Annotated in this window: 114 protein-coding genes, 2 pseudogenes and 1 riboswitch (2 of these 117 cut by a window edge); of the genes and pseudogenes, 28 read left to right on the top strand and 88 right to left on the bottom strand. The window is 37.1% G+C overall.

What is annotated here, in order from left to right:
- The 3 genes from cas1 to J3U54_RS08005 all read right to left on the bottom strand — a co-directional run.
- A protein-coding gene (gene cas1, locus J3U54_RS08015) for a type II CRISPR-associated endonuclease Cas1 (RefSeq protein WP_267385670.1) crosses the window boundary here: on the bottom strand, nt 1-499 show its 5' portion. 413 nt of this gene lie to the left of the window's left edge; 499 of the gene's 912 nt are visible here — the first part of the coding sequence; it begins with the start codon at nt 497-499; the stop codon falls past the left edge of the window.
- A 228-nt stretch (nt 500-727) separates the two neighbouring features.
- The gene (gene cas9, locus J3U54_RS08010; RefSeq protein WP_267385669.1) at nt 728-4,900 is read right to left on the bottom strand and encodes a type II CRISPR RNA-guided endonuclease Cas9; all 4,173 of its coding nucleotides are present in this window, start codon (nt 4,898-4,900) and stop codon (nt 728-730) included.
- A gap of 124 nt (nt 4,901-5,024) precedes the next feature.
- Nucleotides 5,025-5,933, bottom strand: a complete 909-nt coding sequence (locus J3U54_RS08005; RefSeq protein WP_267385668.1) for an L-lactate dehydrogenase — start codon at nt 5,931-5,933, stop codon at nt 5,025-5,027.
- Nucleotides 5,934-6,136: 203 nt separating this feature from the next.
- Here J3U54_RS08005 and J3U54_RS08000 point away from each other — a divergent pair, with 203 nt between their 5' ends.
- Entirely contained in the window at nt 6,137-7,078 is a 942-nt protein-coding gene (locus J3U54_RS08000) for an aldo/keto reductase (RefSeq protein WP_267385667.1), read from the top strand.
- Between the two features lie 59 nt (nt 7,079-7,137).
- Here J3U54_RS08000 and rpoN read toward each other — a convergent pair whose 3' ends face one another.
- From rpoN to J3U54_RS07965, 7 genes are all read right to left on the bottom strand, one after another.
- Nucleotides 7,138-8,400 carry an RNA polymerase factor sigma-54 gene (rpoN, locus tag J3U54_RS07995; protein ID WP_267385666.1) on the bottom strand — a complete coding sequence of 421 codons (1,263 nt, stop codon included), beginning with the start codon at nt 8,398-8,400 and terminating at the stop codon, nt 7,138-7,140.
- Nucleotides 8,401-8,422: 22 nt separating this feature from the next.
- Nucleotides 8,423-9,127 carry an MgtC/SapB family protein gene (locus J3U54_RS07990; RefSeq protein WP_220235111.1) on the bottom strand — a complete coding sequence of 235 codons (705 nt, stop codon included), beginning with the start codon at nt 9,125-9,127 and terminating at the stop codon, nt 8,423-8,425.
- Nucleotide 9,128: 1 nt separating this feature from the next.
- Entirely contained in the window at nt 9,129-9,956 is an 828-nt protein-coding gene (locus J3U54_RS07985) for a PTS system mannose/fructose/sorbose family transporter subunit IID (protein ID WP_267385665.1), read from the bottom strand.
- Complete coding sequence (locus J3U54_RS07980; protein WP_103752902.1) at nt 9,953-10,795, bottom strand: PTS mannose/fructose/sorbose/N-acetylgalactosamine transporter subunit IIC; 843 nt, start codon at nt 10,793-10,795, stop codon at nt 9,953-9,955. Before J3U54_RS07980 ends, J3U54_RS07985 begins: the two co-directional genes overlap by 4 nt.
- A 23-nt stretch (nt 10,796-10,818) precedes the next feature.
- Nucleotides 10,819-11,310 carry a PTS system mannose/fructose/N-acetylgalactosamine-transporter subunit IIB gene (locus tag J3U54_RS07975; protein ID WP_103752901.1) on the bottom strand — a complete coding sequence of 164 codons (492 nt, stop codon included), beginning with the start codon at nt 11,308-11,310 and terminating at the stop codon, nt 10,819-10,821.
- A gap of 12 nt (nt 11,311-11,322) precedes the next feature.
- On the bottom strand, nt 11,323-11,736 hold the full coding sequence (locus tag J3U54_RS07970; RefSeq protein ID WP_267385664.1) for a PTS sugar transporter subunit IIA: 414 nt from the start codon (nt 11,734-11,736) through the stop codon (nt 11,323-11,325).
- 125 nt (nt 11,737-11,861) lie between these two features.
- Nucleotides 11,862-14,420: a sigma 54-interacting transcriptional regulator gene (locus tag J3U54_RS07965; protein ID WP_267385663.1), complete on the bottom strand. Its 2,559-nt coding sequence runs from the start codon at nt 14,418-14,420 to the stop codon at nt 11,862-11,864.
- A gap of 575 nt (nt 14,421-14,995) precedes the next feature.
- On the opposite strand from J3U54_RS07965, the gene J3U54_RS07960 reads away from it, so the two are divergent.
- The 4 genes from J3U54_RS07960 to J3U54_RS07945 all read left to right on the top strand — a co-directional run bounded on the left by J3U54_RS07960 (nt 14,996) and on the right by J3U54_RS07945 (nt 19,064).
- Complete coding sequence (locus tag J3U54_RS07960; RefSeq protein WP_267385662.1) at nt 14,996-15,967, top strand: ABC transporter substrate-binding protein; 972 nt, start codon at nt 14,996-14,998, stop codon at nt 15,965-15,967.
- 397 nt (nt 15,968-16,364) lie between these two features.
- Nucleotides 16,365-17,336 (top strand): ABC transporter substrate-binding protein, encoded by a 972-nt coding sequence (locus tag J3U54_RS07955; RefSeq protein WP_267385660.1) that lies wholly within the window; start codon nt 16,365-16,367, stop codon nt 17,334-17,336.
- 29 nt (nt 17,337-17,365) lie between these two features.
- The gene (locus J3U54_RS07950) at nt 17,366-18,283 is read left to right on the top strand and encodes an ABC transporter permease (protein ID WP_220220687.1); all 918 of its coding nucleotides are present in this window, start codon (nt 17,366-17,368) and stop codon (nt 18,281-18,283) included.
- Nucleotides 18,261-19,064 carry an ABC transporter ATP-binding protein gene (locus J3U54_RS07945; RefSeq protein ID WP_103752896.1) on the top strand — a complete coding sequence of 268 codons (804 nt, stop codon included), beginning with the start codon at nt 18,261-18,263 and terminating at the stop codon, nt 19,062-19,064. The genes J3U54_RS07950 and J3U54_RS07945 overlap by 23 nt, the downstream gene beginning before the upstream one ends.
- Before the next feature lie 73 nt (nt 19,065-19,137).
- Here J3U54_RS07945 and J3U54_RS07940 read toward each other — a convergent pair whose 3' ends face one another.
- From J3U54_RS07940 to J3U54_RS07900, 9 genes are all read right to left on the bottom strand, one after another.
- The gene (locus J3U54_RS07940) at nt 19,138-19,845 is read right to left on the bottom strand and encodes a coenzyme F420-0:L-glutamate ligase (RefSeq protein ID WP_267385659.1); all 708 of its coding nucleotides are present in this window, start codon (nt 19,843-19,845) and stop codon (nt 19,138-19,140) included.
- Nucleotides 19,846-20,127: 282 nt separating this feature from the next.
- Nucleotides 20,128-20,613: a TetR-like C-terminal domain-containing protein gene (locus J3U54_RS07935; RefSeq protein ID WP_267385658.1), complete on the bottom strand. Its 486-nt coding sequence runs from the start codon at nt 20,611-20,613 to the stop codon at nt 20,128-20,130.
- A gap of 33 nt (nt 20,614-20,646) precedes the next feature.
- Complete coding sequence (locus J3U54_RS07930; protein WP_103752893.1) at nt 20,647-22,005, bottom strand: DHA2 family efflux MFS transporter permease subunit; 1,359 nt, start codon at nt 22,003-22,005, stop codon at nt 20,647-20,649.
- A gap of 727 nt (nt 22,006-22,732) precedes the next feature.
- The gene (locus tag J3U54_RS07925) at nt 22,733-23,491 is read right to left on the bottom strand and encodes a sugar phosphate isomerase/epimerase family protein (protein ID WP_103752892.1); all 759 of its coding nucleotides are present in this window, start codon (nt 23,489-23,491) and stop codon (nt 22,733-22,735) included.
- Nucleotides 23,475-24,152, bottom strand: a complete 678-nt coding sequence (locus J3U54_RS07920; RefSeq protein WP_103752891.1) for a bifunctional 2-keto-4-hydroxyglutarate aldolase/2-keto-3-deoxy-6-phosphogluconate aldolase — start codon at nt 24,150-24,152, stop codon at nt 23,475-23,477. Before J3U54_RS07920 ends, J3U54_RS07925 begins: the two co-directional genes overlap by 17 nt.
- A 14-nt stretch (nt 24,153-24,166) precedes the next feature.
- Nucleotides 24,167-24,724, bottom strand: a complete 558-nt coding sequence (gene hxlB / locus J3U54_RS07915) for a 6-phospho-3-hexuloisomerase (RefSeq protein ID WP_267385656.1) — start codon at nt 24,722-24,724, stop codon at nt 24,167-24,169.
- Entirely contained in the window at nt 24,714-25,346 is a 633-nt protein-coding gene (locus J3U54_RS07910) for an orotidine 5'-phosphate decarboxylase / HUMPS family protein (protein ID WP_103752889.1), read from the bottom strand. Before J3U54_RS07910 ends, hxlB begins: the two co-directional genes overlap by 11 nt.
- Nucleotides 25,324-26,304 (bottom strand): sugar kinase, encoded by a 981-nt coding sequence (locus J3U54_RS07905; protein ID WP_220235104.1) that lies wholly within the window; start codon nt 26,302-26,304, stop codon nt 25,324-25,326. Before J3U54_RS07905 ends, J3U54_RS07910 begins: the two co-directional genes overlap by 23 nt.
- A gap of 18 nt (nt 26,305-26,322) precedes the next feature.
- Complete coding sequence (locus tag J3U54_RS07900; RefSeq protein ID WP_103752887.1) at nt 26,323-27,612, bottom strand: gluconate:proton symporter; 1,290 nt, start codon at nt 27,610-27,612, stop codon at nt 26,323-26,325.
- Nucleotides 27,613-27,835: 223 nt separating this feature from the next.
- Here J3U54_RS07900 and J3U54_RS07895 point away from each other — a divergent pair, with 223 nt between their 5' ends.
- Entirely contained in the window at nt 27,836-28,831 is a 996-nt protein-coding gene (locus J3U54_RS07895; protein ID WP_103752886.1) for a LacI family DNA-binding transcriptional regulator, read from the top strand.
- A gap of 645 nt (nt 28,832-29,476) precedes the next feature.
- Here J3U54_RS07895 and J3U54_RS07890 read toward each other — a convergent pair.
- Both J3U54_RS07890 and J3U54_RS07885 read right to left on the bottom strand, forming a co-directional pair.
- A complete protein-coding gene (locus J3U54_RS07890) occupies nt 29,477-29,938 on the bottom strand; it encodes a DeoR/GlpR family DNA-binding transcription regulator (protein WP_228706358.1) in 462 nt (153 codons plus the stop codon).
- Nucleotides 29,939-30,044: 106 nt separating this feature from the next.
- On the bottom strand, nt 30,045-30,218 hold the full coding sequence (locus J3U54_RS07885) for a DeoR family transcriptional regulator (RefSeq protein WP_103752884.1): 174 nt from the start codon (nt 30,216-30,218) through the stop codon (nt 30,045-30,047).
- A gap of 102 nt (nt 30,219-30,320) precedes the next feature.
- Between J3U54_RS07885 and J3U54_RS07880 the strand changes: the two are divergent.
- From J3U54_RS07880 to J3U54_RS07870, 4 genes and pseudogenes are all read left to right on the top strand, one after another.
- A pseudogene (locus tag J3U54_RS07880) lies at nt 30,321-31,126 on the top strand (class II fructose-bisphosphate aldolase).
- Nucleotides 31,127-31,433: 307 nt separating this feature from the next.
- On the top strand, nt 31,434-31,655 hold the full coding sequence (locus J3U54_RS07875) for a PTS sugar transporter subunit IIC (RefSeq protein ID WP_217349843.1): 222 nt from the start codon (nt 31,434-31,436) through the stop codon (nt 31,653-31,655).
- A 203-nt stretch (nt 31,656-31,858) separates the two neighbouring features.
- A complete protein-coding gene (locus tag J3U54_RS09155) occupies nt 31,859-32,038 on the top strand; it encodes a PTS sugar transporter subunit IIC (RefSeq protein WP_103752920.1) in 180 nt (59 codons plus the stop codon).
- Nucleotides 31,968-33,047 (top strand): PTS system mannose/fructose/sorbose family transporter subunit IID, encoded by a 1,080-nt coding sequence (locus tag J3U54_RS07870; RefSeq protein ID WP_267385655.1) that lies wholly within the window; start codon nt 31,968-31,970, stop codon nt 33,045-33,047. The genes J3U54_RS09155 and J3U54_RS07870 overlap by 71 nt, the downstream gene beginning before the upstream one ends.
- A 928-nt stretch (nt 33,048-33,975) precedes the next feature.
- Here the strand turns inward: J3U54_RS07870 and ribH are convergent.
- The 21 genes from ribH to rsmG form a co-directional block, all read right to left on the bottom strand.
- A complete protein-coding gene (gene ribH, locus J3U54_RS07865; protein ID WP_267385654.1) occupies nt 33,976-34,449 on the bottom strand; it encodes a 6,7-dimethyl-8-ribityllumazine synthase in 474 nt (157 codons plus the stop codon).
- A 1-nt stretch (nt 34,450) separates the two neighbouring features.
- On the bottom strand, nt 34,451-35,677 hold the full coding sequence (gene ribA / locus J3U54_RS07860) for a GTP cyclohydrolase II (RefSeq protein WP_267385653.1): 1,227 nt from the start codon (nt 35,675-35,677) through the stop codon (nt 34,451-34,453).
- Nucleotides 35,678-35,688: 11 nt separating this feature from the next.
- On the bottom strand, nt 35,689-36,294 hold the full coding sequence (locus J3U54_RS07855; protein ID WP_103752879.1) for a riboflavin synthase: 606 nt from the start codon (nt 36,292-36,294) through the stop codon (nt 35,689-35,691).
- Nucleotides 36,295-37,350 (bottom strand): bifunctional diaminohydroxyphosphoribosylaminopyrimidine deaminase/5-amino-6-(5-phosphoribosylamino)uracil reductase RibD, encoded by a 1,056-nt coding sequence (gene ribD, locus J3U54_RS07850; protein ID WP_267385652.1) that lies wholly within the window; start codon nt 37,348-37,350, stop codon nt 36,295-36,297.
- Nucleotides 37,351-37,463: 113 nt separating this feature from the next.
- A riboswitch (FMN riboswitch) is annotated at nt 37,464-37,600 on the bottom strand.
- Nucleotides 37,601-37,680: 80 nt separating this feature from the next.
- On the bottom strand, nt 37,681-37,884 hold the full coding sequence (locus J3U54_RS07845) for a hypothetical protein (protein WP_103752878.1): 204 nt from the start codon (nt 37,882-37,884) through the stop codon (nt 37,681-37,683).
- A 195-nt stretch (nt 37,885-38,079) separates the two neighbouring features.
- Nucleotides 38,080-38,211 carry a hypothetical protein gene (locus J3U54_RS07840; protein WP_258562415.1) on the bottom strand — a complete coding sequence of 44 codons (132 nt, stop codon included), beginning with the start codon at nt 38,209-38,211 and terminating at the stop codon, nt 38,080-38,082.
- A gap of 196 nt (nt 38,212-38,407) precedes the next feature.
- Nucleotides 38,408-39,154, bottom strand: coding sequence for an aspartate/glutamate racemase family protein (locus tag J3U54_RS07835; RefSeq protein WP_103752918.1), 747 nt, complete (start codon nt 39,152-39,154; stop codon nt 38,408-38,410).
- A gap of 17 nt (nt 39,155-39,171) precedes the next feature.
- Nucleotides 39,172-40,740 carry a UDP-N-acetylmuramoyl-L-alanyl-D-glutamate--2,6-diaminopimelate ligase gene (locus J3U54_RS07830; protein ID WP_103752877.1) on the bottom strand — a complete coding sequence of 523 codons (1,569 nt, stop codon included), beginning with the start codon at nt 40,738-40,740 and terminating at the stop codon, nt 39,172-39,174.
- Nucleotides 40,741-40,784: 44 nt separating this feature from the next.
- A complete protein-coding gene (locus J3U54_RS07825) occupies nt 40,785-41,939 on the bottom strand; it encodes a sensor histidine kinase (protein WP_103752876.1) in 1,155 nt (384 codons plus the stop codon).
- 4 nt (nt 41,940-41,943) lie between these two features.
- Entirely contained in the window at nt 41,944-42,630 is a 687-nt protein-coding gene (locus tag J3U54_RS07820) for a response regulator transcription factor (protein WP_103752875.1), read from the bottom strand.
- A gap of 188 nt (nt 42,631-42,818) precedes the next feature.
- Complete coding sequence (locus J3U54_RS07815; RefSeq protein WP_220235099.1) at nt 42,819-43,799, bottom strand: ABC transporter ATP-binding protein; 981 nt, start codon at nt 43,797-43,799, stop codon at nt 42,819-42,821.
- A 2-nt stretch (nt 43,800-43,801) separates the two neighbouring features.
- Nucleotides 43,802-45,328 carry an ABC transporter permease/substrate-binding protein gene (locus tag J3U54_RS07810; protein ID WP_220235098.1) on the bottom strand — a complete coding sequence of 509 codons (1,527 nt, stop codon included), beginning with the start codon at nt 45,326-45,328 and terminating at the stop codon, nt 43,802-43,804.
- A gap of 334 nt (nt 45,329-45,662) precedes the next feature.
- Nucleotides 45,663-47,492 carry an ABC transporter ATP-binding protein gene (locus J3U54_RS07805; protein ID WP_103752917.1) on the bottom strand — a complete coding sequence of 610 codons (1,830 nt, stop codon included), beginning with the start codon at nt 47,490-47,492 and terminating at the stop codon, nt 45,663-45,665.
- Nucleotides 47,493-47,534: 42 nt separating this feature from the next.
- Nucleotides 47,535-49,259 carry an ABC transporter ATP-binding protein gene (locus J3U54_RS07800; protein WP_103752872.1) on the bottom strand — a complete coding sequence of 575 codons (1,725 nt, stop codon included), beginning with the start codon at nt 49,257-49,259 and terminating at the stop codon, nt 47,535-47,537.
- 137 nt (nt 49,260-49,396) lie between these two features.
- Entirely contained in the window at nt 49,397-50,179 is a 783-nt protein-coding gene (locus tag J3U54_RS07795) for a DUF1129 family protein (protein WP_103752871.1), read from the bottom strand.
- A 9-nt stretch (nt 50,180-50,188) separates the two neighbouring features.
- Entirely contained in the window at nt 50,189-51,289 is a 1,101-nt protein-coding gene (gene ychF / locus J3U54_RS07790) for a redox-regulated ATPase YchF (protein ID WP_103752870.1), read from the bottom strand.
- A gap of 23 nt (nt 51,290-51,312) precedes the next feature.
- Nucleotides 51,313-51,588, bottom strand: a complete 276-nt coding sequence (locus J3U54_RS07785) for a DUF951 domain-containing protein (protein WP_103752869.1) — start codon at nt 51,586-51,588, stop codon at nt 51,313-51,315.
- Nucleotides 51,581-52,468: a ParB/RepB/Spo0J family partition protein gene (locus tag J3U54_RS07780; protein WP_103752868.1), complete on the bottom strand. Its 888-nt coding sequence runs from the start codon at nt 52,466-52,468 to the stop codon at nt 51,581-51,583. The genes J3U54_RS07785 and J3U54_RS07780 overlap by 8 nt, the downstream gene beginning before the upstream one ends.
- Nucleotides 52,446-53,225 (bottom strand): ParA family protein, encoded by a 780-nt coding sequence (locus J3U54_RS07775; RefSeq protein ID WP_220235430.1) that lies wholly within the window; start codon nt 53,223-53,225, stop codon nt 52,446-52,448. The genes J3U54_RS07780 and J3U54_RS07775 overlap by 23 nt, the downstream gene beginning before the upstream one ends.
- 16 nt (nt 53,226-53,241) lie before the next feature.
- Nucleotides 53,242-54,084: a nucleoid occlusion protein gene (gene noc, locus J3U54_RS07770; protein WP_103752867.1), complete on the bottom strand. Its 843-nt coding sequence runs from the start codon at nt 54,082-54,084 to the stop codon at nt 53,242-53,244.
- A gap of 16 nt (nt 54,085-54,100) precedes the next feature.
- Nucleotides 54,101-54,823, bottom strand: coding sequence for a 16S rRNA (guanine(527)-N(7))-methyltransferase RsmG (gene rsmG / locus J3U54_RS07765; RefSeq protein ID WP_103752866.1), 723 nt, complete (start codon nt 54,821-54,823; stop codon nt 54,101-54,103).
- Between the two features lie 157 nt (nt 54,824-54,980).
- Here rsmG and J3U54_RS07760 point away from each other — a divergent pair, with 157 nt between their 5' ends.
- Entirely contained in the window at nt 54,981-55,517 is a 537-nt protein-coding gene (locus tag J3U54_RS07760) for a CvpA family protein (protein ID WP_220220643.1), read from the top strand.
- Between the two features lie 190 nt (nt 55,518-55,707).
- Entirely contained in the window at nt 55,708-56,712 is a 1,005-nt protein-coding gene (locus J3U54_RS07755; RefSeq protein ID WP_267385644.1) for a C39 family peptidase, read from the top strand.
- Between the two features lie 88 nt (nt 56,713-56,800).
- Here J3U54_RS07755 and J3U54_RS07750 read toward each other — a convergent pair whose 3' ends face one another.
- From J3U54_RS07750 to yaaA, 11 genes are all read right to left on the bottom strand, one after another.
- Nucleotides 56,801-57,730: an FAD:protein FMN transferase gene (locus tag J3U54_RS07750; protein ID WP_103752864.1), complete on the bottom strand. Its 930-nt coding sequence runs from the start codon at nt 57,728-57,730 to the stop codon at nt 56,801-56,803.
- Between the two features lie 11 nt (nt 57,731-57,741).
- On the bottom strand, nt 57,742-58,533 hold the full coding sequence (locus tag J3U54_RS07745; RefSeq protein ID WP_103752863.1) for a tyrosine-protein phosphatase: 792 nt from the start codon (nt 58,531-58,533) through the stop codon (nt 57,742-57,744).
- 84 nt (nt 58,534-58,617) lie between these two features.
- On the bottom strand, nt 58,618-59,166 hold the full coding sequence (locus J3U54_RS07740) for an NADPH-dependent FMN reductase (protein WP_267385643.1): 549 nt from the start codon (nt 59,164-59,166) through the stop codon (nt 58,618-58,620).
- 11 nt (nt 59,167-59,177) lie between these two features.
- Nucleotides 59,178-59,717 carry an NADPH-dependent FMN reductase gene (locus J3U54_RS07735; RefSeq protein ID WP_220235097.1) on the bottom strand — a complete coding sequence of 180 codons (540 nt, stop codon included), beginning with the start codon at nt 59,715-59,717 and terminating at the stop codon, nt 59,178-59,180.
- Nucleotides 59,718-59,855: 138 nt separating this feature from the next.
- Complete coding sequence (locus J3U54_RS07730; protein ID WP_103752860.1) at nt 59,856-60,479, bottom strand: TetR/AcrR family transcriptional regulator; 624 nt, start codon at nt 60,477-60,479, stop codon at nt 59,856-59,858.
- Between the two features lie 84 nt (nt 60,480-60,563).
- On the bottom strand, nt 60,564-60,779 hold the full coding sequence (locus tag J3U54_RS07725) for a hypothetical protein (protein ID WP_103752859.1): 216 nt from the start codon (nt 60,777-60,779) through the stop codon (nt 60,564-60,566).
- Nucleotides 60,780-61,246: 467 nt separating this feature from the next.
- The gene (locus J3U54_RS07720; protein WP_267385642.1) at nt 61,247-61,921 is read right to left on the bottom strand and encodes an ABC transporter ATP-binding protein; all 675 of its coding nucleotides are present in this window, start codon (nt 61,919-61,921) and stop codon (nt 61,247-61,249) included.
- A gap of 1 nt (nt 61,922) precedes the next feature.
- Nucleotides 61,923-62,984, bottom strand: a complete 1,062-nt coding sequence (locus J3U54_RS07715) for an FtsX-like permease family protein (RefSeq protein ID WP_103752857.1) — start codon at nt 62,982-62,984, stop codon at nt 61,923-61,925.
- Entirely contained in the window at nt 62,984-63,505 is a 522-nt protein-coding gene (locus J3U54_RS07710; protein WP_267385640.1) for a TetR/AcrR family transcriptional regulator, read from the bottom strand. The genes J3U54_RS07715 and J3U54_RS07710 overlap by 1 nt, the downstream gene beginning before the upstream one ends.
- Before the next feature lie 160 nt (nt 63,506-63,665).
- A complete protein-coding gene (locus J3U54_RS07705) occupies nt 63,666-64,268 on the bottom strand; it encodes a histidine phosphatase family protein (RefSeq protein WP_103752855.1) in 603 nt (200 codons plus the stop codon).
- 49 nt (nt 64,269-64,317) lie between these two features.
- Nucleotides 64,318-65,085: a peroxide stress protein YaaA gene (gene yaaA / locus J3U54_RS07700; RefSeq protein ID WP_220232680.1), complete on the bottom strand. Its 768-nt coding sequence runs from the start codon at nt 65,083-65,085 to the stop codon at nt 64,318-64,320.
- A 64-nt stretch (nt 65,086-65,149) separates the two neighbouring features.
- Between yaaA and J3U54_RS07695 the strand changes: the two genes are divergently transcribed.
- Nucleotides 65,150-65,806 (top strand): hypothetical protein, encoded by a 657-nt coding sequence (locus J3U54_RS07695; RefSeq protein WP_220235095.1) that lies wholly within the window; start codon nt 65,150-65,152, stop codon nt 65,804-65,806.
- A 38-nt stretch (nt 65,807-65,844) separates the two neighbouring features.
- Here J3U54_RS07695 and J3U54_RS07690 read toward each other — a convergent pair whose 3' ends face one another.
- The 7 genes from J3U54_RS07690 to ulaG all read right to left on the bottom strand — a co-directional run bounded on the left by J3U54_RS07690 (nt 65,845) and on the right by ulaG (nt 71,605).
- Nucleotides 65,845-66,573 carry an L-ribulose-5-phosphate 4-epimerase gene (locus tag J3U54_RS07690; RefSeq protein ID WP_220235094.1) on the bottom strand — a complete coding sequence of 243 codons (729 nt, stop codon included), beginning with the start codon at nt 66,571-66,573 and terminating at the stop codon, nt 65,845-65,847.
- Between the two features lie 18 nt (nt 66,574-66,591).
- The gene (locus tag J3U54_RS07685) at nt 66,592-67,470 is read right to left on the bottom strand and encodes an L-ribulose-5-phosphate 3-epimerase (protein WP_220235093.1); all 879 of its coding nucleotides are present in this window, start codon (nt 67,468-67,470) and stop codon (nt 66,592-66,594) included.
- Between the two features lie 76 nt (nt 67,471-67,546).
- Entirely contained in the window at nt 67,547-68,185 is a 639-nt protein-coding gene (locus J3U54_RS07680) for a 3-keto-L-gulonate-6-phosphate decarboxylase UlaD (protein ID WP_103752850.1), read from the bottom strand.
- A 9-nt stretch (nt 68,186-68,194) separates the two neighbouring features.
- Nucleotides 68,195-68,500, bottom strand: a complete 306-nt coding sequence (locus J3U54_RS07675) for a PTS sugar transporter subunit IIB (RefSeq protein WP_103752849.1) — start codon at nt 68,498-68,500, stop codon at nt 68,195-68,197.
- 17 nt (nt 68,501-68,517) lie between these two features.
- On the bottom strand, nt 68,518-70,014 hold the full coding sequence (locus tag J3U54_RS07670) for a PTS ascorbate transporter subunit IIC (RefSeq protein ID WP_220220630.1): 1,497 nt from the start codon (nt 70,012-70,014) through the stop codon (nt 68,518-68,520).
- Nucleotides 70,015-70,019: 5 nt separating this feature from the next.
- On the bottom strand, nt 70,020-70,496 hold the full coding sequence (locus tag J3U54_RS07665) for a PTS sugar transporter subunit IIA (protein WP_220220629.1): 477 nt from the start codon (nt 70,494-70,496) through the stop codon (nt 70,020-70,022).
- A gap of 35 nt (nt 70,497-70,531) precedes the next feature.
- Nucleotides 70,532-71,605, bottom strand: a complete 1,074-nt coding sequence (gene ulaG, locus J3U54_RS07660; protein ID WP_267385637.1) for an L-ascorbate 6-phosphate lactonase — start codon at nt 71,603-71,605, stop codon at nt 70,532-70,534.
- Nucleotides 71,606-71,809: 204 nt separating this feature from the next.
- Here ulaG and J3U54_RS07655 point away from each other — a divergent pair, with 204 nt between their 5' ends.
- Nucleotides 71,810-72,571, top strand: coding sequence for a DeoR/GlpR family DNA-binding transcription regulator (locus J3U54_RS07655; RefSeq protein ID WP_220220627.1), 762 nt, complete (start codon nt 71,810-71,812; stop codon nt 72,569-72,571).
- Nucleotides 72,572-72,721: 150 nt separating this feature from the next.
- On the opposite strand, the gene J3U54_RS07650 is transcribed toward J3U54_RS07655, so the two are convergent.
- Nucleotides 72,722-73,078, bottom strand: coding sequence for a hypothetical protein (locus J3U54_RS07650; RefSeq protein WP_267385636.1), 357 nt, complete (start codon nt 73,076-73,078; stop codon nt 72,722-72,724).
- Between the two features lie 434 nt (nt 73,079-73,512).
- On the opposite strand from J3U54_RS07650, the pseudogene J3U54_RS07645 reads away from it, so the two are divergent.
- A pseudogene (locus tag J3U54_RS07645) lies at nt 73,513-73,725 on the top strand (IS3 family transposase); the annotation flags it as partial.
- Between the two features lie 45 nt (nt 73,726-73,770).
- Here the strand turns inward: J3U54_RS07645 and J3U54_RS07640 are convergent.
- The 5 genes from J3U54_RS07640 to J3U54_RS07620 form a co-directional block, all read right to left on the bottom strand.
- The gene (locus J3U54_RS07640; protein WP_103752843.1) at nt 73,771-74,067 is read right to left on the bottom strand and encodes a PTS fructose transporter subunit IA; all 297 of its coding nucleotides are present in this window, start codon (nt 74,065-74,067) and stop codon (nt 73,771-73,773) included.
- A gap of 16 nt (nt 74,068-74,083) precedes the next feature.
- Nucleotides 74,084-74,926 carry a PTS system mannose/fructose/sorbose family transporter subunit IID gene (locus tag J3U54_RS07635; RefSeq protein ID WP_220235091.1) on the bottom strand — a complete coding sequence of 281 codons (843 nt, stop codon included), beginning with the start codon at nt 74,924-74,926 and terminating at the stop codon, nt 74,084-74,086.
- 2 nt (nt 74,927-74,928) lie between these two features.
- Nucleotides 74,929-75,795 carry a PTS mannose/fructose/sorbose/N-acetylgalactosamine transporter subunit IIC gene (locus J3U54_RS07630; RefSeq protein WP_103752841.1) on the bottom strand — a complete coding sequence of 289 codons (867 nt, stop codon included), beginning with the start codon at nt 75,793-75,795 and terminating at the stop codon, nt 74,929-74,931.
- A 72-nt stretch (nt 75,796-75,867) separates the two neighbouring features.
- Complete coding sequence (locus J3U54_RS07625; protein WP_103752840.1) at nt 75,868-76,371, bottom strand: PTS sugar transporter subunit IIB; 504 nt, start codon at nt 76,369-76,371, stop codon at nt 75,868-75,870.
- A gap of 16 nt (nt 76,372-76,387) precedes the next feature.
- Nucleotides 76,388-76,825, bottom strand: a complete 438-nt coding sequence (locus tag J3U54_RS07620) for a PTS sugar transporter subunit IIA (protein ID WP_220235090.1) — start codon at nt 76,823-76,825, stop codon at nt 76,388-76,390.
- 212 nt (nt 76,826-77,037) lie between these two features.
- On the opposite strand from J3U54_RS07620, the gene J3U54_RS07615 reads away from it, so the two are divergent.
- From J3U54_RS07615 to J3U54_RS07600, 4 genes are read left to right on the top strand one after another with little or no spacing between them, the layout of a single operon-like run.
- On the top strand, nt 77,038-78,051 hold the full coding sequence (locus J3U54_RS07615; RefSeq protein WP_220235089.1) for a substrate-binding domain-containing protein: 1,014 nt from the start codon (nt 77,038-77,040) through the stop codon (nt 78,049-78,051).
- Entirely contained in the window at nt 78,051-79,379 is a 1,329-nt protein-coding gene (locus J3U54_RS07610) for a sensor histidine kinase (protein ID WP_267385635.1), read from the top strand. Before J3U54_RS07615 ends, J3U54_RS07610 begins: the two co-directional genes overlap by 1 nt.
- On the top strand, nt 79,372-80,055 hold the full coding sequence (locus tag J3U54_RS07605; protein WP_103752836.1) for a response regulator transcription factor: 684 nt from the start codon (nt 79,372-79,374) through the stop codon (nt 80,053-80,055). The genes J3U54_RS07610 and J3U54_RS07605 overlap by 8 nt, the downstream gene beginning before the upstream one ends.
- Nucleotides 80,045-81,343: an ABC transporter substrate-binding protein gene (locus tag J3U54_RS07600; protein ID WP_164715407.1), complete on the top strand. Its 1,299-nt coding sequence runs from the start codon at nt 80,045-80,047 to the stop codon at nt 81,341-81,343. Before J3U54_RS07605 ends, J3U54_RS07600 begins: the two co-directional genes overlap by 11 nt.
- A 67-nt stretch (nt 81,344-81,410) precedes the next feature.
- On the opposite strand, the gene J3U54_RS07595 is transcribed toward J3U54_RS07600, so the two are convergent.
- Together J3U54_RS07595 and J3U54_RS07590 are read right to left on the bottom strand one after the other, a co-directional pair.
- Nucleotides 81,411-83,771, bottom strand: a complete 2,361-nt coding sequence (locus tag J3U54_RS07595; protein WP_267385632.1) for an SLAP domain-containing protein — start codon at nt 83,769-83,771, stop codon at nt 81,411-81,413.
- Between the two features lie 222 nt (nt 83,772-83,993).
- Nucleotides 83,994-84,335 carry a hypothetical protein gene (locus J3U54_RS07590; protein WP_267385630.1) on the bottom strand — a complete coding sequence of 114 codons (342 nt, stop codon included), beginning with the start codon at nt 84,333-84,335 and terminating at the stop codon, nt 83,994-83,996.
- Between the two features lie 199 nt (nt 84,336-84,534).
- Here J3U54_RS07590 and J3U54_RS07585 point away from each other — a divergent pair, with 199 nt between their 5' ends.
- The 4 genes from J3U54_RS07585 to J3U54_RS07570 all read left to right on the top strand — a co-directional run bounded on the left by J3U54_RS07585 (nt 84,535) and on the right by J3U54_RS07570 (nt 87,737).
- Nucleotides 84,535-85,083, top strand: coding sequence for a hypothetical protein (locus tag J3U54_RS07585; RefSeq protein ID WP_267385629.1), 549 nt, complete (start codon nt 84,535-84,537; stop codon nt 85,081-85,083).
- A gap of 18 nt (nt 85,084-85,101) precedes the next feature.
- Nucleotides 85,102-85,686: a hypothetical protein gene (locus tag J3U54_RS07580; RefSeq protein ID WP_267385628.1), complete on the top strand. Its 585-nt coding sequence runs from the start codon at nt 85,102-85,104 to the stop codon at nt 85,684-85,686.
- Between the two features lie 332 nt (nt 85,687-86,018).
- Nucleotides 86,019-86,876 carry a TIM barrel protein gene (locus tag J3U54_RS07575; RefSeq protein ID WP_103752830.1) on the top strand — a complete coding sequence of 286 codons (858 nt, stop codon included), beginning with the start codon at nt 86,019-86,021 and terminating at the stop codon, nt 86,874-86,876.
- 12 nt (nt 86,877-86,888) lie between these two features.
- Nucleotides 86,889-87,737: a TIM barrel protein gene (locus J3U54_RS07570; RefSeq protein ID WP_103752829.1), complete on the top strand. Its 849-nt coding sequence runs from the start codon at nt 86,889-86,891 to the stop codon at nt 87,735-87,737.
- A gap of 265 nt (nt 87,738-88,002) precedes the next feature.
- On the opposite strand, the gene J3U54_RS07565 is transcribed toward J3U54_RS07570, so the two are convergent.
- The 9 genes from J3U54_RS07565 to J3U54_RS07525 all read right to left on the bottom strand — a co-directional run bounded on the left by J3U54_RS07565 (nt 88,003) and on the right by J3U54_RS07525 (nt 98,288).
- On the bottom strand, nt 88,003-88,854 hold the full coding sequence (locus J3U54_RS07565; protein WP_267385627.1) for a TIM barrel protein: 852 nt from the start codon (nt 88,852-88,854) through the stop codon (nt 88,003-88,005).
- Nucleotides 88,855-88,867: 13 nt separating this feature from the next.
- Nucleotides 88,868-89,734, bottom strand: a complete 867-nt coding sequence (locus J3U54_RS07560; protein ID WP_103752827.1) for a sugar phosphate isomerase/epimerase family protein — start codon at nt 89,732-89,734, stop codon at nt 88,868-88,870.
- A gap of 29 nt (nt 89,735-89,763) precedes the next feature.
- Entirely contained in the window at nt 89,764-90,789 is a 1,026-nt protein-coding gene (locus J3U54_RS07555) for a Gfo/Idh/MocA family protein (protein ID WP_164715406.1), read from the bottom strand.
- Between the two features lie 121 nt (nt 90,790-90,910).
- Nucleotides 90,911-92,077, bottom strand: coding sequence for an MFS transporter (locus tag J3U54_RS07550; RefSeq protein WP_267385626.1), 1,167 nt, complete (start codon nt 92,075-92,077; stop codon nt 90,911-90,913).
- 13 nt (nt 92,078-92,090) lie between these two features.
- Nucleotides 92,091-92,966 carry an isocitrate lyase/PEP mutase family protein gene (locus tag J3U54_RS07545; protein ID WP_103752824.1) on the bottom strand — a complete coding sequence of 292 codons (876 nt, stop codon included), beginning with the start codon at nt 92,964-92,966 and terminating at the stop codon, nt 92,091-92,093.
- Between the two features lie 17 nt (nt 92,967-92,983).
- Nucleotides 92,984-93,670: an isocitrate lyase/phosphoenolpyruvate mutase family protein gene (locus J3U54_RS07540; RefSeq protein ID WP_103752823.1), complete on the bottom strand. Its 687-nt coding sequence runs from the start codon at nt 93,668-93,670 to the stop codon at nt 92,984-92,986.
- 161 nt (nt 93,671-93,831) lie between these two features.
- Entirely contained in the window at nt 93,832-95,697 is a 1,866-nt protein-coding gene (locus J3U54_RS07535) for an FAD-dependent oxidoreductase (RefSeq protein WP_267385625.1), read from the bottom strand.
- 237 nt (nt 95,698-95,934) lie between these two features.
- Nucleotides 95,935-96,846, bottom strand: coding sequence for a myo-inosose-2 dehydratase (iolE, locus tag J3U54_RS07530; RefSeq protein ID WP_103752821.1), 912 nt, complete (start codon nt 96,844-96,846; stop codon nt 95,935-95,937).
- 35 nt (nt 96,847-96,881) lie between these two features.
- On the bottom strand, nt 96,882-98,288 hold the full coding sequence (locus tag J3U54_RS07525; RefSeq protein WP_103752820.1) for a sugar porter family MFS transporter: 1,407 nt from the start codon (nt 98,286-98,288) through the stop codon (nt 96,882-96,884).
- Nucleotides 98,289-98,908: 620 nt separating this feature from the next.
- Between J3U54_RS07525 and J3U54_RS07520 the strand changes: the two genes are divergently transcribed.
- Together J3U54_RS07520 and J3U54_RS07515 are read left to right on the top strand one after the other, a co-directional pair.
- Nucleotides 98,909-100,360 (top strand): sugar porter family MFS transporter, encoded by a 1,452-nt coding sequence (locus J3U54_RS07520; RefSeq protein WP_267385624.1) that lies wholly within the window; start codon nt 98,909-98,911, stop codon nt 100,358-100,360.
- A gap of 1 nt (nt 100,361) precedes the next feature.
- Nucleotides 100,362-101,240 carry a helix-turn-helix domain-containing protein gene (locus tag J3U54_RS07515; RefSeq protein ID WP_103752818.1) on the top strand — a complete coding sequence of 293 codons (879 nt, stop codon included), beginning with the start codon at nt 100,362-100,364 and terminating at the stop codon, nt 101,238-101,240.
- A gap of 746 nt (nt 101,241-101,986) precedes the next feature.
- On the opposite strand, the gene efp is transcribed toward J3U54_RS07515, so the two are convergent.
- The 5 genes from efp to helD all read right to left on the bottom strand — a co-directional run bounded on the left by efp (nt 101,987) and on the right by helD (nt 107,552).
- The gene (gene efp, locus J3U54_RS07510) at nt 101,987-102,559 is read right to left on the bottom strand and encodes an elongation factor P (RefSeq protein ID WP_103752817.1); all 573 of its coding nucleotides are present in this window, start codon (nt 102,557-102,559) and stop codon (nt 101,987-101,989) included.
- Nucleotides 102,560-102,740: 181 nt separating this feature from the next.
- The gene (locus J3U54_RS07505) at nt 102,741-103,712 is read right to left on the bottom strand and encodes an ornithine cyclodeaminase family protein (protein ID WP_220235084.1); all 972 of its coding nucleotides are present in this window, start codon (nt 103,710-103,712) and stop codon (nt 102,741-102,743) included.
- 48 nt (nt 103,713-103,760) lie between these two features.
- Nucleotides 103,761-104,675, bottom strand: a complete 915-nt coding sequence (gene coaA, locus J3U54_RS07500) for a type I pantothenate kinase (RefSeq protein WP_103752815.1) — start codon at nt 104,673-104,675, stop codon at nt 103,761-103,763.
- A gap of 123 nt (nt 104,676-104,798) precedes the next feature.
- Nucleotides 104,799-105,245 carry a GNAT family N-acetyltransferase gene (locus J3U54_RS07495; protein ID WP_103752814.1) on the bottom strand — a complete coding sequence of 149 codons (447 nt, stop codon included), beginning with the start codon at nt 105,243-105,245 and terminating at the stop codon, nt 104,799-104,801.
- Nucleotides 105,246-105,257: 12 nt separating this feature from the next.
- The gene (helD, locus tag J3U54_RS07490) at nt 105,258-107,552 is read right to left on the bottom strand and encodes an RNA polymerase recycling motor HelD (protein ID WP_267385622.1); all 2,295 of its coding nucleotides are present in this window, start codon (nt 107,550-107,552) and stop codon (nt 105,258-105,260) included.
- Nucleotides 107,553-107,804: 252 nt separating this feature from the next.
- Between helD and J3U54_RS07485 the strand changes: the two genes are divergently transcribed.
- From J3U54_RS07485 to J3U54_RS07475, 3 genes are all read left to right on the top strand, one after another.
- Entirely contained in the window at nt 107,805-108,452 is a 648-nt protein-coding gene (locus J3U54_RS07485) for a matrixin family metalloprotease (protein WP_103752812.1), read from the top strand.
- A 23-nt stretch (nt 108,453-108,475) separates the two neighbouring features.
- Complete coding sequence (locus J3U54_RS07480; RefSeq protein WP_103752811.1) at nt 108,476-109,120, top strand: histidine phosphatase family protein; 645 nt, start codon at nt 108,476-108,478, stop codon at nt 109,118-109,120.
- A 352-nt stretch (nt 109,121-109,472) separates the two neighbouring features.
- Nucleotides 109,473-110,051 (top strand): matrixin family metalloprotease, encoded by a 579-nt coding sequence (locus J3U54_RS07475; RefSeq protein WP_220235081.1) that lies wholly within the window; start codon nt 109,473-109,475, stop codon nt 110,049-110,051.
- Nucleotides 110,052-110,169: 118 nt separating this feature from the next.
- On the opposite strand, the gene J3U54_RS07470 is transcribed toward J3U54_RS07475, so the two are convergent.
- From J3U54_RS07470 to J3U54_RS07445, 6 genes are all read right to left on the bottom strand, one after another.
- Entirely contained in the window at nt 110,170-111,345 is a 1,176-nt protein-coding gene (locus tag J3U54_RS07470) for an ABC transporter substrate-binding protein (RefSeq protein ID WP_374106534.1), read from the bottom strand.
- A 385-nt stretch (nt 111,346-111,730) separates the two neighbouring features.
- A complete protein-coding gene (locus J3U54_RS07465; RefSeq protein ID WP_164715403.1) occupies nt 111,731-112,441 on the bottom strand; it encodes an ABC transporter ATP-binding protein in 711 nt (236 codons plus the stop codon).
- Nucleotides 112,442-113,224 carry an ABC transporter ATP-binding protein gene (locus J3U54_RS07460; protein ID WP_103752808.1) on the bottom strand — a complete coding sequence of 261 codons (783 nt, stop codon included), beginning with the start codon at nt 113,222-113,224 and terminating at the stop codon, nt 112,442-112,444.
- 3 nt (nt 113,225-113,227) lie between these two features.
- Complete coding sequence (locus J3U54_RS07455; RefSeq protein WP_220235079.1) at nt 113,228-114,184, bottom strand: branched-chain amino acid ABC transporter permease; 957 nt, start codon at nt 114,182-114,184, stop codon at nt 113,228-113,230.
- An 8-nt stretch (nt 114,185-114,192) separates the two neighbouring features.
- On the bottom strand, nt 114,193-115,071 hold the full coding sequence (locus J3U54_RS07450) for a branched-chain amino acid ABC transporter permease (RefSeq protein WP_220235078.1): 879 nt from the start codon (nt 115,069-115,071) through the stop codon (nt 114,193-114,195).
- Nucleotides 115,072-115,118: 47 nt separating this feature from the next.
- A protein-coding gene (locus J3U54_RS07445; RefSeq protein WP_164715402.1) for an ABC transporter substrate-binding protein crosses the window boundary here: on the bottom strand, nt 115,119-115,343 show its end. The gene runs 978 nt beyond the window's last position; only the last 225 of its 1,203 coding nucleotides appear in the window; the start codon falls outside the window, past its right edge; its stop codon occupies nt 115,119-115,121.

Raw genomic sequence — 115,343 nt, 5'->3', positions numbered from 1 at the left:
TATCACGACGGATAAAAGTCTTATCAAATAAAGTCACGAAGTATTTCCGTGCAGCAATTGCTTCCCGATTAGTGGCATCATTTAGTTCCAACTGATCAAGCTCATCTTGGACATTTTGCCATTCCAACTGGTAATTTTTTAAAACCGCAATCTGATTAGTAATTTTGCGGTCAACTATTTTAGTCCACAACTTTTCTTTTAACTGTAAATCCCAGTTAAACTGATTGTTCAACTTAGATAAGTTTCTAGCACCAGGATAATAACCAACGGTTTCTACAACCGGCTCATCTTTTTCATCGACAAAAATCACTTTTGTCTGGTTTTCTGCCAATTTACTAATTAGCGCACTGGTGATCACGGCCTGAGTAGTCGAAACTAACAGCAAGTTAATATCTGCAATTGGTATTTGACTAATTCCATCACGCGTTTGAACAACCATCATATTCATCGAATACGTCATCTTTGCATGTTGCGTAATGATAACTGATCTCCATCCCATAATTCCTCCTTGTATATTCCTCAAAAAATGATAAAATAATGCTATCGGGTAGCTCCCGATTGATGATACTAATCATCACTGATCTAACAACCAGACTTAAAATCAAGCAATGCATTTTTATGCAAAGTTTCAACGCGATATTTTTATCGTCCTGCCTCAGCTCTATAGCAGAGGTTTTTTTATGCGCTGAAAAAGGGAACTGACAACCATCAGCTCCCTTTTTGGCTTTTATAATTTAGAAATTTTGATTCTTTTTTCAAATAAACCCGTTGGTGATTGGAAAACCAGCACTGCATCTGGCGTAAGGGTTATGCCAGAAGTTGATGTTAGTAAACCAAACAAAGTTTTAATTCCCAACTCTTTAAGATCACTAAACACCATATTGTCATGCAAACCATTAAGAATTCGGTTGATTATTTCCTTTTTCTTTGCTGGCTTAAAGCTAATAAACTTCTCTCTGCCATCATGTAAACCTTGTCTAAACTTGTTTGTGTCAAACAAAGGAAGGAAGCGATCAACATTAGCAAGTATCTCATCATAAGCCTTAATCAGTAGCTGGTCTTGATCTTCACCTTTGGCGAAGTTGTCGGTCACAATCCTCATTGTTTCCCAAGATAAAGTTAACTGCTTGGCATTAGACATGTAATAGGGTGAACTTAACATGAATTTTTTACTACCATCAAGGACTACCTGCTTATACAAAATGTGGCCAGCAGCGATGTCAAAGTCTTTTATCCCCTGCTTCGTCTTTCCCTTCTTGTCAAACATAACTAGTGGGGTTAAAACTTGCTTCAAGGTTTTGTCATATTTGCCTTGCTTTTGCGCCTTTTTTAATTTAGCCAAAGCACGCATCGGCACGCCGACAACTTTATACGTTGAATCTTTAGCCTTACGGATTCTTACTATTGCCATATATGCATTAGCGTTTCCTGTATAGCCCCCATAGATTTCAGGATCCAGGTCTTTTCCTTTAGGAATTAGGCTACGCGACTTAGCAGTATCACGTTCGGTACGTGGAAACACAGACATTTTAAACATCTCCTGATCCTGCGAAGTCGTTTCACGCGAGACCAAAAGATACTTGAAGTTATATGCCCGGCGTAATTTATCAAAGATATCAGGGTGCTTGAGGAAAACTACGCGGTCGCCCTTATCTTCTTTGATTTCTTCGGGTGCTTTTCTTTGATTATTATCTTTTTGCAGTAGCGGCCACAAGAACGTAAATTCTTTAGTATTATTGACAGTATCTTCCTGCAACTTTTTATCTTTGCTAAATTTTTTAAATTGACCGTAAACAAAGTATGGTCGAAGTTTCGGATAGACCTGATAAAGAAAATTTCCGCAAATAATGGAGAGATACGCATCAAGTGCATGATGATAGTCATTTACTTCACGACTCTTATAAAGATTAAGTCTCTTACGCAGAGCCGAGTTATCACCCGCGCGAACCGTAATAATTTCAGATTTAGGATAAATATTTTGCAAGATGACCGACACTAGTTTGACAATTTGACTGGTTTCAACCAATTGCCGATTAATAAAACCTGATTTTTGGTACTTATTCAAATTAGCTGGATCAAGCAACAAGCTGTTCTTTTTTCGATTATTGATGAGTCCCGTTTTTTGCCACATAGACCACATATCTTTAATAGTCATTTTTAACTCTGGTACCCAGTTATTGCCGAACCGCTTAAGTGGTACATCGTCTGATTTTTGTGCGTTGAATTTTTTAGAAGTCAAAACACGATTGTCAAAAGAATCATCTTTAATAAAGCTCTGTGGCAAAATATGGTCAATATCATACCTGGACTCAATGTCATCAATATTGATCCTTTCACCAGTATAAGCATCCCGACCACCCTGAATGAAATAAAGGAAATATTTATCTTGTGCAAGTTTTCTACTAGTAATCGCATTCTTAAGACTATTGGTTAAATCCTTATCGACCAACTCTTTGGCAGTATCTTGGTATGCTTTTAGCAATTTACTTCCTCTTACCTGAGACAATTTTGGATTACTTTCAGGGCTACGAGTAAATTCAATAGCAAACTGCGCGGGCGCTTTGCCACCGGCAGCCTTAACAACATCGTTGACAACCTTAACTACCTGCCTAATGGCTTTCTTATTAGCTGGCGAAGTATACGCATCAGCCAAAATATCTTCAACACCTGTTTTCTTAACGATAACCTGATTTTCTTGCTCAATCGCATCCTTAAAGTCCGGCTCCGTAACAATCTGCATAAAGTTTTTTTGACTATCCCATAATTGAGCCATGATATTCTGGCCGTTTTGATCATGCAAGTCTACTAGCAATTTGCGAGATAATCTGCCCCAGCCTTGCAAACGCCAGTTAGCAAGCGCCTTAAATTGGTCATTTGTTAACCAATTAATTTCACGCAATTTTTCTTGATAAATTTTCTTATCTTCAAAAATAGTGGACCACTCGATTATTTTTTCAAAGTCCTTTTCATAATTAGCATCATCAAGTTCTTTATCAAAGACCTTTAAGTTTTTGAGATGGTAATAACTAGACAAGCTAGAATTAAACTTAGTCGGATCGGCTAATCCTTTAATATCATTCGAGCCATAGTTAGTTTGCACCCAGGTAGCGAATTTCTTAGCTGTAACTGTTTTATTCTTTTCAAAAAGTTCCTCGTAAGCTTTCTGCTTCTTGGTTGGACTGAGACGCTTACCATTAATTTTGATATTATTCAGCTCATTCAAAACAGTAAACTTCTGATAGAGTAAACTATTCGCCGGTATAACATCTTCACCAAGAAGGTAAGTATCTTTAAGTGTCATGCGTTTAATAAATTTATTGGCAGATTTTTCTCGATCAACCTTTTCTTCAAAATTCCAAGGCGTAATCTTACCTGCTTCTTTACGCACCATCCAGGCAAAGCTCTTACCTGAAGTTTGCTCCTGCTTATCAGCCGTAATCATTGGACCGACATAATACGGTACTCTAAATCTAACTAACTCATCAAGCTTATATGGGGCCTGTTTTAGGTGCTGCTTCACCGGATTTTTTTCTGCCAAGAATGGATAATATTTGCTTTGTTTAGCAATAATTCGGTCAATTTCAATTTGGTGCAATTGAAATGGAATGACACCGTTACTATTTGTGCGCTGCTTTGGCATGAAATTATCAAGCTCAATTTCATGTAGAATTTGTTTAGCTGCATCTGAGTCATCGACATTTTTTTGAATTATTTTATAAAAATCATCTTTAGCTAAAACGCCCTTAACCTTTAATTCTTTTTTAGCTTCAAGCAATTTACCATGCCGGTTATTAACGTATAAATCGTAAGCTAAGCCCAATGTCTTGGCTTTTTTCTTATCCGCTTGACTATCAATTGCTTTCTTGAGCAATTGATAATCTTGCGCATGTTTATTATATTTATTTACCATTGACTCAGACAAAGTCTTGCCTTCATCAACAATATTGCTAAGGGTAATTGCACTGAATAATTTTCTAATCTCAGCAATAATTGTTTGTTCTGGCTCTTCTAGTTCTGGGAGTAAAGCCTCAAGTTTATCATCCGCATCTGCATCGGTTAGTTTAAGTTCCCAAGCAGCTTTATCGCTTTTATCAATTTCTTTATCTAAAATCGTTTCAAATTGCGTCTTATAACCCATGATGGCATTAGCAATCTGCTTGGCCACATTTTTAGTAACTTTGTCGGTAGCGTTAGTTAACAAAGCGGCAATTTTCTTAACTTTATCAGCTTTATAGATAGTTCTAGCAGCATCTTCCCCCTTAATAACTGCTTCAACCTCTGCAGCATTGGCTACTTGTAGTTCTATTTGATCATCTTTTTCAGTTACCAAATCACTAAAACAATTATTGAGTTCCTTAATTACAGGCTCTACTTCAATTTTAGAAGCATTAAAATCGTTAACTGACGTATCTTGTAAAAAGTTGCCCCGATACTTAACAATATGATGCATCGCCAAAAAGATTTCACGCAAATCGAACTTTTTGTCCTCTGTCATTAAGGCCTGCCGCAGATGATAAATCGTCGGGTAATCCTTGTAAAAGGCAGCATCTTCTTTGGCAGTTGGAAAAACAATGGCCTCGTACTTTTGATGTTTTTTATCTAATGGCGATACCCAAGATTGATGCAAACGGACAAAAAAGCCCGGATCAACTTCAGCCATTGGCTCCGCAAAAATTTCTTCTAACAGACCTAGTCGCCATTTGCGTCTTTTAAGGCGACGACGTGTGGTCCGAAAGCCGCGCCGGTCAGCTGCAGAGTGCCCTTCTTCAAATAAATGTGAGCCCATTGCCGTCTTGCCGCGCAACTTTAAAAGGGTATTTTTCTTATCCGTGACTGCCCAGCCACAGGAATTGGTCCCGATATCGAGTCCTAAAATATAATCACTTTTGATTTCAGTCATAATATTCTCCTGTTAAAACTTTCCATTATTAATAAGAATACCGCAACTAGCATAACTATTCATTAAAATTTATCACAAAACAAAAAATGGCAACTATATAGTCACCATTTCCCCAGAATACTACTTAATCTTGTGATTTTTCCTTAATTGTTGCGGCAGAAGCCTCTAGCAGCTTTTCTTCTTTTTCGGTTAATGATAATTCAATTTGCTGAATTATTCCATCGCGACCAACGATTGCTGGGTATGATAAATAAGTGCCGTACTTTTCCTGGTAATTAGAAACTGGCATCTCAGTGTGGGCGTTACTTTCAATTGTTTCAACCAAACGAGTTACAGCCGCTGAAATACCATAGTTAGTATATTGCTTGCCCTTGTAGACAGTTTGACCACCAAATTTAATTTCATCATTTAAGTCTTCCAATTTCCACGATTGCTCTTTAGCCAGCTCCGTAATTGGTTTTTCCAAGACCTTAACTGTCGACCAAGCCGTAAATTGTGAATTACCGTGTTCCCCTAGGTTAAAGCCTTCAACTGAGCGGGGATCAACGTGCAAGCGAGAGCCCACTGCTCGTTTCATCCGTGCAGTGTCGAGCAAGGTACCAGTACCAATGACGTGCTTTTTCGGTAAGCCCGTCAATTCTTGGTACATGCTAGTAATCGCATCAACTGGATTAGTAATTGCAACTAGAATACCGTTAAAGCCGCTTTTCTTAATTGCAGAAGCAATCGCACCAATTCTTTCTTTATTAAATTTCAATTCCGCAAACCGTTCGCCGCCAGCTTCTAACGCAATATTACCAAAAGCACTAATTATAATATCCGCATCTTTTAAGGCGGAGTAATCATTGATGACAATATTAACGTGGTGCTTTAAGTTAGCCATGGCATCTTGAAAATCTAGTTCATCAGCGATTACTTTTGCCTTATTTTCATCGATTAAAACCAAATCATCAACTAATCCCGAAATAATTAACTGTTGTGCCACAGTACTCCCAACATGGCCGTCACCGATGATCCCAATCTTATTACTCATAACTTTTCCCTCCTAATTAGACTTTAAGTCCTTCTCATAAATAAAAATTGTATCTTTTATTATATTACGTTTTTGTCCTAAAATAAATTTAACTTTAAAAAAATATTAGTATTTTTAAGAGATGTTTTCAGTAAAAATTAAATTTCACTGTAACGCGCACTTTCCCGCCAGTTTGTCTTATACTAAAAAGCAGGAGGTATAATATGAGACAAATTAAAATTGGCAATACCAACTTCACAGCTTCTGCAATTGCTTTTGGCATTATGCGGATGAATCAATTAAAAGTAGCTAATGCAGTAACAGCCCTTGAAACGGCACATGACTGCGGTATCAACTATATCGACTCTTCTGATATTTACGGACACGGCAAGTCTGAGGAAATTTTTGGTGAAGCTTTGGCACAGTCTTCACTCAAGCGCGACGACTTTTATATTCAATCTAAGACGGGTATTTATGAAAACGAAGCCCTTGATTATAAAACTACGCGGTACGATTTTTCTAAAAAGCACATCATTGCTGCCGTTGACGGTATTCTTTCGAGAATGAAAATTGATTACTTGGATAGCTTACTGCTCCACAGACCTGATGCTTTAATGGATCCAGCAGAAATCGCTGCTGCCTTCGACCAACTGCAGCAGGAAGGCAAAGTACGGCACTTTGGTGTCTCCAACTTTAACCCAATGCAAGTTGAGTTATTGCAAGCTGGTTTAAGTCAAAAACTATTAATTAATCAACTGCAAGTAAGTGTCATGCATACTGGTCCAATTGATTTTAATATTCACACCAATATGACAGATGCACGCAGCATTGATCATGATCGCGGCATCCTTGATTACTCACGTTTGCGCCACATGACAGTGCAGGCCTGGTCACCATTCCAATATGGTCAAATTGAGGGCAACTTCATTGGTAATCCTAAATTCCCTGAAGTTAATGATGCTTTACAAAAAATTGCGGATCAAAAAGGTGTTTCCAAGAATGCCATCGCGGCGGCATGGATTTTGCGTCATCCTGCAATCGACCAAGTAATTATTGGGACAATGACGCCAGCACATATCGTTGACAGTGCCAAAGGTGCAGATATTCGACTAACCGCACAAGAATGGTACGATATCTACTTAGCAGCTGGTAATGACTTACCTTAAAAATTATTAACAAAAAAGCTTAGTGCTACAGCACTAAGCTTTTTATTTGGGTAAAATTATTAGCTCCTTTTACGGTGATAACTATTAGGTATGCCCAATTTTTTCCGGTATTTTGCAATTACCCGCCGACTCAGCTCTACCCCATGTTTTGCAAAAATGGCAACGAGCTGCTGGTCACTTAAGGGTTCAAGACTGTTTTCTGCTTTTACCAATTCTTGTAAATCATATTCAATTCGTTCTTGGGATAAATCCTGTGCCACTTGGCGCGGAAATAACATTTTCAAACTAAAAATCTTATTTTGACACTGGATATATTTGTCTTTAATTGCCCTACTAATCGTACTTGGAGCAAGATCCAACGCCTTTGCGGTTTCCTTAAGACCCAATGGTTTCAACTTTTCTCTTTGCAACGTGATTAAAAAATCATGTTGATACTCCCCCACGTATTTGCCAAGCCGCAAAATGGTCTGTTGTCGTTGCTCAATTGCGTTTTTTAACTCAAGATACCTCTGTTTTTGTTCCGTAAAATATTGCCGCTCTTTTGCTTGGCCTTTTAATTTCTGAAAGGTCTGCTCATCAAACAATAGCTCTGGAATTTGCGCTTGAAAAGTTTCAATAGTCAGTCGCTGATCTTCTACCTTAAAAATTAAATCCGGTAGTAAGTATTGTGTGCTAGTACCAGTTGTATACTCACTTGCTGGAGCAGGATCCAATGTTTGAATACAAGCTAAGGCATTTTCTAATTGCTTTTCAGAGAATTGCGTAAGTCCCCACTTTTGCGGATCTGCCAGCATTTCTAAGTCATCAGCTAATAAGATCTGTAACGCAACTTGGTCAAAGTCCCTTTTTTGTTTTGCCTGGATTAACAAACATTCATTTAAGTCTTTAGCTCCAATTCCGCACGGGTCAAGTGTCTGCAAAAATTCCTTAGCCTTTTGCAATTCATCAATTGAAAATTCAGCTCCCTGTGCAATTTCAGCCAAGTCGGTCCGTAAATAGCCGTCATCAGCCAGATGATAGATTAATAGCTTAACTGCCTTTTTAACTTTATTATTCCAGTCGCTTAAACGTACCTGTGCTAGCAAATGATCGAGTAAGCTCTCACTTTCACTATCCTTAAGCCATTCTAAATTATGACTTTCTTCTTGTGATTTACCTAAGGAAACAAAGGGATCACTTTCGCTTAAGTCTTTCATTGCAGCGACTAAGTCATAAGTGCTATAGGATAAAACAGTTAGGTTTTGCTTGAGCTTGGGCGACAAAAAAAGCCGCGTAACTAACTGCTCTTTCGGTTTTAAGACCATTTTTTGCAATCGTGTCATCGGCTTTTTCTCCTTTTTTAAGTCAAATACTTACTAACTGAATTTCCATTACATTTTTATTCATTGAAAGGTCTTCAATTACATTGGCATAATCGAGAGAACGTGGTGTTTCTATATCATATATATTAACATATGTGGTATTATTCAAAGTTTGTGTTACTTTAAAGTTCACATTGATTACAGTAATATCATGTTTTCTAAAATAGTCATTGATAAATTCTTTGGTTTCAACCTTATGCTTGTATTTAATTTCTAGTTTTTTCATTGGATGGATATTAATTAACCGTTTTGAGAAAACTAATACCAAAATGACTGTTACAGCACCTGCAACACCTATCGCATAATCTCCCATACCTAAAGCTAATCCTAAACCTGCAACTGCCCATAAACTAGCAGCCGTTGTTAAACCCATAATTGTTCGATGTTGAACTAAAATTGTTCCTGCACCTAAAAAGCCAATCCCAGAAACTACTTGTGCAATTAACCTAGCTTCATCAGCACGTACAACCCCTGCAAACTTGGGCTCTGTTAAAGCGATTTGTAATGCATCATAGCCGATTTTCTTTTGAATCAAAGCAATAATACAAGCACCAACACAAACTAAAACATGTGTTTTAATTCCTGCCGGTCTGTTTTTATGCTCTCGATCAAAGCCAATAACACTAGCAACTATGACTGACAGGACCAATCTGACAATAATTTCTGGTAGTGTTACGGCTATATTCAAGTTAAACCACTCCTACTAAACCTAAAACAATTGCTAAAATTAAAACACCAAGTAATATCCAGTTAACATTAACTTTTTTAGATAGTAACCAATAGCATCCTAAAGTAACTAATAAAGGAACTAATCCTTTCCATAATTGATCAAGATAAGTTTGAATTAAGATTGGCTTACCACCAGTGATTGGAATACTTAATTTTGATTTAAATTGGACCATCGTAGCTGTCATGCACCCGATCATCATTAAGCCTAAAGTAGAAGCGGCTTTATTGAGAAGCTTCATACTTCCACTTTCGTACATATCTTGAATAAAAGTATCACCCAAGGTAAATCCCATATAAGTTAAATAGTACCTAGCTAAAATCGATGGTACATTATAAATAATTAGAAATAATAGTGGCCCTAAGATTGATCCTTGACTAGCTAAACTAATACCAACTCCGGCAGCAATTACTCTTAAAACACCCCAAAAGATTGAATCTCCAATTCCAGACAAAGGTCCCATCAATGAAGTCTTAATAGCAACCGTTGTTTCGGGATCAAAATTAGGATCTTGGGCAGTTTTCTTTTCCATTGAAGCTACAAGTCCCATAACAAATGTACCGACATTTTGTGTAATGTTGTACCAAGTGGTATGACGCATCATAGCCTTACGATGGCCCTCTTTATCATTTTTATAATATTCATCAAGAGCTGGCATAATAGAATACATAAAACCAGGTGCATGAGCTTTAGTTGCTCCTACGCGACTCGCAAACACCGTAAAAGACCGCCAAAAAACACGGTTAATTATTTTTTTATCTGTAGGTGAAACATTTTTAGTTAATTTCATGAGAAAAAGTCCTCCTCTTCTTGCTCTTCTGTCGAGGCTGAAACGTTACTTTCTACTTGAGTGTTTTGATTATTAGCAGCCATCGTCTTTTGCTTATTCTCAAGCTCCATAACTTGCTTATCTCTCATCCATTGTAAAGCTACGATAATAATTCCAATTGCAGCTACAGCTACAGAAGGCAAGTTCATATAAGCAGCCAAAATAAATCCCAAGAAATAATATGGAGACAATTGCTTACTCCAAAGCATTCTCATCAAAATTGCAAATCCTACTGCTGGTAAAAGTCCACCAGTTGCAGCCAGACCAGCCATTAAATTCGCAGGAATTTGGGCTACTAAGTGTTGTACTGGACGTGCTCCAGCCAAAACGGCAAAGAATGTTACCAATGAAAATACAAAATAATTTAAAAACCACATACCAAAATGAAGATGGGTTAATCCTTTAGCATTATCATCACTAGCAACTTTATCAACCATTGGCGCAAAAATGTTCATAACTACATTTTTCATAAACATTAAAATAAATGCAGCAAAGACACCGATTGGGACAGCTAATGCTAGAGCTGCTTTAGTATTTACGCCTAAGGTAATCGCAAATGTAGTAGCTAATACTGTAGCTGTAACAGGCTCTGCAGACAAGGCACCGCCAATATCAACTGCTCCCATGAAAATAGCTTCTAATGATGCCCCGATTAAAATGCCTGTCCTCATATCACCCATTATTATTCCGGCAATTGTACCAACGACCAAAGGTCGCTCAATCATAGTTTGGCCCCAGAGCCAATTACCGCCAAGGCAGACAAACACGCAAAGTGAAGCCAAAAAGGCAGTTTGTAACATAATTATCCTCCTTCAAAGTATTATTATTTATCTTTCAATAAAGTTTTAATTGGTGTTTTTGCATTGCTTGGAACAACTTGATTAAATACAGGAATGTCTATCTTTGCTAACTCTTTTAGCGCTTCTAATTCATCCTTAGAAAGCATCAAAGTTGAAGATATTTGAACTGAATCCTTTGCATCATCAGCAAATCGACCAACATTAGCCACATTAATACCCTCAATGTTATTAACGTTTTGAGCAATTTTCAGTGCGTCTTTAACATTATTTGTTAGAGCAAAGATTCTCATATTTGCACCCTTGGGATTATTAAAAACTTTAATCGCATCATCAACCGATCTGATTAATAGTTTTTTACCGGTTGGAGTTGCCATTTTTAAAGTCATTTGTACCATTTGATTATTAGCAGCATTGTCATTAGCAACAACAATACCTGGTGTATTTAATTCTTTTGTCCAAACTAGTGCAACTTGACCGTGAATTAATCGATCATCCACTCTTAGCTGTGCAATCATTACTTTTCCTCCTTATTCAAAAAAATCTGTTTCTTGTTCTTGATTATTTTCATTGTCCTCAAATTCAAAAAGTTCTACTTGACTTTGGTTAATTAGTTCTTGTAAGTGCTTTTTAGATAATTTCTCACTATCAAGTAAGACCGCCATCACAATCGCCAAATTGGTTTGGGTAATAACATAAATGTCTTTTTCGCTGGCGGCTTTTAAAACTACCTTCTGGTTTACACTTCCACCTTTTAAATCGGTAAAAATTACCGCAGGCCGTTTAGCAGTTCTTATAAAAGCTGTAATTTGATCGGTATAATCAGTATCATCAACATATGCATCAATTGTTTTAATTTTGTCACCCATACCAGTCAAAATATCAATTGAACTTTTAAGTCCGCTTGCAAAATGCCCGTGACTAGCAACTAGTATATCGGTCATTTTGTCACCTCCTTTACTTTTTTATTAGCAACAACCGTGCCAAGACTTAGAAAAGCTGCTATTTCGGGCAATAAAAAAGAAGTGTTTTAGTTTTAAACACTTCTTTTAGGCAATATTAAACACTTCTAGATGAACTGTTTAAACAATTCATACAATAGCGATATTTCATAGGTAGAAATTTTAATATTATATTTTAATTCGATTGGTTGAAAAATACTTTTAGTTATTTCAAAAAAGGCCTTCTCTTTTGCAGATTCCGGTTCAACTTCGATCTTACCAGTATTGTGAACCATCAACCGCTCAATCATCAATGCAATATGCATATAAAGATTTAATTTGACCTTGCCATCTAACTTAAGATTATAAAAATCCTCGTACTTTTTATTAATCGTCTCAACTTCACCCAAAACCACGTCTGGATTTAAAAAGCTCAGCCGCTCAGAAATTCCTTCTTTAGAAAAGAAACGCAACAACTCATTATTGAATTGGTCAAGTTCCTGTTGATTTAAATATGGCGATAGCCAATGCTTCAACTTGTTTTCACCACTTGAATCCAAAATATCATAAAGGTTCATATGGTTAAATTCCACTTTTTCAGTAATGTCAATCGTTGTTAAAACAAATAGGGTCTGCTTAAAGTACGCCCACTTTTGATTTTCAATTTTTTCTTTTAAATCATTGTAGCCCAGCGGAATTACTTTGAGATTGACCGGTAAATATTTTCGCAAAAGGTCACTGATTTTTTCAGCTATTCCTAACCCCGAAATACAGGAAACCAAAATATTAACCGACTGCGAGAACCCTTCATAGTATTTAACCCCTATCTCATAGTCTTGCTCGGCCTTTTCGGCTATTTGTTTAAACGGCAAATTCTGTTTCATTTTTAAGCCTAAATCTAGTGCCGTTAAAGTCGTCAGATTATTGACTACCAATAAATCACCATCTAGTTGAGAACTAATCTGAGAATAGAGCTGGCTCAATGACCCCATATCGACCATTAAAATGAAGCCGTTAGTAGTGTTAAAGCTAGCAATTAACTTATTAGCCTCACCGGCAATCGTTGCAATATTAGCATCAATCGGCATATCAATTGCATCAAACACATAATTACCGCAAAGCGAATTAATTACTGCCTGAATACTAGTTGCCGTATTTTCTCCGTGAGCAACCATCAGTCCACGCAACTGGATTTTTTCATCAACATGATCACTAAGTAAAATTGCAAACAAATAAGTTAGGCTGATTTTACTTTTGGGATTTAAAACTGGCAGCTCTTCATAAAATTTTTCAGCTACATGGAGCGAGCGAGGTAAATGCTCTGCAATCACTTCACCTAAACGGGGTAGATCATAACTTAAGCGGAAATGATGCTCATATAGCGCATAAATAATCGGCTCTAAGTACGCTGTTTTTGCTAAACCGTATTGCTTTTCAATTATTTTTTGAAATAAATATTCATGTTGAACATGTAAGCCTGAATTTAGCGACTGCTTATTGATAAATTGGTTAATTGCTTGAATCTGCAGTCGACACTTATTTAAATTAGCTGTCGAATAGTCCGTCAACAATTCCTTTAACGAAGAAATGATGTTGGTTAATTTGCGCGTCATACTGTAGTTGGAAGGTAAAAAGTGCTGGCCACGCGGCTCGACACTAATTGCGCCGTAATCCTTAAAACGGGGCAACTGGTCAATCTGCAAATCCTTTAAGTGCAGGACGATTTCCTCTTCGCTGCTACTGTCTTGGTAAGCAGCGGCACAAGAAACTTCAATAACATTTTTCAAATAGCCAATATTACCCGGATGCTTGAGCTGTACCAGAGCAGAGGTAACTTGCTTATCAACAATTATTTTTTTAGCAATTTTTTGAGCTTCGGCATGAAATAATGAGTTAATCAATTCCAACCGCTCATCCACTGGCCGCTCAATATAATCTGGCAGATTGACCCTAACCGGAATTCGCCGTAAAAAAGTGGGCAATAAGACTTGCTCAGGATTTTCCGTAGTCGCCATTATGATGCGCACTTTTGCTTTTATCGGGTGAACGTTGTCACCCATTTTATAAAATTGGTGCGAATCAATAAAACTAAACAATTTTTCCTGATTTTCATTGCTTAATCGATGGACTTCATCCAAAAATAGGTAACCACCATCGGCCTGCTTTAGCAGACCATCTTTTTCGGTATCCGCACCGGTAAAAGCGCCGCGAACATAGCCAAATAGCATACTAGAAATTAGTTCTGGATTATTGGCATAGTTGGCACAATTTAAGACAATATAAGGAGCTTTTTGTGCAATTACGCCACTTTTTTGGGCGTAAGTATACAATTTGCTGGCTAAATAGCTTTTACCAACACCAGAATTCCCAGTGATTAAAACGTTCAACCCATCAGGAGGATAGGCGGCAGCGGCTGATAATTGCTGGATTGTTTTCTCAAGTGAGCCGTGACCACCAATAATTCCACCAAAAAAATCAGAATTAGTTTCCCTAGCAGCAATTTTTTGCCACTTAACAGGCCTATCGGCTATTTTCTTTACTTTCTTCTCTTTCACAAGCTGATTAAGATAATGGCTAACAACTGATCTTGACAACTGCAAATGCTGCGCTAAATCGCTAGTATTAATTGTTTCGTTACCGGATAATTTTTCAATTTGATTTAAAACTCGTTGTTTAGCGCTACTCATCACAATTCTCCCTAGACTAATTTTTTCTTAATTATACCGAATTATAACAACGCTTTCTATATAAAAATAGTTTAAGTTCTAAGTTTTGCAAAAATTAAATTTTTAGCAATCATTGTAAATCGGCTAGTCGTCCTATTACGTAAGGAAAGTTACCCCTTTTTATTTTTTTGGTACGTATTAATTTAAAAAATAACTACTGTTAACAATTAGGTAGTTTTTACCCCCAATTAATACCGAGTAGAAACTAAAAATTTAGTCTTGACTTGTATTTTTTAATATTTTATAATTTTTTCATCAAAGGTTGGAGGTAATTTCAATGATTAAGACTAGAAATCATCAATTACAGCAGAATAACCGTTATTACTATAGCTATTACAGGTAAAGGTTTGGATTCATCACGGTGAGTTCAAACATCAAGGTTTGAATTTATCAGTGATGGCTATAGCTTTTTAAGTATGATTAGCCACACGACTTTCTAAGTGGCTAATCTTGCATTAACAATGAATGATTAATCCCAAGGCAATCTTGTGTTACCCACTTAGAAATGAGTGGGTATTTTTTATTGGAGGAAAAAAATGCATTTAGGTAAATTAATGACAGGAATCAGTCTGGCAGGATTACTTTTATTAGGAGGATGCAGCAGTAAAAAAGCTGACGATAACAAAGCTGTTAAACATGTTGGCGTATTACAAGTAGTTCAGCACCCTTCGCTTGATAAAGCCTACAAAGGTTTTAAAAAGGGGCTGAAAGAGGAAGGTTATGTTGAGGGTAAGAACCTCAAAATTGATTACCAAAATGCTCAAAACAGTCAGGATAATTTAAAGAGCATGAGCGATAAGTTAGTTAAGGAAAAATCTGATTTGATTTTAGGAATTGCTACTCCCGCCGCACAAAGTGTGGCTAACGCTACGCAAGATATTCCGGTAGTTGTCACTGCCGTAACCGACCTAAAGGCAGCCAAATTGGTAAATTCCAATGCTAAGCCTGGTAGAAACGTTACCGGTACTACCGACATGGTTTCAATCAAACGCCAAATTGACCTACTGTTATCAATTGTGCCTAAAGCAAAAACAATCGGGATTATGTACAATGCCGGTGAAGCCAATTCTAAAATTCAGGCGGACATGGCAACTGCAGTTCTGAAAAAGGCCGGAGTAAAGGTGCTGATTAAAACAGCTAATACAACTAATGATGTTCAACAGGTAACTGAAACCTTAGCCTCTAAAGTGCAAGGAATTTTCGTTCCTACCGATAACACTTTTGACTCGGCAGCCTCAGTTGTCGGCAAGGTGGTCAAAGAGAAAAAAGTACCACTAGTTGCGGGTTCAACTGATCAGGTTAAGACGGGTGGCCTAGCATCAATTGGCATTGATTATGAAGCCCTTGGCGAACAAACCGGTAAAATGGCTGCTAAGATTTTGGCTGGCAAAGCAAAACCCGCTGATATGCCGGTTGAAAAAGCCCACTATATGCGTTTAGTGGTTAATAAAAAAATGGCCAAGGCCCTGGGAATTGATCCAAAATCAATCAAGGCTCCCAAAAATTAAGATTAAATAATTAGCCAAGCTCAAATGCCCCTTCTAACAGGATTATTATTGAGCTTACTCACACATAGCTTTTTTATCAGCCAGGTTTTTCTTGACTTTAAAATCTTAATAATTTATAATTTTTTCATCAAGATTGGAGGTACTTTTGATCATGAATATAAATCAAAAATCACAACTGAATAACCGTTATTACTTTAGCTACTTTAGATAGCATTTGAATTCATCAAGATGAGTTCAAATGAAACGCAAGTTTGAATTTATCTATGATGGCTAGAGCGATTTGATTACGGTTAGCCACATAACTCTAAGTGGCTAATCGCAACGATTAATTTACAAAACAATGTTTGTATACCCACTTAGAAGTAAGTGGGTATTTTTTATGGAGGATTTTTAATAGATGCATATTAGAAAATTAATTACGGGACTTGGCTTAGCAGGATTATTATTACTTGGCGGCTGTAGTAATAACAAAAAGAGTGATAGTGGCCAATCTGTCAAACATGTTGGTGTGCTGCAAGTTGTGCAGCATCCCTCCCTTGATAAAGCCTACGAAGGTTTTAAAAAAGGTTTAAAAGAAGAAGGTTATGTTGAGGGTAAAAACCTTAAAATTGATTACCAAAACGCGCAAAACAGTCAAGATAATTTAAAGAGTATGAGCGAAAAACTGGTTAACGAAAAATCAGATTTGATTCTAGGAATTGCTACACCGGCTGCCCAAAGCGTTGCTAATGCCACACAGGATATTCCAACCGTCGTAACTGCAGTAACCGACTTAAAAGCAGCTAAGCTCGTTAATTCAGACGCAAAACCCGGCAGAAATGTTACTGGAACCACTGATATGGTATCAATTGATAAACAAACTAAGCTGTTATTATCAATTGTGCCCAAGGCTAAAACAATCGGCGTCATGTATAATGCCGGCGAGGCCAATTCTAAAATCCAGGTAGATTTAGCAATTAAAGCACTCAAAAAAGCCGGCGTGAAAGTGTTAGTTAAAACGGCCAACACTACAAATGATGTTCAGCAGGTAACAGAAACTTTGGCGGGTAAGGTTCAGGGAATTTACGTTCCAACTGATAATACATTTGCCTCAGCTTCCTCGATTATTGGTAAAGTCGTTAAGGAAAAGAAGATTCCGCTAGTAGCAGGTTCAACTGATCAAGTAAAAACCGGTGGTTTAGCCTCAATCGGAATTGACTACGAAAAACTTGGTGAGCAAACTGGTAAAATGGCCGCTAAAATTTTAGCAGGTAAAGCTAAGCCAGCAAGCATACCAGTTGAAAAAGCAAATGAATTAAAACTAGTTGTTAACCACAAGATGGCCAAGGCTTTAGGAATTGATCCTAAAACCATTAAGGCACCAAAATAAGTTTAGAAAGGCAGCGTGAACGCAAAACAATGTTAAATACTTTTTGGGAATTATTTCTTTCTGCAACTTCACAAGGATTACTCTGGTCACTAATGGCCATTGGGGTTTACTTAACTTTTCGTATTTTAGATTTAGCTGATATGACTGCTGAAGGAAGCTTCCCCTTAGGTGGTGCAATTGCCACAATGTGCCTTGTTAAAGGAGTTAATCCGATTTTAGCAACACTGGCAGCTTTTGGAGGCGGCATGATTGCTGGCCTGGTAACAGGATTTTTAAATACTAAATTACGCATTCCATCATTACTGGCTGGAATTATCACAATGACTGGCCTATACTCCATTACTTCTCGGGTAATGCAAAATGCAGCTAATGTTTCACTATTAGGTAAAGAGACCATTTTTACTATTGCCCAAAACTGGGGCTTAACGAGGAATAATGCTGTTATCGTGATGGGGCTAATTATTGCTTTAGTCGTTATCGGCTTACTGGTAGTATTCTTCCGCACAGAAATCGGCTTAGCGATGCGTGCGACTGGCGATAATCCGGAAATGAGTGCTGCTAATGGAATTAAAACTCAAGGAATGAAAATTCTAGGCTACATGATTTCTAATGCTTGTATTGCCCTTTCAGGAGCACTGCTCGCCCAGAATAACGGCTTCGCAGATTTAAACTCCGGGGTCGGAACCCTAGTTATCGGTTTAGCCTCAATTATTATTGCTGAAGTCATTGTACGTAATTTACCAATCTGGGGTCGTTTGCTGACTTTAGTTCTCGGTGCAATTATTTACCGGTTGATTTTAGCACTAGTTTTCCAGATGAATGTCGAACCATCAGATGCTAAATTAGCTTCGGCTTTGGTCTTAGTTGTTTGCCTAACCCTGCCTAACTTTCACCTACCACGTAATCTAAAAGGAGGAAACAAGAATGCCAGAAGTACTAAAGATTAAAAACTTACACCAAACTTTTGAACGTGGGACTGTTAACGAAAACCGCGTACTACAAGGGATCGATCTCAGCTTAGATGCTGGTGATTTTGTAACGATTATTGGAAGTAACGGTGCCGGAAAATCCACATTATTAAATAGTATTGCTGGCACGATTCCGATCCAAGAAGGACAAATTATCCTGAACGGTAATGACATTACCAAATTACCTGTAACCAAGCGGGCCAAAAATATTAGCCGGGTCTTTCAGGATCCTAAGATGGGAACGGCGGTCAGACTGACGGTTGAAGAAAACTTGGCCTTAGCAATGAAACGGGGCCAACATCGCGGTTTCTTACCAGGAGTTAAAAAACAGGACCGCAAGTTTTTTAAAGAACAATTAGCCCAGCTGAATTTAAACTTGGAAAACCGGTTGGAAACTGAAATTGGTCTTCTTTCCGGTGGTCAAAGGCAAGCAATTACCCTGCTTATGGCAACCTTGCAGCGGCCTGACTTAATTTTATTAGATGAGCATACCGCGGCTCTTGACCCTAAAACTTCAATTACGGTGATGGAACTCACGCAAAAATTAATTAGTGAGCAGCACTTAACGGCATTCATGGTAACCCACAACATGGAAGATGCGATTCACTATGGTAATCGTCTCATCATGCTTCACCAAGGACGAGTCGCTATCAACTTGGCTGGTGAAGAAAAGCAAAACTTAACCGTACCAAAATTAATGGAACTGTTCCAAAAACAAGTTGGTAGTGAAGTTGGCGATGATGCGATGCTATTAGCCTAAATACTAACTAAAAAACAATCTGAACTATATTCAGATTGTTTTTTGTTTAATTTAGCTTTTTTATTTTTATCTTCTAATTTACTATATCTTTAGTCTTACAGCTATCAGACTTTTCGTATTCAAGTCCATGAATACAAGCAAGTGGTATATTCATGCCACGCTGACCCATTACTAACCCGGCTGCAGAAGCTAGCATGTCACAAAGCGTTTCGGCAGTACCATTTTCCTTATTTAATCTTAGTCCATTCAAGCCATACAAACCAACCGCAACTTGGTTCGCACCTTTTTTATCAACCCTGCCATCACTATCAGTAATGATTACGCTTGTTCTAACTCCTAGAATAGCAAAAAATGTATCGCTGATTGTTTTAGCTGTCTTGTCACAATCCTTAGGCAGAGTGATTGCAAAATTATCTTTGCCCTTGTCAACACCAGCGCTGGTCAAAAAGAGACCGTTTGGCAACCAAGCGCCAATATGGGAACCAGATACTTCTAAATGTTTACCTGTTGGATCACCTGTCTGATTAATAATTACCTGAATTAACCTTGCATCCTTGCGTGGAATTTGTTTATGAATTTTTTCGGCTAAAGAAGAAGGCCTTATGGTTTTCAAATCAATAATATTATCTTCTGCAAGTGAACAGATTTTAGAGGCAACGCAAATAATGTCGCCATTAACAATTTTAAAACTCTCTTTTTTTATTATCTCGGCTAAAGTTTTGGGTAAGTCACATGGCGCCGAAATTTGTGGTACATTGTGTAGTCCTTTGATAGTTAACATATTTTATCCTCTTGTTCCTTTGTCTTTTCAGAGGCTTCTTTTTGTTACTTTGAAAAATGAATACTTAAATTATCAAATCCTCGACAAAATTAACTATTGAACTAATCGCTGAATCAAGCCAAAATTCGTACTCATAATTACCGCAAATTTTTTATAAAATGTAGGTAACCTATTAATTTATAGATATGCTTAGCAGCCTTTAAGAGCCAATTAAGCAGTATGCTTGCTTTCTTTTTAACCAGACAAAGGACATAAATAAAAGCTTTTGGTCCGTTTGAGATGTCATTTTTCTAGGCAATGATGGTGAGCGTCAATTACTTCAACAATTTCGGCAACCGGAGCAGCACAATCAGTTTTTAGCCATTCACCAATCACAGCAACAATCCCATTGCGGAAAAAAGTTTGATCAAAATAGATCTTCTGCTGTTTTTGATCAGTAAATCTTTCAGCTAAACCCATTTGTAAATTAAGTTTAAAAAACATCCGGTAAAGATCCTGGTGATCCTTAATATGCTGCAGCAATATGGTAAAGGACGGGTCGCTGATATCATCCTGTAATCGTTGATATTCATCAACCAAATATTCACGAAGCTTGTCTGTCAAATCATAAATATCAATGTAATTATCATAAAAAGATGATCGGTTAATTTGAGCCTTTTGGCAAATCGTTGTTACTCGTAAATCCTGTAATTCATGATCTTTTAGCAGATCGATGACTGCTGCCTGAATTTTTTGCCGAGAGACAGCGCGGCTTCGCTTATTATTCATAAAAATAATTATGCCACAAAAAATGTGTTTCGGTTAATTCTTTTTAAACTTGCATAAACTAATTATTACTTGAATAAGAGCTAATCCTGTCATTACTGCAAACGTGAACTGAATTCCGGCATAATTTGCCGTCACATGTGGGTTATTAAAGTGGGTTGCACTTGTCATTATCTCCATTAAGATAGCTGTTCCTAATGCACCGCTTAGCGTTCTTAAAGCCGTTAAAAGCGCGGTCCCATGGGCTACTTCTTCTTGTGGTAGATTCTGCATCCCCCACGTGACAATTGGCATCATCAGACAGCCAACTCCCAATAACCGAAGCAGATACAGTCCGCCTAATAAAAGCAGCTGACTTGAAGAATTAATTAAAGTTACACCCCAGCAGCTAATCAGTAACATTAAGCTGCCACCAATTGCTAATTTATTGATGCCAAAACGATCATAAAATTTTCCTGTTAGCGGGTTAATTAACGCCATTGCCAACGAGCCTGGCAACATTATTAGGGCTGAAATCACTGCTGATTTTTTCATTACCGTTTGAATTAAAATCGGATAAATGGTTGAGCTGCCCATCATTACTGCATAAAGCAGCATACTAATGATGACAGCTAGGCGAAATTTAGGCTTTTGCAAAATCCGTAAGTTAAGAAAGGGCTCACTGCTATTCAATTGTTTTTTACTAAAAATAGCTAATAAAATAGCCCCGATAATTAGTTCAAACAGGCTAACCATGAAGTTTGTTGCCAGACTGCTCAGACCAAGTAGAACGCCAGTTACCCCGCCCGCACAAAGCAATAAAGAAATGTAGTCTAATGGGATTTTCTCAGTAGGGGTAACATCTTTAACACAGCAAAATGCTAAAATAATGATGATAACAGAAATTACTCCTGCCATTAGGAAAATACTGCGCCAGCCCCAAAAATCAATCACAACTCCAGTTAAAGTTGGCGCAATTACCGGAGCGGCACCAGAGGCGAGTCCCAAGATACCCATCACAGTACCCTGCTTTTCTAGCGGATATAGCGTCATAATGACGACTTGCGTTAATGGCAAAATAATTCCGCTTCCTAAAGCTTGAAAAATTCGTCCCAGCAGCAAAATATTAAAGCTTTGTCCCCACCAACTGATTAATGTCCCCAGTGTAAACAGAATCATTGCTGCTAAAAAGACCTGCCTGGTTGTAAAGCGTTTAATTAGATAGGCTGTCATCGGTACCATAATCGCCATTGTTAAGCTAAATGCACTTGTCAGCCATTGGGCGGTCGCTGCCGATAGTGTTAATTCACGCATTATTTGTGGTAATGCTGTCGTCAAGGATGTCTGTAATAGCGATGTCACTACAGCACCAGTTAAAAGTGTTCCAAAAACTAAATTGGCTTTCTTTGTAGACATATTTGTTCCTCTTTCAAATTTAATTGGTTTTAATTATAGCGACGGTAAAATTGCAAACAACCAACAATTTTTCTTTATTTGTCGGTTAACAGCAGTTTTAGTCAGAGGAACTGATCGCAGAGAATTAGCAAACATTGTCTTCTTTGCATTTCTTTTTGTTTTGCATATTTATTGTCAATTTGTTTAAATTCGGTGCTATAATTAAGGGAAATTTTATTTTAATTCCATAATAAAGGAAATAAAATGGCAGAACGGGAACTTAAAAATTTAGATCAAGATAAGGCCTTGCGTGCAAAAGCACAATAACGCTATTTCAATCAAATAAGATTACCGCTTGCTGCAGCTTTCATTTGCTTTTTAATATGGACATTAATAACTAATATTGGTATGTTTTTTAAAACAATCACGGTTGCCGCATCAGGCTTATTTGTTTATTTTGTGATCTCCGATCCAATGTATTTTACATGACAAATTGAAAAAGCACAGAGAAAAATAATAGTCGAACTAAAAACAGGTTGACAAATTTCACTGATAATTAAACAAACACCTCACATTTAGTAATTTTTAGTATTAAATACCTATTTTATGTCTATAATTACTCCAAATAACTTCTAAAAAGTGATTAATAATTTTAAAGAAAAAAGAACTAAGTCTTCTTAAAAAGAAAAATTTAGTTCTTACTATATTATTTAAGTAATTATCTCTATAGCTAATTAATAATATTAATCTACCTTTTATTGCTAAAGTATTCATGAAATTTTTTCATTTCTTGTCCTATTACCTCATCATCGGGCATGGCAAATTCAAATGCACATTGTGCATCTTTAGGCAAATAACGAATAATAGCTCGCCAATTAAACATCCCTTTATCTAGAGAATCAGTATTTTGCATTTGTCCTTCTTTAGTAAGCATAGGATTCTTTAAATGAATATATGTAACAAATGGTGCAAGCTTTTGAGCTGAAAGGTTAGGATCAAAACCTGTAAAAGCTAAGTTGCCCACATCAAAAGTACAGTTAATTGAATTAAAACCTGCTTTGCGTGCAGCCATTAAAAAATCGTATACAGTATCAGGATTACCACCAATAGGAGTTTGATCATTTTCAATTGTAGTTTGAATTTCTGCTAGTGGCAATATTGATAAATCTTCCTTTAAATCATTATGATATTGATAAAAATTACCTGTACTAAACTTTATTTTTTGTGCACCCAGCCTTCTGGCCTCTTCGTAATATTTAGGTAACTTTTGATTAAACTCTCCTGCTTCATCAAAAATATTATCAGGTACACTATAATTTACTAGTAGCCCTTTTTGTTTAATTGCAGGTGCAAGCTCTTTAATTTCTCGATCTGTATTTTTAAAATACTCTCTACGAATCTCAATTCCATCAGCATTTAAATCTGCAATTCGGTCAACTAAATCAAGCTGACTTATTCCACTTTGAATTTCTTTTTCATAAACTAAAGTATTAATTATTAGTGTCATAATTGTCTCCTCTATTTTTAATGTATTCAATATATTTTTTATGAAATTTATTAGCGTTTTCAGTAACTTTTTGATAATCGTCTTTTTTAGCTGGAGTGACCAAGCTTCCTCCAACTCCAACAACAAAGGCTCCTTTTTTGAACCATTCGATCATGTTAGATAACGAAATTCCGCCCGTTGGCATAATATTTACATCTGGAAATGGCCCATGGATCTCATTAATTATCGACATCCCTACAACTGAACCAGGAAAAGCCTTAATTACATCAGCACCATAGGTTAAAGCAAGTTGTACTTCAGTGGGTGTAAGACATCCAGGTATATAAGGAATCTCATATAGGTTACAAAGCTTAGCAGTTTCTTTATTAAAAGAAGGACTTACAATAAATTTAGCTCCAGCTACAATAGCAAGTCTGGCTGTATCAGGATCTAAAACGGTTCCTGCACCAATAATAACTTTAGAGTTTGCCTTATATTTTTCATTTAATTTCCTTATTGTTATATCGGCATCTGGTGAAGTAAATGCAAGCTCAATCGCATTAATATTACCTTCAATACAAGCTTCAGCAGTTTTATAAGAATTATTTTCGTTATATCCTCTGATTACAGCCACTACTCCTGATTGTCGAACTTTATTAATCAATTCGAATTTTAATAACATAATTTTCCCTCTTATTATTCCAAATTGCTATGCTCTTTTTTCGCTTCTTCATTAGAAATATGATCACGTAAGCTTAATTTTAGACATAAAATATCCAAAACAATATGTGTAGTCTGATCAAATAAGCTACTTAGAAGTTGGATTGATCTAACGCCGTCACCATTTTTTGTAGCGCCAGGAATTATTAGTAAATTACTTGCTAGTTTTGCTAACTGTGAATTCCTATTGCTAGTTACAACAATTATGTTCACCCCCATTTCATATGCTTTTTGTGTTAGGTCTAAGACACTTTTTGTGTTACCAGAACCTGAAACGGATATTAAAATATCTTCCTTTTGAATAGAGGGAGTAATGGTTTCACCTATTACATAAACTTGATAACCAATATGCATTAATCTCATAGCAAAACTTTTTGCCATAAAACCTGATCTACCAAAACCTAAAACAAATATCCTTTTATCTTTCTTAATTGTATTAACTACCTGGTCAATTTGTCTTTCATCAACTTTGTGTAAAACATAATTAATTTCTTTCAAAACCTGATTAATTATGCTTGTTGATTCAGCTTTCATGACTAATAGCCTCCTTAAATTCAAGAGCTTTTTTTATTGGGTTGTCAGCTTTTATAATTTGACTCCCTACAATTACTATCTCTGTTTGGCCTTGCTTGACAAGTAGCCTGGCTTGTTTCAAATTTATTCCTCCAGCAACTGCTATACTTTGAATATTTGGGTATTCTTTTTTAAATTGCATAATTTCTGTAGTAATTGCAACTGTTTTATGTTCGTCATGTGAATTATGCAAATTATAAATTGCATTAGGATAATTAGCTATTTTTCGAACTTCACTGTAATTAAGTCCCATCAAATCAATTAGCATTTTTTTATTTTTTTGTTGTGCAATTTGATATGCTAAATCAAGTGTTACTTTATTTGCTGATCCCATTATTGAAAGTATGTCAGCACCGGCATTAAATCCTTGAGTAAATTCATATTCACCTTCATCATTTGTTTTAATATCCATCAATAATAGACTTTTTCTTAAGCTAATTCTTTTACTTTTTAATGCGTATAGACCATAGTCTTTTATTAGCGATGTACCTAATTCTATGATATCAGCTATACCATCCAAACGTTTTACTAAATCGATCGCCTCATCTAGTTTTACACGATCAATTGCAACTTGTAGCTTCATCTTCAGAGAATCCTTGTTTTTCGTAGAAACGTTTTAATTCCTTTACAGTAGGATAACCATCATTATCTCCTAAGGTTTGAACTTGTAAACAACCAACCGCATTTCCACGAACAGCAGCTGATTTCAAACTTTTACCTTCAAGCAGGGCTGTAATAAGTCCTAATGCAAAACCATCTCCTGCACCGACCGTATCAATAACTTTAGTAGCCTTAAAACCAGGAACAGTGTATTTTTTATTTTTGCTAGTTTTGACAAAAACACCTTGCTCTCCTAGCTTAACCATTACTGCTTGTGTGCGTTTTCCTCTCAAATAAAAGTTAGCAATTTCTTCTGGACTATCGGTGCCGACTAAAATTTTGCCTTCTTCAATTCCTGGTAAAACAATATCAGCCATCCCTGCAAGTTCATTAACAGTTTCAATCATATATTCTTTACTTTTCCATAAAGATGGTCTTAGATTGGGATCAAATGTAATAAACTTATTTGCGTTAATTAATTTTTGATAAAATACCCTAAATGTATTTTCTGCTATATCTGATATTGCTGGGAAGATACCAGACATATGGGCTATTTTGACATTACTTAGATCAATTTTATCCAATTGATCTTCCTTAAGATGACATGCCGCGGAATCATGCCGATAGTTAACTACCACTGGATCCCCGTGTGTTACTAATTGCTTCATTTGATGACCTGTATAGTAATAGTCATCATAGCTAACATACTTCGTTCCAACATGACATGCATCAATTGTTTTCTGTACGAATTTTCCCATTGGATCTTGACCAACCCGAGTTACATATTCAACTGAATGTCCTAATCTTTTAACACCAATTGCTACATTCAATTCAGCTCCACCCATAATTTTATGAAACTCTAATGCATCAGTTAATGAAACATCAGGTTCTTTTGAGCAAAACGTAACTAATGGCTCACCAATAGTGATTACTTCTGACATAATTTTCCTCTTTTCCTCTTATCCAAAAAAGTAATAAACAAGAATTTCATTAATAATTGAGACAGCCCACATTACTGGGACACCATATTTAAGAAAATCTCTTGACTTTACTTTCATATAATCAAGACCCCAAACATTCCAAGACTGTGTTATATCTACTGAAACAGCCATTAAAGTTGGAACATAGAGAAGGGGTAATAAAAAATTGTCACTAAATAAACCTGTACCATATAATACTGCTGCAGTTGCAGCTCCCGCTCCCCAGACATGTAAAGGACCTCTGAATAAAGCGAGGGGTGCTAACACTCCTAACGCTAAGCATAAAATTAAATGTTGGTGAGGTAAAACTGCTGCTAAAACGGGCTTAAATTTTGCTGCATTTAGCGTAGCAGCACCGGTAAAACATTCTAATGACATCAAAAACATAATAAGGCCAGCAATATCACTAATTGCATGCGCAATAGAATCATTTAAAAATTTAAGACCCTTTTTATAGTTTTTAAATTGACCAGTTGAAAAAATTGCTACTATACTTGCCAGCGTGAGTGCAGGAACTGCATCCCACTTAAATAACATATTCATTGCAACTGGAAGTATAGGAATTATATAGGTTAATTTTGATACTTTAATTACTTTATTATCAGTTCCTTCAGCACCTATTATTTCTAAATTTTTATCAGCATTGGCTCCATCAATTTTTTTTCGATTAAAAAATAAAAATATAATAATCGCTATTAATTGAACAACTGCAGCACATATGCCAAACATGATATATTTACTGTCATAAGTAGCTTTTGGGGCAAAAGCTTTCATTTGATTGTAAAGAACCACGTTAATATACATTGGAGCACCTATTGCCATTGAGAAAATGGTTAAAGCTAAATCACGTGGCAGTCCTAATGACAAAAGAATTGGTAAAAGAATTACACCGATGGCAATTACAGATCCAACTCCATAGGCACTAATAAAAATAAACGCTGTTACCAATATAACTAAAATTGTTGCTAATATAGGCTTTTTCTTACCAATAGACTTTGTCGCTTCTGATATTGCAGGTGCTATACCACTATCAACCAGTACGCGTCCAAACCATGAACCGAATACAATATAAATTATTGTTGGTCCATAGTTTAATGCGGGTTGTGCAAATACTTTATTTATTGCTTCATTAAAAGGTATTAAGCCAATTATGCACCACAAAATTGCCATCACAAAGAACCCAATCATTAGATTTCCGCCCTTTAAGATATACCAGATAAACAAAGCAAAAGTTACTAATAACAAAATGGCTATTATTGAAGAGTTCATTACTTTTCTCTTTCTACTATTACTTAACTTTTAGATTCATATTTCCCATATTCGAAACTCAGGGTAACCGGTTACCTTTTTAATATAGATCTTAAATATGATATTTGCAAGCGCTTTTTAATAATTACATATAGTATTAATTATATTTTATGTAAAACATTTTAAAATTGAGTAAAATGATATACTATTATTTAAAGAAATCTAAAAAAGAAGAAAAACTAATATGAAAAAAGCAACAATTCGTAATGTAGCCGAACTAGCTGATGTATCTATTGCATCTGTATCAAGATATTTAAATAATAAATCAGAAGGTCATTTATCTAAGGAAAAAGCGTATTCAATTGAACAAGCAATTAAGAAGCTAAAATATATCCCAAATTTAGCTGCAAGACAAATGGCTACAAATCGCAGTAAAACGATTGCTGTTGTAGTTTCCAATATTGATGATTATTTTTCAACTGAACTATTTAAAGGTGCTTCTAATATTTTACATGTGAAGGGATACGAAGCTTTCTTATTAGACACCAACTCTGACCAAAGTCAGGAAAAGGAATTAATTAAAACAGTTAGTAGTAGTTTTTTTGATGGTCTTCTTTTTCAACCTTTAAGCAGCAACATTAAGACTATTTTATCTGAATTTATTCATGATATTCCAACAGTAATTCTAGACAGAAGACTGTCATGTACACGATGGCCTCAAGTAATTTCAAACAATATTGAAGTATCAAAGAATGCTACAAAATATTTCTTAAATAAAGGTTGTGATGATATTCTAATTTTGTCATCTGAATTAAAAATTGCATCTACTCGTCGAGATCGTTACAGTGGTATTTGTTCAGTGGCAAACCCTAGACAAATACATTTAATTCAAATAGATGAAGAAACATATAATCATATTGCCATCAAAAAGAAAATTGAAATTTTTTTACATGAACAAGAAAAATATAAGAAAAAAACATTAATTTTTTCTTTTAAAGAAAGATGGCTTTTAGAATTTATTCCAATGTTAATTGCTGATGGCTTTTTAAATACTAATTCCGTCTATGTTACGGGGTTCTCTGATACTAAGTTAGCACATTTATTTCTTCCTGCATCAAAGTTAATTTCGCAAAACCCCTATTTAATGGGAGCAAGTGCTGCGGAGACCTTACTTAAACTCTTAAACGGAAAAACTAAAAAGACTAATTTTAAACCTCTTATTATCCCTGCTAAATTTTAAACTTACTTTTCTGCTAGAAAAAAGTCTCAAACATCCATCCGTTAACAATTATTGATAATTAAAATCTTTGCGTGCTTAGCTTCAATTTAATCGCATCTAAACTTAGCTAACATTCAAAACCAATTTGCTTTATAACTATTGTTTAACTAGCTACGTTCAATTGCTATCAAAAAAGATTATACTTTTTACCAGCACAAATTTTATTCCGCCAATGTTGCTTTATCTATTCTTGTTGGCATTATACTCAAATCAAGATAAGACACTTAACATTTTGCTTATTATTTTATATATATAAAATGATATTTAAAGTCAACAAGTTATTTAAGCTTATTTTGTCATTTATATTTTTAATAACTTTCCTACAATTAAATATTCTAATTTCGTTATATTTGTACATTATAGTATTTTTATGACAAAGCTAATATATCATTCCATGTTTCTTAGAGAATTTATTCATTTAATATAAAACCTGTATGTAAATGTTTTAAAAAGACTAAATAGGAATAATTTCAAGCCTTTTTCTAATGCTTTCATATACTGATTATTGCTCTAAAATTTAAGTATATATATTGCTCTTATTAATTTGTTCAAATAATTTTTACTTCGAAACATACCTTTTTAAAATTATAACAAGAGCTTATTACATTAATAAACAATCTCAACACCATTTCGTTCGAAAAATTCATTGTATTGTTTATCTGGCTTCTCATTTGTCACAACTGCTGAAATTTGGCATAATTCACAGTCTTTATATGGCAAGGCTTGTCCAAACTTTGCACTATCAACTAACAAAATAGACTTCTTTGTTCTTTTTATTAGAGCACGCCTTACATTTGATTCAGACTCAACTTTGTCAGTAACACCATATTTTAAACTCACACCACGGCAAGACATAAAAGAAATATCAAAAACAAAGTCCATTAAATACTCAACTGTACTCATACTACTCGTATAAGTATCAATCATGTTTCCACCAATAATACTAATTTTATTTTGCGTGTGTAAATTCAAATAGATTGCTGTTTCTAAATTGGTTGTTACTATATTTAAATCCTTAAAAGTTCCTAAACAACGAGCAAGAATATTTGCAGTGCTGCTGTTATCTATAAAAATATTTTTACGACTTTAAGCATAAACAGAAGCCAACTGAGCAATATATTTTCTCTCTCTTAAATTAAGGTGTTGTTTAATTGTCGTAGGTGTCTCTATCTCATTAGCGTTTAATTACTCCACCATGAATGCGCTTAACCAAGCCTTTACTTGAAAGCTTCTTTAAATCTCGTCTAACTGTACTGGGACTATAATGAAGAACTTTCGAAAGTTCATCAATCGTTAAGTAATTTTTCTCTTTTAAAAGCATTAATAAATATTCTTGTCGTTCATTCATATTAGATCTCCATAATTAAAAATGATTGAAATACTAACTAAATAAATTACGATAATAATGTAAGCAAATACAAATAATTTATATTTTAAATGGAGATTTCAAATGACATTAGTAACTTTAAACGATATCTTACCTAAGGCTAAAAAGGAAGGCTATGCGTTAGGCGCATTTAATTATGCAGATCTTAACACTGCACGCGGTATTGTGAACGCAGCTAAAGAAACAAATTCATCCGTAGTATTACAAATCGCCGAATCACATTTTCCTTACCCGCCTTTAAGAATTGGTGGGAAATTTGCACTAGATTTGGCAAAGCATGCCAGTGTACCAGTAGTCGTTCATCTTGATCATGATACTGATATTAAAACTTGTATTGAAGCGTTAAAAATGGGTTTTAGTTCCGTAATGCTAGACTTTTCATTGAAAAATATACATGAAAATATTGTTGGAACAAAAAAGATCGTCGAGTTTGCTCATGACCTTGGTGCCAGTGTTGAAGGAGAAGTTGACGTAATGACACATGATGGAGGAGATGGCAAACCTGATTATAGTAACTTGATAGATAATTATACTACTGTTAGTGAAGCAAAAAAATTTTATGATCAAACTGGTATAGATGCCATGGCCATTTCATATGGAACTGTTCACGGCATTTATCGTGATAAGCCCATCTTAACTTTAATCGTCTAAATGAAATCTCACATGCAGTACCTGTACCACTAGTTGTCCATGGTGGTTCAGGATTAAGTGATAAGGAATATCGTAATTCAATTAAAAATGGTATCAGTAAAATTAATTATTATTCCGTAATGTCATTTAACATTACTAAAGGTTTAAGAAAACATCTAGATAGTAAAAAACTCAACAGATATTTTTATACGATGTTGACACAAAGATTATTGGATTAGTTAAACATGATATTAAACACAAAGCATAATTAGAGAAGTGATAATGTAGTTGTTAACCAAGTTAAAGATGCTAATCGTATTTATCAAGGTTTACAAGGAAAGAGAATAGAACGAATAAATATCGCTAATGTTGGTCGCTTTGATGGAATTGAAAAAAAAAGAAAGAACTATCTGACTCTATTTTACTTACTAAAATAGACCAACAAGCTGTACAAGTACTTTTCAAAATAAATGCTAACTTAGTGCACCAAGTTGTTCCAACTGATAAAGCAGAAGACTTTGAAAAATTATTAAAGGAGCAATAAAAATGACTAATACTATAATTATAGCCGCTTTTCTTTGCGGTCTAGCTGAATTTATCTGTTATGGTGGAAATTGGTTACTAGGACAAAATATGGCAGATCAACCTATTGTAGTTGGAACTTTGGTGGGATTATTCTTAAGCGATTTACAAACTGGAATTATTTTAGGTGCAATGCTCGAAGCAACCTTTATTGGTGCAGTTAATGTTGGGGGCTGTTTCACTTAATCCTTCAGTTGCTACAGTTTTAGCTGTAGCTTATGCCATGATCGGTGGCGGTGATACTAAGGCATCTATTGCTTGGAGACTTGTTAGAAGTTGGAACATATGTTTTGTTTTCTTTAGTACAAAATTCGTGGACAGATGCTGCAGACAAGTCTAATGAAAGAAAATTAATTTGGCTTCATTATAGCATTTGATTTTTAAGATCTCTGATCTTTTTTATTGCAATCTTTATTACAATTTTAATTGGTGTAAAACCTGTTGCTGCTTTTATTAAATCACTTCCAGCATTTGTTGAAAATGGTTTAGGACTAACTGGTGGACTTCTTCCAGCTGCAGGTTTTGCAGTGCTTCTTAGGCAAGAAACTTGCTGTATGGTATTTTTTTAGGCTTTATTTAGTTGAATATGTTAGATTACCACTATTAGTTGTCGGTATTGGTGGCTTAGTCTTTGCTGTTGTCTTTGCCTTTTATGACAAGGAAATTTTTGATTTAAAGCACCGCAAGGTAACTTCAAATACGAATAATAAAACTTCATCCACAGATAAAAAATTATTACTTAAGCTTTACCTTAGATCTCTAACTATCGACGCTCCATTGCAATATGTCAACGAATATAGTTCGGGTTTTAAATACTCAATTTTGCCTTTCATTGATCACTATTATAAAAACGGTTTTGAAGAAAAAAGACAAGCATTTGAGCGATACATTTTTTATAATATTACTCAATATATTGGAACTTTTTGTCAAGGTTTAGTGGCATCGATGGAAAAACAAGCTGCTGAACATGAAGATTATGATGTTTCTTCAATTAGTGCTGTCAAAGCTAGTCTAATGGGTCCAATGTCCGGAATTGGTGATACATTATTTTGGGGAATTTTAAGAGTCATTGCTGCTGGAATCGCAATGACATTTGGAATGCAAGGAAATGTTCTTGCTCCAATCGTATTTTTATTAATCTATAATATTCCTGCACAATGGTGTAGTTGGGAAATGACCAAACTAGGCTTTTCAGTTGGTTCTGAGCATATCACTGAAATGTATTCTTCAGGCTTATTGAACGTCTTTACTAAAGCTGCACGAACGCTGGGATTAATCATGTTAGGAGGTATGACTAGTAGCTTAGTTCAATTCAAAACTAAGTTGATATTTCATGTTGGTGGCGGCCAAGTTATTAATATTCAAAATATTCTTGACTCTTTACTCAAAGGACTAGTACCATTATTAATTACCTTAGGTTGCTACTGGTTAATAGCCAAAAAACATATTAACTTCACGATAGTAATTATCGGATTAATTATTTTTTGTATTTTTCTTAGTGCTCTATGTATAAATCTTAAGTTAATTACTTTCAATAATGTCAGCAATATAAAAATATACTTCTTCAGTCTGTTTTAAATAACCTATGTGGTCAAAGAAACCAAGATCTAATCTGTTTTGTATCATTTTTTTGATACAAACTTTATTTTTAAATAATTTGACAAAATATTTACTGCTTAGCAAAAAATAATCAAATTCAGAATCATTATTTTCTGTATTTATACTTTGAGCTTAGCATTATTTTTTATTGAGTACGCTATTAAGATAGTGTTTATCTAACTGTTTAAGGTTTCAGCCGTATATCATATTTATTTTTATTCCATTAAAGCCATATAATTCATCAGCCACTTGATTCGCTCTTTTTATCGGCCCTGCTATCGCTAGCAGTAATAATAACTCTGACTCTAAAACTTAATTTTGCAAGCACTAATTTTTTAGGCAGTTTTGTTACAAGCATGGGGTAAAGCTATCGCAGTATTATCAGGACTAGCATCTAAACCGTCACTGGTTAAAATAATCCGTTATTAACCATACTCCAATATGCTAGCCAGAAACAACGAAATAGGAATTATTAAAACATTAATTGCGATTATGGCCGAATAACCTATGGTTAAAGTAGCGTCCATCTCAATGATGATATTCTATCCTCACAGGTGCTTTTTCGTGAATTCTTGTTTTACTGAATAAATTGGCGTTAAGCTTTCCATAAACATGAAAATCAATTTTGGCATAGACTTAAGAGTTACGAAAAAGTAAAGTTGTTAGACGAATTATGACGGCAAAATAATTATCATTACCAAATCAAAGCAGATGGCAGTATTGATGATCACAATATTGTCAAACTGACAAAAGCTGGCTTAGATATTGCAGTTGTCGGATTTTTTATTTTTAAAAATAATTTGGCTGGACAGATTGCCAAATTAAAAAGCAAGTAAAAATAGGTCATTTCTCGTTCAGGAGAAATGGCCTATTTAAATGGCGCAAATTAAGTAGTAATGTATTTTGGTTAAATCTGGTTAATCTGTTCTTCTAAGTTCAGTACTTCTAAAACATCAGTTGCACATTCCGCCCCCTTATTGCCGGCTTTTCCACCAGCACGATCGGTGGCTTGTTCAACCGTATCAGTCATCAAAACACCAAACATGACAGGAACTTTACCATTAGCAGTGGCTGCAGCAAGCTGCGCAGTTGTTCCCTCACAAACATAGGTAAAGTGAGCGGTTGCTCCACGAATAACTGCACCCAAAGCAATGATGCCGTCAACTTTGCCACTTTTTGCTAAACAGTTAACTGTCCGGGCAATTTCAAAGGCACCTGGAACATGAACAACTACGATATTGTCGTCCTTAACACCTGACTTATGTAATTGACCGATAGCCCCTTGAAGTAAACGATCAGTCACAACGCCATTAAATTGCGCAACAACAATACCAATTTTTTTATTCTGACCAGCCGCAATATTTCCCGTAATTTCCTTCATTTTAATCAACCTCACTTAATAAATGGTTCATCGCATGTTTCTTAGTTTTCAAGTAATCCCTGTTTTCTGCGGTCATTCCAACTTCGACGGGAATGCGCTTAGTAACTTTTATCCCATAATTTTCCAATTGCTCGACCTTATCAGGATTATTTGTCATTAATTCAACTTCATTTACTCCTTTTTGGCGCAAAATTTCGGCAGCAATGTCGTATCGGCGAGCATCTACGGGCAAGCCCAAATGCTGATTTGCCTGGACCGTATCCATTCCTTGGTCCTGCAATTGATAAGCGCGCAATTTGTTCGTAAGCCCAATCCCCCGGCCTTCTTGCCGCAAGTACAATACCGCACCTGAACCGTTTTGCTCTATTTTAGTTAAGGCCTCAGCTAATTGAGCGCCACAATCACACCTTTTTGAGCCAAATACGTCACCAGTCAAGCATTCACTGTGAAGCCGCAGCAACAATGGGCTTCCTTGCTTAATATCACCCTTGCTAATAAGTAAAGTTGGCTCCTTGTCTGGGTGCTCGCTGTCTTTAAAACCCTCAAGCTGAAAGTGACCATATTTCGTCGGGAAGTCAACTGTAGTAAAAGATTCGATATCTGGCTCTTTTGCTTCATGGTGTTTACGGTACTCAATCAATTCTTCAATGGTTAAATATGGTATTCCCAAGCCTTCTGCTAAGGCCTTTAAATCCTTTCGCCGCGCCATATGACCATCTTTTTTAATACATTCACAGATAAAACCAACTGGGGCCACACCAGCTAAGCGAGCTAAGTCTAAAGCAGCCTCTGTATGACCAGTTCGTTCTAGAATTCCACCTTCTTTAGCTACAAGCGGAAATACATGACCGGGATGGTAGAAATCATCCCATTGACTATCAGGATTAGCCAACTTCTTGATTGTTTTTGCCCGGTCAAAAGCAGAAATTCCAGTAGTAGTTTCCGTTGAGTCAACGCTCAAGGTAAATGCCGTGCCAAAAGTATCATTTGACCCCGTTTCAATCGGTTCAAGTTGAAGTCTATCCGCAAATGCTTTGCTCATCGGCACGCATAAAAGTCCCCGAGCTTTGCTAATCATCATATTGACTGCTTCGGGAGTTACTTTTTCGGCTAAGCCAATCATATCTCCCTCCGATTCACGCTGAGGGGAATCGGCTACAATTACTAATCCACCATTTAGCATGTGCCGTAAAATTTTCTTCATTTTTTGTTCTAATTGTTCGTCCATTTTTTGCTCCATTAAAATTCTTTTTTCCATGCCTGAATTTGCTTTACCGCATAACGTCCAATCATATCCATTTCAAGATTAACCTGGTCATGAACGTGATAATGCGCCAAGGTGGTATTAGCAATGGTATAAGGAATCAGACTTACGCCAAATTCGTCATTTTGTGCCATCGTCACCGTTAAGCTGATACCATCAATTGCCACTGAACCTTTTTCAACTAAATAAGGATCATATTTATGCGGTACCTTAAAACGTAATTCAATTGCATTTTCATTTTCACTTCTACTAATAATTTCTGCCGTAGTATCAACATGACCGGCCACAAGGTGACCATCAAGCTTGCCGTTCAAGGAAAGCGATGGCTCCAAGTTAACTAAACTGCCGTTAGTCAGCTTACCTAAATTAGTCCGTTTCATCGTTTCCGGCATTACATCAACCGTAAATTCATTATTTTGCCAAGAAGTCACGGTTAAACAAATTCCATTAACCGCAACACTAGCACCAAGTGGCAAGTTTTGTTTCGCAATTTCAGCGGCCGAAATGCCTAACTTAGCGTGTTTTTCGGTAATTTCTAACCGAGTGATTTTACCAGTTGCCTGAATTATTCCTGTAAACATTTATTTTCTCCTTGCCGTAATCCGAATATCTTGTCCTAGCTCTTGGACAGCTATTAATTGGTACTCCAATTTTTGTGCAAGTGCTGCACCCACGGCTACAGGCAGAGCGGTTCCGCCCAATACTTTTGGAGCAACATAAGCAACTATTTGATCGGCTAATCCGGCTGCCAAAAACTCAGCTAACAGATTGCTGCCACCCTCAACTAATAGCGACTGAATCTCACGTTCAGCTAAAAGCTCACCAATTTTTTGGGGTGTCCACTTGTGAGCGACAAAGCAATGCACATTGGCCGGGGCCTTGTCCTGTAACTCGGTCTGACTAAGTAGCCAAATGGGACCAGGTAATTTAAACAGATTCTGCGTTAAATCAAGTTGATTTGCATCATGCGTTAAAATGATTCGAATGGGCGGCTGTGGTAAAGCCTGTATTCGTACCGTTAATTGCGGATTATCAATTCGCAATGTGTTCGCTCCAATTAAAATCGCCTGCTGGTGCAAGCGCAGCTTTTGCACATCGTACTGGGCTTTAGGGCCAGTCAAAAGCGTACGCGCTTTTTCAGCACCATTAAGCTTCCCGTCAAGTGACATCGCATATTTCAAGGTTACGAGTGGTCGGTGATGCTGATAAAAGAAGTTATATGCCTCGTTTAGTTTCTCTGTTCCCCCTAGCACCTTGGTTTTAACGCCGTGCTCATTTAAATACTTAATTCCTTTACCAGCCACAATTCCGTGGGGATCAATTTGTCCGATAATCACTTCTTTAATTCCGGCCTCAGCTACTTTTTGGCAGCAAGGCGGCTGCTTACCGTAATGACTGCACGGCTCCAGCGTCACGTAAAGTGTTGCACCTTGAGCTTGTTTGATATCGTCTAGCCGATTAAGTGCATTAACTTCCGCATGCTCTTGTCCAAACTGATGATGATAGCCGGAAGCTAAGACCTGGCCGTTTTTAACAATAACCGCACCAACTAAAGGATTAGTCCATGTCATTCCCAGTGCTTTAACGGCCTCTTTGCTTGCTATTTCCATATAGTCTGTATCCTGCAAAAAATTCACTTCCTAAGCACAAAAAACCTCGTTGATTTCAGAATCAACGAGGCACTAATATTTTCTAATTAAATAAGATTTCAGCGAAGTTTAAAAACAACGCTAAGATTAAATTAGCTTAATTTGTTCTTCTCCCATCCAGACTTTAACTGTCGGTACTAGACTTGCACTAGTTCCACCGCGCGTACGCGGGTCACGGACTTCAACCTCACTGGTTGTCACCGTCGGTAGGGAATTTCGCCCTGCCCCGAAGAAATCGTATTCAATTAGTTACAGAATAATATACTAATTTGATTGCGTCAATAGACCCAGCAAAAAGAATTGAAAAGCTAGCTGCAATTATTCCCGCTTAAGTTTCCAATCCGAAGCTTTAAGAGGGAGATTATTGTTTTTACTAAAATATTTTTTAAAAGCAGTGATAAATTCTAACCTATCTTCATGACGATTACGGTAAATGTCATTTAGTGACATACAAGCCGTCACAAGTAAATCAGTCAAAATAATTATTAATAATCCGATTAAGACGTATAACAGGTAAAGCATGATATTCCCTCCTAAAAGTTTAGCTGTATTACTTATCTAATACAGTACTATCATAATGAATAAATGTCAACGCTTTTCTAAGGCAAAATTAAACTTTTATGATTATTTGACACTTTGGTTTCGCTAAAAAAAGACTATTAACTGTCAAGCAACAATTAATAGTCTAATTTAGTCTTTAGTTCTACCGGTTAATATTTATTGTTTTTTGAATCGACGAAGGAAATTAAGTACCGTGACAATCACTTGTCCAACCGTCAGGATCAAGCCTACGGTTTCTAATACATCAATTGTGTCTTCACCGTTATTCAAGTTTTTATTTTTTCTCATCTAACCACTTCCTGCAAAAACCATTTAAGCAAATATTGATTCTTCTTAAATTATACTTTTTTATTCTCAATATACATCAAGTATATACCATATTATTGAGTAAGTTTTGCTTTTAAGATTTTAAAATAAAAAAGTTAGCTCTGAAATAATTTCAAAAACTAATTCTTAGTTAGCAGCAATAATGAAAAAAGTCGGGTTAATATAAATATTTTTTTACAGCTTCTGCAGGAGCCATTCCCGCACGAATTTTTAATTCCAATTCAATTGCCACATCCGCAATAATTAATTGGGGATCAATTATATTATACGGGTGGTCTGGCGCTTTTTCTTGTGCTAAAGATAACTCGGTACAACCTAGCAAAATAACCTCGCAGCCATACTCATCATGCATTTTACGCAATATGCGGTGATACAACTCAGCATCAACAACACCTTTTTGCTTGATGTTGTCGTAGATTAATTCAGTTACTAACGGCTGAATTTCTGGGCCGCCTAATTCAGCTTTTCGCCCTACCTTGGCTAATTCATCAACATAAAGATGATCATAAATTGATCCTTCAGTCGCAATTAAACCAATTTTTGTTTCGTCCGGGTAATCTTGCACAAACCGGTGAACAGCAATTCGCATCATATGCAAGAAAGGAACATCGGTCAGCGCTGCCAAGTCATCATAAAAATAGTGTGCAGTGTTACACGGCATAATAAAGAAATCTGGCTTAAGTTGCGCTTGCTGTAAAACATCTTCACGCAAATTAAGAAAGAAATTAGGTTGCGAATGATCTTTTATATATGCTGTTCTATCAGGAATTTGAGCATCATTGACCAAAACGTAATTTAAGTAGTCCTGATCCTTAGTAATCTTAATTCGATGATTTAATTGGCGAGCTAGGCTCTCCGTCGCAATCGTTCCCATTCCGCCAAGAATGGTAAAAAAGTTTTTCATATGTTCTGCTTTTCTCACTAATTAAAGTGCTCGTCTTGTCCTTCTAACTCGTTGATTATTTGCTGAGCAACAGTAATATCTGAAGGATAAGGGGTATTAATACCACGTACTTTCTGGAAGCCATCTTCGCCCTTGCCACAGACTAAAACAACATCACCTTTTTTCGCCATGCTGATTGCATCGTGAATGGCCTTTTGCCGGTCAAGTTCAATTGTTACGTCCACTTTTGAATGATCGATACCAGCATCGATTTCCTGGCAAATTTCTAGTGGATCCTCAAAACCGGGATCATCAGTAGTCAAGAAAGCCTTGTCAGCGTATGCATTCAAGCTCTTACTAAAACCGGGACGGCGAGAAACGCCTTTATCACCAGGTGCACCGACAACCACAATGATTTTTGGATTATCAAATTCACGTTGCATGAAGCCCATCAGTGCCATCATTGAGGCTTCATTATGCGCATAATCAACTACTACCACACCGTGGTCCTTAGTTATTTCTGTCTGCATTCTTCCGGGAACATTAACATCGCGAATACCCCTAGCAATAGCATCATGCTCCATTCCAGCTAGACCTGCACCAATTACAGCAGCTGTTCCGTTGGATTCATTAAAATCACCTAACATCTTTAACTGGTAATCACCAGCAATTTTTAACTTTTTAGCTTGGTCACTGATACACGAAACTTTGAATTTAGTACGTGCCATATCGAGTTCTTCAGAAGAATACCGGAAATCAATTATTTGCGGTAAAGCAGGATTTTCAAACTTTTCGTCAGCAAATAAATAAATGCTATCAGGATCAGTCGTAGTAGTAGCTGCCGCATAAACTTCGTTAAAATGTGCAGTTTGCGCATTGATTATACACTTACGTGCATTAACCAATAATTGCAGCTTACAGTGTAAATAATCCGCAAAATTAGGATGCTCGTTTGGACCAATATGATCTGGGGAAATATTCAAGAAGAAGCCGAGGTCATAAGTTAGGCCAAACACCCGGTTACGTTTATAAGCTTGACTAGAAACTTCCATCACCAAATGAGTCATACCATTATCGACTGCATTACGCATATCACGGAACAAATCAAGTGATTCCGGTGTAGTGAGGCTCGACTTGAACGTATCTTCAGGATTTTGACCTACGACATTATTAACAGAAGAAATTAATGCTGTCCTGCCACCATTAACCTGGTCAAGTATCCCTTTTAAAAAGTATGCCGTTGTTGTCTTACCCTTGGTTCCAGTAATGGCAATTACATATAGGTCATCCTGAGGAAACTGGAAGAATGCTGCCGACAACAAGGCCATTGCTTTGGCCACATCACGTACAATCAAGGCGTGCATTCCTTTTCCTTCCGGATAAGGTTGTTCAGCAACATAACAATTAGCACCGTTATCCTTTGCCATTGATAAATAAGTTGGTCGAAAACCTGCTCCTTTACAGAAAAACAGGGTATTAGTTTGGATATCACGTGAATCATAGGAAACATATTCCATCTGCGTAATCACCGTATCTTGAACTGCACTAGACTTAAGCAGGTGATGTTCTTTTAAAATTAAAATACAGGTATTTAAGGAAATACTCATGCTATACCTCTCTATTAGTTTATCTAGTCAAAATTATATCACAGCTAGGCGTGAGTTTTTGCATTCTTTAGATCTAATGGCAAACAAATGATAAAACGTGTCCAATTATCATCTGATTCGCAGTGAATTTTGCCATGATGCAAGTCGACAATACTCTTAGTAATCGACAATCCCAGGCCAGTTCCGCCAGTCTTGGTATTTCTGGAGGTCTCCATCCGGTAAAAACGTTCAAAAATCTTTTTTAATGATTCTTCGGGAATACGCGCTCCGTTATTTTCTACCCGCAGTTCAACTTCATTATTATTTACTAAATTAGCTACAAGATTAATTTGCGTTGCCCCAGTACCATATTTTAAAGCATTTGAAATCAAGTTATTATAGACTCTAACAAGCTTTTCTGGGTCGGCTTGAATCGTTAAGTCCTTAGGTCTTGTTTCAATATTAAAAATTATTCCCTTTTCATCTGCTTCAAATTCAAAGCCAGCAGCCACTTGTTCTAGCATCGAAAAGATGTGCAAAGAAGACAAACTAAGCTTAGTACTAGTTGACTTAAGTGTCGTATATTCAAGCAGGTCATGAGCAAGTGACTTCATTTGTTCGGCTTTCATGTACGCAATATTGAGGTATCTTTGCTGGTCTTCGGGATCCGAGACCCCCGATTTCAATAAGCCCAAATAGCCAATAATTGAGGTTAGCGGTGTTCTAATATCATGAGAAACATTACTAATTAATTCATCTTTGGACTTTTCAATCGTTCTTTCTTCATTAATAGCAGTTACCGTGCTATCAACTAGTGAATTAATCGAGTCGATAACTTTTTGCAGGTCTGTTTTTACTTTAAAAGAAATGGTGTGATCAAAATGACCCTGAGCAATATAATGCAGTTCTGAAATAACGTGACGCAGCTGCATCTGGTGATAGCGCCTGATGAGTCGCCAATAAAGGACAATTAAATCCCCGATGCCCATAATCACCAAAAAGGTGTTTTGCCAAGACCAGAGATGCCGTCCGCCAGCAAAAGTTATTGTTTTCTTTAAAAAATAAATACCGTTTACCAAGTTTTTATTTTGCAGAATGGTCAGATTGATTAAAATAACGATTGATAAATTGAGCAGCAATAATAATACAACCGTAATTACGCCTTCAGCGAAAAGTTCACTTTTTTCCGCGGCTGTTAACTTGACACGTTCTTTTTTCATTTAGCTAAGCCTCAACCTTATAGCCTACGCCCCAAACAGTTTGGATGACATCTTCGCCACCAGTTGCTTTTTGAATCTTGTCACGCAAGTGCGAAACGTGAACCATGACGGTTTTGGCAGAAACAATGGATTCTTGCTGCCAAACACGTTCAAATATTTCATCGGCTGAAAATACCCGGTTAGGGTGACTGGCAAGTAAATATAAAATTCCAAATTCCAGTGCCGTCAACTGAATATCCTTACCGTCAATCGTTTTCACCTCATGTGAATCACGGTTAATAATGAGCGGCCCAATTTCAAGAACATCAGGTTCATCATCTTTAACCTGCTTTTGACTACGACGTAACAGTGAACGGACACGGGCCATCACCTCTAACGGATTAAACGGCTTGGAAACATAATCATCGGCACCAGTAATTAGTCCCTGGATTTTATCCATGTCGCCTGTCTTAGCGGAAACAATAATAATCGGAATATCCGAGTCTTTCCGAACTTCCTTAATTACATCAATTCCACTCATGCTAGGCATCATTACGTCCAAAATCATTAGAGCAATGTCAGGAGTAGTAGTGAGCTTAGTAATGGCTTCTTTGCCGCTATAAGCTACAACAGGGGTATAACCTTCATTTTTAAGGTAAATACTTAATAATTCAACGATTTCTTTATCGTCATCAACTACTAAAATTTTCATCGGGCATATTCCCTTCTTTAATTTTCTTTTTGTTAGATTTATCTAAATTATTTTTTCGTTTTATTTTTGCTAACTATAGTGTAGCAGACTCTTTGCCATCTATTTTAGCCAATTATCTGATAATCACCTAATATTCAAGCATAACTTATCTTTTTATTAAAAAAGCTGGACAACTTGGTCCAACTTAACTAGTTAAAATCATTTATTCCACTTAAATACCTGATAATCCATTGCCGGTCAACATAGCCCAATATTTCTTGATTCGAATTTTGAACAGCAATTGCTGGATGCTCGCTTAAAAGAGCTAACAAGTTAGCTAATTTATCATCAACACTAATTACAGGCGCCGCTTTAGTACTATCTCCTTGCTCCTCTTTAAGTTCATTAAACAGGATTGCTTGACGCACAGGCGTTTCGTATAAATCATTGCCAAGACTTCCCTGAAAGAATTCGCGAACAAACTGGTTAGCAGGATGACGCAGAATCTCTTGCGGCTCAGCCACTTGTAATAAATTGCCATCTTTCATAACACCAATTCGGTCAGCCAGTTTAAGTGCTTCACTCATATCATGTGTAACAAAAACAATGGTATTATGCAGCTCCCGGTGAAGCTTAATAACAAGATCTTGGAGATTAGTCCGCGACAATGGATCAAGGGCACTAAAGGGCTCATCCATTAACACAATTGGCGGCTTAAAAGCAATTGCCCGTAAGATTCCAATCCGTTGCTGCTCACCACCAGATAGTTCTCGCGGATAGCGATCATAGTAGTTATCTGGATCGAGGTTGACTTGCTTTAAAAAATTGCGTACCTTTTCGCGTTGCTCTTGTTCTTTACCCTTCACTTCGCCCTTGATTTCAGGGATTAAAGCAATATTCTTAGCAACAGTCATATTAGGAAAAAGGGCAATTTGCTGCAGCACGTAACCAATGTTCCACCGCAGTTTTTGGACATTATAATCAGTGGTGGGCTGATCATTAACTAGTACCCTACCGGAACTGGGGTCCTCCAACCGGTTAATCATTTTAATTGAAGTCGTTTTGCCACTACCAGAATTACCTACCAAAACAAATAGCTCGCCTTGCTGAATGTTTAAATTGAAATCATTAACTACCACTTGATCAGCAAAGGCTTTTTTTACGTGTTCAAATTTAATTGCTGTTGTCATGGCTAGTTCTCCTTAATTAAATGATGTCGCACTAGATATTTATGGGCTACTTGGCTTGGATCCGCATTTTTGACGTTTACTTCATAATTCATTTCCTGCATTTCTTTTTCCGTAATTCTGCCTGCCAGTTTGTTCAAACTAGCTACAATCTGTGGGTGCCGTTTAGCAAAATCAGACCGCATGAGTGGTGCCCCCTGATAGATTGGGAAGTTATGCTTATCATCTTTTAAAATATTTAAGTGATATTGCCGCAGTTCACTATCAGTGGAATATGCGTCAACAATATTAACTTTTCCCTGCTCAATTGCCTGGTAGCGCAGTGCTGGTTCCATCGATTTAACCGGGAAATTAATCTGGTAACGCTTTTTAATACCCTTAAAGCCATCACCACGATCAATAAATTCCATGGTCATTCCACCCTTTAACTGGCTCTGAATGTTTGCTAAATCACTGATTGTCTTTAGCTGATGTTTTTTCATAAAACTGGCTTTAACCGCGAGCGCATAAGTATTATCGTAGGCCATTGGCTTAAGCAAGGTAAGGTTATCTTGCTTAGCAAGAACTGCACGCGCTTGCTCATAAGTTTGCTTTTCGGTTAAATTAGTCGTCGTGACCGGCTTTTTGGCTAAAGTTTCCAGTACTGTTCCGGTAAATTCCGGATAAATATCAATTTTGTCATTTTTAAGCGCACTAAACAAAAAAGTTGTCTTCCCAAAATTGGGCTTAAGGGTTACTTTGACGTGCTTATCACCGTCTTCAATCAATTCTTTGTACATATTAATTAAGATTTCTGGTTCTGCACCTAATTTACCGGCAATCGTCATTGTTTCCGTTTGGCTATTGATTGTTTGATAAACACCTGAACCGACCAAAAAAAGCAGGCAGACGCCGAAAACACCAAGGGTGGTTCTAATTGAGGCATGCTCAAGCCACTTGATTAGCGCACTTAAAGTGATTGCCAATAGGCCGGAACAAACAGCACCGATAATGATTAAGGCAGTGTTATTGCGATCAATTCCCAGTAGGATAAAACTTCCTAATCCACCTGCACCAATTAACGCAGCCATCGTTGCTGTACCGATGATTAAAACTAGCGCAGTCCGAATTCCCGAAATAATTGTTGGCATCGCAAGCGGCAATTCAACCTTGGTCAGTTTTTGCAGTCTAGACATCCCAAAAGCATTGGCAGCTTCTTCAAGCGCGGGATCAATGCCGGTTAGTCCAACATAAGTATTTTGAAAAATTGGCAACAGGGCATAAACAACTAAGGCAATCACTGCCGGAACCGTGCCAATCCCTACTAACGGAATCAAAAGACCTAAAAGGGCTAAGGACGGAATTGTTTGCAAGATACTGGTTAGCTGTAATAAAAATTCAGCTGCCTTTTTATGCTTTGTTGCCCAAAAGGCAAGTGGCATTGCTATCAGCATTGCTAATAACAATGATACTAACGATATTTGTAAGTGCTGCAACAGGGCAACCCATAAATCTCCCCGGCGATCATTGAGGATTTGTATAATTTGGTTCATTGATAATTTCCTTTTTACTCAGCACTGCACTAGTTAACGGCTAAATCATTGCTAGGTAGCACTTTAACCGCAATAACACGTTCACGTGAATTTATTCTTTTATTACAATAACACAAACTGATGTTTTCATCTAAAAATGTGCTCTGATTAGATACTTTTTTAGTAGAAAGTTAATTTTACTTTGTTAACCTTAAGCCTCTTTAACCTTGCTCGCGTAAGCTTTAAGTGCACTGATATCAGCAATTATCAACAATTATTTTTAAAAATCAGCAAACAAAAAATCCTAATATCTTTGACAACTTATTATAGATATTAGGATTCTTATTAATTTATTTTATTCAATTTCTTTCTTGCCAGTGTAGAGTTCGTAGTAGTAACCCTTCTCCTTGAGAAGCTCTTCGTGGTTACCAGCCTCAATAATATGACCGTGGTCAAGAACTAAAATCAAGTCCGAGTTAACAATTGTCGATAAACGGTGCGCAATGACAAAACTTGTCCGCCCTGCTAACAGGTTATCCATTCCGGCTTGAACCAACTTCTCAGTTTGAGTATCAATGCTTGAAGTTGCCTCATCCAAAATCATAACCGGTTCATCAGCAATCATTGCCCGTGCGATACTTAATAGCTGCATTTGTCCTTGGGATAAATCGCCGCCATTACCATCAATCACAGTCTTATAGCCCTCATCTAAATTATGAATGAACTCATCTGCGTGTGAAAGGTGTGCTGCTTGGTAGACGTCATCATCGCTGGCTTCCATGTTACCGAAGCGGATATTGTCCATAATAGTGCCGGTAAACATGTGCGTTTCCTGCAGAACAATCGATAGCGACCGTCGCAAGTCATCTTTTTTGATCCGTTTAATTGGAATGCCATCATAGGTAATTGTTCCTGAACCAATTTCATAAAAACGGTTAAGCATGTTGGAGATAGTGGTCTTACCTGCACCAGTTTCACCAACTAGAGCAACTTTCATGCCTGGCTTAGCATCAAGCGAAATGTTGTACAAGATTTGCTTATTAGGTGAGTAACCAAAGTTTACTTTGTCAAAAACAATGTGACCTTTAACGGTAACTTTCTTGACTGAACCATCTTTTTGCGGAACATTCCAGTACCATGAGCCCTTGACATCCTTATTTTTCGAAGTCGTGACATCGCCATCATCAATTTCAACCGGTTCATCTTCCAAGTCGAAAATTCTTTTTGCACCAGCTAACGCCATAACAATTGAGTTTAATTGCTGCGAGATTTGCGCAATTGGCATAGCAAACTGCTTAGATAACTGCAAGAAGGCACCAATTACTCCCAAAGACAAGGGAGCAATATGGTTAAGCGCAACAGCACCACCCAAAACGGCGATTAAGACGTAAAGCAAGTTACCAACATTTCCCATAATTGGGAATAAGACAGTAGCGTAAGTATTAGCTTTACCTGCTGCATCTTCTAAGGCCTTGTTATAAACGTTAAAATCCTTTTCAACTTCAGGCTCATGACTAAAGACCTTAATTACCTTTAGCCCATTAAGCATTTCTTCGTTGTAACCGTTGACTTGACCCAATTCTTTTTGCTGCATTTGGAAGTAGTGTGATGAACGCGTAGTTAAAAAGCGCACGATTCCAATTGACAATGCAAAGATAATCAAAGTAAAAATAGTCAGTTGCCAGCTCAAACTAAACATCGCTGCTAAAACAAACACAATGTTAAGCATCGAGTTCATAAATTGCGGAATTGATTGCGAAATCATCTGCATCAGGGTATCGATATCGTTGGTATAACGACTCATAATATCCCCATAATCATTCTCATCAAAATAAGAAATCGGCAATTTTTCCATATGTTCGAACATTTCGTTACGAACGCGATATTGTACTTTTTGTGCCAAAACGGCCATCAGCATTGCAAACAGGTAGTTTGAAATAAAGCCGATAGCATAAAAGCCAAACATTACTGTAATTGCCTGCCAAAGTGGGCCAAAATTAGGATGAGCTTGCTTAGTCAACGGAATGATATAAACGTTAATTAAACGCTCGATAAAAAGCGAACCAATAACATTGGCACCGGCCGTCAATACAATAGCAATGATTGACGTAATTAACATCCAAGGGCTAGTATTCGCAATTAATTTGAGCAAGCGGTACAAGGTTGTGGTCCGCTGACCCTTCATACTTGTTTTTTTATTTTCTGCTGCTTTATCCAAATTTATCACCTACTTCTTTTGCTCTTCTTGGAACTTGGCAATTGAGCTGTAGAGATCATTACGCTCCATTAACTCGTCATGCGTGCCAATATCCTGAATCTTACCATCATCCATGACAACGATTCGATCAGCATCCTTAATTGAAACAATTCTCTGTGAAATGATAATTTTGGTCGTTTCCGGCATATCTTTTGCCAAAGACTCACGAATTTCCCGTTCAGTATGCGTATCAACCGCAGAAGTTGAATCGTCCAGAATCAAAATCTTTGGGTTCTTTAGTAAGGCACGAGCAATCGTAATTCTTTGTTTCTGACCACCAGAAACATTGTTTCCGCCTTGCTCAACCATTGTGTCGTATTTATCAGGCATTTCACGAATAAAGTCATCGGCGTGTGCAATCTTGGCAGCAGTTAGAATTTGTTCATCTGTTGCATGTTCATTTCCCCACTTCAAGTTATCCTTGATCGTACCGGAAAATAAAACATTGTTTTGCAAAACAACGGCAACATTATCACGCAAAGTCTTTAAATCATATGACTTAACGTTATGACCTGAAACGCGGACAGCACCAGAATCAGTGTCGTATAGTCGCGGAATCATTGCTACTAACGTCGACTTAGATGAACCCGTTTTACCAATAATTCCAAGTGTTTCACCCGGCTTAATATTCAAATTGATATTGTTTAAAGCAAGGTTTTTATCATCCGGATTGTACTTAAAATTAACGTGGTCAAAGATAACTTCACCATTAGTAACATGTTTTAATGGTTTACGCGGATTCTCAATTGATGGCTTTTCATTAATTACATCAGCAATTCTCCGACCACTTGCCGCAGAAACAACCAGCTGAGTAAAAATCATGGCCAAAATGTTTAAACTGTTCAAAACTGAGTTTGAATAAGAAAACATTGAAATTAATTGACCGGCTTGTAAACTGCCGCCAACAATTTCTTTAGCACCGAACCAGCAGATAGCCAAGTTGGAAATATTCAATACGGCCATGACCACCATCGCGTTGAGTGACATAATCTTTTGGGCCGTTGAGAAAAGCTTGTAAATAAAACCAGAAGATTTTTTAAACTCTACGGTTTGCGGCTCTTCTTGAACGTAAGTCTTAACTTCGCGAATTCCCCGAATATTTTCGCGCACGACTTGGTTCATTCGGTCATATCCCCGAAAGATTTTAGGGAAATATGGGTTAGCACTCTTAATAATCAGGGCCATTAAAATGACAAAGATTGGTGCAATAATAACAAAGATTAGTGACAAACGTGGACTAATGATCAAGGACATAATTATCGAAACTATCAGCATCATTGGGGCTCTAACCGCAATTCTGATTAGCATTTGGTATGACATTTGAACATTGTTAACGTCAGTCGTCATTCTAGTAACAAGACTTGAACTTGAGAACTTATCAATATTTTCAAAAGAAAAGTCTTGAACATGGTAAAACATGTCTTTACGCAAATTAGCTGCAAAACCAGCTGCCGCATGTGCGGAAAAATAGCTGGCTCCGGCACCTAAAATAAGCGAAACGATTGTGATTATCAGTAGTAATAGTCCAGCTCTAGTAATATAAGGCATATTACCTTTCATGATGCCGTTATCAATTAAAATTCCAACCAGATATGGAATTAACATTTCAATGATAACTTCACCAGTAACAAAGAGCGGCGATAATAAGGATTGTTTCTTATACTGCCTAATTGATTTACGCAGTGTGTTAATCATTAAATACCTCTTTCTATCTATGTGAAATGACTTTCATATGTGCTTAAATTTTAAAAGGATAAATAGATTTTAAAATCTATTTATCCCTAAAAATATATAGTTAACTTAGTATAGCGCTTTTTAAATTAAATAGCACTCTATTTATTTCTTGAAGCCGGGTTGAAAACGGAACCAATAATTTGGTAGTGACGCCGGAATAACCAGCGAGCGCCATAAGTAACGGCAGCAATAATGATATCAGCAAAACCAGGTAATACTGGATTAATTACGTGCAAGACTGGAATCGACAATAGGTAAATAAGAACAACCAGAATAAGTACGATTGCACACATACCTAAAATCAATTTTGACCATGGTATCTTCTTATTTTTACCACCTGCAGGTAAAACCCAGTCATTATATTTCGTCATGAAAATGCCCATGCCGGCACCAATAATGACCAAAGTTAAGATTCCCATTTGAGAGTTGTTCTTTGAGTTAGGTGTAAATAAAGCAATCACACCAAAAAGACCAACAAATAAGGCTACATATAACAAGGCACTATCGGTTGCATATTGCCAAAACGGAATATCAGCCGCAGTTTTTACCTTAGGCTTTAGCATGTCGGCTGCCTTTAACTTAGGTGACATGCCATAAAACGTACTGGCCGGTTGTCCATGACGTTGAGCTATTACCAAGTCAGACATAAGACCGTCAACATGTTTAGCTGCATCTTCTTCACTCATTGATCCTTGAGCTTCTAGTTCTTTTTGCAAACGGTAAACATAATCAGAGTTTTTATTGCTAAGCTGCTCACGCAATTGTGCGGGCTTTGTTTGCTTAACTTCGTCCTCCATGTTTTGGCTTGCAACTTTTTCCTTTAGCTTTTCTTGCTTAGAATTATCAATCTTTGACTGTTCTTCGTTATTTTTTTCTGCCATTATTTCTTCCTAAACATTAAATCTAAATTCAATAATATCACCATCTTGAACTTCGTAGTCTTTACCTTCAAGACGTAATCTACCAGCTTCTTTAACTTTTTGCATTGTTTCATATTTATCTAAGTCATCATAGGAAACAACTTCAGCCCGAATGAATCCACGTTCAAAGTCTGAGTGAATAACACCAGCTACTTGTGGGGCTTTCATCCCTTCATGGAATGTCCAAGCACGTGTTTCCGGACCGCCAGCCGTAAAGAATGTTCTGAGACCTAAAATATGATAAGCTGCCCTAATTAAGCGGTCAAGACCTGACTCAGTAACGCCTTCAGCTTCTAAAAATTCGGCTTTTTCATCGTCATCGAGACCAGCAATCTCTTCTTCGGTTGCTGCAGAAATGCCAAGGCATTCAGCCTTTTCACTTTCAGCATGCTTTTTGACAATCTGGAAGTACTGATCACTTTCGGGATCAGCCATTGATTCTTCCGCAATATTAGCAACATAAATGACCGGCTTAGCCGTTAATAAAAACAGCCCCTTAACAATCTTTTGTTCATCTTCAGTAAAATCAATTGACCGAACGGCCTTGCCTTCTTCTAGGACCGGCTTGATTTTTTCTAAAACATTGTATTCAGCTTTTGCTTCTTTATCATTTTGCTGGGCAATTTTCTTTACCTTATCAATGCGGCGATTAACAGCATCAAGGTCAGCGATTGCCAATTCCAAATTAATGGTATTGATATCTTCTTCAGGATCAACTTTACCGGTTACTGAGGTAATATTATCGTCTTCAAAAGCACGTACCACGTGAATGATCGCGTCAGTTTGCCGAATATTTTCCAAGAACTTGTTACCAAGGCCTTCACCCTTAGAGGCCCCCTTAACTAAGCCGGCAATATCGGTAAATTCAAAAGTGGTATGGACGATTTTCTTGGCCGGAATTAATTCCTGAATCCGGGCAAGACGCTTATCTGGTACTTCAACCATTCCCACGTTTGGTTCAATCGTAGCAAACGGGTAATTGGCCATTTCAGCACCAGCTTTAGTAATCGCGTTAAACAAAGTAGACTTACCTACATTTGGCAAGCCAACAATACCTGCAGTTAATGACATTCTTATCCTCTTCTTTTTTAAAACTAGTTATTATCTTGATTTAAACCTGGTAAAGCAATATCTTCTTTAGGCACATAAAGTTCTTTTTTCGTATTTACCGGATCATTCGCCTTATGCAAAACCTTCTTTAGGTTATGCGTAAATTTTGCTCGCGGCATCATGACGATATGTCCGCACCCCATACATTTTAGCCGAATATCAGCGCCTAAGCGCAAGATTTCCCAATCATTGGTCTTGCATGCATGGGGTTTTTTCATTAAAACCGTATCCGCTAAATTATAAGTGATTTCCTTATTCATCAAGATCCACACCTAAAATATCTAAAATTCGGTTTAATTCATCGACCGATGAGAAGCCAATCGATAAGCGACCGCTTCCCTTCTTACTTTCAGAAATATTAACGTTTGAACCTAGCTTGTCTGCCAACTGATGTTCACTTTCACGAATAAAAGCTGACTTTTGGACCGTCTTCTTGCGGGGCTTTTTCGCGTTTAGGTTGGCGACTAGGGCTTCAACCTTGCGAACAGGCATCCCTTCTTTAACGACCTGCTTAGCTACTTCGTCAATTTTATCCTTGTTCTTAAGTCCCAATAATGTCCGCGCCTGTCCCATTGACAGTTCGCCGTGTTGCAAGAGGTGCTTAGTTTTATTAGGTAAAGTTAGTAACCGAAGATAATTAGCGATGTACGGCCGTGATTTACCCATTCTTTTAGAAACTTCTTCTTGGGTTAAGCCCAAGTTCTTTTGCAGCATTTCGTATGCCTGAGCTTCTTCCAGCGGTGTTAAATCTTCACGTTGCAAGTTTTCTAAGACAGCAACTTCCATCATCTGACTTTCAGTAAAGTCACGAACAATTGCGGGCACGGTCTTCTTCTTGGCTATCTTTGAAGCGCGGAAACGCCGCTCACCAGCAATAATTTCGTAGCCATTAACCGATTTGCGTACGATAATTGGCTGAAAAACACCATTTTCTTTAATCGAATCCGATAATTCCTTTAGTGTCTTATCATCAAAGTTTTTCCGTGGCTGGTACGGATTCGGGCGAATGGCACTTAAGTCAATATCCTGAATTTCTTCCTCAGTGTCCTCAATCTGCGGTTCATCTTCAAATAAAGCTTCAATTCCACGTCCAAGGCCGCCTTTTCTTTTAGTCCCTTTATTTCTTGAGTCTCTTACCATGATTCTTTAACACCTCCTTAGCTAAATCATCGTATACTTTAGCACCCCGTGAGTTAGGATCATATTCTGTAATTGCTTCGCCATAGCTCGGAGCTTCAGCTAACTTAGTAATTCGTGGAATAATTGTTTTATATACTTTGTTGGTAAAGTAAGATTTCACTTCTTTAACAACTTCCGCGCCCAAATTTGTCCGTACGTCAAGCATAGTCATCAATACGCCTTCAACGCCAAGATCTTTATTAAAATGCTTTTGAACTAAGCGAATAGTATTCAGCAGCTGACTCAAACCTTCCATAGCATAATATTCACTTTGCACTGGAATCAAGATTGAGTTAGAAGCTGTAAAAGCGTTAATTGAAAGTTGTCCTAAAGATGGTGGACAATCGATAAAGATAAAGTCATAGTTTTCACTAACCGTGTCAAGAGCTGACTTAAGCCGAGTTTCACGCGCCATCATGCTGATTAATTCCGTTTCTGCACCAGATAAATTTATTGTTGCAGGCACTAAGTCCAGTCTTTCAGTTGATGTGTGGAAAATCGTGTCTTTTAAAGGAACATCATTAATCAAAACACTATAGATATCTTGATCGATTTCCGACTTTTCAATTCCTAAGCCTGAAGTAGCATTACCTTGGGGATCAATATCAACAATTAAAACGTGATAGCCACGTTCAGCAATCGAAGCTGCCAAATTAATCGTTGTCGTTGTCTTACCAACGCCACCTTTTTGGTTAGCAACCGAAATTACACTTACCATATTTTCCATGCTCAACCTACTTTCTCTTCAATTCAATCGTGATCATATAATCATCAGGATTATTATTTTCTTTAACTTTAACCTTAATGCCTGATTCTTTGGCCAATTTAACGGCCTGCTTAATCGTGTTGATCTGTACCTTTAAATCCTTAGGAATCCGGTTAACGGCCCGCTTGGTCTTTTCCGCTTTATCCTGTTCATGCGTTTTCTTATCTTCAAAGTAGCCGTCAACGTCTTTAACGATTTTTTCTGTATCGCTGACATTGAGGTTATTTGCTAAAATTTCATCAAGCACACGACCTTGATCTTTTTGCGTTAAACCAACTAAACAACGGCCATGACGAGGAGAAATTTCTCCGCTAGCAAGGTAACTTTGCACTTTTGGCGATAATTTTAATAACCGCATTTTATTGGCAACATATGACTGCGACTTACCAATATTTTGTGCTAGTGCAGTCTGGGTTAAGTTATTTAGTTTCATTAAGTTGTTATATGCTTGCGCTTCGTCGATTGGATTTAAATCCTCGCGCTGCAAGTTTTCAATTAACGCAAGTGAAGCTGCTTGTGCTTCATCCATATTGTTAACAATTGCTGGAATTTTATCCCAGCCTAAGTGCTTCGCCGCCCGGTAGCGTCGTTCACCGGCAATAATTTCGTATTTATCGCCTTGTTCACGAACAACAATTGGCTGAAGCAAGCCTTCTTTGTCTAACGTTGAAGCTAGTTCACGAATCGATTCATCGGAAAACTCGCGCCTTGGTTGATAAGAATTCGGAATGATTTTAGTTAATTCAATATCTTGAATTTGTTTATCTTTAGGAATTTCATCACGATGTCGTAAAGAAGAAAATAATGACATATAAGAGTCCCCCTATTTATTGAATTGGTTTACGATGCGGTGTGCCCGCTTGCCGTGGATACTTTTTAGGTGTTGCTTTCACCTTTTGGACCAGAATCAGTGTCCGTTCCTCACTGCTAGTTGGCAGTTGGAGTTCCTCGGTCTGGATTACTTTGCCCCCTAAGAGACTAATTGCCTTTTGGCCATCTTGCAGTTCTTTTTCCGCTTTTGGCCCCTTAAGTGCAACAAAGTACCCACTTTTTTTAACTAGCGGCAGGCAATATTCGCTTAAAACTGCCATATTAGCCACTGCCCTAGCCGTCACAATATCGAATTGTTCGCGATAAAGTTTGTTTTGACCAACATCCTCAGCACGCCCATGAACAAGTTTCACATCTTGCAATTGCAATTTTTCAATTAAGTCCTGTAAAAAAGTTAACCTTTTCCCCAGTGAATCAACGATTGTTACCTTTAATTCTGGTTGCAAAATTTTGAGCGGAATCGACGGAAAACCCGCGCCCGCACCGACATCACAGACCGTATCACCTGGCTTAAAGACTTCAGAAAAAGTAAATAACGGCGTAAGACTATCAAAAAAATGTTTTAGGTAAACATCATCTTCTTCGGTTATCCGAGTAAGATTGACCTTCTGATTAGCCGCAATTAAGCTGGTAAAATATTGGTTAAATTGGTTGATTTGTTTTTCATTTAATTTAAAATTACGCTTTGATAATTCTTGGACAAATTGTTCAGGATTCATTTTTCACCCGTGAAACCTTGTTTCACACCCTATAAATTTAACGCTAAAAATGGCTTATTGTAAAGCCATTACATCTCTATAATTATGAAATATTTTTCGACAGCCGTCAAAGTCTAAATGAACAAAATAAGCTATAATATCGTCAAAGGAGATAAACATGATTATTACTTTAATTGTTTTAGCCTATTTAGCCTGGAAAACATATAAAGGCTATCATACTGGTTTTACCAAATTAATTATTAATTTAATATTTGCGGCAATCGTCTTTATTGCGGCAATTTTATTTCAAAATCCTGTCGGCAATTGGCTTTATGGTCAAATTACCGGCCAAAACATTCAAACCACACTGACTCCGAGCGCTAATTTAATGATTTTTCGCTTTTTAGCCTTTTTCGTCATTCTTTTTATCGGCAAAATGGTTACTAAAGTTTTCAAAAGTTGGTTTCCAAGTAAAAATCCCCACTCAACTAGTTTTGGCTCACTGCTAGACGGTGTATTAGGCGCAATTGTTTCCTTTTTTGCCAGTTATTTCTTTGTTTACATTATCCTATCAATGCTTAATGCTCTGCAAAATCAATGGTTTATCCAGCAGACCCTAAATTCACCGTTTTTACGGTTCATCATTTACAGTACACCAGGTCTATCTAACGGAATGTTTAACTATATCTTTAGTATTAGTCGAACAGCCGCATAAACAAACTTTAAGATGCTATTTGCAAAGCCTGAATCTGACCAGATTCAGGCTTTTTTACCTCATCAAGTTTACCAAAGCATGTTGTTAGCAAATCATATATACTTTAAAAATTTGATTAGCTATTTTATTAGTTGTTGTAGTAAACTATTTTGGTACAAAAAATTAAGTAATTGTTTATACGGAGGATAAAGTGGGAGCAAAAAATATTTTTAAAAAAGTCATGACGATTTCTGCCGCCGCTATACTGACGGCACCAATTTATTGCAATAATTTAACGACAAATGTTCGTGCCGTAATAAATACGCCAGCAAATCAAGATGCTAAACCTGCTATTGGTACGGCCAAGCAGCCTGGTACAAGTAACACAGTTAATGATGCTAATCCTGCAGTTTCACAAACTAAAAAGGTTAAAACTTTTAAAGTCGCAATTGTCAAAAAGAATTACGGCATTTACCAGGGTAACTTCACTAATAAAAAGTCTAGCTCAAAGTATTTTCATCAAACCTTTAATGTTAACAAAACATTCACCCATAACGGACACCACTATTATTGGCTCAATCAAAAAGGAAAAAAAGCATTTGGTTATATTAACAAAAATGCTGTCGCTAAACCCAATCAAGCCAAAGTTGTTAAGGTTCCATATGTTAGCCAATATGTTCCGGTAAAAACGCCTTGGGGGTGTGCGGGCGCTTCAATGGCAATGCTTTTAGGCTCGCAAGGACAAAAAATCACTGCCAGCTTTTTAACTAAAGTTCAAAACCATCTGCCAATGCAACCCACTAAAGGTGGCCAAAAAGGTAATGTTTATACTGGTGTTGGCTTTGGGTATGTAATCAGCCCGGGCGCGCTAGCAAAATATGCACGAACTTTTAAGACTGGAAAAAAGGTAGTCAACATCTCAAGCAAAAAGTTGAGCCTAAACGATATCAAAATGTACGTTCAAGGTGGCAGCCCTGTCTTGTATTACGGCTTTTCTTCTTACCAAAAACCCGGGGATAATCACCGTAATCACTGCAAGGTAATTGTCGGCTACCGCAAAGGGAAGTTTCTTGTCTACGATCCTCTGTATTATTCTGCCAATGACGGTGCTGACACTGGCGGTAAGAACATGAACTATGACCATGGCGCAAAAGCTTGGCTAAAGAAAGCGACAATTCAACAAGAGTTTTGTCATAAAGCAATTACAATTAAATAAATTGAACAACAAAAAAAGTCGTAGCTAAACTTTACTAGTTAGCTACGGCTTTTTTAATTACTACTTGTCACAAATGGATGAGTGCTTTTTATTGCTCAAAATTATCATACTCAACGTGCTCATCGTTATAAACGAAAATCGCACCAATGCGGTCAGGATCATCATGCCAATTTGCAATTGGATGACCTGCAAAAAAGAGTCGCTTGCATTCAATTTCAGCTTGCACCGAATTTTTAGTAAATGTTGTCACTCCGGCCAGATCCGTTTCGACTGGATAGCCAGTTCGTGGATCAATCAAGTGATGGTATTTATGACCATCAACAATTAAATAACGTTCATAAGTCCCACTAGTAACAGCAGAACATGCGGAAACCATGACTGAAGAAATATTTTTACCTCGTGGCTTTTTAGGATCTTGAATACCAACAGTCCATTGACCACTAGCTCGCTTAGGCGAATCGCCTACTAATAAAATATTGCCACCAAGATTGATAATTCCTGCGCGTACACCATAAGCACGCCAAAAATCACGAATCCGATCGGCAATCCAGCCTTTGGCAATTCCGCCTAGGTCAAGTTCCATTCCTTCTTTTTGTAGAAAAACAGTCTGATTTTCATCATCTAAGTCAACACTGAAAGGATCCGTTAACTTCATTTTGGCTTTAATCTGTTCGTCAGTTGGTACATGCGCGCCTTTAAAGCCAATTGCCCAAAGTTTGACTAATGGACCAATTAGGGCGTTAAAGCCAAAGTTTTCCCGACTTTGTTCTACGGCTAGCTTAACTAAATCATAAACCGCACTAGAGACCTGAACCGGCTTTTTACCAGCAGCATGATTAATATCCATTACTTCAGAATACTCACGGTTTACCGTTAATAAGTCTTCGTAGTGATCAATTAAATCAAATGACTCGTTAATTAATGTATCATCTGTTGTACCAAAAATTTGTAGAGTAATCGCTGTTCCTAAAGCGTGATGCTGTCCAACTGCTTGTTCTAAAGCTAAATTTTCAATCATTTGTGTTTTTCCTATTTCTCCAAATACTTTTCTCTAATCGTTTCTTGCAGATCCTGATCAATTGCAAGTTCATTAACAATATAAGAATCAAGACTGCCATAATTTTCATTAACAGTAATTAAGCTAGTGTCAAAAAAGGCATTGGCAACTGAACCTAATACACGCATATTAGCGCGAAAGCGGTCATTTTCACCCGCCTTTTTAAATTGCCGATCACGGCTTGCCCGGTAATCATTTAGCAGATAATTTGAATACAGGTAGTCCTGCCTGATTACTTCCAGATCAACGCCCAAAATGTATAACAAGATCACGGTAACTAAGCCGGTGCGATCCTTGCCTTCGGAACAATGATAAAGCGTTGCACCATCATCTTCTTGTGCAATTAGTTCAATAATATGGTGAAAACTATGCTGTGCAGTTTCAGTCAAAATATGATTATGATAACGCCGACACATCATCCGAAACCCCGCATACTGATCACGTCGATATTCTGCGAACTCCTTTTGCATATCAAGACCGTTTCCACCAGTATTGTCTTCAACTGAAAGTGGGCAACTATAATGTTTTACTCCAGCAATTGCTTGGTCAGGGTTTTGCTTGCATTCAGCCGGTGAACGTAAATCAATAATCTGCTTTAAACCGTAGTCCACTAAAAACTGTTCGTCACTGGGTACAATCTTACTCATATTACCAGTTCTCAGTAAGCGATGCTTTTTTACTTTACGTCCCAAAAGACCCGTATATCCACCGATATCACGTGGATTGCGCACAGATTTGATTGGTAAAACTACTGGATCAGACATAAGAATTTCCCTTCTAACCAAAAATAACCGGATAGTTAATCCTATCCGGTTATTTTACTCTCTGCTAGTCAAACTAGCAAAAGATTATTTATTAGCTTGTTCAATGAACTTGAAGAAGTTGTCCATCATGCCATCTAATTGCTTGATGGTTGCGTCGTCAGTTAATTCACCAGTTTCCTTGTCAAACTTGCTTGGGGCTTGACCAATTAAAACTTCGTTACCTGGCAAAACATTAGCACTCATATCAGGTGAAAGTAAAATTTCACGGATATCTTCTTGAGCACGACCAGTACCTTGGCTACCGTATGAAGTACCTGCTACTGCAACAGGCTTCATCTTCATTACGTTAGGACCAGCATGTGAACCCAACCATTCAAGACTACTCTTTAATGCAGCTGGAATTGTGTGATCATATTCTGGTGTAGTAATAACGATACCATCAGCACTCTTAATGTCTTCGATCCAAGCTTTAATTGAATCATCAGCCATTTCTGTTCTGCAGAAAGGTGTCAATTTATCGATTTCTTTTACTTCAATATCTGCCTTATCACCGTAACGCTTTGCAATAAATTGTGCTAAAAAGCGATTGTATGAGAAAGCGGCATTTGTACCAACAATTGCTAAAATCTTCATTCTTGGTCCTCCTACTTAGTAACTTGTGCATACCAATCATCAACTTCATCGAAGAAGTGACCTAAGAATTCAACAGAAGACTTATCAGTTAAGTCACCATTTTCATCAAATTGCTTCGGTGCAGTACCCATCATAAATTCATCACCATTAAAGATCTTTGCACTAAAGCCTGGTGCAGTCATAAGACTCTTTAAACGGCTTTGTGAACGAGAACCACCCTGAGGCATTGGTGAAGTTGAAACAATAGCAACTGGCTTGCCCTTAAATGGGTGAGAAGTGCATGAAAGCCATTCTAAGGCGCTACTCAAAGCGCTAGTTACCGAGTGTTGTTGTTCAGGAGAACCAATTAATACTAAATCAGCATCCTCAATTTCTTTACTCAAGGCTTGGACGGACTCAGGAGCGTCTTCGCCTTCTTTAAACATTGGCAATCCCTTCACAGTTGCTAGTTTAAAGTCATATTTGTCAGCAAATTGCTTAGCAATAAACTTAAGCAATGCCTCATTAAACGAATTATTGGCATTTGAGCCAGATAATGCAAGGATTTTCATAAAAACCACCTTTCAGAAACTAATTTCTTTGACAATTATATCATATCTATATTTTTCTGGCTTAAACCATGATTTTTGCTTTTTTAAATTTTAAGTAGCAAAAAAGCGGCAGTTAAACCGCTTTTCCTAATCAGGGATTTACTTTTTACCCTTCTTTTTATTTTCCTGATTATCAGTTTCAAATAAAGAAACTGTACTAGATTCACTCAACCAATCATTTAAAATTGCATCATTGATTTGAGCTGATAAGACATTAACTATCTGTCTTTGCGAGAAACTTGCGATCCCGTTAACAAGTAGCGAAGCGATACCAATTGTAGTAATCCAATTGGCAATAACGATATTTATAATCTTTTCGTCGGGATGTTTTGTTTTCTTATATTGTTCTTTAAACTTGGCAATACCAAGCTTAATTAAGGTATCGGAGATTATTTTGCTACCAAACTTACCATCAACAAACATTGCTCGAAACAGATTTTCATGCTCCTTAGCAAAGTCGATATAAGATAAATCCATATCAATTATGGGTTTACCCGTATATTTTTTTTGCAAGATATTACTCTTTAAGTTCTCAGCAATTTTACGCAAAACTTCTGTTCGCAGTTCATCCATACTACTAAATTCAAGATACAAAGGCTGCGTTGAAAAGTGTCCCGCCTTAGCAATATTTCGAGCAGTAAGACTCTCAATACCATCTTTTACAACCATTCGATAGGCAATATTTAAAATTTTATTTCTTCCAATTTCTTTTTTTCTCGCCATTATTGGTCTTCCTTAATTAATTTCAGTATTTTTATTTACGTATCTATATTATTTTAGAAACAGCAATACTAACAATTACCAACTTTAATTATCCAAAAATTCATCATAATATGATGAAACCATATCTTTGATTTCATTTTTACTCAACCCCTGAGATGCACAAAAAGAAAAGAAAGCAGCCGACAATATATAGCCTCGTTCACGATCTTCTGTCAAATTCTCAGAAAAGCGCATATTAATACTTTGGTTTTTATAATCCGTTGATATTTCTATCACTTTATCTTCTGGTATTTTTTTCATCATGATACCTCAATGCATAAACTTATTAAGTATTCTTTAAATACAATTAACATGAATTAGAAAAGAAACTGTAATATGACAATACAATAAACATATTTATAGTTATAAAAAACTTGTTATTTTAAATAAAAACTATTTAGTTAGATATTACCAATAATTTTTTAAAAGTGAATTTGATTTCTAAACCTGATTAAAATTTATGAATATGTGGTTTTATAAAATAACAACTAACTATCTATTAACTAGAATAGTAAATTTAAAACTGTTTTGTCAAGAACAATGTGCTGCTTTTACGTTCAAAATATTAACTTGCTTCTACAATTAAAAATAATTTTCGTTATTAAAAACATTGCTACTCTGAATATTTAATTATTTTCAATAAAAAATACACAATTTTATTTTTAATTAAAATTGCGTATCCAATAATTATTTTTCAGATTATTTTAAGTAATATATTAATTTAAGAACTATTGTTTTTTTGTCATTTCGCCATCCATCATCTCATAAATATGGTCTGCATATTTTTCTAGACGTGGATCATGGGTAACTATGATTACTGCCTTATGATAACTTTTAGCCAAATCCTTAAATAATTGCCCAACTTCATCAACTTTCGCGCTATCAAGTGATGCCGTTGGTTCATCTGCTAGTAAGATTTGCGGGTTAGCATACAGTGCGCGGGCAATTGCTGCCCGCTGCTGCTGACCACCCGATAATTCACCCGGATATTTACTTACTAAGCTGGTAATCCCCAGTTTATCAAGCAATTGCTGCAGCGTTTCTTTTGTAATATTACCCTGCTTTTTAACGTGATCGACCAGTTCGAACTGTTCTTGAATGGTCAAAAAAGGAACCAAGTTATAAGCTTGCAGAACAAAGCCAATCTGGTTTAAGCGCAAAGAGTTACTCTGCTTAGTCGAAATATTAGCAATATCCTTGCCACTAATAAAAACCTTGCCAGTTGTTGGCTTTTGCAGTGAACCTGCAATAGTTAAAAAAGTACTTTTCCCAGCCCCAGAAGGTCCCATGATCAAAACAACTTCACCTTCATTGGCCTTGAAATTAATATCTTTTAGGGCCTGAACTTGTGCAGCGCCCTTGCCGTAAATCTTTTGGACATTTTGTAATTCAATGACTGTCATCTTATTCACCTATTGCTTTTGCTGGATCTACTTTTAAGATTGATCTGATTGGAATTAAACTGCCAATAATGCCTGTTAAAAGCATGCCTAAAGTGCCGCTGAGCATAATAGTTGGCGTAAAACTCATTGGAACTGCCGCTGGTAAAACTTTAGCCGTTAACAGCATTGCTAGCAAGCCGATAATTACTCCGATTCCCACGAGAATAATAGCCTGACTAACCGTTGACCAAACCAAGGTTCCACTAGGAATTCCTTGTGCGCGCATAACAGCAAAATTATGCATTTTTTGCATAGTTAAGATGTATAAAAAGACCGCAATAATAATTAGTGAAATAATAAACAAAAATCCAATCATTAATTGAAAAGTCATATTTTGTGCTGTATAGCCTGGCAATTTATTAATAAATTGTTTGATCGGATATGTCTTGCTATTGCCATCGTTATAGCGGTAGTTGGCATTGCGGGAAATAATTGCGGAAGCACGCATATTTGGCATCCCCTGCCGTAAGGTTTTCCAACTGGCGAGTGTTCCGTAGATAATCGGAGCAATGTTAATCTTGGCGTTTTGAACAAAGCCCACAATCTGATACTTTTGCTTCATTCCGTTGAGTTCTAATTGATCACCAATTTTGTAGCCCTTAACTTTAAAAGCCTGATCAACAACTACTTCATGAGCTTTGCGCGCTTTTCTTCCAGCAATTAATTCCTGATCATGGTAAATGAACTGGCTTTTCTTAACGCCAATGAACTGAGCGGAAACTTGGCTTCGCTGTTTGCTTTTTACCACCACGGGCGTTTGCCCAAGTAACGCCTCGTCTTTTCCAATCTTAGCCTTTTTTAAGTCATCTTTATTTAAAACAGATTGGCTCATGCTTACATTAGCATTTTTATTTAGCACTACTTGCTTAGCATTCCATGATTCAATTGCCTGTGTGTTCTCGCTTGCTAAGCCGAGAGCAAGGGACGATAGAACAAAAATCAAGTAGCTGATTAGAAAAATCATCAAAATGATTAGGCCATAACGCAATTTTTCCCTTTTGATTTCTTTAATTGCTAAAAACACTATTTAGTCTCCTTTTTTAACAGTAACAAGCCCGCTTGCAGCTGGGCAAGGATGGCACTTTTTAAAGTAGGGTTTGCCAAAATTTCCCTAATTGCCGCATGGCTAAGCATCATTGCACTCCAGTTTTGCGCGCTGAGTTTTACTAATTTCTCGCTTGCGAATGGCTGCTTAACTAAGCTTTCGTTATACAACACATGCATTTTAACCATTTTGGCATACTTACTGCACAAAGTTTGCTCAAGAAAAGTAACAACGCTTTGATAAAACATTTGCGGATCGTACTGCTCTGAAAGCTTGATCTCAGCATGAATCTGCTTTAACGCACGCTGGTAGATGTATTGATAAGCATCAGTTAAATCAGCAAAATATTTGTAAAAAGCACCACGAGCAATGTCCGCTTCCTTCACAATTCGCGCAACCTGTGCCTTGAGAAGCGAATGATTGCTGAATTCATGAAGGAGTGCCTGCTCAATCCGCTCCTTCTTCTCTTGCGGTAAATTAATAAAAGTAGTCTTAACCATGAGCACACCTCTTTTTCGCCAAAGTGACACCGTGTCACTTTGATAACAGAATACAATTACTAAACCTAATTGTCAAGTAAATGAACTTTTGCAAAAATATGCAGCCTAATTATTGCCATAAGTAAATAAAAAAGCCGCGACTTTGCGGCTTTTAGCTGAATTATAGAACTAATACGCGATTATAATAATTAGTCCGGAAAATATTCTCACGTACTGAAATCTTGGCTAGAGCGCAGTTAGCCATTGTTTCAAAGGCATTAATATCACCATCAGTAAAGCAATGAGCGAACATCATTCTGATTAAAGTACCATGGCACACAACTAGAATCTTTTTATCCGGGTAATTTTGGTGTAAATCAGCTAAAAAATCACCACAGCGCTCGTTTAATTCAGCAAAAGTTTCGCCACTTGGTGCATATTTAACATAATTAGCAGCTGCTTTACCCCATGGGTCAATAGCATCGGGATATTTTTTACCCAATTCAGTTAAATATTGGCCATCCCATTCACCAAAATTAAACTCCATTAATCTTTTATCTAATCTGATTTCTTTTTGGCCTTTAGTAAAAATTTTTGCCGTTGTGACTGCCCTTTTCATCGGACTAGAAAAAACAAGATCAAAGCTTGAAGGATCAAAATTAGCGGCCGCCTTTTCGGCGTATACGCGTCCTTCATGATCAAGATCATGATCAAAAAGTGCTCCCTGAATTTTTCTCGTTTTGTTTAAGTCGGTCTGGCCGTGACGTACAAAAACTATTTCCATGATTAACCTCATTTCTTACGTTGTCTATGCTATCCCAATAAGTAAATTACTATCGCCGTTTGAAATCAAACTCAGTTCGAAAGACATAATTATCTGTGGTGCTTTCTTGGGCAATATATTGAAAACCAAAATCATTAAATTTCTGCAATTCCTCTGGCTTAGTTAATTGGTGTTCTGCAGCAAAACGAACCATTTCTCCTCGGGCCATCTTGGCATGAACCCCAACGGTTTTCCACTTACCCTTGACGAATTCTTGAAAGTCGATAGTAATCATTCGCCGCGTTTTTGTTACATAAGGCGCGATATTTTTAGAATATTCCTTAGAGGCCAAATTAATCAAAATATGATCCTCACCAAAAAGATTATCTGCTAGTTTTTCACCCCAATAGTGGTACAAATTTGGTTCGGTGAAACCTGTCGCCTTGTTCTTCATTTCTAAGCGGTAAGGCCAGACACCGTCAAATGGTCGCAAAACACCGTATAAGCCAGATAAGATGCGCACATTTTCTTGGACATAATCAAGCGCTTGGGCTGAAAATAAGTCAGGTGCCATATACTGATACTGAATCCCAGAATAAGAAATAATTGCTGGTGTTAAGTTGTCCGTTTTAGCTAGGTTAAGCTGCTTGATTTGCTCTTGTCCTTCTTTAGTCGTCCGCTCGCTTGACTGCCAGATTGCTTGTAACTGCGTAAAACTGCATTGCTGCAAAAAAGCCGCCAATTCTTTTGCCTGTTTAAGAAACTGAGGGTGTGAGCGAGCTGGAAATGAATCACGGTCGACTTTCATCTTCATTGCTGGTGAGATAATAATTTTCATCTTTCGTATTTACCACCTTTTGGGTTAAACTTATTTAGTAATATGTTTTGAGGAGAGAGAATTAATGAATCCTGATTTTGCAATCATCTTAAATTTTAAACTAAAAAGCACGAAAGATGTAGACGCCGATTTTTTAGTTAAAACAGCGCGCGATATCGGTGCACGGGCAGTTGCCACTAATCAGCTGCAGGATGAATTTAAACTTGCTTGTGCTAAGTACACGGTTGCACTCGTTGATGGTCGTGACGGCATTGACGCGACAAGTGACGATGTCATCGACAAACTTGTTGCTAACCGCAAAATTGGGCAAAGCTCTTTTATTAATGTCGAGGTTGCTGAAAAAAATGCAATTAGTTCTGCAACAAAAGAGGTACTCACCACGGTTAATAACTGGATGCATATTTTTGGCCACGCGTTTAATGATAGCCAGCCATGCAATCTTACCGCAGATTCGGGCTTTGTTCTCCAAAATCGTCATTTACATTATCAAAAATACGTTTTTGTCAACAAGCCTTTGCCAAAACAAGTGATTGTGTCTGGTCTAACAGTGGCGCCTAATCGCGTTGAAATGATTGAAAATCGGTGTGAACCTGCATTCACGTTCCAAGATAACGCGTTGACCATTGACTTAACAGAAATTACTAGTAGCAACTTGCCTTGGCAAATTATTCGTATTCAAGAACATCGCCCAGAAGACGATATCAAAGAAACTAAATTCTAAATGAAAAACGGCTTTATTTAAAGCCGTTTTATTTTACCTTATTTTCGTTTAGCATGCGTCTTTGATTGTGCATTGTCCTGCCCGTAATACGCATTTTTACCGTGCTTGCGGTAGTAATGCTTATCCAGCAGATATTGCGGCAAGTGGCTGTTTGCCCGCGTTAATTGCAAGGTGTGGTAATCCTCCTCAGCCACTACTTCTAAGACCTTCGCATTATAAACCGCCTTAGCAGCTGTTTCACCCCAAGTAAACGGGCCGTGTTGACTGACCAAACAGCCCGGCGTTGCTTCATAATCGAGGTGGCGCTCTTTGAAGGTGCGCACAATCGTCTTACCAGTGTTGCCTTCATAGTCTTCTTCGATTTCGGCTTTAGTCAGAGCATCAGCGGCCGGGACATCAGTATAGAAGGTATCGGCATGCGTCGTGTTTAGTGCCGGAATGTCCATTTGTGCCGCCGCAAAGGCTACCGCCCATGGTGAATGCGTGTGGACGATTCCGCCAATCTTAGGAAAATGATTATACAGATATGTATGCGTCGGTGTATCGCTTGACGGGTTGCGGCTGCCTTCTACCACTTCGCCCTTTAAATTAACCACGACCAGATCCTCGGGCGTCAGTTCTTCGTATGGCACGCCAGAAGGTTTAATAACGAATAACCCCTGCTTGCGGTCAATACCAGAAACATTGCCCCAGGTAAATGTGACTAGATCCAGCTTAGGCAGCTGCATGTTGGCCTCATAGACTTCTTGTTTTAATTGTTCGAGCATCTTTGGCTCCTCTCTTACTTAAATTGCTTCCTGCTTAATGCCCACCTGTGCAAAGAGGCGGTCAAAAAAGGCTTTGGCAGCCTTGACTTCTTCCACTGCCTGTTCATCGCCGTTATCACCAGACCACATCTCAATGGTAAAACTGCCACTGTAGTTTAACCGGACAAGCAGACGCAGCAGGCCAGCAAAATCAACGCAACCCTGGCCAAAGGGCACGTTCTTGAACTGCCCCTTGGAAGTGGTCGTTACTGGTTTACTGTCCTTTAAATGGATCGCGCAAATGGTGTCAATGTAGTTTTCTAATTCTACCGGGACATCGTTTTCAGGCCAAGCGCTTAGATTGCCCAAGTCAGGGTAAGCCTGCAGCCACGGGCTTTTAACCAAGTCATGGTAGTGACTAATCTTGGCTAGGTTATTAATAAACGGGTCATCCATGGTTTCAATCGATAGCATCACGTTCTTTTTAGCCGCCAAGTGCACACACTTCGTTAGATTTTCAACGTATAATTCGCGCGATAAGGCGCTTTTGTCCTCATAATAGACGTCATAGCCGGCCATCTGAATATTGTGAATGCCTAAATCAACGCATAAGTCGACGGCTTTGGCCAACATCTGCACAGACTTTTGCCGGACAGCAGGATCCTTTGACCCCAGTGGAAAACGGCGGTGTCCGGACAGCATCAGATTGTTGATCCGCATCCCTGTTTGCCACATTAAGTTGCGCATGCGGCTGCGTTCTTCGTAGCTCCAGTCAAGCCGGGCCAAGCGCTCATCACTTTCATCAACGGAAAATTCGTAAAAATTAAAGCCCAGTTCATGCGTGAGTTCAAAGGTCTCGCGCCAAGATAGGTTTTGTGGCAGGGCTTTTTCATAAATACCTAGTGAATTAACGGTCATTTTCTACTCCTAAATAATTTTTAGTGACCTAACAAAAAAGAGGCGCCAATGATTATTCATTGCTCCCCTTTATCAGTTAGCCCCAGATTCGCTTAATTTCGTCCTTAAACTGCTTGCTGACAGCATGAGGATCATCAGCACCAGTAATTGCCCGGCCAGCAATAAAAGTATAAACGGGAACACCTTTAAATAGTTGCAGAATCTCAGGATGAACACCGCCAGTGACGGAGACCTTGAAGCCCATTGCAATTAAATTCTTGACGTTCTCAACGTCTTGCTCAGACCACTTTTGACCAGCAAATTTGGCGTCGCGACTTTGGTGGTAAACCACTTGGTGGATGCCGTGATCAAGCCATTCTTGCATTCTGTCCTTATTATCCCAGCCCTCATAAAGCTCAACCTGAACCTCAATTTCCTTTTGGGCATTACTCATTGTAGGGACTGTTGCGGCATTAATGCAGGTCATCCAGTCTGCCCCTGCTTCACGACAAGATACACCACATTTTGTCCCGGCATCGGCACATTTAACATCGGCTAAAACAATCTTATCGGGAGCCATTGCCCGTAAGTTCTTAACGGCACTCATTCCGTCGCGGTAAATTAAAATTGTTCCCGCCTCAACGACATCGATTTGATCTTCTACTTGGCGTAAAACATTGATTGCCTGGGCCGTATCGTTACAATCCAATGCTACTTGCATCATTGGTAAATTCATTTTTTGCTCCTAATCTTTTTTAAACTTAGCTGGAATGTCTGAAGCATTAATTTTGTCTTCTACCTCTTTAGCGGAAATAACATTTTTAATACCAATTACTTCTCCACCGCGCTTTTTTACCTCATCAAACATCTTAATGAATGGGACGGAGGTAAAAACAACATCATAGTTGCGGGCAATTCCCTTTGCCTCTGAAATTGAAGTGTGATCAGCCTGTGTAATTTGGTAACCCAATTTTTCCATCGTCTTTTTTACTGTTCTGAGTAACATCAAACTTGTTCCAGAACCATTTGCACATGCAGTTAAAATCTTCATAACTAAATCTTTCCTTTCTAATTATTTTCTTTATCATTTAATTTTTGCCATTCTGGATAATCTTCGGTAATCAAGAAGTACCCTTCTGGATCTGCCCGGTATTGCAGCTGTGGTATTGCCAAAAGCATGATAATAATGAGTGCGACACCGAAGTAGCCTAAGTATTTCATGACGACAGTGAAGAATGGCCAAACTGTTGCCCAGTCGAACATGCCAAGGTAACCACCATATTTAGCCATGCCAACCCAGGTAGCAATTAATGCCGAGCCGGCAACTTGAATCAGGCCGGAAATAAACGGCATGATCATTGCACATTTATAGCCGCCGCGATTATTGGAATACAAGCCGATAGCAGCGTTGTCAAAGAACAACGGAATGAAGCCAGCAATGACTAAGGTTGGTGAATGGAAAATTAACAACAAAATAATCATCGTAAACTGACCTAATGCACCAAACATAAAACCAATGGTTTGTGCATTTTGGGAACCAAAACCTAGTGTTGCAGCAACATCGATACCAGGAACTGCCCCAGGTAGCCATCTGTCAGAAATACCGGTAAAGGATTCCGTTAGTTCATTAACGAAAGTTCTAACGCCGAGCTGTAAGATTGCAAGATAAACGGAAAATTGTAGAGCAGTCTGTAAGATGTAGAAAATGAAACTTTGCCCTTTTTGCATAAAGTGCGCTTTGATCAAATAATCAGGTCCTAAGACTACCAGAATTGCACCAATAAAAATCAACATTAAGATAGAAGTTGAAACCATGTTGTCATTAAAGATTGACATGAAACTTGGCAATTTAATATCTTCAAGCCGCTTATTCTTATTTTGGTTTTTCTTTAGCGCGTGCTTTTCAATAATCTCTGATAATTTAGCGAAGAAATATATTCCAAACATTTGCTGATGCGCAACGGCAAAACCCGCACCGTCAGTTAATTCCTGCGTAATACCAACGGTTAAATTGGAACCAACAGCCCAGTAAAGGCCAAGAATTAAACTCATAATTGCTAAAATTGAAAAGCGGTTCAGTTTTGGAAAACAGAATAAAATTAACCAAAACGCTGTTGCTGCCTGTTGAACTTGGACATTACCGGTCGTAAAAACCGCCCGTAATTTAGTGTATTTAGAAAATCGCACCAATAAAATATTGATAATGTAAGCAAATAATAATAGCAGCATTGTATCCGCAAATGACCGGCCAAAACGTTGCATAATTCCCGCGTTAACCGCATTTTGACCAAAATAAGGGTCAATAATCATGGCACTGAGATGGAAACGGTCTTTTAAGCCGACTAAGATGGGACGGAAAGTATTAACTAACCCGCCTGATCCCGCAGCTAAGATGAAATACCCAACAGTTGCCTTTAAAAAGCCTGATAATACTTCGTACCACTTTTTGTGCTCTAAGATGTAACCAATCAAAACGATAAAGCCAATCATAAAGGCTGGTTGATTTAATACGTTCGTGGCGAAGTAACTCCAAATAGCTAGTAAGACATTCAAAATATTTTGCATTTTCTTTACCTGCTCTTTTCTTTACTTTCGTCATGCTTAGCCATGACTTGTTGGTAATCGGTAAGATTTTTGACGTGACACAGGTCTTCAATCATGCCATCTTCCATTAGTAAGTTAGATAAATTAGCAATATTTTTCATATGGGTAGCATTATCTTTGGCAGCTAGCATAAAGAACAACTGAGCGTCTTTTTCTGGATCATTTTGGTCGAAGGAAACCGGTTGCTCAAAAATCGTTAGACCAATACCAGTCCCTAAAACCCCAGAACTATCAGCTTGTGAATGGGGCATTGCAACTCCGGGTACAATTACAATATATGGCCCATATTGCTTGACATCTTCTATGACCTGATCAATATATTTATCGGTAACAAGGTTATTTGCCTTCATTACTTCCCCGGAGACTCTGATGGCTTCTTGCCAATTTTGGGGATGCTTTTGACTGATATTAATCAGATGATTTTCAAAAAAATAACGTAACATGATTCCTCCTACCAGATAATTAACCAAAAAGTGAATTATAATAACTCTGGGAATGGCAAATCAGGATCATTCTTAAAGGCATCATGGAATCCTCTATCATACATGTATTCAAACTTGTCCTTATCTTGTGGGAAGTTAAATTCACCACCGACTTGCCAAATATATGGCTTAAATTGATATTGTAAGCGGTATCTCTTACGATCCCAAAGAGCTAAAATATCCTTTGGGTCACTGTAAAAATTACTCCAAATGTCATAGTGCATTGGAATGATAACCTTTGTATTAAGTGCTTCAGCCATTCTTAAAACTTGGGAATCATCCAATTTATCGGTAATACCGCGTGGGTTCTCACCATATGCACATAAAGCAACGTCAATTTTATTTTCATTACCATGCTTAACAAATGTGTTGGAATAGTGTGAGTCACCTGAGTGGTAGACATTGCCGCCTGAAGTTTCAACTAAATAGTTAACGGCAACTTTAGCCATTTCGATTGGTTTAGTACCGGCAAGCTTTACGTTAGGGTCATCTTCTGTTACCAGTTCAGTCCGGTCAAATGCTTCTAAAGCCTTAATTGTTACGGAACCAACCTTAACTTCATCACCGGGCTTGACGACCGTAATTTTTTCAGCGGGAACACCCCATTCTTCCCACTCATCGGCAACGCCTTGCGGGCCAATAAATTTAGCGTTCGGGCAAAACTTGTTAACGCAAGCTGCAGTATAAATATCCAAATGGTCATGGTGTGTATGCGTCACGCAAAGTGCGTCTAAATCTCTAATTGCAAATGGATCAATGACATAAGGTTTATTACGAAGATTTGGTTGCATTGCCTCGCCACCAGTCATCCGCATCATTTGGTGACCCTTGCGCATTTTACCGTCACCATGAGTGTGTTTACCGGTACCGTTCCACATGTCAATCGCAATATTTGTTCCTTCGTGTGTCCTAAGCCAAGTACCCATACAGCCTAGCCACCAGATTGCAAATGATTTTGCAGGGACCTTTTTAGCTGCTATTTGTTCATTTAAAAAAGTGCCCCATTCTGGAAAATTATTTTCCGCAAAGACTTCTGGTGTAACTTGATTGATATTCGTTGGATTTGTCATGTTTTCCTCCTAAAATTTTTCCTTTAAGCTTGTTTTCATGGTAATTATATTTTAATCTGATAACGCTTTCAACCATATTAAATGATAAATAATGTTTTATATGGTGTTTTAGCAAAAAACATCAATATTTATTGATAATTAATTGGTTTTATGATATTTTTCATAATCAACAAGTGTTATTCAAGAAGTTATAGGTAGCTCAAAATGAAAAATTCATATCAAGTAATCAAAAATCGGCGCAAAAAAATAATTGACTTGCTCAATCATCAAAAAAACATCTCCTTAGATGAACTTTGTCAAAAACTGGGCGTATCAATCATGACTGTGCGGCGAGATTGTAGTAATTTAGCTAATCAAGGCAAAATCATTCAGGATAAAGGGACGGTTTCGCTGGTCAAACCTGAAGAAGTGCCTTTTACCGATTCTGTCAGTTACATCAAAAAACGACTCGGTGAAGAAGCAGCGGGTCACATCGAAAAACATAACTGGGTTTTCATTAATTCAAGTACAACTGCTTTCGAAGCAATTCCTTATTTATTGCAAAAAGACGTCAATATTCTGACCAACAATGGCTATGCTGGTAATCTCGATATGCGTAACAGCAACAGCAAAATTATCCTTAGTGGCGGCAACATCAGTCGCAAAATGATTATGAGCGGTGATCTAGCAGTTGATCCGTTCCTAAAAATTTACGCCGACTGGGCAATTATTGGTTGCGCCGGATTAAGTCTCGAGCATGGGATCTCAACTCCCTTCATCGAAGAAGCCAAAGTTAACCAGGCAATTATTAAGCATTCACGCAAGCTAATTGTGGTTGCAGACTACAGCAAATTTGGTCAGTTTTCGAACTTCACCATTGGTCACGCTGAAGACATTGATTTACTAATTACCGACTCTTTTACACCGAGTCAAACAATTACGGAATTCATCAAAGCTGGTGTTCAGGTAGTCCAAGTTCAGTTATAAACAAAAAAGAATCTGAGCAAAAAGTCTTCTAAACAAAAAATCCTATTAAATTTCGGTATTGCTAAACCTTGATTTAATAGGATTTCTGCTTTTAGTTAAAAGATATTTTGGTAGTAAGTCTCAGATTCTTTTTTATTTATCTCCTACTGGTTATGGGTCACCGCCATATTTTTTCCGTAGTTTCAAATCATGATGGATTGCTAAAACCATAATTAGTGTCCAAACTATGCAGAGTATGATTAATAGCCAAACATCTAGTACACGCTTGACGTAAACAGAAAAATCAGCTTTTAGTGGAAAAATAAAGTAACCAATTAACGCAGCCCATGGAACTAAAAAAGGTATACAAGATAAGAATAATTCAACCTTTTTAGGATAGAGCCTTGGCCTACTATAGATTTCTCGCTCATGTGTTTTAACGTAAAAAGCTGCAATTACTACGCCAATTATTAAAACTAATTGGCCAGCTTGAAAAATGTTTATGAATAGTTGTTGCCCGGCTTGCATTAGCTTTCACCCCACTTTGGTTTAAAAATTAGCATTTTAGCTAAATTTAATCATGCCAAACTCCCTCTGAATCTTGTGCTGCCCAATTTATATAATAATATTAACAACTAAGCATAAAGCCGTTGTTGGTTCAGATAAAATTTTATTGATTTTCTCATAGTGATCACCTCATACCAAAGTTATAAGCTTTTACATAAAAACGTATAATAAATTCAGTAATATATTTAAGGAATTTATTTAAAAATAACTCCAGCATAGTCTAATTACTAATTTCATAGTATCATGCAATCAATTTTTAATGTGTTCAAATTTTGCACATTATGTATTTGAAATAATTATAAAGGGTACATTAATATTTATTTTTAATAAAAATTACAGGTGTATAAGTAAATCTGAGTATCAAACTCATAAGTTAGAAGTGTCACATTGACTAACGCAAGGGTAATTCGCTTGATGATGGCTTAATGGAAGGTTTCTTCGGCATACTTAAACGAGAAATGCTTTATGGGTTTGAAAATCGGTTTAAGAATCTCAATGAACTGGAAGACGCGATCAGAGACTACATTGAGTATAACAATCAAAAAAGAATCAAAACCAAACTAAAAGGACTAACTCCGCTTGAATATCGGAAGTTAGTCCTCAGTTAGCAGCTAATATAAACTGTCGTAATTTTTTGGGCCCATATCAGGCTTTTATTGCTTTTTTAGATAATTTATCTTGGCCTGATAATCATCAATCAGTAAGTTAAGATTTTGTTTTCCCCTGTGACGACCATAAACGATTATTACTGATCCCAGCATGCCAATAATCAGTAAAATAACTCCTAAAGTAAATAGCCCAACTGTCTTAAAGTAGAAATAGTAGCACAGAACAAAACCAATTGCACCAGTTGCTAAGAAAGACTGCAGCCAGTACTGAAGATTTTGCAGCATTTTCTTTTGGTAGTTTACCTCGGATTGATATCCCTTGGTTATTTCTTTGATGTCCATCCCATTTGCTCCTGCTTTAGTACTTCAAGCCTGGATTGAAGACGCCAAGTACAACACCAATAAAGGCAACACCGATTAAAATAATCATTGTCCAGATGGCAGAGACATGCTTTTTAGCCATTAACCACCAGCAAAATAACGTGATAATAACCGTTAAAATTCCGGGAAAAATACCATCCAATTGCTTTTGCAAATCAAGAAAGACATGACCGGTATTATCTTTTAATTGCAATGAAGTTGTTACATTAACCCAAGTTGCCAAGACGCCTCCAACAACCATACCACCAACAATTGAAATTGCTCGGCGAACCGCCTTTCCTTGCTTACCTACAAGAAATCCTACAGCCTTATCACCAAGCTTATATCCACGGAAGTATAAAAAGCGCTGACCAAAATAAGCAATTAAATCCCAAGCAATAATATAGAAAATTGCTCCAATCGGGGATCCATTTCTAGACATCCCTAAAGCAATACCCAATAAAATTGGAATTAACGTACCATCAATTAGCGAATCACCAATGCCAGCAATTGGGCCCATCAAACCTGCCCGCATATCATTGATTGTCTCACCATCAATATTTTCACCATTTGCCCGTGCTTCTTCCAAACTAGCTGTTGTACCAATAATAATTGATCCTAACATTGGATTAGTATTGAAGAATGCAGTATATGCCTTAATATTTTCGGTCTGTGTCTTATTATCATTGGGATACAGTTCCTTAATAATTGGCAGCATAGAGCACAAATAACCGAATGTTTGCATATGTTCTTGTGAAAAACAGGTTAATGCTCCCCAAAACCACAAGTTAAAAGATTTGCTTAAGGTCTTATGACTTATTCTTTTCTTTCCTGCATCCATCGTTAAATATCCTCCTCTTCTTCATCATCAACAGTCTCATTGGTAGAAGCAAACTTTGTATTTGCAGATGATTTTCCGGAATTTTTAGCCATTTCGATTTCATACATTATTACTGCAAATAATAATGAAATGACCGTCACAGCAACAAGATTAAGGTGTAACGATGCCGCTAATGTAAAGCCTACTAAAAATGGAATAAAATCTGTAGCTTGGTTAATAATTTGACGCAATAAAATTGCTATCCCCACACATGGAAGCATGGCACCAACGGTAAACAATGTCTTCATCGGAATACCGTCCATTGGAAGCGCAGTTCTTAATGCCGTAACTGCTTGTGCACCAAAGTGCGTCATCAGTAAAGTTGGCAAAAAAGAAAATACCAAGTGAGAAACCCATGGCCAACCAAAGTCAACACTATACAAGCGATTCAATTTACCATTTTCAATATCTTTCCAGCCAAACGCTTGCCATATTAAGTTCATAAAGGCTACGGCATAGAACAATACTGACCCAACTGTTCCTACCAAAGTAGCAAGTGATTTTGCCATATTGGCGGCATCCGCACCTAGTGGATTCAATCCACGAGAAGAAATTGCCACCATTGCTAAAGGAATACCAATATATGAAATTGCTCTAACGTCAGCTGCAACTGTTCCACCGGGTGTAACAAGAGCAATATAAACCAATTGCGTGGCAACGCCACAAGCAATGCCCAGAGGAATATTGCCTAAAACAATCCCGCAGACTAGTCCACCAACTAATGGGCGGCCGATAGTATAATTACCTACTGCTTGACCAGCCATACAAGAATTTGAACAAAGACATGCAAAAATTCCAAGAATGGCGGCTTGTACCCAACTTATAGTCATTTTTTCTCCTTCTTCTAAAAATTAAAAACTAACTTTTTAAATTAACTAAACTGAAACCTAATTGGACCAACTCTAATAGCCAAATTTAGCCTTAAATTTATCCCAATAACCTAACTGTTTATCCGGAAGTAAAGCAAAATGGACTTTATACCCTTTTTGACTGATTGCTTCAAATGCATCTCCTTCTTCTTGCGTAAACGACTGATTGCTTCCCAGTTTAATAGCACCTGGACGATCATTACCTGGTCCCACAATTAGTTCTTTTTGTTCACTCGGGACAAAGTTAAGATCAACCAAAATATGTTTCATATCTTGCGGGGTTTTGGTAATCAAGAAATAGCGCGTTTGGGAACTTAAGACTTTTTCTCTAACATCATTAAAATGTTTCATGGTCCAAATAAAAGTTTTCTTACCTTGATCTTCGCCAGCAGATTTATAAGCTGACTTCAAGATTGGATTAGAAGCAGCCTGATCATTTACAGCAATAATTCCGTCGCACGGACGCTCTTTAGCCCAGCGAGTAGTGATTAAGCCATGAATAATTCGGTCATCAATCCTAATTAATGAAACTGTCATTTTTCTCTCCTAAACTCTAAATATCATCTTCGTCATCTGTTAGTTGTGAAATTTTATATTGTTTGATTGCTTTTTCTCCTTCACTTAAAGCCGCTTTTGCTAGTTCTTCTTTGCTCATGATGCCTAAAGAAACAATGGCAGTCAGGGCCATTGAAAAATTCATTCCACCTAAAACTACTGCCTTTTCTAGGTTTCCTTTTTTAGAAAATGAATCCAAAAATGTAGTCAGCGGACTGCCGCCAATAATATCTGCTAAAATCACGAATTCATCATTCTTTTTAAATTGCTGCTCCTGCAAAAAGCGGTCAACTTTTGTTTCAAAATCTGTAGCCGATTCACCATTATGAAGACACAATGCAAAGCACTGCTTAGTGGAATCTCCAGCAAACATTTCAAGCGAAGTTTTAATGCCCTCCGCAAACTTGCCATGAGAAACCAATATTAAATATTTCAATTCGTCATTCCCCTCTTTTCTTATTGCAAGTAAAAATTATCACAGATTTTGGATGCGCTACCAGTGCTAAATGTCATCAATCCGAGTGTGACATTTGTCACTATTTAAAGCGCTTTCCTGAATATTGTTGATTGAACAGGATTTTTCAGCAATAATAATTTATATGAAAAGCATCAGCTTTTTACTATTAATAAATAAACGAGATGTTGACAATGAATTTGCCGAAACCAAAAAAGCAGCATAGAAAAATCTCAAACCCTTATACACGAATTTTACTGGGCATCGAACTGTTTTTCGCTGCATTTTTTATTTTATTAGTTTACTTAGTCTTTATTGTTAATCCAGGTCAAAATAAGCAAACCAAGATTGGCTCTACCTACATGACAATGAACAATAGTTTTTACCCTGTTTTAAATGAACAAATTGCTAATTACATCGATAACCATCACGGTCGATTATATAATCGCGATCCTGCTTTAATTGTTGACAAACAGGTCCAGGAACTTAATTCATTCATCAATCAGGGTGTCAATGCAATCATTATTAATCCCGTTGATGGTAATAGTATTAAAATCCAAGAAGCCCTGCATAAAGCTAAAACTAAGGGTATTAAAGTTATTGTCGTCGACTCGCAAATGAAATCTGACCGTTATGTTGACTGTACTATATTGTCTGATAACTACCGGGCAGGACAGCTTTGTGCTGAACATTTATTAAGAAGCAGAAAAAGTGCAACTATTCTCCTTCTTGAGCATTATTCAGCTTATTCGGCTAATAACCGTATTCAAGGCTTCACTGATACTCTCAAAAAATCGCCTAATCACAGAAATTTCCACGTCGTAGGTAAAATTAATACTTATGGCCAGTCCGAGATTACTTTACCGCTAGTAGAAAAGGCCTTAAAGAATGGAGCTAAATTTAACACCATTATGGCTTTAAATGATCAGGCTGCAGTTGGAGCCCTAGCTGCAATCGATGAGGTAGGAGTAAAGCGACAGATTGATGTATACAGCGTAGACGGTTCAGAAAACATGAAAAAGCTGCTTGGAGTTAACCACAACGCGATTGCTAGTTCCGCCCAAACACCAATTAATATGGGAAAAACAGCCGTTAGAGTCGCTTATAAATTAATTGCCGGCAAAAGAGTCCCCCCAAAAATTATCCTGCCCGTTTATTTGATTACTAATAAAAACATTAATCACTACAATGTTTTGGGGTGGCAGTGATGCCAAAGTTTAAGTATTTGATTGTCTTGCGCAGAATGATGTTATGGCTAAACTTTTTTGCAATTTTGTTCAACGCAACCTTGTTTATTTATGCCACAGATTATGTTATTAAAACTGAACAGTCTTACCAGTTGCTTTCCTCTTTACACCACATTCCTGATTCTCCTCAAACTATTTTTTGGCAGAGTATTATTAGTTTTGTAGTTTTAGCTTTTGTAATGCTATTTCATCATCATACCCAAAAATTTAGCCATAATTCGCAGTTGAACAACTTAATCATACTGATCGAATTTATCTTGGCTATTATTGTTTTTGTTGCACTACGAATGACTTATAATGGTATTTTTTTACTTATTTTTGTTGACTTTATTATCAGCAACCGTAACCAGTACAATTTTCGCGATTATCTGATCTGGGTTTTAGTTGTTGGCTTTTTGCTTATCATATTGCTAGTAACAGATTATTCAATTTTGAGTCACTTCATGACATTGCCGGATATAACTACTTATTTAAGTTTTTTGCCCGGAAAAATTGGACCTTCGCTTGTTTTCTGGAAAAACTTTATCACTACTTTAAATTTAACTTTATTTATCCTAATTTTAATTTATTTCGCAATTTATCAGCTAAATCAGGAAAACGACATTCAAAACAAACTTGCCTTAGCCTCTAAGGCAAACTATGAATTAAAAAACTACGCTGCTTTTTCCGAATACATCGCCAAAGATAGAGAAAGAAAACGAATTGCTCGTGACATTCACGATTCAGTTGGACATGCTTTGACAGGAATTGCAGCAGGAATTGATGCTACTTTGGTTTTAATCGATATTGATCCTGAAGCAACTAAAAAGCAGCTAACCAAGATTCAAGTGGCAGTAAAGCAAGGTATTAAAGATGTACGCAAAGCCGTAAATCGTATTAGGCCAGGAGCACTTACCAACTATACGCTTGAAGAATCATTAAAAAAGATGTTAAAGGAATATGCTGATATTTCCCGAATCGAGATTAACTTTTCCTACCACTGGGGATCAACCGATTTTGAAAAAACGACAGAAGACGTAGTCTTCCGCATCATTGAAGAGTCAATTACCAATTCACTACGCCACGGCCATGCCAGTGAGGTAAGCATCAGCTGCACTAAAAGCGAAAGCAATATTTACCAGATGATAATTAAAGACAACGGACTGGGAGCAACAAACTTCAGGCCAGGTTACGGAATTACACAAATGAAGGAACGTGTAGCGATTATTAATGGTAAGATCAGCTTTGATGGCAAAAATGGTTTTACTACTAAGGTTGAAATTCCAATAGAAGGTGACACAGATGATTAAAATTATGATTGCAGATGATCAGCAACTGATTCGCGATTCGTTAAAAATTATTTTAAACGCTAATCCAGACTTTTACGTAACGGATACGGTTGCAAACGGTCAGGAGGTTTTAGATAGTATTAAAAAGAAGATGCCTGATATCATCTTGATGGACGTTAGAATGCCTAAGATGGACGGTACTGTCTGCACCAAGTATGTCAAGGAAAAATATCCTAACATAAAGGTAATTATTTTAACCACATTTGATGACGACGACTTTATTTTTAGTGCTTTAAAATATGGAGCTTCTGGCTACCTTTTAAAAGGTGCATCAACTCAAGATTTATATAGAGCTGTCAAAACTGTTTATAACGGTGGGGCAATGATTAATCCCGATATTGCAGAAAAAGTTTTCAAGCTATTTTCTAAGATGGCTCAGGCAAATTACGCAATTCAGGTTAATGACAAAGACACTAAAAACTTTTCTAAGCATGAGTGGCGCGTGATTCAACAAGTTGGGTTTGGACTTTCCAACAAAGAAATTGCTGCCAAGCTGTTTTTATCAGAGGGAACAGTTCGTAACTACATTTCTAAAATTTTGGATAAGTTGCAGCTGCGGGATCGCACACAGCTAGCTATTTGGGCTGTACAAACTGGAATCACTAGCGAATCAATTGGTGATGATGATGAAAGTTAAGAAAAGATTATTTATCATCATCGCGTTAATTATTGTGTTTATTATGAGTGTCGTCGTTTGGGAGCGTCATATCACTGAACAGCAAAAAACTTTAACCATCGGCCTCTATACTAGCAGCAGCTGGGACGTGCCCAATGGTCACCAATACCACGTAATCGATTTTGCAATTAAGAAGTTTAAAAAAGAACATCCAGAAATTAAAATCAAGTATGAGGGTGGAATCCAGCAGGACGATTATCGCAACTGGCTTAGTGAAAAGATCATTGAAAATAAGACTCCTGACCTAATCATTGTCCCCAACCGAGATTTTAATGCCCTGGCCAGTGAAGGCGCATTTAAAGACCTACGTCAATTGATGCAAAAGGATCGGATTCAGCCTGCTGTCTTTTACCAGAGCACCCTAAAAGCCGGACAATATAATGGCCAGCAACTTGCTCTGCCCTATGAAGCTAACCCGACTTTGATGGTAATGAACAAATCTTTGCTAAAAAAATTAAAGATTGCTACGCCGAGTGAAAATTGGACGCCAAGCCAATTTTACAGGCTTTGCCGACGCGTTGTTTATTCCACAAAAAAGCGAAAATACTATAGCGTTACCATGAATTATAATTGGCAAGATGCCCAGCTAGCATATGGGAATCAACTTTTTAGTAAAGATGACAATAACGTGCAGCTAACTACTGATACCGCCAGGAAGGCCTTTTCCTTAATTGAAAATATCACTAATGACCAGCCCTCATACAATGTCACCTCCCGTCTTTTTGATAAAGGCAGCGTAGCGTTTATGCCTTTAGGTCTAGCCCAATATCGGACTTATACTTCTTATCCATTTCACATCACACGTAACAACAACTTTGTATGGGAGTGCACAAAAATGCCCGGAATTAGTCACGCACTGGCCACACCAATGGAGACTACAATGTTTGCCATTTCCAGCAAGGCGAAAAACGCCCAAAGTGCGTGGGAATTTATGAAACTTTTATGTACGAATAAGAACATTCAACGCGAAGTAATGAAAACCAATATGGGCACTTCAGTTTTATCCAGTGTCGTTAACAGTCCTGCTGCACAAAAGATACTCGATGAAAAAGTAATCAGTTATCATAATTTAACTACCAAAAAACTGGATTTGATTATGAAAGACGGAGCAATCAGCCCAAAATTTAAGTCTTATAATAATAAGCTAGAAAGACTAGATTATAAGATTCAAAACGCTTTAAAATCCGGCGACTTAGAAACTCAATTGTTTAATATTCAGCTCCAGGTCAACCAAACTGACGAAGAATAAAAAGCAAAACAAAATCCATTTTCTATAACCTTGAGGTTAAGAAAATGGATTTTTTAATTAGCAAACTTTAAAAATTTGCTTTCTTCACAAACGCATTCTTACCAACTATGTAATACTTTTTACCATTAATCTTAATGGCAGCGCCATATGTTCTTACTGCAGATTTTTTCTGCAGTAACAGCTTTTTAATTCGTTTAGCTTTGTTATCGTAGACAAACGCATTATGCTTCAGTTTTCTTTTTGTCCCAGAAATATTGGCAGCCAAAATGCAGCGCTTATTGGTTAGAACATAATACCTTTTACCATTAATCTTCTTTATGCCATAAGTTCTGACGATTGAGCCAGCTTTAAGTTTATACGATGTCCTTTTTTCTTTAGTAGTATATATAAAAGCATCGTGCATTACAGTCCTTTTCTTAACTTTTTTGCCATTAGTATGATCTGCAGGTTGTTTTGGTTTACCCGGCTCATTTTCCACTTTTCCAGAATCAACATTTGAAGTAGTATCGTCATTACTTGTGCTGCCCGTATTTTGCGTATTATTACCTGTTAAACTGCCACCTGTGTTATCGGTATTTCCCGACTGTTGCTCGAAACCCACTAGTTTCGTGCCTACTTGACCATAAGCAATGTCAAACTGGTTGACTTTGTTTTCATCTTGGGCTTCCACCTTGACGTCTTGCACATTATTGACGCAAAAACGGGCTAATGTCGCAGTTTGACCGTTGGAAAAGAACAATTCAATGACATTTTTATCCGTGAAGGCAGTTATTGAAAAGTCGTTAATGCCTTTCAGGCCAGAATCATTAATATAACCCAAGCCGCTGGCCAGACCATTCTTATAGTAATCAGCCGCATCACCGGATAGCTCGCTGCTTTGTCCCGCAATACGATATTTTCCGGTTGCCGGATCAAAAATAATAAAGTTGCTGTCTTTACCTTGAGTGAAAGATATTTTAACCGCACCCTGATAATTTTCACTATTTTTAGTAGAAAAATGCAGATTAAATTTGCTGTTAACAGGCTGTTGGGTTAAATTAAGCAGTTCATAATAATTGTTTTTAGAAGCAGGCTGATTTCCAACAGTGCCAGTTACCTTTTTGTCCGGATCTTTTTCAAGATTCTCAGTAACTGGCGAGCTGGAGATAGTTAAATCATTGTTTAAAGTGATTTTTCTAGCTAACGTATAAGTTCCAAGCCGGGTGGAATTTGGTGAAAAACCACTTTGATTTGCCTTAATGCCAGAATTTGTATAGTTCCAGTTTCCTACCCAACCCATTGTAATGAGTGAATCATCGGCTTGAGTCAAGTCATCGCTGCCAGTGAAGTTTGCACCGTAATAATCCGTCCCTTGGTCCATTCTTTTAGCATTAGTTTCTGGTACAAACAGACCCTGATCATTTAAGTGACCGACAATATAATAGGTGCCGGTAGTCTGCCCAGCCTGTGGTGCCTTAGCACCAAAGAATAAAACCTGTTTAGTGCTGCCATTGGTCATCTTCATACTTCTGACAGCTGGACATTCAACGGGTGCTTTAAACGATAGCCCTTTAAAAAAGAGATCACTAGATAATTTGCTGTTAGCCTGATTAGTATTAGCGTTGGACCAGACAAGTCCATCTTCAGACTTATATACCCCGATCTTATCGCCTTCAGCAGCGTACATAATCAACTTACCCTTCCAGTAAAAGACAGAAGGATCACGTTCATCTGAACGATTAATCGATGTCCATGGCCAATAATGGTCCAGAATAATTTTCTTGTCATTTAACGGGTGGCTAAAAGTTTTCCCATTATCATCCGACCAAGCAGCCCATATATTTTGTTGATTGTCTTTATTGCTCAAGCCAGAAAAATATGCGACTTTAGCCCCCTTAGGTACACCAGAAATATTACCTTGATTAGTAATGATACTTCCAGTCCAAGCACTGCTCCAAGCATCACCAATGTCACCTTTTAAATCAGCAATTGCAATATTAGGCTTGCTAAAATGGATAAAGTCCCTAGTGGTTACGCGCTCCCAATTCTGCTTGGCACCCGTATCACCATTGACTACTTTTTCTGTATGAAGATAATAGATATTCCATTCTTTATTTTCGCTATCAAAAACAATAGTCTGTAAATCATTTGACCAGCCCTCTTGCGTATCCAGATGAAAAGAACTTGTCCGTTCGGAGGAAGTATCACTTGGCTTCAAAAATGTATACCCATTATCACTATATCCATTTGAAACATACTTGCCATCAAGCAAAGGGTCGTTTTCATCAGCCGTAGAAGTTGCTTGAGTGTTTTTCACCTGTTCCAATAAAGTACTTGGGATATTTGTGGTACTTGCAAAAACTTTAACTGCTTTCATATTTACGAGACCAACACTCAAAATGGCTGTTACCGCAATCGAAGTAGCTAACCGGAGCTTATTAATTATCATTATTGTGCCTCCAAAAATTCTATTAGTATTTTTTAAAAGCGCTTTCTAAGTCATGACAACTTCATTATATATGTTACTCAGTAGGTATAGTAGATGATAAATGTCACTTTCTTATGGACTTGTGATTTTGTACAGTCGACTTCAAAAAGCACCGTTACAAGCTCCTTATTATAAAAAAGTGTGCCCAACAGGTTAATTGCTAAGCACATTTTGACATCATTTTTACGTTAAATATTTAATTACTTGGTCAATATCTTGTTCTTTTTTACTTTGCGATATTTCGTTATTTTTTAATATTTCAATCGCATGCTGAACCATGGAATATACTTGCTTATCATCATTGCTGTCAAGGATAAGATAACTGATTTTAAAATACGATTCTAAGTTTGATGTGTTCTCTTCATCAAGCGATTTTTTAATTAAATACCTAAATATTGCTTTCAGGTTACGTGTTCTTTTGCGTTTTTCCTGCTTTTTATCATAAACCGGTAAAAACAAAGCAACACATACTGCTGCGATCTCTGCAAATGCAGTAACCCACTCTGACAATGGTCCAATATTCATAATAGCACCCCACAAATTTAACCTAGTTACATGAAACAAAACGCCTGGGCAACAAGACGTTTTTGATAATTATAAGACTATAATTACTATTTCACCATTTTTCTATAACTAATAATCTGTCTAGAAAAAATGTGAATTATCGCCACAATTATCTCTATATATGAACTGTTTATTTAGAATCAAAATAAAGGAGATAAAAATGAATAATAAAAAACGGTTTTATAAGAGATGGTGGTTTTGGCTAATTACTATTGTGGTAATCTTCATTACAAATGGTATTAGAAATGGTTCTGAAGCTGAAACTAATAATAACAGTGAACCAAAATCAGCAAAAGTTGAAACGAATACTGCCTCTAAAAATTCAAAGGAAAAGAAAAGCAGCAGTGTAAAAAAACTTGCAGCTAAGAAAAAAGCAGCTGTCGAGGAAACTGCTCAAAGAAAAGCAAGACAAAAAAGCTCAGCTGCAAAAAGACGAAAAAGGGCTCAAAAAGAAGCTAAAATAAGACATAATAGGCAGTTAAAGCTGCAAAGAAAAAGACAGCAGAAACAACTAAAACAGCAACAACAAAAGCAATCTGCTGAAAACAAGCGTAACAATCAAACTGTCTATGTAGCACCAAATTCCGGCAGAAGGTATCACTTTGATCCAGACTGCAGAGGCTTAAGACCTGCAAACGGAAATATTACTAGTATGAAGTTAAGGCAGGCTATTCGTCAAGGCTATACACTATGCAAATGGGAATATTAAAAAAAGAGGTTAATGACAATGATAAAAGTAGGTCTAAGAAAGCCAAGTCTCAAAAAATCTATTGCTGCAAGAACCAAGGGTAGAGCTACGAGAGCTCTAAAAAAAGCAATCATTCCTAATTACGGGAAACGCGGTATGGGTTGGGCACATCCGAAGCAAAAAGTGTACAATGCCCTTTACAGCCGAACTACCATTGATTCACGAAAATTATTTACTGAAGCCAACAGTCAAAAAATAAAAACAAAAAGTGCGACAAATAGGCAAGCAAACTCTGCTAAGTTTTTTAACGAAAAAAATACCGTTCAAGAAAGCCGCATTAACAGTAATAATGATCATCAAAAAAAAGCGTCAAAAATCAGATATTTTAAGGTCAAAAAACAAAAAGACTGGAAAATTAACCGGATACTTTATTATATAAAAATTATCCGCTCTTGCTTTCTGTGGTTTGGAGTGGCTGTATCAGTTATCGGGTACCTTGAAATAGGTCTATTACCACTCTTGATTTGGCTTGTACTTAAATTACCTACTTTGCCATTTGGAGAACCGATTGCACTTTCAAAGCTTAAAAAAGCTCAAGAAACGCAAAAATTCAATGAGAAATAAACATCAAAGCAAAGCTTAGTATTTTAATACTGCTATAAACTTAAAACTAAAATAAAAGCAAGTCAGCCTAATTGGTAAACTTGCTTTTTTGTAACTCTAATTGAATAGTTTATCCTCTCAGTTCACTTTGTTTAAGCTAAACTATCGTAAACATTTAATTATGGTACATACTTTTTCATAATGCTAACTTTTGTTAACAGCATTTTACACTATATAAAAGTACAATTATGTGCGCGGTTTTTACATTTACCAACCTTCTTTTATCATCTACTATTGATTATGGAAAACGCTTTTATAGTGGAAAAATAGAACTTTAAAAATGGAGGTTTTCAATGATCAATAACTCAAATTTATGTCTTAATCGGAAGTCTGCTCCCGGTCTTCCAATTACGGATTTTATTAAACTAGCACATGATTTAGGAATTAAGCACGTAGAATTGCGCAATGACCTGGGTAGTGAGCCAGATAATAAGAACATTTTGGACGGAATGAGCATTTCTGAGTTCAACGACTTGTTAAAACAGTATGACGTTCAGGTTGAAGATATCAACTCACTAGGCAGTACTGATCTATTGTCGCAAAAAGAGGATAATCTTAAAGACTTAAATGAAATGATTACAATTGCTAAGGGCATTGGTGCAAAAAAAATACTTTTTTGTCCAGTTATGGATAAGCATGATTATCGCAGCAATAATGAAAAATTTACCGAAGGCGTCAAGACAGTCAAGGTTTTTGCAAAGCAACTTGAAGAAGAAGGAATGTCTGGACTTTTTGAAACCTTAGGCTTCCCAGAAAGCTCTGTAAGAACACCTTTTAGAGCCATTGACATTATTAAAGAAGCAGGAGCCGATAACTTTAAAGTAGTTGCAGATTTATTTCATTGGTTTATGGGTGGCGTTACACGAAAGGACTTAGACGAAAAATTGGATGTTAGTCAAGTAGGACTAATCCACATGAGTACGGTTGAAGTTAAAAGACCAAAATCAAAACTGACAGATCAAGATCGGGTACTTTTAGGTGATCCAAATCACGATAATATTAGTGCTTACGATACTATTAAGTGGTTTGCAAACAGCCAGTTTGACGGTTTATTTTCCTTTGAACCATTTTCCAATGAATTACGTAAATGGAATTACGAAAAAGCTAAAGCAAATCTTACAACCAGTATTGAACTGCTGAAAAAAATATAGGAGGAAACAACTATGCTAGAATTAAATGATTTTTGTGTTAATCGTTGTTGTGCCGGCGGTCTCTCATTACCCGAATTTGTTAAATTAGCAAATGATGTGGGTGTTCACAATATTGAACTTCGCACTGATATTCATCAAGGCAGTAATTTTTTAGATGATTTAACTACTGATGAATTTAACAACTTGCAGCGCAACTATGATGTACATGTCGCCAATATTTCTGCCGAATTTAACTTAGATGATCAAAGTAATTGGAACCAAAAACTGCAAGAAGTCACTAAATTAACGGAAATTGCGCAGAAAATTGGTGCGCAGAACATCCTTTTTACTCCTATTCGAAACACCGATGATATTCGAACTGACGAGCAAAAATTTGCCGATTTAGTTCACAATATTCGTATTTATTCTGATATTCTCGGTGCAGTGGGTGTAAACGGACTTGTTGAGCCACTTGGCTTTGGTGACTCATCACTCCGCTTTCCGTGGGTTGCACAAAGAATTCTTCAAGAAGCCGATGCTAAAAACTTCAAGTTAATTGCCGATACTTTCCATTACTATAAGGCAGGTGTTACTAAAGATGACTTTACAAAAAAAGTTGATGTCAGCCGGGTTGGTTTAATCCACCTCAGTTCAATCACGACTAACAAGAACCCTGAAGAGGCAGACGACGCTGACCGCTACTTTATTTCTGATAATAAAGATGATGTAATGAAATCAGTAGAGCAAGCAAATTGGTTTAAAGAAAGCAACTATTTTGGTCTTTATTCTTTTGAACCATGTGCTCCTGAAATTAATGACTGGAGTTATGATAAATGCAAGAAAGAAATCTCAAGTAGCATAGAAAAGATTATTGCGGGATAAAGAATAAAAAATAATCTGTTAATGACTTATTAGAAGGATAAGTTGTTAACAGGTTTTTATATTAAGAAGTTTTTAAACCTAGCTACAATATTTAAAGAATTCAATAAAAAAGCGTATCAGGCTAATAACCAGTCTGATACGTTTTGCGATTAGAAAGTTAAGCAAAAACTTTGAAAGGGTTTGATTTTGATAAGTCTACTGTTTTTTTTATTAAACTTTATTTTTGATAAACGAATTGGATTACGAAGTAAGTATTTGATTCAAATTAGTTAGCATTAATTAAATTAATACTGTGAATAATTTCTTTTTTAGCCTTTTTGGCATCCCATTTGTATAGTTCAGGTGAAAAAGGCTCAAATGAATATAGTCCGTCATAAGAACTATTTTCGAACATTTTTGCATGAACATCAGCACGCATTATGTCATTTTCATCTAGCATGATTCTGTCAGCATCATCTAAGTTTTCACGTTTCTTATGGTTGATGACCGAACTTAGGTGAACCAAACCAACCATTTGTGGATCAATTTTTGTGTCGAAATCTTTTTGAGTAACATTAGCTAAATAGTAATGGAAGTTGTCGGCTACTAGTGTAAAGTTATCTACACCAGCGTCTTTGATAACATCCTGAGCTTGCCAAGGGGTTCTAAGGGAAGAATCCATAAAACCCAAGGGCTCAAGCAAGCCGCTCATGTCATTTTCCTTTAGCAAGTTTGAGTATGCTTTCATGTTGTTAACTGCGCCTTGATATTTTTCTTCACTAGTTCTTGAATCATTTTCATCCCTAACAGGACAAAATAAAATGTTCTTAACTTTTAAAACGCGACCAATACGAATCATTTCTTCCAAACTAGTGATATTTTCATCTAATTTTGTTACTAAATCCATGTTGCCTTGAGCATTGATATCAACGACCTGAATGCCCTTTTCATCAAGCAGGTCCTTGATCTCCTCTGGCTGGTAATCATCTAAAATTGTGGAGTTATCAACTTTACCTGTAATATCATTACGTAATTCAATATACTTGATCCCCAAATCAGCAACCATGCGAATAAAATCTTTTAAATCTAATCCTGGTGCTGCTTTTCTATTAATACAAAAGTCATCGTAAGAAAGCATAACTGTCTCCTTTTTAGTTTATATGAAGTCCTTCTTTAATAGACTTTAATGTTTTTTCATTTGACCATTCAATACGGTCAGGCCACATAAATACGTTGTTCGTAACAATACCATCAAAGTTAATTTCACGAAGAGTAGCATAGAATGTATCCATATCTACTTCACCTTCACCTGGATTGAGGTGTTGGTGAATTGTAACGGGGGCACCAGGAGGATTAATTGTGTATCGTAATCCATATGATCCAGCAAAATTAAATGTATCTGCGATTAATATGTGGCTCAAAATATCTTTTGAATCCAAAATTTCTTGACGCACATCACCCTTACCAGCATCTGAATAGAAAGCGTGTGCTGAACACAATACTTGTCCTACATTATCTGAATTTAATGAACGAATAAGTTGAGCTGCAGCATAGCTTGATTCGACAAAGTCATTTGGATGAGCCTGAATCTCAAGACGAATTCCTTCTTTTTCAAAAATTGGAAGCAATTCTTCCATCGATTTATACCATTGACCTTCAGAGGTTACAGAATTATATTTATCGCCAGAAAACTCAGTATTAATTATATCGACTCCTAATTCTGATGCTAGCCAAATAGTTCTCTTCATATTGCGAACTGCTGCCTGGCGTTCCTGTTCGTTTGGCGATGACCATTGCTGGACAGGTACCAACGATGAAATTTGTACTCCTGCATCCATACACCATTTGCGAACATCGGCAATCATGGCCGAATTTGCCTTCGGATATTGGTAAAACCAGAAAAAGTCTTGTCTTGGAGCTAATTCCAGGTACTTGTAACCCAACTGAGCTACTTTGTCAATTGTCTCATGAAGAGGTGTGTTATCACGAAACATCGAAGCATCATATGCTAATTTCATTAAAAGACCTCTTTTTTCTTCTTATCTTATTACTTGTTTTCATAAAGAGCTGGTCTCTCTGGTAAAATAACTGGCTCTTTAACAAAGCCGTTATCGCGTGACTTCTCTAAAGCATCAGCTGCGACGCAAGCCATTAAACCATCCCAAGTTGTAGGTGCAGTTGGGTTAAGATGATCGGCTAAAACTCCATTTACCCAATCCTGAATTTCAGAGTCAAAGGCCTGACGGAAGCGAAAGCTGTCATTTTGTGGAATTGAAGTCTGGAATCTTTCTTGTGTCTTGACTGATGTGAATGTTGGACTAGTCAAAGCAATATTACCTTCTTCACAAACGACTTCACAGTTTATGTCATAGCTGTTATGGTTATTAACAAAAACTTCGAGGTCAGCATGTACGCCGCTCTTAGTGTCGAAAGTCATAATTTGTGGGTCTTTCAAACCTTTGTGGGTATACTTGGTCTGTGCGCCTGGAATAAAGCAAGAAACTTTGTCATAGTCACTTCCTACCAACCAGTGCATGATGTCGCATTCGTGAATAGCTGTTTCAACAATTGCATCATTGTCATAATAGTCTGAAACTGTAGTTTCGTTTCTATGAGTCATGTGAAGAACCAATGGTTTGCCATACGTTCCTTCATCGATTGCCTTCTTGATTTGACGGTAGCCATTATCATAGCGACGCATAAAGCCTACTTGCACCATTCGCTTACCGATTTTGGTTTCAGCTTCAACAACACGCTTACAGTCCTCAGCGGAAGTTGAAAGTGGCTTTTCACTAAAGACGTATTTACCTACTTCAAGAGATTTAAGAACAAATGGTACATGAGTATCGTGTGGACGAGTAACAACCATGACTGCATCAATATCAGGTGATTCAATCAATTCATCGCCCGTTTTGAATTGCCTGCAGTTAAACTTTTTTGCCAGTTTTGCTGCACGTTCCTGTTTGATGTCAGCTACACCTGCTAGTGTTGCGCCGTTAATACTATTTGCAACACGTTCGACATGGTCGGTTCCCTTGTAACCACAACCAATAATACCTATTCTAAGTGTCATAATTTGCCTCCTAAGACTTAAGTTATTTTTGGGTAAGCGCTTTCGCTTACTTGATACAAAATTCATTATAGAGCTTTATAAACTTCTCACAATGTAAATAAATATTTATAAAATGTAAAAACTAACTAAATATTTTCGGCTTTTTATCCCCAAAAAGCAGTACTATGAATCCACCTATTAATGAAGCAATCCCTAATACATAAAATGCTGTAATCATTGAATATTTAGCACGCAATTGGCCTGCTAGAATTGGAAATAATGTCATCCCTAACGCATAAATAGATTGAAAAAAACCAGTTGCAGTTGACAATGCGGCTTGTGGTACTTCAGAAATCGCCACAGCATTTAGAATTGCGAACAGCGTCCCTGTACCAATTCCTGGTATGAGCTGTAAAAAGTAGATTAAATAAATATTCTTTGTGATTGGTACCAAAAAGCAGTAAATTGCTAACAGAATATAGCTAACCATCAAGATGCCTTTTTTGGAAAATCGGGAAAGAAGCCTTGAAGAGGTTATTTGGGCAAATATAACTGCTGCCATCATGAAGATAATTGAAGAAAGACCCTCAGAATATTCTGGTGCATGAATTTCTTTAATAACTTGAGTGGTAAAAGACATTGTGGTTGACATCTGGACACCCTGCTGAATAAATGCAAGAAGCCCGCATATCAGTAAAGTCTTGTTTTTTACAACTCGAAAAAAATTAGACCACAGATTTTGACCAGAGTTAGTTGAAAAGGCAACATCTGGTAGCGTTATGGATAATGCAAAAGCTAGTATTCCAGCTATAATGCTAAATAAACATAAACCTGAAATCGAAAATTGCCCATAAAAAATACCGGAAATTATAAATCCTAAAAGCATTCCTATATTATTAAACATTACTAGAATTGCCATATTTTCTACTTTACTATTTTTAGTGTTAATTTTTAAAAAAAAGAGCATAAAGGACAGCCAAGTTGAGCTAGCAATTCCTGAAATAATATTACCAATTAAAAATCCTATTCCATTTGGAAAAACTAACCTTATCAAAGAAGCAAATCCGGAAAGAGATGTTCCAAAAATGATAAGTAATTTGTGATTCAAATACCAATCTGCTAGCATGCCTATTGGTATTCTAAGCAACAACTGTGATAAACCGTAGGCTCCTACAACAAGACCAATAAGGTTTGAAGCTACATTGATAGCTGTCAAAAAGGGAGTTTGGTAGGGAATATAAACATATTGCGCAAACCAAAATAAAACGATAATAGTGATAAATTTAATTGTTAGTCTTTGTTTTTTCATGAACATATCCCAATTATATCTTGAATTTTTTTTCGAGATTAGCAATACTTTCAGTCCCAACAAGACGCGAAAAACGTGCTGCATCATTACAAGTTTTCTGCTTTTTTGAAACAGTTGTACACTTAAGCTCTTGTCTAAGCGTCTCCTGCTCTTTTTCTACACTTGCATATAACGTGCTATCATCGAATGTTACTATGGAAACGCCTAATTTAAGCAACCCATTCATGCTGATAGGTTCTTTCAGTGAGCAGGCATTTATTAGCAATGGTGTATCTGGAATTTCTCTGATAATTTTGCTAACTTCCATAATACTTGCAATATTATCAATGGACAGCATATCAGCGCCTGCCTTAACGTAATTGCTGCATTTATTAATTGTCTCATTAATATTACAAATCTCACGAGAAGATGTATGAGCCATAATTGTAAAATCATTATTTTTTCTGGCTGCAACTGCAGCGTAAATTCTGTTTACCATTTCGGGTATTGGCACAATCATAGTTTTCGCCATCATGCCGCATGCTTTAGGCCAGACTCCGTCATCAATGTAAATTCCTGCTGCACCAATGGCTTCGTAGCTACGCGTAGTTCTCGCAATATTTTCCCTAAAACCATGACCGGTACCTACATCACATAAAACAGGAATATCAACGCTATCAATTATCTCTTTTGCCTGATTAAATAATGCATAAAAATCAGCAAACCCCATGTTGGGCTGACCATAAGCAGAATTAACTGCAAAGCCAGTCAAATTAATGGCCCTTGCACCCGCTTTTTCACATACTTTGGCTGATAGTCCATTGCCGGCAATTGGTAATTTAAGGATTTTATCACCTTCGTGAACTAAATCGTTAAAAGCCGCACACATTATTTGTGCTTTGTTTTTCATTGTTATTCCCCCCTAAATTAAAAACTCAATATTTCATTATCCGCTTTTTCAATCTGATCAATTGTCTGCCTGACCGGCAGAATAAATGAAGGTTTTAATTCACGGGCCTCAGTAAAAGATATTGCTCGATCGTCCAGCGCTATTCCTAAGTGATTAAAAAATGCTGTTTGCTTAAGTTTAAGCAAGTCACTTTTATTAGAGCGTGAAACAATAATCTGTGTAATTCCTAATTGCAACAATGCCTGAATACGATTTAATAATTCGCTATAGCCATACTCATTAATTCCCTCCAGTTTAGGAACAACTTGCAGATTATAATCTTCAGCACCATATATGGCTGCTTTGACAGTATTAATGAAAATTTTTTTAGCAATTGAGCCTGAAATCTTTACCGATGTTGAAGGCCAAATTTGGTCGTTTATTACCAAGTACTTCGCGCCAGCATTGCCCAGCTCCTCTACTGTCATTCGCGCACTTAATTCATTGCCAAAACCAGTCTGACCATCAGCAATTAATACCGCATCTGTTTCAATACTCAAAGTAGTAAAGTATTGTAAATATTCACGCCTAGTAATCAGACCTTCATTATCCTTACCTAAAGTCATTAAGGATAAGAGCCTGCCACTGACAAAAACTGGTGTGCTTTTCTTACAGTTTCTTGTTAACCTTGCAGAAACAGATACAGGGATTATTCCTTTCAACATAGCAATCTCCTTATTTTTGCTTTTTACCAAAAAACTCGTAGAACTAATCAGCTGAATGTTTGCATTAATCATTCTGAAAAAGTTAACTACGAGTTTTAGCAAATATTTTAGTATGTCATCGAATGTGTTTTACACATCGCATATTTGTTGTCAATAAAATTTTATTTACTATGGAATTCCTTTGCCGAATCTAAAGCGTTTTTAACAGCCTCCCTCATAGCTCGACTCGAAGAAGAAGCTCCTGAAACAACATCAACATCATAAGTGTTTTTCTCTACCATGATTTTTGGCAAGGTCTTAATCGCACGCTTACCATAGTCTTCACTTTCGCTTTCCTGTAAAACTTCAACATTTTTCAGGTTTAAGTCATCATCTACAGTGATTCGGACAACGATATCATTGCCCATACCAGCAGAACTTACGCCAAGAAATTGGTTTTTGTCCAGCTTAACGGTATATTTTTTCTTCAAATCGGTAGATAAGTCAGTGTCTTCTTTTACAGATGCACCTGAGGTGACATCACTGTTGTCGTCAAACACATTATTTCTGTCGGGCTTTACCTTGGCAGCATTTTCACCTGCAACCTTACCAAATATCAGACAGTCAGCAAGGTTTTCACCACCTTGATAAATCCTAACAATGTTGCTTCCAAGTTCACCTGCACCATAAAAATGAGGAATCGCATTGTTAAATGGATCCATGATCTCAGCCTTGCCGTTTCTCTTTGGACCACCATGCGTTTGCGCAATTGATTGAACCATAGGCAAAGCATATACAGTATGCGTTGCGTCAAATCTCTCCATGGTATCAGCTGCACGGTGGTAATCTAGATCGTTACCGGATTCAGCGTAAGAATTAAACATATCAATTGTTGAAATTAGCGTTTCTGTTTCAACACCGATTTTGGCTGCCAGTTTCTCAACGCTGTCAGTACTTATCAAGAAATTCTTTAGTGCTCGTTGATATGGTACGTGATCTATTTTAGCCAGTCTTTCGTATTGCTTTTGATCAAAAACAACGTACGGCTTAATTGGAGCCTGCGGCGTCCGCCATTGACCATGATTGTAGAACCAGCCCTCTATACTAAATATATCTTCACGACAATATCTAGTACCATCATCACCAACTAAGAAAATGCTACCTGTGTACATTTCTTTAGCATCAATATCGGCTGGCTGGAAAATACTGCGCTCACCTTCATGCACTGGTAATGTTAAATCACCAACGATGCCAGCTGAGTTATAAGTAGTCATATGCCATAATCTAGCACCAGCTTCAATTGCAAGGTCAATACCATCACCAGTGTTGTAAAGAGTTCCCACTGGAGCTAAATGGTGCTCACCGATAAAATCTTGAATTTTAATTTTACTATTCGAGAAGCCACCAGTTGAAAGAACAACACCATTTCGTGCTCCAATATTTCTCACTTTGCCCTTTCTCTTGATTTGAACACCAACGACGGTTTTATCAGGGGTTTGAATAATATGAACGGCTGGCGATTCAAACCAAACGTCAATATTATCCATCCTGTCAATAACCCTCTCTCTAAGCACAGTCCATAGTGCAGAGTCAAACATTCCATTATGAACAGTCATTAATTCGGAAGCTGAAGAATTAGTGAATTCTGGGTGAGTTGCGGTCGTTTGATTATCAGCAGTATGACTTAACGGGTTATCATTCGGATGTTCACCAAATACAAACGGCTCTACCTCTAAGTATTTAGAGAAGTAATCTTTCATTTTTGACAAGCCCTTGATTACAGTATCTTCCACGTCTTTATCAATGTGGAAGCCTTGCGCAAGCTGCTTATAATATGTTCTGAACTTTTCTGGATCTGGGGTATAACCAACATTTTGGCCCGAGTATCTGGTATTACCACCCTCATGGCCTTCCGGAGCTTTTTCTGCTACCAAAACTTTTGCACCGTTATCTGCAGCAAATCTGGCTGCACTAGCACCAGCACCACCAAAGCCTAACACTACTACATCGTAGACTTTATCCCAATTTATGGACTTATCAATTATCATATTTATTAAAAACCTCTCTTTTTTTAAGGCAAATTAGGCGTAAATTAATTTAAAAAATTTAATTAAACAAGCATGTTATATTAATCTAAAAACTAGTGAATTTATCATTATTATGAATTTTTAAAAGAACTACTCAAATAATTAGATGTTTACAGTTCGGGTAAATTTGCATTCTTGATATTAACTAGTAAACGTTATAAGTGATAAAAATACTTGTTAACTTATGATTGCTTATTTTTACTTTCTATATGGTGCAAACAGTTCATCTTCCATATACTTATGTGCCTTTAATGCCATTTCAAATGGATTATGCTTCTTAGGATCCTGTTCTGCCTCAACCATAATCCAACCTGTATAGTGATGATCAGCTAGTGCCTTAAATATTGGCCTAAAGTCAATATCACCGTCACCTGGTACAGTGAACATGTCATTCATAAATGCATCTTGGAACGACAATCCTCTTGCCTTTGAATCATCTTCTTTAGCTTTACGAACATCCTTGAAGTGTACATGGACAACACGGTCAATAAATGCGTTAAGCATCGGCATTACTTCACCTTCTGAAACAAAAGCATGACCTGTATCAAATACCAGACCAACCTTGTCCGGATCAGTATTGTCCATAAGTCTTTCAGTTTCTTCAAAAGTTTGAATGCCGGTACCCATGTGGTGATGATATGCTATTTTTACGCCATATTTCTTACCAATTTCACCATATTTATTCAGGCCTTCACAGACTTCATCCCATTCCTTATCCGTAAAGTAAGGTTTATCCGTAAAAATATTTTTACTTGTTTGCTGAATTGAATAAGTTTGCTCTGAAACTGTAGTAATGTGAGCTCCTAGAGCCTGTAGTTTCTTGCAGTGCTCTTCAAAGTCAGCCGTTGCTTTTTCAATACCGTCTCTAATAATGAAACTGCTGAACCATTGACCAGCAATTTCAATGTGACGCAATTTTCGTTCGTAATTTATTTCATCTGTGCTTGGGAAAAAGCCACCCATTTCTACACCCTTAAAGCCAGCTAATGCGGCATCGCTTAAGAGTTGAGGAAAAGTGTTTTCAGCACCAATTGATGGAATATCATCATTGCGCCAACCAATAGGACAAATACCTAATTTAATATTTTTATCAATTTTATATTCGGCCATAATATTTCTCCTTACTAAATAAATTATTTAGTTGCTTATTTTTGTTTTTCATATCTTTCACGGAAGAATTTTTCAATACTGTCTAATGAAGCACCCTTTGTCTCTGGAATCCTAACTTTGACAAACCAAGCGCCGATAAGACAGAATATCGCAAAAATATAGAATGATGATATCCCTAAAATAGAGAGAATAACTGGAAAAACTAATCCAACTATAAAATTAGCCATCCATAAAACAAAAATCGTGATACCAGTTCCTAATCCACGGTAGCGGACTGGGAAGATCTCCGAATTGAGCAACCACGTAACGGGCCCCAGGGTCCCCTGATCAATCACAATATAAATGAGTAAAATAATCAAAACTGCAAATGGAGCCCATGAAGTATGAAGGGCAAAACTGCCAATTAGCGCAATTGCAACTAAAGCAACTGCACAAAAAACATATCCGATTAGCAGCAATGGCTTTCTGCCAAGTCTATCAACCGTATACATTCCAACAATGGCGCCAATTACTGAAAATACTCCATTTGCAATATTCATATATAATGATGTATTGCTACCAAAACCAGCAGAAGTTAAAATTTTGGTACCGTAATACATGACACTGTTAATTCCAGCAAATTGTTGGAAAACGCCTAATAAAGAACCTGTAATAACAATTTGCAAAATCCAGGGTTTTTTAAAATCTTTAAACGAAGCTTTTTCTGCATTTTCTTGTTTTAATTTTGCCGCGTTTTCTTTTAAGTCGTTAATCTCAGCTTCTGCTTGTGCCTTACTCCTAACCCGACAAAGAGCTTCCAGAGCTTGGCCAAACATTCCTTTGTTTGCATACCATTGAGGACTTTCTGGAACCAGGTACATGCCAAACCACAATAAAACACCTGGAATAGCCGTAATACCCAGCATTATTCTCCACACAGCAGCATCATGAAGACCAATCGTATTGCCCAAAACGGCATTAATGAGAAAAGCTAGTCCTTGTCCACCGACAATCAGCAACTGGTTCATGCTTACAAACTTACCGCGTTCTTCAGCTGGTGAAATTTCTGCTAAATAAACGGGTACCATTGCAGAAGTTGCACCAACTGCTAGACCCATAATTACTCTAAAAATAATCAGAATCATTGTATTAGGTGCAAAACCACACCCCAAAGCGGTAATTGTGAATAACACTCCTAACCAAATCATCAGCCTTTTACGACCAATTCGATCGCTTAACGGACTGCCAAAGACGGCACCAAAAGCGGCACCAAAAGTCAGCCCACTTGAAACAACGCCTTGCTCAAAAGCTGACAAGTTTAACTGACTTGGTTTTGCCATGAAATCTAAGGACCCATTTACTACCCCAGTATCAAAACCGAAGCAAAGAGCTCCCATACATGCAATCCATGCAACCAAAACTAAATAACCATGATGGTTATTTTCATAACTATCTTCTTGCATTTTGCAATCTCCAAATTTTTCTAACCTAATGCTATTATTTATAAAAGCATAGGATTAAACTTAACCACACCTATTTTTTTAACGAGCAAAAAAATAAATACCTATGTAACATAGATCTTTAAATCTATTTTTTCGTGATTGCAATCACTAAAAATCATTTTATTTAGAGTCAACCTTTTTGCAAGCGCTTATATTTTTTTGGAAGATTCGTCACAAATTTATCTTTTATTTATGTTCCGTCAGATAAGGATTTTTCCAATATTTTGGCAAAAAATAATAAAGAACAATTTCAAGCATAAAAGTAATTTAAACTAGAAAATATGAGCTTTATTAAGAATAAAAGCGTAAATTTTAACCACAAAAATGTAAATTTTTATCTCAGATGGCCCCTAAAATAACAACTTTACCCAGATTGTCCTTTAATTTAGAAAGTTTTCAAGAAATTAAACTGACTATCACTAATGCTTATATATCAATGAATCGCAAGTGTCATTTTTTTCTTTTGAACCCGGATTTACTTGTAATGATTTTAAAAATATGAATAAATTACTCACGAGCATATTTTTGACTGATTGCATCACTATAACTGATTTATTTTTGAATTAGAAAATGGTGATACGATGAATAATAATCAAGCTACGTCTTCTGGCAAAGAAGATGAGATCGTAAATAAGAAGAAAAAAGAAAAGTTACAATTATACGGTTGGATAATCACTTTGGGTGGTCTGCTTTTTGGAATTGATACAGGAGCAACTAATGGCTCTCTGGCCTTTATGAGCAGACCAGATCAGCTTAATTTAAATGCTTCAGACGAAGGACTAGTTACTAGTGGAATAACTTTAGGTGCAGCTTTTGGCGCAGTTATTGGTGGCAAATTGTCAGATCGATTTGGCAGAAAACATGTTTTAATGTACGCAGCCTGGATTTTTGTTTTGGGTACCTTAGGTTGCACTTTTGCTCCCAATGCCATTGTAATGATCCTATTTAGATTCATTTTAGGATTAGCTGTAGGGGCTGAATCTGTCATTAGCCCTGTTTTCCTTGCTGAACTATCTACCCCAGATATTAGGGGAAATTTTGTTAATCATCATGAATTGATGATTGTCAGCGGACAATTACTGGCTTACATTATCAATGCTCTTTTTGGCGTAATGCTAGGTAACTACAATGGAGTATGGCGCTATATGCTGGCTTTTGGCTTAATTCCAGAAGTTTTACTTTTAGTCGGAATAAGCAAAGTTCCAGAATCACCAAGATGGCTGATTACCAAACATCAAAATAAAAAAGCCGCGAATATATTAAAGGATATTCGTAGCAATAGGGAAGACGTATCAACTGAAATATCCGAAATAGAAGATTCCTTAGCAAAAAGTAATAAACAAAAAAAGGTAACACTAAAAGACTTAAAAGTTCCATGGATTCGGCGTCTAATTTTAATTGGCATTGGACTAGGCATTATGCAGCAAGGCATTGGCATTAACATTATTATGTTTTATGGAACAACGGTTCTAAGCAATGCGGGTTTTAGCCATTCTGCAGCCTTAGTCGCAAATATCAGCAACGGTATCATTTCAACCATTGCAACCATTGTCAGCATTCATTTAATGGGTAAAATTGACAGACGAAAAATGGTCATTACCGCAATTTGTGGTACTACTACCACTATGCTAATAATCAGTATCTTGTCTTTTTTGCTCAAGGATAATTCTCTTTTTCCATATATTATGTTGATATTAATGGCAATTTTCTTAATCTTTTTTCAGGGTGGAGTTTCGCCAATTGTATGGGTACTGTTATCGGAAATTTTTCCCCAGAGCATTCGTGGAATGGCAATGGGCATAGCGACTTTCTTTCTTTGGTTTGCAAATTTTTTAGTCGGCTATATTTTTCCGATTTTATTAACAAATTTTGGATTAAACAATACATTTATTATTTTTACCATATTAAATGTTCTTTCTTTGTTTTATGCAATTAAATTCATCCCTGAAACACGTGGAAAGTCTCTTGAAGAGTTACAATCCTGTTTTCAGTCAAGCGAAACAGCTGATGATAAAGAAATGAAGAAGGAATAAAATGAATAAGTACAAAGATTTTATTCCCGAAAATGAATGTGGCGTAACTGTTAAAAAAGGCATATATTATAACAATCCCAGTGATTTAGCTCACGAAATATACTTTTACCCGATGTTTGGAGCTGAATATCGGGTAACTTATCCTTATCAGGTAAAGAGAGATTTTATGGACTCATTTTTACTTATGTATATCAAAAAAGGAGAATTGAAGTTTTGTTTTCGTAATCAGGAATTTCACGCTAAGAATAAGATTGTTTTACTTGACTGTAAAGAAATAAACAGCTATAAGGCTATTACCAATAGTGAATTTTACTTTCTTCACTTCAATAGCCCATTTATGCAAAAGATTTTCAATCAAATTACTAAGTATACTCTTCCAGTTTTTAATCCTCGCAAAAATATTGAGAATTTATTCATAAGAATTTTCAGACTTATTTCTACCAATTCCGACGGTCAAAATGACCCATTTTTATCAAACTTAACTTACAATTTGATTTGTGACTTATCAGTAACACAGGAAAACAAATTAACAAATTTATCAAGTGACTTTCATTCTATGCCTGATTACATTAAGTCTGCGCTAGAATTTATGAATCGAAACTACAAACAAAAAATTAGAATAAGTGATATTGCTTATAATTGCTCAATTAGTCCTTCCCAACTTTCTCGAGACTTTAAAAAATATACAGGTATGAGTTTGCATCATTATTTATTAAAAGTTCGCGTTAAAGTAGCTAAAAGTTTATTAGTAAAAGATAATGCTATTCCGTTGGAAAAAATAGCTAGTTTATGTGGTTTTACAGACGCATCACATTTATACAAAAAAATTAAGGAAGCTACCGGATTATCACCTGGTAAATTTAGAAAAAAATACTACTAAACTATTTGCAATCTAAGTATTTGCTTAAAATAGCACAATTGCTTTTATATATTATGCATAAATTATCAATATAGTAACATATTATTTATAATTTATTACTTATATTGATAAAATATAATGTATAAATAATTAAAAAATTCACCTAGTCATATGTACTAAGTGAATTTTTAAATATCTAGTGTTTTAAATATACAAATACTCAGTAGAATAGATTCATTTTTTAAATCTCATTAGCCATTATTCATAATATAACAAGTTTTTCCTTTTCAATCAGATAATAATTGCAGCTTTTTACAATTTCCTGCACAAAGAGACCAACTGTCCGTTTATTTCGGATAATTAGCCTAATTAATAAAATTTTAATAATACTATTGCCAATATCTGGTTTAATTATTTAAAACTGTTTTTAGCTATGTAAAAGGAAAACAAATTATGCAATCTAAAAATCATTTTATAAGAAGTGGTCATTTTGGATACTAATATTCATAGCAATCTTTATAGCTAACACTTTCGGCACCAGCTTATCTAATTACAGCCACGCAACCGAACCTCATTTGGCCAATAACCAAAAATTCATTAACTCGCAGTTTTCCAACATGTATCTAATCGATATCTTAACTTCTTGTTTGCAGGAAGAAGATTGTTTTAAAAACTCAATGACTACAACAAGAATTGCAGTTGATGATCGCTAAGTTGCATACAAAAAAGCCATGGTCAAAATTATGACCATGGCTTATTGTTTTAGCTTATTTTCCGCTTTCTGCTCTTGACTTATAAGCACCTTCAGCTGTATTAATTACCAGCTCTTCGCCTTCTTTAATGAAGTCGGGAACTTGAACCACTAAACCTGTTTCCATTGTGGCAGGCTTACCGGAACCAGTGACAGTTGCACCCTTAATTCCAGGCTCAGTATGAGCGACTTTCATTGTAACGGTTGAAGGCAGCTCAACACCAAGCAGCTTAGTGCCATCCGCAAATTCAAGTTGAACTTCAATATTAGGCATTAAGTACAGCTTATCGTCACCAAGTTGTTCGCCTGAGACTTCATATTGCTCATAAGTTTCAGTATCCATGAAGGTGTAAACATCACCTTCATTGTAAAGAAACTGCGCATTTTTCTTTGTAATATCAACTAATTCGACTTTTTCAGTCGGACGCATTGTCTTATGAACCACTGCGCCACTTTCAATATTGCGCAAGTCCATTTGCATAACGGTATTACCCTTTCCGGGCTTGTGGTGATTGGCCTTGAGGACCTTAATCATTTTGCCGTCTTGACTGAAAACCATACCTTTTTTTAAGTTAATTGCCTGTACCATTTTTGTCTCCTTTAAAACTCACTTTAATTATTATTCATCAAGAAAGTTGACGCCGGAGGCAAGGCAAATTTTTTTATTAATAGTAAATAAATCGTATTCATAGTGTTTAGTATAACAAAGTTGCGCACATCTAGGTACCAAAAAATTAGCGTTTTTAGTGATTATAACAACCGCCACTCACCTAATTGTTAGCTACTGCAGCTTTAGCGTAAATTGCTTTGGCGGTCATCAGGTCTTGTGCCGCAATGCCAACTGTTTTAAAGAAGATGGTCTCTTCGTCATTTTCACGCCCAACTAGTTCACCACTGATTACCTTACCGATTTCACCTTGCAAATGACTTTCGTCAATCAATCCTTGCTGTAGTGGAATAATAATATCACCGGCTTCTGCTAGAACCGCTTTTTTCGCATCAAAATAAATTTTATCAGCATGTGCCACCAGCTCTGCTGGGGTTTCCTCCATTTGTGGTTGATACGAACCAACGCCGCAAATTGTTGCCCCATTTTTAACATTGCTAAAATCATAAACGGGTTTATGCGATGGGGTAACTGAAATGATGATATCTGCATCCCGAACGGCCTCATTACCTGTTTTTACGGCTTTAATCTTAGTCTGATATTTGGCTAGCTTAGTTTGCATTTTGCTAGCGAATTCCTGTGCACGCTCAAAGTTAAGGTCACTCACCAAAACTTCAGCCAAATCGCGAACAAGTAGCATTGCCTCTAGTTGTGTCGCCGCTTGTGCACCCGTACCAATTAGTGCACCCTTAGTACAATTTTTTCTTGCTAAATATTTAAGTGCAACACCTGAAGCCGCCCCAGTGCGTAATTGCGTCAGGTAATTACCATCAATAATGGCATTTACGACACCGGTATTTGCATCAATATTTAACACCTGCGCGTTAATTGAGGGTAAGCCATGCTCAATGTTATTCGGAAACATGTTCAAAATCTTCACACAAGCAGCATCTTTTTCTTCACAAAAAGCCGGCATACATAAGAAAGTATCGCGCCCATTCTTTTTCACAATCTGCGTTCGCAAGGGAACGTCAACTTTGCCTGCTGAAAAGTATTTGAATGCTTCTGCTACTGCATCGATACACTCTTTAAGTGAATAACACTTTTCAATGTCCTTTTTTGTTACTACTAACATCGTTTTTCTCCCGCACGGCTTTCGCCATCTTTTTAACTAAACAGATTACTAAAATTGCCTTAAATAAATCTCATCAATTCGGTGACCTGTCGTTTTATGCAAAACTAGGCTAGCACGTTGTCTCGTTGGTGCAATATACTCCCGCAGGTTAACTAAGTTAACCATTTGCCAAGTATCCTGAGCCAGTTGTAAAGCATCTTCTCGTGGCCCGTTAGCCATCTCGTAATAAAAGTTAGTGGGATTATTCTTATTAAGTTCCAAGACACGTACAAACCGCTGCATAAACCACTTTTCAATTAAATCTTCGTCCGCATCAATATAAATTGAAAAATCAAAGAAATCACTCGTGACAATTTGCCCATTTGTCGGCAACTGTAAGGTGTTAATTCCTTCAATAATCAAAATATCTGGCCGTTGAACATGACCGTACTTGCCGGGAACAATATCACTTAATTCCTGGGAATAAAGTGGGTACGCGATATTATCTTTACCACTAAGGACATCACGCAAAAAGTTCCTGAGCAAATTCATGTTGTAGCTTTCAGGAAAGCCTTTGCGATCAAATAAGCCACGTCTTTTTAGCTCATCATTGGGATAAATAAAACCATCAGTGGTCATCAAGTGGACCTTTAAATTAGCAAATGTTCTACTCAATAAAACCTGCAACAAGCGGGCTGTCGTCGACTTGCCGACCGCAACTGAACCGGAAATTCCAATGATAAAAGGGGCTGCCGTCACTTTTTGTCGTAAAAACTCGCTTTGTTTTTGCTGCAGACGACACTTTTCCTGGTAAACCAAATAGAGGTAATTGATTAAACTGCCATAAATTTCTTGGACATCAGTAAGATTAATAACATCCCCTAATGACTTAATATTAGCCAACTCTTCTTTAGTAATTTTAACCGCAGCCTCAGATGAAAATGAGGCCCATTCATCGCGATTAAAACGCAAATAATTCTTCATCAGTAATAGTTCCTTAATCTTTTTTATTCATTATAAAATAAATCTCTGCCTTGCACCAAAAACTACCAGAGCAGGCATTTTCTAACTAAAAAACTCGCGTACATTAACGCGAGTTTGTAATTTTTATAAATCATAAGCCATCATTACATGCTTGATGCCAGCTTCAGTAAAAACATCTCCCTGAACCTGGTAGCCAAGGTAATCATAAAATGGTTTGGCTTGCATCTGTGCATGGCAATATAACCGCTTCGCCCCAAGCTTTTGCAAATATTCATGAACTTGCGCCATCATCTTAGTTCCAAGATTTTGACCACGCGCAGCTTTTGCAACCGCGACCCGGCCAAGCATCCATTTACCATCATTCACAAATAACCGGCAAACAGCTAAGGCATTGGTCTGATTTTCATTAAGCAAGAAGACTTGAATTGCGGTTAGATCTTGGTCATCAAGCTCTGGGTCAGTTATCTTTTGTTCCGTCACAAAAGTATCAATTCTGAGCCGGGCAACGCAATAGACCTCTCGCCCTGTCATTTCAGCAATCTTTTTAAAAGTAAACTTCTCATTTTCCATTTTGCGTGCCACCTATTTTTCAATAAAAGTCTGCGGGTCAACATCAAGCAGCGGACTTCTTTGACCAACATAGACAACATCTAGTTTATACATTGCCCGAGAAGTAATCGTATAGACTAATTGGGTTTCATCAGTTCGATGATAATTTTCGCGGGAAGCTCCCCACATGATAACGGCATCAAACTCAAGCCCCTTAGCAAGATATGACGGAATGATCAGTGTTCCCTCGACCAAGCGCTGGTTGGCAGTTGCAATCAGGGTAGCCTTAACGCCTGCTTGTTTTAGCTTGTCAGCAACAAATTTTGCTTGTTCGAGGTCTTTGGTAATAACGGCGGTGGTCAATTGCTCCTGATCATTATCTGCCAAAATCTTTTGGAGTAGTGCAATTGCCTGTTGATCATTCTCCCGGCCCCAGAGCACTGGTTTTGGCCCCTGCCGGTTGAAAGACTCAATTTTTTCACCTTGACGTAAAATCTGCTTGGTGAAATCAGTAAGCTGCTTAGTTGAACGGTAAGACTTTGTCAGCTGAACAACATCAGTTTTTTCAGGATCAAACAAACCACTGATTTGTTTTAGCAGACTCTTACTTTCGTCTTTAGTAAAAATCGCTTGGTTCAAATCACCGAGCATTGTAAATTTCGCCCGGGGGAAGTTGTATTTAAGGTAACAAAGCTGAAATGGTGTATAGTCCTGAATTTCATCAATAAAGGCATAGCGCATTTCATAATCGACGTGCCGTCCCGTAATCAGGTCATAAAGGTAAAGGTAGGCTGAAACATCGTTCATATGCATGTAATGCTTTTTAAAGCTTTCCTTGACCTTATTAACGTGATCACGCCAGTCGTTTTCCGTAATTTCCCATTTAGCCAAATCCGTCATTTTCGGCACTGCACGTAAGAAACTCAGGTACTGTGCCCGCATGTTGATAAAGTTGTTGCGTCGAATTTGTTGGAACACCTTATCTAAAGCCTTCACAACAATTTTGCGGCTCAAGAATTTCTCTTCTTCTTCTTCAGATTCAAACTCTTGATCCGGGCGGTCATACAACTGGTTAAGCTGTTCTTGGCTCAAACTTTGAATTGCATCTGACACCCACGCCTTTTTGCTCTCAGAGCTTATTTTACGGTTCAACATCTTAATTAAATCTTCACGCGTTGCATCAATCCGGTTATTCAAGTTGTAATTGGAATTAAATGAATAATAGATTTCACCAATTTTTTCTTTAGTAAAAAATGGCCGCTTCTTATCCCGAAAGTAAATGTTTTTAAAAACCATGCCCCGACGATTGAGGTGTTTAGCATAGCGCGTTAAGAGGTCAAAGAAATTAGTTGAATCTTTAAAACGACTAATCGCAGAATCAGCAGCCGCATCTTCGAATTGGTCAAAGAGGTTTTCAACGCTCATTCCCGGTAAACGGCGGGCAACAAACTGCCAATAAGTCATTTGGACCATATTTTGTTCACCCATTTCTGGCAGAACATTTTTGATATAGTCATTAAATAATTGATTCGGACTAAACATAATGACGTTGCTACTAGTCAAGTTGCCCCGATAGCGATAAAGCAGAAAGGCAATTCGCTGCAAGATGGCGGAAGTCTTTCCTGATCCGGCTGCGCCTTGAACAAATAACAAGTCAGCGTCAGTATTTCTAATAATCTTATTTTGCTCACGCTGAATGGTAGTTACGATTGACTTCATCTGCGTACTGGATTTTTCACCCAGCACTTCTAAAAGCATTTGATCACCAATTGATTCATTAGTGTCAAACATATTAACAATTTGACCATCATCAATCATGAATTGCCGCTTTTTAGTCATTTCAACCGTAATCTCACCTTCTGGTGAATGGTATGAAACATCTCCCAGTTTTCCATCATAGTAAATAGAGGAAATTGGTGCCCGCCAATCATAAATCAAAAAGTGATTATTTTTATCAGCAAATGAACCTAAGCCAATATAAATAGTCTCAGGTTTTTGCCCATTTTCTTTAAAATCTACCCGGGCAAAATAGGGCTTTTTTTCAAGTTTTTGAATCGTACTCAGTTGTCTAGCGGCATGCTGCCATGCATTCTCACGTTCATCGAGCAGTTGCTGCTGTTGATGAATGGATAATGCGGTTTCCATTGAAGTCGAGTAGCCATCATAATCCAATTTCACATCGTCAAAAAAATGCGAATTAATATCTTTGGCTTCGCCTTCTGCCGACTTAATTGACGAGGATAATTCCGCCTTCTTTGCTCGAACCATTTTTAAGATTTGATCGAGATGTTTCTGTTCAAATTTTTTATCATCTGTCGCGTTTAACATAACGTCACCTATACTTTTAAAAAAATTATCAGCTTTTTAACATAACGTTATCTTTAATTTTTTAAAATTGCCAGCTATTTTAACTATAGCATCGATTTTAGAGCTCTTGAATAGACTTAATTTATAAATTTTTTGTTATTAGAAGGTAATCCATGAAATTAAACGATAACATGTCTATAATAATAGCAACAATACAGTTAAATAATATTACAATTGTTTTCTAAAAATATAAAGTAACGGAGCTGATAAATTATGAGTAATTTTCACAATTTTTTAAATAAACTAGCTTGTGCTTTAGTTATTGTTATCACTATTTGCGAATGTTTTAGACCACTTGGCAATAATATCTTATTCAATAATTCAAATCAAATCATTTATGCAAAAAAAGCCAAAAAAGCAAGGCGAGCAAAAAAGCAAGGCAAGAAATCTAAAAAGGTTAATTCATTTGTCAACTGGAAATGGCAAAAACCTACTGCCACTATTTATCTTGACCTAGACGGCAACAACAATTTACTTTATGCTTCCGAAGATGCGATCGAGACTTGGAATAACACCAGAGCTTTTACTTTTGTTAAAATTAATGATAAGAAAAACGCCGATATTATAATTGAACAAGTCTATAGTCCAAACAATAATTACGCTGGCTACACTACTTTTCATTACTACATAAAAAGTGGTTTATTATTCTCAGCTGACACTAAATTAAATACTTACTACCTTGATAATTTCTCCTCATACAACTATAGTTATGAACGGGTAGTCAATACCGTTGAACATGAATTAGGACATGCAATCGGCCTTAAACATAATAATGGTCAATCTGTCATGTACCCAACTGGTTCAATTTACCCAATTCAAGATATTGACATTCAAAACGTCAAAAAGCTATATGCAAATTAATAAAAAGAAATTTGAGTAGGTAAATGAAGAGAATATATATTGTTCGTCATGGTCAGACATACATCAATCGGTACAATAAGATGCAAGGTTGGTGTGATACTCCTTTAACTGAAACAGGAATTATGGGTGCTGATGAAGCAGGTGAAGCACTAAAAGACATACCTTTTGATATTGCCTTATCTAGCGATTTGAAACGTGCTAGTGACACGTGCGACATCATTATTAATCATAACGTTAATCGCGATGAAATACAGCACATTGCTACCCCATTTTTCCGGGAACACTTCTATGGCTATTTTGAAGGCATGGATACTGACATGGCTTGGCAAATGATCGGTGGGCCTCATGGTTATAAAAATCACTATGATTTATTTAAGAATGAGCCCATTGATAAAGTCAAAGACTGGATTAAGGAAGCTGATCCATTTCACGAAGCTGAAAATGCCCAAGAATATTGGGACAGGATTGGAAAAGGATTCAACTTAATTAGTCAGCTTGATGGTGCAGAAAACATCTTACTTGTAACTCACGGATTTACCATTCGCAGCATCGCTGCTAAATTTGGTGACGTTGATATCAGTGAAGGGCCTCGTAATTCTTCAATCACAATTATGAATATGACTGAACATTCTAAAAAAATTGTCTCATATAATAAAATGAAACTCTAAGTTGTCAAAAGCTCTTATTACTTTGAGGTTCATTTACCAGCAGCAATCAATACTTTTTGCTTACAACCTCATTTGCCAAAAACGGTAAGTGAGGTTGTTTTGTCCTTAAAATTAGCTAAAAATTATTTTGGTTAATTATCAAGGCATTTATCTTGGTGCCAAAAAGCTTCTCTTCTAGCTAACCTAATTCCAAATTGGTTTCTAGCCTATTTAAAAAGTAGCTCATATATAGCAGGTAAAAACCCGATATATATGTGTTCTTATTTTAGCATTTTGAGGTTATAATGTATATTATTTGCTTTACAGCTAGCATTGTTGCAATTGATATTTTAAAAAAATAGAAAGTTAAAAAATGAATAGTACATATCATTTTATAAATAAATTTATTAGTACAATATTGGTTTCAGCAGCTATCGGAAGCTGCTTTACTGTTAACAATCCTGTGATACCGACCCAAAACGCTGCGGCTAAAGCAACCACTTACCGGCGTTGGGATAAAGCTAAGGCAACTGTTTACTTACAACTAGGTAAAAACAAGGATTTAATTGCCGCTTCAAACGACGCAATTAAGGCATGGAACAAAACCAAGTCGTTTACGTTTGTTAAGACCAAGAAGCCTAATAAGGCTAAGATTGTCATTATGCCTTGGTACAATACCACCACCGACTTTGCTGGGTATACTTCATGGCATTACAAGCTTAAGAATAAACGAATGCATGATGCCACCATCTTGTTAAATCAATTTTACTTGCAAAACCATTCAAAAATCATTTTGACTCATGAAGATATTGTCAAAGTGGTTGAACATGAATTGGGTCACGCTATTGGCCTTAGTCATTATAAAAAAGCGCCATCAGTTATGGATCCTGAGTGTAAATATACCATTCAGCCACTTGATATTAAAAAAGTTAAAAAAATCTACCGTAAATAAGCTGGCAGTAAAACATTTATAGCCAACGTAAAATGCTCTTAAGGACTTAGATTGAATATCTAATTTGTCCTTAAGAGCATTTTTTTACTTACCAGCTAACTTTTACTAAGTAACTCAATTATTCAATTTTAAATGAATTGCTTACCTGTCCATTAGTCAGTTCTTCTGTCGCAATTGGCTTTTCCGGGTTGTGCTTTTGGTCAACCGTTATTTTGCCAGCAACTCCGGTAAAGTCTTTAATCTTGGCTAAATTGGTTGCAATCTTAGCTGAATCATCCGATTTACCCGTTTCAATTGCTTCTTTAATCATATAAACCGCATCATAAGCAAGGGCTGAAAAAGTCGGTGCTTGTTCGTGATAACGCGCCTTATATGCCTTCATAAACTTAGCAGCAACTGGATCCTTGGCAGCTGCCCGAACAGAAAATGGTGTCGTGTAGTAGATCTTAGTTGCATTTTTATTACCAGCAATTTGGGCTAATTTAGGATCGGCCATGCCATCACTACCAACGATTGGAACTTTAATCCCCATTTGCCGCGCTTGCTTGATGATTAAACCAGCTTCTGTGTAATATCCAGGAACATATATTGCATCAACTTTTTTGGATTTAAATGAAGTTAAAATGGCATTGAAGTCTTTGTCACCTGCTGAAAATGTTTGACTATCAACGATTTTGCCTTGATATGCCTTTTTAAAGGCCTTAGCCAAACCAGTGCCATAATCACTTGAATTATCAGCTAAAATTGCAACTCTCTTTGCTTTTAACTGATTAAAGACAAATTTCGCTGCGCTGCCACCCTGGAAGTTATTTTGATAGCAGGCACGAAAGACGTATGGTTGAACCTTACCATCTTTTTGTAAAGTAAATTTGGGATCCGTGGCTGATGGACTAACGCTAGGAACGGCTGCCTTAGTTATATTAGGTATCTGAGCAGTTCCGGCATTAGTCGTAGCTGGACCAACAATGGCCGCTACCTTATCCTTTGTTGTCAATTGCGCCGCTACTGAAGCCGAAGTGGCAATAGCCGTTTTATTATCACGAATTATTAGTTTAATTTTCTTTTTATGACCATTAACGTCGACTCCACCCGCTTTGTTTATTTCACTGGCAGCTAGTTGAATACCCTGTTTTTCGGCTTCGCCATAACCGGAGGCTGCGCCTGACAGTTCCATGTTGACTCCAATTTTTACTACCGCATTATCTTGCTTTGTTCCCGCATTACTGCTATTCTTCGCGACACTACATCCTGACATCATTATCACGGCAGCTGAGGCAGTCATTACTCCCAACATTTTTTTAGTAAACTTATTCATTACTTTCTCCTTTAAACTACTAGTGGCAATAAAAAAGCCTCGTTCATTTAATGAACGAGGCTCATTGTTACTAAGTAGTTAAGCCCCATTCATTAAGACGCAAACAAGGGCTTAACCATCAATAAATTACTAAAAGCAATTCATTTCGTTAAGTCCTTCGCGACAACAACAAGGCTGCTAAATTCTGAGTATAAGTCATTTTAATAGCAATCGAATTATGATCATTAGTTTCCATTGAAATTTCCTCCTCAGAATTTAGCTTGATGTTTAAAATTATAGCGATTGGCTTTAAGAAAGTCAATCGAAAATGGTAATTAAATTAAAATAAAATGATGCATATTAATACAAAATTATTTTAACCTAGCTAACCACCAAAATATACTTTCTGAACTTCAGGGTTGGCTAGCAATTCATGGCCTGAACCTGTTAACTGAACCTGACCTGTTGCTAAAACATAACCCCGATTGGCAATTGACAACGCTTGCTTAGCATTTTGCTCAATCAAAAGAATCGTGGTTCCTTTTTCATTTAACTCTTTAATAATCGTGAAAATTTGCTGGATAAACAGAGGTGACAGACCCATTGACGGTTCATCAAGCAGCAATAATTTAGGTTTAGCCATCAGTGCACGGCCAATAGCCAACATTTGTTGCTCCCCACCAGATAAAGTTGCCGCATCCTGATTCTTGCGTTTAGCAAGAATTGGAAACCGGTCAAACACTTCTTGATAGCTCTTGGCGGCTTCACTACTATTTTTTTGTAAAAAAGCCCCCATTTGCAGGTTTTCCATTACCGTTAAGCCTGAAAAAATATGCCGTCCTTCCGGAACCTGCGAAATCCCATCTAGCACAATTTGCGGTGCTTTTTGATGCACAATGTCTTTACCCTGGTAGATAATTTGTCCCTCTTTAGGTTTGAGCAGACCAGAAATCGTCTTTACGATAGTTGATTTTCCAGCACCATTAGCGCCGATAAGGGTGACGATTTCACCTTCATTGATTTCAAAGCTGACCCCTTTTACCGCTTGAATGACCCCGTAATTAACGGAAAGATCACTTACTTTTAGCATTGCCATCTAGTCTTCACCTTCTCCTAAGTATGCTTCGATTACCTTCGGATTTGACCTAATTTCTTCTGGAGTACCAGTGGCAAGCATTTGACCTTGATCAAGGACGTAAATCCGCTCCGCTAAATTCATGACTAAGGACATATCATGCTCAATCAACAAGACGGTAATTTGAAATTCTTGTTGAATGTGCTTAATCAAATTAGTTAAATCTGCTGTTTCCTCTGGGTTCATCCCTGCAGCCGGCTCATCCAAAAAGAGAATTTGGGGCTCTGTTGCAAGTGCCCGAACAATCTCGAGTCGGCGCTGCGTTCCATATGGTAAATTTTTGGCCAAAGTCTGCTTGTTGGCGGTCAAGTCAAAAATGTCTAAAAGTTTTTCAGCCGCAACTCGCATTTCTTTTTCTGTGCGATAAAAACTAGGTAAACGGAAAACCGTCGTTAAAAAGCCCTCTTTGTACTCATTAGTCATGGCCGTTAATACATTATCCATAACCGTCAGATTTTTAAATAACCGAATATTTTGGAAAGTTCGCGATAGCCCCAAATCAGCTATCTGAACAGCGCTTTTCCGCGTTAAGTCATAGTTTTGCTGGTCAACGTGCAAATCAATCTTACCGCTTGTCACCTGAACCATACCGGTCAGCAGGTTAAACAAGGTAGTTTTGCCTGCGCCATTGGGACCAATTAAAGCAACTAATTCATGCTTGTCTAAGTGGAGGGAGACGTCATTAACGGCTGTCAGTCCGCCAAATTTACGCACCACATGCTCAACTTGCAATAAATGTTCCATTCTTTAGCCCCTCTCTTTTTTACCAAAACGACGCGTTAAGTTCTTCAGGGAGAATTCCCAGTTACCCAGCAGTCCTGATGGTTTGAAAATCATAATCAGAATCAGTGCAATTGCGTATATCACCATCCGCAACGAGCCAAAGTTCTGCAAAACCGTATCAAGTATGCCTAACACGGTAGCTGCCACAAAGGTTCCGGTCATACTGCCAACACCACCTAAAACAACGATTACCAGAATTGAGATAGATTCCATAATGCCATAATTAGAAGGTGAAATCGTCTGGACGTATGAAGCCTGTAAACTACCGGCAATTGCGGCAGTTGCTCCGCCTAAAACGAAGGCAGCCAATTTCCACTTAGTCGTATTGATACCCATTGCTTCAGCAGCAATTTCATCTTCACGAACAGCCTTAATCGCTCTACCATCACGTGAGCGAATGAAATTTATCAAAACAATGGTCGTTAAGCAGACCAAGATATAAACAGTTGGCCACGAACAAAACTGCGGAATATTAAACATCCCAGCGGAACCGCCCGTAATTTTCAAATTATTAATAATGTTTCTGATAATTTCGGCAGCACCTAAAGTGGCAATTGCCAAATAGTCACCTTTTAGTCTGATAAAGGTTGCGGTACCAATGACGGCAGCAATAACAATCGCTAGCGCCATTCCGATCAGTACAGAAGCAATAAAGCCTAATTCACTATTGATATGCTGCGTAATGATCGCGGTCGTATACGCACCAATTGCCATAAAGCCAGCATGACCTAGCGAAAATTGGCCACTGAATCCGATAATTAAGTTTAATCCCGATGCCAAAATAATGTTAATTCCAATCGTAACTAACATATTTTCGATGAAGTCGTCAATGACACCTACCATAATCAGCGTATTGATTAGATAAAAGCCGGCAACCATGATTGCAAGCCACGACAAAATATATTTCCAATTTGCTTTCATTTTGCCACCTAAACCTTTTCCTTAGTATTTTTGCCAAAAATACCTGCTGGTAAAAAGAGCAAAATAACAATTAACACAAAGTAAACTACGGCATCCTTGTACGCAGAAAGACCAATTGATTGGAAAAATGTTTCCAATATACCAATTAGGAAACCACCAAGAGATGCTCCAGGTACTGAGCCAATTCCACCTAAAACAGCTGCTACGAATGCTTTAATTCCTGGCGTCATCCCCATTAATGGGTCAATTTGGTTATAGTACATCCCAATCAGGACACCGGCTGCACCTGCAAGCGCTGAGCCCAAGGCAAAGGTAAATGAAATAGTGTGGTTAACATTAACGCCAACTAATTCCGCTGCATCGGGGTCAACCGAAACGGCACGCATTGCGCGCCCCATCTTGGTTTTTTTAATGATAACTTGTAATAAAAGCATTAAAACTAAAGCCGTTGCCAAGATTAAGACCTGGACATTGGAAATGATCACGCCACCGATATTGTAATTAACTTGTTCCATGACCTGGGGAAAGCTGCGAGCATTTGAACCAACTAGGTAGGACATGCCGTTTTCGAGTAAAAATGACACACCAATTGCGGTAATCAAAACAGCTATCCGCGGTGATTTACGTAGTGGCCGATATGCGAAATATTCGATTACAACACCCGTAATCGCACCAACAATCATTGCTGAAAGCAAGGCAGTAATAAAGTTAAAATGCCACAGGCTAATTGCATAGTATGCAAAAAATGCACCGAGCATGTAAATATCGCCATGAGCAAAGTTGATCAATTTAATAATGCCGTAAACCATGCTGTAGCCTAAAGCCAGTAAGGCGTAAATTGAACCTAGCGACAAAGCATTAATGATTTGCTGTAAAACTATTTGCAAATTTAATCGCTCCTTTAATTTAGTAAATCTGCTGACAAAAAGTTACCCTACTCAATCTTGAATGAATTATTAATTTTGCCATTGGTAATTTCTTCAATAACAATTGGCTCGTCTGGGTTATGATATTTGTCGATTGTCATTTTGCCCGTAACTCCCTTAAAGTCCTTGAGCTTAGCTAACCCAGCTGCAATCTTAGTAGAATCATCAGATTTCTCGTCTTCGATTGCTTGTTTAACCATGTAAACCGAGTCATACGCCAGAGCTGAGAATGC

Origin of the sequence: Lactobacillus sp. B4007, assembly GCF_026535895.1 — a bacterium.
GTDB classification, from domain to species: Bacteria; Bacillota; Bacilli; order Lactobacillales; family Lactobacillaceae; genus Lactobacillus; species Lactobacillus panisapium.
This window is presented reverse-complemented; position numbering and strand designations above follow the sequence as displayed.

What these genes read in the sequence shown, in the direction of transcription:
- cas9 (WP_267385669.1), bottom strand. Translation starts at nt 4,900, where the DNA reads ATGACTGAAATCAAAAGTGATTATATTTTAGGACTCGATATCGGGACC.
- J3U54_RS08005 (WP_267385668.1), bottom strand. Translation starts at nt 5,933, where the DNA reads ATGAGTAATAAGATTGGGATCATCGGTGACGGCCATGTTGGGAGTACT.
- J3U54_RS08000 (WP_267385667.1), top strand. Translation starts at nt 6,137, where the DNA reads ATGAGACAAATTAAAATTGGCAATACCAACTTCACAGCTTCTGCAATT.
- rpoN (WP_267385666.1), bottom strand. Translation starts at nt 8,400, where the DNA reads ATGACACGATTGCAAAAAATGGTCTTAAAACCGAAAGAGCAGTTAGTT.
- J3U54_RS07985 (WP_267385665.1), bottom strand. Translation starts at nt 9,956, where the DNA reads ATGAAATTAACTAAAAATGTTTCACCTACAGATAAAAAAATAATTAAC.
- J3U54_RS07980 (WP_103752902.1), bottom strand. Translation starts at nt 10,795, where the DNA reads ATGTTACAAACTGCCTTTTTGGCTTCACTTTGCGTGTTTGTCTGCCTT.
- J3U54_RS07975 (WP_103752901.1), bottom strand. Translation starts at nt 11,310, where the DNA reads ATGATTGCACAGCTAAGAGTGGATGATCGATTAATTCACGGTCAAGTT.
- J3U54_RS07970 (WP_267385664.1), bottom strand. Translation starts at nt 11,736, where the DNA reads ATGACCGATATACTAGTTGCTAGTCACGGGCATTTTGCAAGCGGACTT.
- J3U54_RS07965 (WP_267385663.1), bottom strand. Translation starts at nt 14,420, where the DNA reads ATGAGTAGCGCTAAACAACGAGTTTTAAATCAAATTGAAAAATTATCC.
- J3U54_RS07960 (WP_267385662.1), top strand. Translation starts at nt 14,996, where the DNA reads ATGCATTTAGGTAAATTAATGACAGGAATCAGTCTGGCAGGATTACTT.
- J3U54_RS07955 (WP_267385660.1), top strand. Translation starts at nt 16,365, where the DNA reads ATGCATATTAGAAAATTAATTACGGGACTTGGCTTAGCAGGATTATTA.
- J3U54_RS07950 (WP_220220687.1), top strand. Translation starts at nt 17,366, where the DNA reads ATGTTAAATACTTTTTGGGAATTATTTCTTTCTGCAACTTCACAAGGA.
- J3U54_RS07945 (WP_103752896.1), top strand. Translation starts at nt 18,261, where the DNA reads ATGCCAGAAGTACTAAAGATTAAAAACTTACACCAAACTTTTGAACGT.
- J3U54_RS07940 (WP_267385659.1), bottom strand. Translation starts at nt 19,845, where the DNA reads ATGTTAACTATCAAAGGACTACACAATGTACCACAAATTTCGGCGCCA.
- J3U54_RS07935 (WP_267385658.1), bottom strand. Translation starts at nt 20,613, where the DNA reads ATGAATAATAAGCGAAGCCGCGCTGTCTCTCGGCAAAAAATTCAGGCA.
- J3U54_RS07930 (WP_103752893.1), bottom strand. Translation starts at nt 22,005, where the DNA reads ATGTCTACAAAGAAAGCCAATTTAGTTTTTGGAACACTTTTAACTGGT.
- J3U54_RS07925 (WP_103752892.1), bottom strand. Translation starts at nt 23,491, where the DNA reads ATGACACTAATAATTAATACTTTAGTTTATGAAAAAGAAATTCAAAGT.
- J3U54_RS07920 (WP_103752891.1), bottom strand. Translation starts at nt 24,152, where the DNA reads ATGTTATTAAAATTCGAATTGATTAATAAAGTTCGACAATCAGGAGTA.
- hxlB (WP_267385656.1), bottom strand. Translation starts at nt 24,724, where the DNA reads ATGAAAGCTGAATCAACAAGCATAATTAATCAGGTTTTGAAAGAAATT.
- J3U54_RS07910 (WP_103752889.1), bottom strand. Translation starts at nt 25,346, where the DNA reads ATGAAGCTACAAGTTGCAATTGATCGTGTAAAACTAGATGAGGCGATC.
- J3U54_RS07905 (WP_220235104.1), bottom strand. Translation starts at nt 26,304, where the DNA reads ATGTCAGAAGTAATCACTATTGGTGAGCCATTAGTTACGTTTTGCTCA.
- J3U54_RS07900 (WP_103752887.1), bottom strand. Translation starts at nt 27,612, where the DNA reads ATGAACTCTTCAATAATAGCCATTTTGTTATTAGTAACTTTTGCTTTG.
- J3U54_RS07895 (WP_103752886.1), top strand. Translation starts at nt 27,836, where the DNA reads ATGAAAAAAGCAACAATTCGTAATGTAGCCGAACTAGCTGATGTATCT.
- J3U54_RS07885 (WP_103752884.1), bottom strand. Translation starts at nt 30,218, where the DNA reads ATGAATGAACGACAAGAATATTTATTAATGCTTTTAAAAGAGAAAAAT.
- J3U54_RS07875 (WP_217349843.1), top strand. Translation starts at nt 31,434, where the DNA reads ATGACTAATACTATAATTATAGCCGCTTTTCTTTGCGGTCTAGCTGAA.
- ribH (WP_267385654.1), bottom strand. Translation starts at nt 34,449, where the DNA reads ATGAAGGAAATTACGGGAAATATTGCGGCTGGTCAGAATAAAAAAATT.
- ribA (WP_267385653.1), bottom strand. Translation starts at nt 35,677, where the DNA reads ATGGACGAACAATTAGAACAAAAAATGAAGAAAATTTTACGGCACATG.
- J3U54_RS07855 (WP_103752879.1), bottom strand. Translation starts at nt 36,294, where the DNA reads ATGTTTACAGGAATAATTCAGGCAACTGGTAAAATCACTCGGTTAGAA.
- J3U54_RS07845 (WP_103752878.1), bottom strand. Translation starts at nt 37,884, where the DNA reads ATGCTTTACCTGTTATACGTCTTAATCGGATTATTAATAATTATTTTG.
- J3U54_RS07840 (WP_258562415.1), bottom strand. Translation starts at nt 38,211, where the DNA reads ATGAGAAAAAATAAAAACTTGAATAACGGTGAAGACACAATTGATGTA.
- J3U54_RS07835 (WP_103752918.1), bottom strand. Translation starts at nt 39,154, where the DNA reads ATGAAAAACTTTTTTACCATTCTTGGCGGAATGGGAACGATTGCGACG.
- J3U54_RS07830 (WP_103752877.1), bottom strand. Translation starts at nt 40,740, where the DNA reads ATGAGTATTTCCTTAAATACCTGTATTTTAATTTTAAAAGAACATCAC.
- J3U54_RS07825 (WP_103752876.1), bottom strand. Translation starts at nt 41,939, where the DNA reads ATGAAAAAAGAACGTGTCAAGTTAACAGCCGCGGAAAAAAGTGAACTT.
- J3U54_RS07820 (WP_103752875.1), bottom strand. Translation starts at nt 42,630, where the DNA reads ATGAAAATTTTAGTAGTTGATGACGATAAAGAAATCGTTGAATTATTA.
- J3U54_RS07815 (WP_220235099.1), bottom strand. Translation starts at nt 43,799, where the DNA reads ATGACAACAGCAATTAAATTTGAACACGTAAAAAAAGCCTTTGCTGAT.
- J3U54_RS07810 (WP_220235098.1), bottom strand. Translation starts at nt 45,328, where the DNA reads ATGAACCAAATTATACAAATCCTCAATGATCGCCGGGGAGATTTATGG.
- J3U54_RS07805 (WP_103752917.1), bottom strand. Translation starts at nt 47,492, where the DNA reads ATGAAGGGTCAGCGGACCACAACCTTGTACCGCTTGCTCAAATTAATT.
- J3U54_RS07800 (WP_103752872.1), bottom strand. Translation starts at nt 49,259, where the DNA reads ATGATTAACACACTGCGTAAATCAATTAGGCAGTATAAGAAACAATCC.
- J3U54_RS07795 (WP_103752871.1), bottom strand. Translation starts at nt 50,179, where the DNA reads ATGGCAGAAAAAAATAACGAAGAACAGTCAAAGATTGATAATTCTAAG.
- ychF (WP_103752870.1), bottom strand. Translation starts at nt 51,289, where the DNA reads ATGTCATTAACTGCAGGTATTGTTGGCTTGCCAAATGTAGGTAAGTCT.
- J3U54_RS07785 (WP_103752869.1), bottom strand. Translation starts at nt 51,588, where the DNA reads ATGAATAAGGAAATCACTTATAATTTAGCGGATACGGTTTTAATGAAA.
- J3U54_RS07780 (WP_103752868.1), bottom strand. Translation starts at nt 52,468, where the DNA reads ATGGTAAGAGACTCAAGAAATAAAGGGACTAAAAGAAAAGGCGGCCTT.
- J3U54_RS07775 (WP_220235430.1), bottom strand. Translation starts at nt 53,225, where the DNA reads ATGGTAAGTGTAATTTCGGTTGCTAACCAAAAAGGTGGCGTTGGTAAG.
- noc (WP_103752867.1), bottom strand. Translation starts at nt 54,084, where the DNA reads ATGTCATTATTTTCTTCTTTACGACATCGTGATGAAATTCCTAAAGAT.
- rsmG (WP_103752866.1), bottom strand. Translation starts at nt 54,823, where the DNA reads ATGAATCCTGAACAATTTGTCCAAGAATTATCAAAGCGTAATTTTAAA.
- J3U54_RS07760 (WP_220220643.1), top strand. Translation starts at nt 54,981, where the DNA reads ATGATTATTACTTTAATTGTTTTAGCCTATTTAGCCTGGAAAACATAT.
- J3U54_RS07750 (WP_103752864.1), bottom strand. Translation starts at nt 57,730, where the DNA reads ATGATTGAAAATTTAGCTTTAGAACAAGCAGTTGGACAGCATCACGCT.
- J3U54_RS07745 (WP_103752863.1), bottom strand. Translation starts at nt 58,533, where the DNA reads ATGTCTGATCCAGTAGTTTTACCAATCAAATCTGTGCGCAATCCACGT.
- J3U54_RS07740 (WP_267385643.1), bottom strand. Translation starts at nt 59,166, where the DNA reads ATGAAGATTTTAGCAATTGTTGGTACAAATGCCGCTTTCTCATACAAT.
- J3U54_RS07735 (WP_220235097.1), bottom strand. Translation starts at nt 59,717, where the DNA reads ATGAAAATCCTTGCATTATCTGGCTCAAATGCCAATAATTCGTTTAAT.
- J3U54_RS07730 (WP_103752860.1), bottom strand. Translation starts at nt 60,479, where the DNA reads ATGGCGAGAAAAAAAGAAATTGGAAGAAATAAAATTTTAAATATTGCC.
- J3U54_RS07725 (WP_103752859.1), bottom strand. Translation starts at nt 60,779, where the DNA reads ATGAAAAAAATACCAGAAGATAAAGTGATAGAAATATCAACGGATTAT.
- J3U54_RS07720 (WP_267385642.1), bottom strand. Translation starts at nt 61,921, where the DNA reads ATGACAGTCATTGAATTACAAAATGTCCAAAAGATTTACGGCAAGGGC.
- J3U54_RS07710 (WP_267385640.1), bottom strand. Translation starts at nt 63,505, where the DNA reads ATGGTTAAGACTACTTTTATTAATTTACCGCAAGAGAAGAAGGAGCGG.
- J3U54_RS07705 (WP_103752855.1), bottom strand. Translation starts at nt 64,268, where the DNA reads ATGGAAATAGTTTTTGTACGTCACGGCCAGACCGACTTAAACAAAACG.
- yaaA (WP_220232680.1), bottom strand. Translation starts at nt 65,085, where the DNA reads ATGAAAATTATTATCTCACCAGCAATGAAGATGAAAGTCGACCGTGAT.
- J3U54_RS07695 (WP_220235095.1), top strand. Translation starts at nt 65,150, where the DNA reads ATGAATCCTGATTTTGCAATCATCTTAAATTTTAAACTAAAAAGCACG.
- J3U54_RS07690 (WP_220235094.1), bottom strand. Translation starts at nt 66,573, where the DNA reads ATGCTCGAACAATTAAAACAAGAAGTCTATGAGGCCAACATGCAGCTG.
- J3U54_RS07685 (WP_220235093.1), bottom strand. Translation starts at nt 67,470, where the DNA reads ATGACCGTTAATTCACTAGGTATTTATGAAAAAGCCCTGCCACAAAAC.
- J3U54_RS07680 (WP_103752850.1), bottom strand. Translation starts at nt 68,185, where the DNA reads ATGAATTTACCAATGATGCAAGTAGCATTGGATTGTAACGATACGGCC.
- J3U54_RS07675 (WP_103752849.1), bottom strand. Translation starts at nt 68,500, where the DNA reads ATGAAGATTTTAACTGCATGTGCAAATGGTTCTGGAACAAGTTTGATG.
- J3U54_RS07670 (WP_220220630.1), bottom strand. Translation starts at nt 70,014, where the DNA reads ATGCAAAATATTTTGAATGTCTTACTAGCTATTTGGAGTTACTTCGCC.
- J3U54_RS07665 (WP_220220629.1), bottom strand. Translation starts at nt 70,496, where the DNA reads ATGTTACGTTATTTTTTTGAAAATCATCTGATTAATATCAGTCAAAAG.
- ulaG (WP_267385637.1), bottom strand. Translation starts at nt 71,605, where the DNA reads ATGACAAATCCAACGAATATCAATCAAGTTACACCAGAAGTCTTTGCG.
- J3U54_RS07655 (WP_220220627.1), top strand. Translation starts at nt 71,810, where the DNA reads ATGAAAAATTCATATCAAGTAATCAAAAATCGGCGCAAAAAAATAATT.
- J3U54_RS07650 (WP_267385636.1), bottom strand. Translation starts at nt 73,078, where the DNA reads ATGCAAGCCGGGCAACAACTATTCATAAACATTTTTCAAGCTGGCCAA.
- J3U54_RS07640 (WP_103752843.1), bottom strand. Translation starts at nt 74,067, where the DNA reads ATGGACATCAAAGAAATAACCAAGGGATATCAATCCGAGGTAAACTAC.
- J3U54_RS07635 (WP_220235091.1), bottom strand. Translation starts at nt 74,926, where the DNA reads ATGGATGCAGGAAAGAAAAGAATAAGTCATAAGACCTTAAGCAAATCT.
- J3U54_RS07630 (WP_103752841.1), bottom strand. Translation starts at nt 75,795, where the DNA reads ATGACTATAAGTTGGGTACAAGCCGCCATTCTTGGAATTTTTGCATGT.
- J3U54_RS07625 (WP_103752840.1), bottom strand. Translation starts at nt 76,371, where the DNA reads ATGACAGTTTCATTAATTAGGATTGATGACCGAATTATTCATGGCTTA.
- J3U54_RS07615 (WP_220235089.1), top strand. Translation starts at nt 77,038, where the DNA reads ATGAATTTGCCGAAACCAAAAAAGCAGCATAGAAAAATCTCAAACCCT.
- J3U54_RS07610 (WP_267385635.1), top strand. Translation starts at nt 78,051, where the DNA reads ATGCCAAAGTTTAAGTATTTGATTGTCTTGCGCAGAATGATGTTATGG.
- J3U54_RS07605 (WP_103752836.1), top strand. Translation starts at nt 79,372, where the DNA reads ATGATTAAAATTATGATTGCAGATGATCAGCAACTGATTCGCGATTCG.
- J3U54_RS07600 (WP_164715407.1), top strand. Translation starts at nt 80,045, where the DNA reads ATGAAAGTTAAGAAAAGATTATTTATCATCATCGCGTTAATTATTGTG.
- J3U54_RS07595 (WP_267385632.1), bottom strand. Translation starts at nt 83,771, where the DNA reads ATGATAATTAATAAGCTCCGGTTAGCTACTTCGATTGCGGTAACAGCC.
- J3U54_RS07590 (WP_267385630.1), bottom strand. Translation starts at nt 84,335, where the DNA reads ATGAATATTGGACCATTGTCAGAGTGGGTTACTGCATTTGCAGAGATC.
- J3U54_RS07585 (WP_267385629.1), top strand. Translation starts at nt 84,535, where the DNA reads ATGAATAATAAAAAACGGTTTTATAAGAGATGGTGGTTTTGGCTAATT.
- J3U54_RS07580 (WP_267385628.1), top strand. Translation starts at nt 85,102, where the DNA reads ATGATAAAAGTAGGTCTAAGAAAGCCAAGTCTCAAAAAATCTATTGCT.
- J3U54_RS07575 (WP_103752830.1), top strand. Translation starts at nt 86,019, where the DNA reads ATGATCAATAACTCAAATTTATGTCTTAATCGGAAGTCTGCTCCCGGT.
- J3U54_RS07570 (WP_103752829.1), top strand. Translation starts at nt 86,889, where the DNA reads ATGCTAGAATTAAATGATTTTTGTGTTAATCGTTGTTGTGCCGGCGGT.
- J3U54_RS07565 (WP_267385627.1), bottom strand. Translation starts at nt 88,854, where the DNA reads ATGCTTTCTTACGATGACTTTTGTATTAATAGAAAAGCAGCACCAGGA.
- J3U54_RS07560 (WP_103752827.1), bottom strand. Translation starts at nt 89,734, where the DNA reads ATGAAATTAGCATATGATGCTTCGATGTTTCGTGATAACACACCTCTT.
- J3U54_RS07555 (WP_164715406.1), bottom strand. Translation starts at nt 90,789, where the DNA reads ATGACACTTAGAATAGGTATTATTGGTTGTGGTTACAAGGGAACCGAC.
- J3U54_RS07550 (WP_267385626.1), bottom strand. Translation starts at nt 92,077, where the DNA reads ATGAAAAAACAAAGACTAACAATTAAATTTATCACTATTATCGTTTTA.
- J3U54_RS07545 (WP_103752824.1), bottom strand. Translation starts at nt 92,966, where the DNA reads ATGAAAAACAAAGCACAAATAATGTGTGCGGCTTTTAACGATTTAGTT.
- J3U54_RS07540 (WP_103752823.1), bottom strand. Translation starts at nt 93,670, where the DNA reads ATGTTGAAAGGAATAATCCCTGTATCTGTTTCTGCAAGGTTAACAAGA.
- J3U54_RS07535 (WP_267385625.1), bottom strand. Translation starts at nt 95,697, where the DNA reads ATGATAATTGATAAGTCCATAAATTGGGATAAAGTCTACGATGTAGTA.
- iolE (WP_103752821.1), bottom strand. Translation starts at nt 96,846, where the DNA reads ATGGCCGAATATAAAATTGATAAAAATATTAAATTAGGTATTTGTCCT.
- J3U54_RS07525 (WP_103752820.1), bottom strand. Translation starts at nt 98,288, where the DNA reads ATGCAAGAAGATAGTTATGAAAATAACCATCATGGTTATTTAGTTTTG.
- J3U54_RS07520 (WP_267385624.1), top strand. Translation starts at nt 98,909, where the DNA reads ATGAATAATAATCAAGCTACGTCTTCTGGCAAAGAAGATGAGATCGTA.
- J3U54_RS07515 (WP_103752818.1), top strand. Translation starts at nt 100,362, where the DNA reads ATGAATAAGTACAAAGATTTTATTCCCGAAAATGAATGTGGCGTAACT.
- efp (WP_103752817.1), bottom strand. Translation starts at nt 102,559, where the DNA reads ATGGTACAGGCAATTAACTTAAAAAAAGGTATGGTTTTCAGTCAAGAC.
- J3U54_RS07505 (WP_220235084.1), bottom strand. Translation starts at nt 103,712, where the DNA reads ATGTTAGTAGTAACAAAAAAGGACATTGAAAAGTGTTATTCACTTAAA.
- coaA (WP_103752815.1), bottom strand. Translation starts at nt 104,675, where the DNA reads ATGAAGAATTATTTGCGTTTTAATCGCGATGAATGGGCCTCATTTTCA.
- J3U54_RS07495 (WP_103752814.1), bottom strand. Translation starts at nt 105,245, where the DNA reads ATGGAAAATGAGAAGTTTACTTTTAAAAAGATTGCTGAAATGACAGGG.
- helD (WP_267385622.1), bottom strand. Translation starts at nt 107,552, where the DNA reads ATGTTAAACGCGACAGATGATAAAAAATTTGAACAGAAACATCTCGAT.
- J3U54_RS07485 (WP_103752812.1), top strand. Translation starts at nt 107,805, where the DNA reads ATGAGTAATTTTCACAATTTTTTAAATAAACTAGCTTGTGCTTTAGTT.
- J3U54_RS07480 (WP_103752811.1), top strand. Translation starts at nt 108,476, where the DNA reads ATGAAGAGAATATATATTGTTCGTCATGGTCAGACATACATCAATCGG.
- J3U54_RS07475 (WP_220235081.1), top strand. Translation starts at nt 109,473, where the DNA reads ATGAATAGTACATATCATTTTATAAATAAATTTATTAGTACAATATTG.
- J3U54_RS07470 (WP_374106534.1), bottom strand. Translation starts at nt 111,345, where the DNA reads ATGTTGGGAGTAATGACTGCCTCAGCTGCCGTGATAATGATGTCAGGA.
- J3U54_RS07465 (WP_164715403.1), bottom strand. Translation starts at nt 112,441, where the DNA reads ATGGCAATGCTAAAAGTAAGTGATCTTTCCGTTAATTACGGGGTCATT.
- J3U54_RS07460 (WP_103752808.1), bottom strand. Translation starts at nt 113,224, where the DNA reads ATGGAACATTTATTGCAAGTTGAGCATGTGGTGCGTAAATTTGGCGGA.
- J3U54_RS07455 (WP_220235079.1), bottom strand. Translation starts at nt 114,184, where the DNA reads ATGAAAGCAAATTGGAAATATATTTTGTCGTGGCTTGCAATCATGGTT.